Raw genomic sequence first — 115343 nt, forward strand, 5'->3', positions numbered from 1 at the left:
GGAATTTTTAACTATTTTAGGACCGAGTGGTTGCGGGAAAACGACGTTACTTCGTATGATCGCAGGGTTTGAAACTCCAACTAAAGGGAATCTTTTATTAGATGATGAAAAGATTAACGATTTGCCACCATATAAGCGTCATATGAACCTAGTGTTCCAACATTATGCGCTATTCCCACATATGAATGTGGAGAAAAATATTTGTTTCGGTATGAAAATGCAGAAAGTACCGGCAGCAGAGCAGAAAGAGCGTGCTGAAGAGGCAATGCGTTTAACGCAGTTACTTGAGTTCCGTAATCGTAAACCTGCAAAGCTTTCTGGTGGACAGCAGCAGCGTGTAGCAATTGCGAGAGCGATTGTAAATAACCCGCGTGTATTATTACTAGACGAGCCACTTGGAGCATTAGACTTTAAGTTAAGAAAAGACTTGCAACGTGAATTGAAAAACTTACAACGTAATTTAGGAATTACGTTCATATACGTAACGCACGACCAAGAAGAAGCGATGAGCATGAGTGATCGTATCGTTGTTATGAATAAAGGCCATATTGAACAAATCGGAACGCCGAAAGAAATTTATAATAAGCCGAAAACGTTGTTCGTTGCGACATTTATCGGTGAAAATAATATTGTGAAAAACGGGGAAGGCTATGTAGCAATTCGCCCTGAAAATGTAAAAGTGCGTTCGGTTGAAGAGCAGATTTTAAAAGAATACCACCTTGGACATATTGAAGACATTGAGTTTGTTGGAAATATGGAAAAGCTTTATGTACGTGATGAGAAAACATCAGAATTACTAATGGCATATCAAACTGCTGAAGAAGCAGCGCAGTGGAGCATTGGAGATAATGTATACGTAGGCTGGGAGCAAGAGGACGAGGTGACCTTAAATTGAAAAAAGGGAAATTACTCGCACTACCTACAGTCGCGTGGCTGTTAATCTTCTTCCTAATTCCCCTTCTGTTTGTATTGGCATTTGCCTTCATGCAGCGCGGAGCATATGGGACAGTGGAAATGCAATTTACATTAGAAAACATAGCACGTGTATTTGACCCATTATATATGGGGACGTTATGGGAAACAGTGAAAATTGCGGTTATTACGACAGTAATATGTTTACTAATTGGTTATCCATTTGCGTATACAATTACAATTGTTGATCGTAAATATCGTTCGATTCTTTTATTATTGGCAACGATCCCGTTTTGGATTAACTTCCTTGTTCGTTCATACGCATGGATTGTTATTTTACGTTCACAAGGTCTTGTAAACACATTGTTATTGAAGCTAGGCGTTATTAGTGAACCGTTAAATTTACTATACAATACACCTTCTGTAATACTTGGGATGGTATATTCTTTATTACCATTTATGATTTTACCGGTGTATGCAGCGATTGAGCAGCTTGATAAGCGTAAGCTAGAAGCAGCTTATGATTTAGGGGCAACACCAGTAAAGGCATTTTGGAATGTTACAGTACCAATGACGATGTCAGGGATTGCTACCGGTTCTATTTTAGTGTTTGTTTCTTCTATCGGAATGTTTGTTGTATCAGACGTTATGGGTGGATCGAAAGTAGCATTAATCGGAAACGTAATTCAAAATCAATTCTTAGGAGCGCGTGATTGGCCGTTTGGATCTGCGTTATCTATGATTGTTGTTCTATTCTCTGTTCTGTTAATTTACTTATATTATCGTGCAACGAAAGTATATAAATATGATGGGAACGGAGGGGAATAGGCAAAAATGAAGAAGTTTTTAGTTTCTTATTCTTGGTTAATTTTATTGTTCTTGTATTTTCCAATGATGGTTTTAATGGTATATTCCTTCAATGATTCTCGCATTAATGCGGAATGGGAAGGGTTCACATTCCATTGGTATACAGATTTATTTCAAAAACAAGATGTTATTGATGCATTTGTAAATAGTATGACGATTGCGATCGTAACGACGATTGTAACGACTGTTCTTGGTGTGATTTTCGCAATTGCATTACATCGTTATAAATATCGTTATGAAGGGGCCATTAACGGTCTTGTGTATTTACCAATTTTAATTCCTGATATTTTAATGGGATTATCTTTACTTATTTTATTTAGTCAATTAGGTATGGAGCTTGGTAAAACAACAATTATTATTGCACACATTACTTTTAGCATTTCATTTGTTGTCGTTATTTTAGCAGCACGTCTTTCTGGTATGGGACGTGATTTAGAAGAGGCTGCGAATGATTTAGGAGCAACGCCGTGGCAAACATTTCGTTTTGTAACGTTCCCAGCGATTGCACCTGGAGTTATTTCGGCTGCATTATTAACATTCACATTATCAATTGATGATTTTGTAATTAGTTTCTTCGTATCAGGACCAGGATCAACAACATTGCCATTATACATTTACAGTATGGTTAAGCGCGGAGTATCACCAGAAATTAATGCACTTTCTACAATTTTAATTGTGGCTATCGTAGGATTAATGGTTCTATCTGAAATCTTCCGTAACAAAGGTGCAGATGGTGAAGAAAACTCTGGAGGACACCTTCCTTTATAATACGAACGATATAGAAAGTACGAGGAGGTAATAAAACCGATGAAATTAATGAAAAGATTAGCCGGCGCAGCAATTAGCTTTAGCCTTGTTGCTGGTGCACTTGCTGGTTGTGGTGAAAAAAAAGAAGAGTTAAACATTTATAGCTGGGCTGACAATTTTGATGAGCAAGTGCTAAGAGATTTTGAAAAGAAATATAACGTGAAAATTAACTATGATAAGTATGCAAGTAATGAAGAAATGTTTGCGAAATTACAAGCAGGTGGCGCGAAGTATGATTTAATTCAGCCGTCGGATTATATGGTTAAAACGATGGCGAAAATGGATTTATTAGCGCCGTTAGATAAAAAGAATATCCCAAATATCGAAAACATGATTTCTAATTTTAAAACACCTGCGTTTGATCCAGAGAATAAATATTCTTTAGTATATACTTGGGGCGTAACAGGTATTGCATACAATAAAAAGTATGTGAAGGAAGCACCTACAAGCTGGGCTGACTTATGGAATGAGAAATATAAAGGGCATGTAACTTTATTAAATGATTCTCGTGAAGTGTTAGGAATGGGTCTTAAGAAGCATGGATTCTCAAACAGCACGAAAGACGATGCACAGTTAAAGACAGCAGCAACTGATTTACAGAAGCTACTTCCAAACTTATTAGCATTTGATACAGATAATATTAAACAAAAATTCATTACAGAAGATGCTTGGATCGGAACAGTTTGGTCTGGGGATGCAGCATTTATCGCAAAAGATAATAAAGATGTAGAGTACGTTGTACCAAAAGAAGGCGGCACAATTTGGGCTGATACGTTAGCAATTCCAAAAGGTGCGAAAAACAAAGAGCTTGCAGAGAAGTTTATGAACTACTTATTAGATGAAAAAGTAAGTGTGAAAAACTACGAGTCAATTGGATACAGTAATCCAAATGAAAAAGCTCATCCTCTTCATAGTAAAGAATATCGTGAAAACCACATGATCTTCTTAACGAAAGAAGAATTAGATCGTACAGAATGGCTTGTTGATGTAGACGATAAGCTAAAAGACTACGACCGTTACTGGACAGAGTTAAAAACAAAAGGTAAATAAGTGAGAAAATGCGGTTTCTAAAGTAGAAATCGCATTTTTTCATAGTAGGAGGAAATCGTTTGAAGAAGAAGTTGCATCAATATGAGGTAATGTGTATCGGTTTATTATTTGCTGTATTTGGCATTGTTGCTTGGAGAGTACATGCTGGTGGCGTTACAGTGATGGATACATATGTCCGAGGATTAGTAAAAGGAGTACAAACAGAAGAGTCGTTTGCATTTTTCTCACATTATACAAAATTAGGGTCTGCCATTGGAATCGTAACTACGCTCATTATAAGTTTACTTGTTTTTTGGAGAAAACGTTATTTTGCTGCGATGATTGTATATCCTATGGGCATTTTAGTAACACATCTTGTGAATAAAGGAATAAAAGAAATTGTGAAAAGAGATCGTCCTTCGTTAAACGAAGCGTTGGATGCACTTGGGTATAGCTTCCCTAGTGGTCATGCGATGTTATCTATTATGACATTCGGGTTTCTTGCTTATATCATTGCAGCAAATTTGAAGAGTGTGACCGGAAAATATGTGATAACGCTTTTCATGGGAATAGTAATCGTATCGATTGGATTAAGTAGAGTCATTTTAAATGTACATTATCCAACTGATATTTTAGCAGGCTACTGCGTAGGTGGTATTTTATTAATTATGGCGATTTATTACCATCGTTTACTTACTGAGAGGTTTGCTCTTAATAAAGAGAGATAGAAAAACGTCTAGAAAAACTATTATTATAGTTTTTCTAGACGTTTTTTGTTTGTATGAAGATGTGATACATTATAAGTAACAATTGAATGATGTAAAGTAGGTGAAAATGTGTGAAAACAAATGTACATAAAGTAGATAAGTGGGGGAAGTTAGGAGCTTTTTTATATCAGTTTCGTTATACAGTAATTGTAGCATTATTATTGCTTGCGATAGTACTCGGTATTTTCGCTCCAAAGTTACCGGGAGTATTAGGTGGTGACGGTTTCCAAACAGAAGGAGACTATCAAAAAACGAAAGAAATTTTAGATAAAGATTTTAAGAGGTCTCAAGATACGCTGTTACTCGTTTTTGAAAAAAATAAAGGTGTTTCACATGAGGAATTTCAAAAGCAAGTAGAGGGAATTGTAAAAAATGTACAAGAGAAAGAGACATATGAATCTTTCCATCACCCAGTGCAAAATAAAGAAATGTTACAAGATGATATCGGCTATGCGACAATTTTATTTTCCGGGAAAACAAATAAAGAACGAATGGAAAAGACATTACAATTTGCTGATAAAATTGAAAAGGAAAGTAATACAGCATTAAAAGTAACACCTACAGGGTTTCCGAAAATTAATAAAGAAATTAATGAAAGAACGCAAAATGATTTAAAAGTGGCAGAGATGATTGGGTTACCAATTGCATTTCTCGTATTACTATTTTCATTCGGTAGCCTTTTGGCATCTATTTTACCAATTGTAAATGGGGCACTTAGTGTTATTAGTACGATGGGCATATTATATTTTATAGGTAGCGATAAGGAACTATCTATCTTTGTGCTAAATGTTGCACCGATGATCGGACTTGCGTTATCTATTGATTTTGCGCTATTATTTGTAAATCGTTTTCGAGAGGAAGTTGCAAAGCGAACGGTAAAAGAAGCAATAGCAATTACATATCAGACAGCAGGGCGGGCAATCGTATTTTCAGGATTATGTGTATTCGTTGGCCTATCCGGTTTGTTTTTCTTTAAAATCGATTATATTCAGTCTGTCGCAATTAGTGGAATGATTGTTGTGATTATGAGTATTATATTCTCGCTCACACTCCTTCCAGCGCTATTATCCTTAATTGGTAAACGAATATTAAAAAAGAATCAAGTAGCACATACGCCGGCAAAGGCGTGGCGTACATTTGCACAATTTGTAATGAAACATCCAATTGCGATGATTATTGTTGTTACAACATTTATTGTGATTTGTTTATTACCATTACGTACAGCTAATTTACAGTTCCCTGACGTAGAAGCTTTACCTAAACAAAGTGATACAAGAATTGCATATGAGAAGTACGAAGAGGCATTTAATAAAACTGCAAAAACACATGCTGATGCTACGTTAGTGGTAGAGACGAAAAAAGATATGAGAGAAAAAGAGAGTTTACAAAAGGTAGAAGAAGTCATTCAAAAGTTAAAAGATGATAAGAAAGTATATGAAGTAAGAAGTTTATACGACAGTTTAAATGGAATGAAATCAGATCAAGTTGCTGGGATGTTACAGTCGCCAGAAGCTGCTAAAATAGCTCCGGTATTTGAAGCGTATACGAAAGGAAATAAGACAACAATCGAAGTCTTTTTACATACAAAACCACGTACAGAAATTGGGAAACAGTGGGTTCGTGATTTTAAACAAAACTATAAAGAAACGAACGTTACATATTATCTAGGCGGAATGACGACGTTCCAACAAGAGTTAGAAGATGAAATTAAAGATAAAGTTGCAATTGGTATGTCTGTTATATTTGGATCGACTTTTGTTATATTATTATTTGCATTTCGATCTATACTCATTCCAATTAAGGCGATTATTATGAATATACTTAGTTTAAGCGCAACAATTGGAATTGTTGTTTGGTTATTCGAAGGTGGTCATTTTGGTTTAGAAGCAAGTCCAGTTCTATTTGTTTTACCAATCTTCATTTTCGGCCTCGTCTTTGGGCTTAGCATGGATTATGAAGTCTTTCTTATTTCACGTATCCATGAATTATATGAAGAAACAGGAGATAACGATCAGGCGACGTTAGAAGGACTTGTTTCAACAAGTAGAATTATTACATCAGCTGCATTAATTATGATCGTTGTAACGGGCGCATTCGCCTTTACTGATATTTTACCAGTAAGACAAATGGGGCTTGGTGTTGCATTAGCAATATTCCTTGATGCAACAATTATTCGTCTTATGCTTGTACCAAGTTTAATGAAATTGTTTGGAGACTGGAATTGGTGGTTACCATTTCGAAAGAAAAGAGAAAAATCATTATAAAAAATACTCATCTATAAGATGAGTATTTTTTTATGAATAGCAGGACCTACATTTTGCAAATAGTATGTGATAAGAACATTACATATAAGTAGGTGAAGGCAATGTTTCGTTATTTTAAGTTTAAGCTAAATGATACAGTACAGTTTGCAGAAAATGATGGGCATTTGTATCGCATTGTCGGTTATCGGTTAGAAAAAGGGTTTTATCCAAAAGATGAATGGACTCATATCATTTATGAATTGCTTAGAGATTTTGATGGGTATACGATGGATGCGGAAGAAGAGGAACTTGTAAAGGTCATTCAAGTAGAGGATGAGTATTACAAAATACAAGAAGTATCGGGCTATCGTTATCCGGTAAAAATGAAGCAAAAACAACAAGTGATGAAAACAGAAAAGATGGATGACTTATTAGATACGTATAACGATTATAAGAGATTGGCGGATTTCTTTAAAGATTTATCGTATGAACAAAAAGCGGAAGAAGTGTTGCAGGAAATGAGAAGGCGTAGAGCGTGAAGGGCAGTCTATTATAAGACTGTCCTCTATTTTTGACGGTGCATCAAAGTGTATTTTCCGTTACAATGAGAGAATCAATAGAAATAAGGTGATACAGTATGGAAACGAAGAAGAAGGGCGAATGGTGCGAAATTACTGTGCCAGCGAAATGGAATGGTATAAGCATCGAGTCGCTATTAAAAATAGAATGGGAAATACCGAAAAAGTTGTTACATCAGCTTCGTATGGAAAAAGGTGTTACTGTTAACGGAGAACAGAGAAGATGGAATGAGCTTTTAAAAGAGGACGAAAAGTTACAAGTTCATATGTTTATGGAGGAAGAATACGGTGTAGAGCCTGAATATGGTGAATTACATGTAGTATATGAAGACGATCATGTACTCATTGTCAATAAGCCTGAGAAGATGGATACGCACCCTGCTGAAAAAGGTGGGATGGGAACTCTTGCAAATCTTGTTGCCTTTCATTTTCAAATGCAAGGTTTAGAGACGAAGGTTCGTCATATTCATCGGTTAGATAAAGATACGACAGGTGGTGTCGTGTTTGCCAAACATAGAATTGCTGGTGCAATTATGGATCGTTTATTAATGGAACGAAAAATTAAAAGAACATATGCAGCTCTTGTAGAAGGCAAAGTGAAAAAGAAGCAAGGAACGATTGACGCGGCTATCGGAAGAGATCGCCATCATGCGACGAGACGACGTGTTTCTCCAAAGGGAGATCAAGCAATTACATATTATAAAGTAGAGAAGTATTTTAGAAAACAAAATGTTACGCTTGTAACGTTACAATTAGAAACTGGTAGAACCCATCAAATTCGTGTTCATATGAGCTATAATGGTAATCCGTTAGTTGGGGATGTTTTATATGGTGGAGGAACGAAATATATGTCTAGGCAAGCGTTACATGCGATGAAGATAAACTTTTTACATCCAATTACGAAAGAAGAGATTGAAGTGGATGTACCATTTCCTACAAAATTAAATGACAAAATGAAAGAATTTCAAAGAGTAAATGCGTAAAGTGTAAGTTTAAATTTGAGAAAAGTAGATTTTTGCAGGAATTTCTCTAAAAGAAGCGAAGCCGTTAAGAGAAAAGAGAGGTGAGAATCACTTGATCAAATATAAATATATACTAGGAATATTTTTCGCTTGTCTTTTAGTTACTCTATGTCTCTATCCATATTTACCAGAGCATTTGGCGGTACATTGGAATGGAAATGGTCGGCCAAACGAGTTCATGAGTAAACAAGTTGTTATAGCACTTATTCCTTGTCTTATTATTTTCTTACATGGATTGATGTATATTATTTCACATAATATATATAAGTTTAATGAAGACGAGCATGTCATTATAAGTGGATTTCTAAAGACGATTACTTTATTTATGTTGTTTATCCATATGCTCATTCTTTTTATTAATTTTGGAAGCATGATATCCTTTCAAACAGGACTAACAATTGGGATTAGTATGTTTCTCTTTATGCTTAGTAAGGCGTTTAAAAAAGTTCAGAGTACGGAAAAAGACTCAATCAAATTAAAAAAAATCCGTTTAGTGAGTAGACGGATTTTTCAAGTGATGGCATGTAGTATATTGTTTTCATTGTTTTTGAACTTGAAATGGGGATTTTATGTGTTACTTAGCGTAATAAGTGGTGGTTCTATTTTGTTTATGTTCTACGCTTTATACTCATACATAATAGAAAGTTATGAAACGTAAAAAAGAGTCTTCTCATTATGAGAAGACTCTTTTAATCTATTTACTTCGTAATAAATTGTTGTGTCCAGTAGTTGCCGCTTTCTACATAGCCAACACCGATGTGAGTGAAGCCATTATTTAAGATGTTTGCACGGTGTCCAGCACTGTTCATCCAAGCTTGTACTACTTCTTCAGGTGTACGTTGGCCTTGGGCGATGTTTTCACCTGCAGATGTATAAGAAATACCAAATTTCTTCATCATGTCAAACGGAGACCCGTATGTAGGGCTGTTATGATCAAAGTAGTTATTTTTTTGCATATCTTCAGATTTAATGCGTGCTACTTTGCTTAATTCAGTGTCGATTTTTAAAGCTGGTAAACCTTGTTTTGCACGCTCAGCGTTTGTTAATTCAACAACACGTTGTTCGAACTCGCTTAAAGATTTTGCTTCTTCAGCAGGCTTTTGCTCAGCTGGTTTTTGTTCAGCCGGTTTTTGCGTATTATTGTTTTCAGCAGGCTTTTGAGCTTCTGGTTTTTGAACTTCTTCAGCAGGCTTTTGCTCGGCAGGTTTTTGCTCAGCAGGCTTTTGAGTTTCTGGCTTAGCTGTCGGTTGCTCAGTTACAACATTTTCAGTAGGTTGTTGACCAGGAATAATGCAATTTGGTTGGAAGTTTCCTTGTTGCCATTGTGCTAATGACTCAACGCCCATAGATTGTAAGAATGCTTGTAATTCTTGTTGGCTCATTTGTTTCATCATCACTTTTGAATGCTGAATATTTTGAACCTTTATGTTAGATGGTTGTACTGTTGCAGCTTGTGCATCTAGAGAAGATACTCCTAAAGTAAGAGCCGTTGCAGCAGCTACAGATAATAAAACACGCTTTTTCATGATGTGTGTCCCCCTATATAAAGTTTTAATTTGTTTTCACACGATTTGTTTTTGACAGCCTGTCTGACTGACAAATTCATCGTAGCATAGATTTCGTGAGAAAAAAGATGGAAAAAAATTCATAGACTTAAAATTTACCTAATTTATCCTAAGAGGGGAAAAGGGGAAAAATAAGAGAAACATAGAGTATAAAAGGAATTTTCAGCATTTTTATACTTGGTTATAAGACGCGGTTTTTGGATAAATGTACCTATATTGAAAATGAAGAATCCTATTGTATCAATGGTTTGAGCGTTTTTTTGAGGAATATACTGGATTGATTTTTACAAAACTGTAATGTTTCTGTTGTTCTTTTTTATAATAAAGTAACATATTTTTAATGTTGTAGCGGACAAAAAAGCGGCTATCTCTTTACATAGACGAAGGAGATAGCCGTTTTCCTATTATTACGTATGTTACGAGTTATTACGAGTTGGTTTCAATTGCTTCTAATAATAAATCAACGATGTGAATTCCTCTCATTTTATGAGAAAGACCTTCTCGTTCAATGCCTAATTTCATTTGTAATAAACAACCTGGATTTGCAGTAACAATGGTTGCTGCTTCTGTTTCATGCACACGGTCCATTTTGTAATCTAGAAATTCCATAGATAGTTCTGAATGAACAATGTTATAAATACCAGCAGAACCACAGCAGCGATCCGCATCTTTCATTTCACGGTATGTTGCGCCTTGAATTGCTTCTAGTAACATACGAGGTTCTGAAGATGTTCGCATAACATTGCGTAAGTGACAAGAGTCTTGATACGTAATAACTTGCGGCGTGACTCGTAAGTCATTACGTTTATGGAAATCTAGTTCTACTAGAATAGCAGTAATATCTTTAATTTTAGAAACGAACTGCTTTGCACGTTCAGCCCACTGTGGATCATCTTTTAACAAGTAATCGTAGTCTACGAGGTAAGCTCCGCAACCACCAGCATTCGTAATAATATAGTCGATGTTTAAATCTTCGAATGCTTTTATATTGCGTTTTGCTAATTCTTTTGCTCCATTTTTCTCACCAGCATGTCCATGTAATGCCCCGCAGCAACTTTGTGTTTTTGGAATAACGATATCACAACCAGCTAACTGAAGTAGTTTCATCGTTGCGTTATTTGTTTCTAAAAACATTGTATCCATTAAACAACCTGTGAAGAATGCAACTTGTTTCTTTTTTGTAATTTCAGCAGGTAAAAATTCAGGGCGATCTTTCATTGCTTTCATTTTTGGGACTTTTGGTAAAACGAGATCCATTGTTGCAAGTGTTTCAGGGAATAACTTCATAATTCCTGTTTTGTGTGTTAGCGTTTGTAAACCGGAACGTTGGTAAAATCCGATTAATCCTGTCAATGTTCTCATTCGATTTTGATGCGGGAAAAGTCCTTCAAAAACGACTTTACGAACAGCTCTCACTGGCATTGAAAACTTTTTGTTTTGATTTATAATATCACGAGCTTCTTCTAATAAATGTCCATAATTCACACCAGATGGACAAACAGGTTCACAAGCACGGCAGCCGAGGCAAACATTTAATGTGTTTTCAACATCTTCATCTGGCTCAATTAAGCCGTCAACGACCGCTTTCATTAATGCGATACGTCCACGCGGAGAATGTGATTCTTTATATCCAGATTGAATGTAAGTAGGACAAGTTGGTAAGCAGAAACCGCATCGCATACAGTTTAGTAGTTCGTCTTCACTTAATCGTTCTTTAAATTCCTTTTGAATGTTTTCTTTATTTAATGTTGTCATCGCTCAACCACCACTCTTTTGCGAGTGTCCTTCGCGAACATCTTTCCTGGATTCATAATGTTATTTGGATCGAAGGCTTGTTTAATTCCTTGCATAGCAGCAATACCTTCTTTACCTAACTTCATTTCTAAATACGGAGCCTTCATCGCACCAACACCATGTTCACCAGTAATCGTGCCACCAAGTTCAATTGCTTTCGCAAATATTTCAGCAAAAGCTTGTTCAGCTCGGTGCATTTCTTCTTCGTTGCGAGCATCTGTCATACAAGTTGGGTGTAGGTTGCCATCGCCAGCATGGCCAAACGTACAAATAGGAATATTATATTTTTTGGCAATGGCATTAATAGCTTCAACCATCGGAGCAATCTGTGAGCGTGGTACCGTTGCATCTTCTAATATTGTAGTAGGTTTTAATCTTGCCAGTGCTGACAGTGCACTACGGCGAGCTGTCCGAAGCGCATCTGCTTCCGCTTCATCTTTTGCGACGCGAACATCAACTGCATTCATGGAACGACAAACGTTAGCCATTTTTTCAATATCTCGATTAACAACTTCAGGCGGACCGTCTTGTTCAATTAATAAAATTGCTTTTACGTCAGTTGGTAAACCGATTTGAGCAAACTCTTCTACTACTTCAATTGTCGGCTGGTCTAAAAACTCAAGTGTCGCTGGAATGATTTTATTTGCAATAATAGAAGAAACAGCACGTGCAGCTTCATTAATATCTTCATAGAGTGCAAGCATCGTTTTCTTCGTTTCAGGCATAGGAACAAGTTTTAATATTGCTTCTGTTACGACGCCAAGTGTTCCTTCAGAACCGATAAATAAACGAGTTAAATCGTAACCAGCTACATCTTTTGCTAATTTACCACCAGTGCGAATCATATCACCATTTGGTAAGACAAGTTCAAGCCCCATCACATAATCACGTGTTACGCCATATTTTAATCCACGTAATCCACCCGAGTTTTCATTAATGTTACCGCCAATTGTAGAAATTTTCATTGAGCTTGGATCTGGTGGATAAAATAAACCTTTTTCTTCTACTGCTTTAATAATATCAAGCGTAATAACACCAGCTTGTACAGTAATTGTTAAATTTTCTTCATCAATTTCTAAAATGTTATTCATATGGCGGAAGATAAGGACGATACCGCCTTCAAGTGGACATGTCCCTGCGCAAAGATTTGTTCCAGACCCACGAACATATACAGGGATTTTGTGAGTGTTACATACTTTTAATACTTCAGCTACTTCATTTGTATTACGAGGAGCAATGACTGCATCAGGCATTGCTTGGAAGTTTGGAGTGGCATCATAACTATACGTTAAACGCCCCATATTGGATGTATCTACATTATCTTCGCCAACAATGGATACGAATGAATCAATAATTTGTTTTTCTAACATTGGAAATCCCCCTCAAACTGTTAACGTAATTAGTCATAATAAAAAACGTTGTCACAGTGCTTTCATTATAATGATAAAAAAGTCGGGGGATTCTTTCTATGTATAATCATCTAAAGATTAATCTATTTTATCATTCTTTTTTGTGTGATTATCTAATAAGAGGAGCGAGAAATATAAAATATTTAAGTCTTTGAATTGTTTCGGATCAAGTCCTGTATACTCCTCAATTTTTTTAAGTCTGTAATGCAATGTGTTAATGTGTATATGTAATTGCTCCGCTGTTTGTTTATAGGATTGGTTATAATCAATAAATAAACGTAAAGTGTGCATAAGTTCAGGCGATGATAGTAAGTTTTCGATGGTGCGCTTTAGAAATTGTTCCCGCGTTTCCGCAGAAATATCTTGTAAGCACATTTCTAAACGTAAATCTTCATTAAATACAATGTTTTTCGTTTCAAGTGATACGGAAAGAGCTTGTAATGCTTGTTCGTATGATAAGTTCATATTGCTTGGCGTAACGGATTGGCCAATCCCGATATATAAAGGAATAGAAAACAAAGTTTCACAGTCTTGTTTTAATCGTTTTAAAAATTGATATGTTTGCTCTTTGGAGTTCGTGGCTGTAAATAAAATGAATCGATCATTTCCCCAGCGAATAAATAAATGCTCCTTTGTTAATAGATTGCGTACATGTTGCCAAATCTTACGCTGAAGCATCGTGTCATTTCGATCGATAGAGAACAAAATAAGTTGTTTTTTCTTATATAAATCAATACCAAGTGTTTTGGCACGATCGAGAAAGCTTGGAGACCAGTCTGTATTTTGAAGCCAATCAAAGACAAATGCCTCATAAGAACGGTGTTCAAGTTCTAGTTGTTCTAAAAAGTAGTTTTCATGGATGAGTAGTTCGGTCATTTTACGTAATATTTCTCCGTATTGTGAAATATTTTCAGGTTCGCCTGTAATTCCAATGACACCAATTACTTCGTCATGGAATAGTAAAGGGAGATTCATACCTGCCTTTACGCCTTGCAAACGTCGTTCATCCTCTTTTGTAATAATGACAGTTTTCTTTTGTTTTGCGCAGTGGAGTGCGCCTTCATGAAATTGGCCGATTCTTTCTATATCTGTACTTGCGATAATAACGCCTTGTATATTAATGATAATAATATTTTCTTTAATTAGCCTGCGTACTTCTCGTACAATTTTATTCGCTAAATCAGGAAAAAGCATAATTGGCACACCTCAAATTCTATTTGTTGTACATTATATATGTAAATGAAGTAAGAAAGGGAAATTTCACACTTTCCACACATTTATTTGTTATTTTACAATTATAACGAAATCATCCGAAGATGGAGGGGATCTTTTGAGAAAGTATGTTTTTCTTCTCTGTTTTTTATTTCTATTAGTAGGGTGTCAAGGAAGTTCCTATACATCGATTGCTAAAGATAAAAGTGTTATTATAACAACGAATATAAAAGAAGGTAGCCTTAGTTTTATTGATAAACATACTAAAAAGTTAATTACGACATGGGAACTTAACGAACCAATGGCAGGGATTGCACTACTTCCAAATGGTGAGGACATACTTGTATATGGTAAGCAGTTAGAGTACATGTATGTATATTCACTAGCAGAAGGAAGGCAAGTGGAAAAATATAAAACAGGAAAAGGCATTGTAAATGTAGTCGTATCAGAAGATAAAAAGCAATTATTTGCTGCCGATCAAAATGCCCAAAAGATAAGGTTCTTTACGATAAAAGGTAAAGAGACAGGAAGTGTGTCAACTGGAAAAGGGCCAATAACGATGGTAGAGTACCATAACCAGTTATCTGTATTAAACTTTTATGATACGAAGCTAACGACAATTGATACAAAGAAAAAAGAAGTAATACAATCCTTTATGATTCCCCCAGCGTCAACGGGAGCGACAATTAGTCCGGATGGGAAAGAAATATGGATTGGTGGACATGGTGATGGAAATCAAGTCAATGAGAAAGTATTAGTGTATTCTTTGCAGAGCGGAGAAATGGTACGTTCTTTACACGCTCCTTTTATGCCTGTGAATATAACGAAGGATAATAAGTACGTATATGCATTAAGTCACGGTTCAAATACGCTTAGAAAGTTTGATGTTAGCACGTATAAAGAGGTAGATTCTGTAGAAGTAGGATCGAACCCATTTGCATTTTTGAAGAGCGGAGCAGAAGGGTACGTAGCAAGTTATGATAGTGATGAAGTTTGCGTCATGGATATGAAGAACTTGAAAATAAAACAAACAATTAAAGTCGGAAAAGGGCCGTTTCAACTCATAGAGAGGGAAGGGGAGGACAATGAATAAATATAGGGTATTAGTTGTAGATGATGAAAGTGATATGAGGCAACTTGTTGGAATGTACTTAGATAATTTCGGATACGAGTGGGGAGAAGCTGAAAATGGAAAAGAAGCTTTAAAAAAATTAGAGACAAATCATTATGATTTCGTTGTACTAGATATTATGATGCCAGAGATGGATGGACTTTCAGTTTGTAAAGAAATTAGAAAAACGTCAGATGTACCAATAATATTTTTAACAGCAAAAGGTGAAGAGTGGAATAGGGTGAACGGCTTACGTATGGGAGCAGATGATTATATTGTAAAGCCATTTAGTCCTGGTGAATTAATTGCTCGTATGGAAGCTGTATTAAGGCGCTATACAAAGCAAGAGCAACAAGAGGAATTTCAGTTTGGGCCGATCCTTATTAATGAAAAAAGTAGGAAAATTGAGGTGGATGGTGAGCCAATTTCTCTTACAGTAAAAGAGTTTGATTTACTCTATTTTCTTTGCCAACATACGGGACAAGTATTTAGCCGAGAACAATTGCTGGAAAAGGTATGGGGATATGATTATGCCGGAAGTACAAGAACCGTAGATACGCACGTGAAAACGATGCGTTTAAAGCTTGGAGAAAGTGGAAACTACATTCAAACTGTTTGGGGTGTAGGCTATAAATTTGAGGTGTAACGTATGTTTACGATGGTACAGAAGCTTTGGCTGACAGTAGTATGTGCAGTATTTGTAACAGTTTCCTTTCTTTATTTTGTATCTTTATACTCGTATGAAAAGCTATACGTTGATAATTTAAAAGATTCATTAGTAATGGAAGGAAAGCGTCTTTCTGCGCAATATGATAAGCGCGAAGGAATATCAATTTTTGAAGAGAAAGTAAGAGCATTTGATCAAATATCTAGTTCAGACGTTCTTTTCGTATCGAACCCACGTGATTTAAGTGCATGTTTACCATTTGATGTGCACCATCATTCTCTTATAAGTGAAGGGGACAGGCAAGCATTATTAGATGGAAAAACTGTGACAAAGATAGGATACGAGGAACATTTTGACCGTAATATTATGGGGGTTGTCATCCCTGTTTTAGAAAATAAAAAATTAGTTGGTATTGTATATTCTTATATTCCTTTAAAAAGTATAAAAGACTTAATATATGATATGGGTCTTATTTTAGCACCGTTAGCACTTGCTATAACTTTACTGACAATATGGATTGGTAGAAAAATTATTATTGCTATTACGAAACCACTTTCGCAAATGGAACGAGTTGTCAATCATTTGGCTACGGGGGATTTTTCGGAACGAATTACAATTTCTTCTGAAGATGAAATTGGGCGATTAGGAAAAGCATTTAATAAAATGGCAAATTCTTTGGAGACAGAAGACGTAAAGCGTAAGGAGTTTTTAGCCAACGTTTCGCATGAACTAAGAACACCGCTTAGTTATATAAAAGGATATAGCGAGGCTATTTTAGACGGTGTAGCGAAGGGACCACAACAGGAAAAAGTAACACAGCTTATTCATAAAGAAGCAGATCGTATGCAGCGTCTCGTTCATGATTTATTAGATTTAGCACAATTAGAAGGTGAACATTTTCCGTTAAAGAAACAACCTATCGTTTTTTCACAACTAATTGAAGATGTGTTAGATACGTATGAGATTAAGTTTATAGAAAAGAAAATTCGTATTTCAACAAATTTAAATCCAGAAATCATTGTAATGATTGATGAGGATCGTATGCAACAAGTGCTTCATAACGTGTTAGATAATGCGATACGGTATACAAATCAAAACGGGGATATTATGGTAACGCTCAGACAGATAGATGATTACTGTGAATTGAACATAAAAGATACGGGGATCGGTATTGATACAGAGCATTTGGAAAACCTTGGCGAGCGTTTTTACCGAGTTGATAAAGCGAGAAGTCGTCAACATGGTGGAACAGGTTTAGGCCTGGCAATTGTAAGACAAATTGTTCATATACATGACGGACAGTGGCGAATTGAAAGTGAAAAAGGGAACGGTACGACGGTTAGTATTAAATTGAAAGTACAGGATGAGGAGAGCATGTTCTAATTTTTAGGGCATGCTCTTTATATGGAAGACAATAATTATACGTAAGATATAAATTAATATGTAATAAATATCGGAATTTTGACGATTTTATGAACAAAACATTTGTACTTCTTACCAATTCGTTCTAAAATAGTTATGATGCAAAGTTCTTATAAATCGTTTCAATTGTTGTTTGGAAGATACTGAGGTGATTTAACTGGAGTACAAATCTATTAAACCGAAAAAGATTTACGAAGAAGTATCTGAAGCTATTTTAACAATGATTAAAAATGGTACGTTAAAACCTGGTGACAAACTACTTCCTGTACATCAATTAGCTGAGCAGTTTCAAGTTGGTAGATCTGCTGTTCGTGAAGCGCTAAGTGCGCTAAGAGCAATGGGCTTAATTGAGATGAAACAAGGAGAAGGTACATATGTGAAGAACTTCGATTCTTCTTCATTAACAAAATCATTAAACAATAGATTATTGATGAAGAAAGAAGATATTTTGAATTTATTAGAAGTACGAAAGGTGCTTGAAGTGGGGGCAGTTCGAGCAGCTGCGGCAAAACGTACGGAAGATAATTTACAAAATATGAAGCATTGGTTAGATGAAATGGCAAAGAGCGTTGGAGATGAAAAAGCTGGTGAAAAAGCAGATTTTCAGTTCCATATGGGAATTGCAGAGTCTTCGCATAACAACATTTTGCTTGAACTTATGAATCATGTTTCAGAGATGATTGCTGAAACGATTGGTGAATCAAGACGCATTATTTTATATGGTGAACAAACAACATCAGAACGACTTATAGAAGAGCATCAAGTTATATATGATGCAGTGTTAAAGCAAGATGTAGAATTAGCGCAGCAAGCAATGCTAGATCATTTAACAAATGTAGAACATATTGTCACAGGTAGCAACGATATAAATTCTTAATTTAATCTTTTAAAAATCTAATTTTCTGATAAAATAGAGAGAGATTAAGTAAGCGTTTTCTTTAGAAGAGGGAGAGGATAGGCCATGGTTGAGCCTATTTCTTCTCTCCTTAGTCATCTGATGACCATATGTTTGTTGGTGGAGTTGTAAAAAGGGGGAGTAATAATTATGAAAGTTACTTTATTTGTTACTTGTTTAGTCGATATGTTTGAAACAAATGTCGGCAAAGCAACAGTTGAGGTGTTGGAGCGTTTAGGTTGTGAAATTGAATTTCCAGAAGCACAAGTTTGTTGCGGTCAGCCTGCTTATAATAGCGGCCATGTAGAAGCTGCAAAAGAAGCGATGAAACATATGATTGAAACTTTTGAAGATGCAGAATATATCGTTACGCCATCTGGTTCTTGTGCGACAATGTTTCATGAGTATCCGCATGTTTTTAAAGATGATCCGAAGTGGGCTAAACGTGCACAAAAAGTTGCTGATAAAACATATGAATTTACACAATTTATTGTAGACGTTTTAAAGGTTACTGATGTTGGTGCAAGTTTACCAGGGATTGCTACTATTCATAAATCATGTCATATGACACGTATGCTTGGAGTAACAGAGGCACCAGGAATTTTATTATCAAATGTAAAAGGGTTAACTGTGAGAGAGTTACCAAATGTGCAAAATTGTTGCGGGTTTGGGGGAACGTTTTCAGTGAAGATGACTCCAATTTCTGAGCAAATGGTAGATGAAAAGGTAGATAGTGCAATGGAAACAGGCGCTGATTATTTAATCGGTGCAGATTGTGGGTGTTTGTTAAACATTGGCGGACGTATTGAGCGTTTAGGAAAAGAAATAAAAGTAATGCATATTGCTGAGGTACTGAATAGTCGCTCATGAAGGGGGAACATAAGCTATGTCTATGAAAATCAGTGAGAAAAAATTTAATGATCGCGTTGGCGATGGAATTCAAGATTCGTTTATGCGCGGAGCAGTATCTTCTGCACAAACACGCTTATATACGAATCGTTTAAAAGCAGCAGATGAATTAGGAAACTGGGAAGAATGGCGTGAACTCGGTGAAGAAATTCGTCAACATACGTTAGAAAATCTTGATTATTACTTAATGCAGTTAAGTGAAAATGTATCCAAAAGAGGCGGACATGTGTACTTTGCGAAAACGAAAGAGGAAGCAGCAAAGTATATTCAAGACGTTGCAAAAAAGAAGCAGGCAAAAAAGGTAGTAAAATCAAAGTCAATGGTAACAGAAGAAATTAGTATGAACCATGCGCTTGAAGAAATCGGTTGTGAAGTGTTAGAAAGTGATCTAGGAGAGTATATTCTGCAAGTAGATAACGATCCACCTTCACATATTATTGCGCCGGCTCTTCATAAAAATAGAACGCAAATTCGTGACGTATTTAAAGAAAAGCTTGGCTATGAAAATTCTGATGATCCATACGAAATGACAAAGTTTGTTCGTAAACAACTTCGTGAAAAATTTATGGATGCTGAAATTGGTGTGACAGGTTGTAACTTCGCTGTTGCAAATACTGGCTCTCTTTGTTTAGTAACAAATGAAGGTAATGCCGACCTTGTTATGTCGATTCCAAAAACACAAATTGCGGTTATGGGTATGGAACGTATGGTTCCGACAATGGAAGAATTAGATGTTTTAGTTGGTTTACTATGTCGTAGTGCAGTAGGTCAAAAGTTAACAAGTTATGTAACGGTAGCGGGACCAATTCAAGAAGAGGAAGTAGATGGCCCAGAAGAATTCCACTTAGTTGTGGTTGATAATGGTCGTTCTCAAATTCTTGGATCTGAATTCCGTCAAGTGTTGCAATGTATTCGTTGTGCTGCTTGTGTGAACGTATGCCCTGTATATCGACATGTTGGTGGACATTCATACGGCTCTATATACTCAGGACCAATTGGGGCGGTATTAACACCACTTTTAGGTGGATATGATGATTATAAAGAGCTTCCTTATGCTTCTAGTTTATGCGGAGCGTGTACAGAAGCTTGTCCAGTAAAAATTCCATTGCATGATTTATTATTAAAACATCGTCAAGTTATCGTTGAGCAAGAAGGTCGTGCTCCACTTGCAGAAAAATTAGCAATGAAAATGTTTAGTATGGGTGCATCTTCAGCAGCTTTATATAAAATGGGATCAAAGATGGCGCCAGCAGCAATGAGTCCATTTACATCTGGTAACCGTGTATCAAAAGGTGTTGGGCCACTTAAAAACTGGACAGATATTCGTGAATTCCCGGCTCCAAGTAAAGAACGATTCCGTGATTGGTATAAAGATCATAAGAAAGGCGGGGACAAATAATGACAGGATTAATTCAAAACCGTGAGTCCTTTCTAGAAAATATTGCAAAAGAACTTGGACGCGCGCGTAAAACGGATGGTGTAAAACGTCCAGTATGGAAAAACAATGTGAATAAAGAAACGTTAAAAAATTATTCACAAGAAGAATTGTTAGAAGTATTTAAAAATCAATGTACAAACATTCATACAACTGTTGTGGAAACGACAAATGACCGTTTACGTGAAGATATTCAAAAAGTAATCGTTGAAAACGGCGGGGGACCTATTATGTTATCGGCAGATGAACGTTTTGATTCTTATGGGTTGACTTCTTTATTTAAAGAAGAACTTCCAAAGCAAAATGTTGAAGTGAACGTATGGGATCCTGAGAAAAAAGAAGAGAATATGCGTATTGCGGAAAGAGCGAATATTGGAATTGCATTTAGTGATTATACTTTAGCCGAATCTGGTACGATCGTTGTACAAAGTCATAAAGGCCAAGGCCGTTCTTTACACTTTTTACCGACTGTATACCTTGCTATTATTCCACGTGAAACACTTGTACCTCGTATTACACAAGCAGTTGAGGATATGAACAAGCGTGTAGAAAATGGCGAGACAGTGGCATCTTGTATTAACTTTATTACAGGACCTAGTAACTCGGCAGATATAGAAATGAATCTTGTTGTCGGAGTACATGGACCATTAAAAGCAGTATATTTTATCGTATAAAATAGGGGAAAGCAGGCCAGAAAATGGCCTGCTTTTTTAATAGAATAGAGATAATATGAAGTAGAAGTTCTCTCCTTTTTTTGCTATGTTCTTCTGGAAAGGAGAGGAAGGGATGTTCACTTATGTATATGCATTGTTAGCGGGGATGGTGTTTGGTTCTTTTTTTATGGTAATTGCGATGAGAGTTCCGCTAGGGGAGTCTATCATAACCCCGCGTTCATATTGTCATTATTGTAAGTATGTGCTAAAGCCAAAAGAATTGATTCCAATCATTTCTTTTTGTATGCAAAGAGGGCGTTGTACGAATTGTAAGAGGAAAATTTCAATTTTGTACGTAGTATTTGAACTTGTAACTGGAATGATATGTCTTCTTACTGTATATATGATTGGGGTGGAACGAGAGCTTATTATCGTTTTATCACTTTTTTCGTTACTTCTTATTATTTCAGTTACAGATTACATATATATGTTAATTCCAAATCGTATTTTAGCTTGGTTTGCTTGTTTACTCATTTTAGAATGTGCTTTTATACCGTTAGTCACTTGGATAGATAGTATAGTTGGTAGCTGCGTTATATTCATTTTGTTATACTGCATGCAAAAGATATGTCCAGAAGGGCTTGGGGGAGGGGATATAAAATTACTTTCGTTACTTGGATTTATAGTGGGACTGAAAGGGATTTTTATCGTTTTATTTTTAGCATCTTGCTTTAGTCTTTGTTTCTTTGGAGCTGGTCTCGTATTAAAACGTATGAAAATGAGGACTCAAATACCGTTTGGTCCTTTTATTAGTCTTGGGGCAATATGTTACATGTTGGTCACGTATGCAAAATAGAGAGGGGATAGAAAATGAATGTATATATGAATGATCAAAGAAGTTGTCCGTACGGTTACGTGCTCGCAACTACAGTAGAATGTGCTTTGCAAATGGTACGAGATTATGAGGTGAATGTTCTTTCCCTTGATTTCAATATGGGATGGGGAGAAAAAAGTGGATTAGATTTTGTCGAAGCTTTTTGTAAAGAGGGTTTATATGTAAATGAAATACACTTTCATACGAATGATGTCATCGGTATGCATAAGATGAAACAGAGAATGAATAAGGGAAAGGAAGAAGGAGAGATTAATCCTAATCTTGTTGTTAAATATGTGGGGAGCTAAAAACTCCAAAGTAAAACTTTGGAGTTTTTAATGTTTCATATGCGCTTGCAACGGAATGATTTCTTCTTGTTGAGCTGCTCCTAATTCAGTTTCTTCTTGTTTCACGTCAGGTACTTTCTTTGTTAGGTAATGGTATACCATACCGACAAATACAGACCCACCAATAATGTTACCGATTGTAACTGGAATTAAGTTATGAATAGCACCTGCAAAAGAAATTGTCTCAGGATGCGGTGAAACTAAAGATAAAGCAAACAGTGATAAGTTTGCGATGCTATGCTCGTAACCAGATAAGAAGAATGTGAAAACGAGCATCATCATCATCATAATTTTTGCTGTATCACCTTTAACTTGAGAAGGTAAGAAACAAGCAAGACATACAAGCCAGTTACATAAAATTGCTTTAAAGAATAGTTGCATTGTAGGTGTATTCATTTTTCCTTCTACTACTTTATTCATGAAATGACCGTGATCAATTGCTTCAAAAATGCCAGTTGCGTAAAATAGTAAGGCAAAGAATAAAGCACCAGCTAAATTGCCTGCATAACAAGCAAACCAGTTACGAAGTGTATCAGCAATTGTTGTTTCTTTTCTTAAAGTTGCTACAGTGAAGTACATTGTGTTTCCAGTAAACAATTCAGCACCACCATATATAATAAGTATGAGGGCAATTCCGAAAAACATAGAAGCAGCTAAATAAGTTGCTGGTGAATCTGCAATGTGAAAAAAGTTACCTAATTTAAAACATAGTACAATAATAAAACCGATATAAATACCCGCAAGTGCGGCACGAATGAAATATTGCATCGGGTTTGTATCTAACATTTGTTTTTTGCTCTTAGCCAGTTTGACAACATAATCTAATCCTTGTTCTAGCATGAGTAATACGCTCCTTTAGTACATCATCTATAAATACTCCTTATATGAATAAAGTACATGGATTCTTTTATAGTTTCAATAAGTTTGTGCAATGTTTCACAAAAAGGACATACATATATAAGGAAAGCGTTTACAAAAGATAGTATAATAGAATTTTTTCTGGACATTGAGAGGGGGAAGGGCAAAAAGAAAAAGCACTGTAATTACAGCGCTTTTTCGTCTAAATTCTTTTCTACTTTTGTTTCTACTTCTTTTGAGAAGAACCAACCACCAGCTGCGATTCCAACTAATACAATCCAGAATGTAAGCTTCCATGGTGTAGATTCTGGGAATGAGTGCGGAATTACATTTAATGCAGGGTGTGCTAACGTATAAACTGCTAGTTTCACACCAACCCAACCTACAATTAAGAATGCCGCAGTTTCAAGTCCTGGTTTACGTTTTAAAATTTGTACGAAAGCAGTTGCCGCAAATCGCATAATGATTAATCCGATAAGTCCACCTACAAAGATAACAACGAATTGTCCAGTATCAAGACTACCAATTGTACCTAATCCTGTTTTTGGTAAAGTCATTGCTAATGCAACAGCAGCTAAAATAGAATCAACTGCGAAGGCGATATCTGCAACTTCAACTTTAAATACAGTCCACCAAAAGTTCTCTTGTTTTTTCTTTGCTTCTTTTTCTTCTGTTTCTTCATCTGTATTCTTTTTAACATACGTTTTAAATAAGTGATTACCAGCGATAAACATAAGGTAAATGGCACCGATTGCTTGCACTTGCCATACGTCGACTAGGAACGAAATCATAAATAACGATCCGAAACGGAAAACAAATGCCCCTGCTAATCCATAAAATAGTGCTTTCTTTCTTTTTTCTTCTGGTAAATGTTTTACCATAATTGCAAGAACAAGAGCGTTGTCAGCCGCTAAAATCCCCTCTAGTGCAATTAGGATGAGTAATACCCAACCATACTCCAATAATAATGATACATCCATGTACATTCTCCTCTCATTTCTATAAGTACTAAATAAGTGAAGAATTTCCCCACTATTTAGTTTCCCCATACTCCTGCCTATTAACTTTAGAAGAATTTGGTAATGAATGCAAAAAAGACCTCTGCCGTTAATAGGCAAAGGTCTTGCTAGACATATGTAATGAAAATGCCAACAAAGCCGGAAGAACTAAGTTCTACGTAATGACGACTTTGTTTCCAAGAAATATTCTTGGACGCTACTCCCCTTTGGAGATATGCTATTGTACTCTCATTATATGGATAATTTATACGGTTGTCAACCTGTTAAAATGTCTTCATTCGGATATTTTATTTTCCGGTTCTTTTTACGTGCAAATGAAAAAGCTAATGTTAAAGGCCCCATCTTCCCAAAAAACATCATAAAGATAATAATAGCTTTTCCAATCATCGTTAAGTGTGGTGTGAAATTCATACTGAGACCGACAGTCCCAAATGCTGAAAATACTTCGAAAGCACTCATCAATAGAGGAACTCGCTCAGTAATGCTTAAAATTAAAATAGCAAAAAAAATAAATGAAATAGAAATAATAGCGATGGTTAATGATTTGACAATGAGAGTATCTTTAATGGACTTTTTAAACACGACAATATCATCTTGTTCTTGTAAAAATTTAAATACCCCAAAAAACATGATTAAAAAGGTTGTTAATTTAATCCCACCGCCAGTTGAAGCACTACCGGCTCCGATAAACATTAGAAGCATCATTAATAAAAGGGAAGGCTTTGATAATGCGGAAATATCAACTGTATTAAATCCGGCAGTACGCGTTGAAATAGCTTGGAAATAAGCAGCCATGCCTTCTTCAAATGGGGTAAAGCCTCTCATAGAAAGAGAATTGTGAAACTCGAATATAAAAATAAAAACAGTCGCAATAATATTGATGATTAGAGTAGAAGAGAGCATAAGTTTTGAGTGTAATGTAAGGTTTTTAAAATTTTTCTTTCTTTTTATATCTACGATTACTGTAAAACCAATCCCACCTAAAATAATGAGGGAGGAAATGACGAGATTGACAAGAATGCTGTGAGAGTGGGACATTAAATTATCGCTCCAAACAGAAAAACCTGCATTGTTAAAAGCAGAGATGGAATGAAAAAAGCTATAATAGATCCCTTTAGCAATCCCATATTTCGGTACCCACTCAAAAGAAAGAATGAAAGCAGCGATACATTCGACTGTAAAAGAGAATAAAAATAATGCTTTGGCAAGACGAATGACACCGCCTATATTCGTTTGATTTAATGCTTGTTGCAGTAAAATTCGGTTTTGAAGGCCAATTTTTCTGCCAAGCATAATCGCAATTAAAACGGCAAAGCTCATAATGCCAAGTCCGCCCACTTGTATAAGTATTAAAATGACACATTGGCCAAATAAGGTAAATACTTTCCCAGTGTCCACAACACCAAGCCCTGTAACCGTACAAGCAGAAACGGTTGTAAATAAAGCATCGAGCCATGAAATAGACGTCGTTGTAGCAATTGGCAATTTTAATAAGCATGTACCGATAATTGATAACATAATAAAAGACAAAGTAAGAACACGGGGAGGACTCATGTGAATGTTAATCCGTTTCATGTTACATATCGTTCCTTTCTGTTTGCTTTTACTAGTATGTGAAAAAGCACCATTATGTATGTTAAAAATAGAAAGAGGCAGAGAATATCTGCCTCTAAGCCATATGTTATATTGTTATCCACGTAATTGTTGTTGAGCTAAAGAAACAAGACGTTTTGTTACTTCACCGCCAACTGATCCGTTAGAACGTGATGCAGTATTAGACCCTAAGCTTACGCCGAATTCTTGTGCAATTTCATATTTAAATTGATCAAGTGCTTGTTCAGCACCTGGAACTAGTAATTTGTTTGTTTTTGCCATGATGATACACATCCTTATGAGTAATCCAGTTCAGCTAAGTATGTATCTGAACTGGTACCGTTATTTTATGTGGAACCGGCGTGCTCATACGCGGAAGTAATCGGTGTGATTAGAAGTTATTGGATAGAAAAAAGAGTAGCAATTTTTGCTACTCTTTTTTTAGTATTGTCGCTGTACCTTCCACGACAATATCATCCGATTGATTATATATATTTGTTTGCAACGTAATGATTTTTTTATCGTCACGTTTTTTGATGACCTCTGCCACAACGCGAAGTGTATCGCCAATTTTGACAGGAGCGCGGAATGAAACGTTTTGAGATAAATAAATCGTATTTTTACCCGGGAGTTTCGTTCCAAGGATGGTAGAAATAAAACTTGAAACGAGCATACCATGAGCAATACGTTCTTTAAACATTGTCGTTTTTGCAAAAGAATCTAAAATATGAATAGGATTCACATCTCCAGTCAATTTTGCAAAATTGATAACGTCCTCATCCGTAATCGTTTTTGTAAGTGATGCTTGATCACCAACTTGAATCTCATCATAACGAAGCTCCGGGACGGTTTGTGCTTCTTGAAATGGATTCATTTTGTCCTCCTTCTTTTCCATATCGAAAAATGCTAGCCATCTTGATGTAGTAGGAGGAAGAAAGAGTTTTGTTTGTGCTGCAGTTAGCTCCCACATTTTTCTTACTTGATGGAAGTAAATAGATTTTTTGAGTTTTCCTCGAACTTTTTTGCGAGTTCCAACTGTTTTGTCTTGAAATCTTCCAAAAAACCTTCTAACTGTTTTTGAGCCTCTTCACGTTGTAATTGTTGTTGTTCAATAAATTGCTTCGTTGTTTCTTCAAATTGACCGCTTGTTTGAGTAAGGATAGACAAAGATGTTTTTGTAGGAGAAACAGTTAGCTGTTGCATATGAGCAGAAAGCTCTTTCCATTTGTCTTGCCACTCATTAATTTGATCATTTAAGGAGTTTCCAGTTAATTGCTTCACGTAATCTGTATACTGATTATTGAATTGAGTAGTAAATTGTTGCAGTTCTTTTTCTAGTTCATCTACTCCTGATGTTAATTTATGCAAAGCATCTTGTTGTTGTTTTAATGTTTCTAAAGTAAGTTGCTCTAATTGTTTCCCAGCTGAAGAGAAAAGGGAAAGTGATTGAGACCAGTTTTTCCAAAATGCATCGACTAATTCGTATGGTTTAGTTTCCATTGTTTGACCCCCAAATGTTTTTTTACATATTGTGAACGCAGATTACTCTGCTGTATCACCAGGTGAAGATGAAGAATCTTTTTCATCCTTTTCTGGAGAAGTAGAAAATGGAAAGAATGCATTGGTGTATAACGTGAAAAACGTCCGCAACATATTTTGATAATGCTCAAAAGAAGTCGCACATGTTGTTAAATATTGCTCTCCATATTCAGTTAAAGAATAAATTCTTTTTGCTGGCCCTCCGTCGCTTGTATCCCAAGTAGAAGAAATAAGGTTTTCTTTTTCTAATTTGCGTAGTGTTCTGTACACATTACCTTGGTCAACAGAAGAAAAGCCGATATCCATTAGCATTTGAATAAGTTTGTAACCATGAAGACTCCAGTCTTTAAGACAGAGAAGTAAGAAGGGAACTAAGAAGTTTTTTGGCATGGAGTTTGGTTGTTTTGCTTGGTTGTTCTCCAAACTTTCGCGTTGTTCTGGTTCATTATGTAGCATGATTGTGCATCACCTCATGAATCAGTTAGATGGAATTTTTTGCTTATAAGTGCAATTTACACCTATCTGTTTTTAAAGTCAATACATTTGTTAGAAAATAGAAAAAAATAAAATATAGACTTGAAGTTTTATTCAGAATATTAGAAAATAATGAATAGGTTGAATTGTTTCAAAAACAAAAAAGGGAGTGTAGGTAAAGTGATTGATCAAAAATTCGATCCACTACAAGCATGGAAAAATGCTTATGAACAAACCGAAACATTTTGGGGAAAAGCGCTCAATGAAACAATTAAAACAGAAGAATATTCTGCTTGGATGGGCAGCGTTCTAGATTTGAATTTGTTTTATCAAAAAGCATTAAATGATACGACAAAAAATTATTTAGAGCAGGTGAATGTGCCTACGAAAGAGGATATCGCTAGAGTGGCTACGCTTGTTATTAACTTAGAAAATAAAGTGGATAACATTGAGGAGTTTCTAGAAGATAAGGTAGAGTCAGTAGGACAAGCTCCTACATTAAAGCGCGATGTTACGAAAGTAAAACAAGATATTCGCACATTAGAAACGAAAGTTGATCAAATTTTACAATTGCTAGAAAAGCAAAATGCAGTACTAGCAAAACTACAAGAACCTGTAAAAGAAGAAGTAAAACCTACGAATAAGCCAGAAAATAAAAAGTGATAATAGCGCTTGTTTATAACATATGAAAGAGAAAGGGAGAATCTCTTTTCTATGTATAAACAGCGAAACATAATTATATAGGGACTCCATAGTATGAGTACCAAAATGATTCATAATAGTCGTTCACAAATTCATTTAAGGGGGAAAAGAAATGGTTCAATTAAATGGAAAAGTAGCAATCGTAACAGGTGGGGCAAAAGGGATTGGAAAAGCGATCACAGTAGCGTTAGCACAAGAGGGCGCAAAAGTTGTTATTAACTATAACAGCAGTAAAGAAGCAGCTGAAAACTTAGTAAATGAACTAGGAAAAGAAGGACATGACGTTTATGCAGTTCAAGCAGATGTTTCTAAAGTAGAAGACGCAAACCGACTTGTAGAAGAAGCAGTGAATCATTTTGGTAAAGTTGATATTCTTGTTAATAATGCTGGTATTACAAGAGATCGTACATTCAAAAAGTTAAATCGTGAAGATTGGGAACGCGTAATTGACGTGAACTTAAGCAGTGTGTTTAATACGACAAGCGCGGTACTTCCATACATAACGGAAGCAGAAGAAGGTAGAATTATTAGCATTTCTTCTATTATTGGTCAAGCCGGTGGATTTGGACAAACAAACTACTCAGCAGCAAAAGCAGGTATGCTAGGATTTACAAAATCATTAGCATTAGAGCTTGCAAAAACAAATGTAACTGTAAACGCTATTTGCCCAGGATTTATTGATACTGAAATGGTAGCAGAAGTACCAGAAGAAGTACGCCAAAAAATCGTTGCGAAAATCCCGAAAAAACGTTTTGGTCAAGCTGATGAAATTGCAAAAGGTGTAGTATATCTATGCCGTGACGGTGCTTATATCACAGGTCAGCAATTAAACATTAACGGCGGATTATATATGTAATGAAGTAAGAAAAAAGTGCATATCCATAGCAGGAATGCACTTCTTTTTTTAGAAGGAAATTGACCAAAAAGGAGATAGAAAAATGACTACATTCGCAACAGAATGGGAAAAGCAATTAGAGCTATACCCAGAAGAATACCGAAAAGCGTACCGCCGTGTGAAAAGGGCGAGTGAAATTTTATTACGTGAACCAGAGCCACAAGTAGGATTAACGCCGAAAGAGGTTATTTGGACGAAGAATAAGACGAAGCTTTATCGCTACATTCCAAAACAAGAAAAAACACAAAGAGTTCCAATTCTATTAATATATGCTCTTATTAATAAACCATATATTATGGATTTAACTCCTGGAAATAGTTTAGTGGAATATTTAGTGGACCGTGGTTTTGATGTGTATATGCTTGATTGGGGCACATTTGGTTTAGAAGATAGTCATTTGAAATTTGATGATTTTGTGTTTGATTATATTGCAAAAGCAGTGAAAAAAGTAATGCGAACTGCAAAATCGGACGAGATTTCTTTACTTGGTTATTGCATGGGGGGAACGCTAACTTCTATTTATGCGGCACTTCATCCGCACATGCCAATTCGTAACCTAATCTTTATGACAAGTCCTTTTGATTTCTCTGAAACAGGATTATATGGTCCTTTATTAGATGAGAAATACTTCAATTTAGATAAAGCGGTTGATACATTTGGAAATATTCCGCCAGAAATGATTGATTTCGGAAACAAAATGTTAAAACCAATTACGAACTTTGTTGGTCCATATGTTGCTTTAGTAGATCGTTCAGAGAATGAGCGCTTCGTTGAAAGCTGGAGGTTAGTTCAAAAGTGGGTTGGCGATGGTATTCCGTTCCCAGGTGAATCATACAGACAGTGGATTCGTGATTTTTATCAAAACAATAAATTGGTTAAGGGTGAACTCGTTATTCGCGGACAAAAGGTAGACCTTGCAAATATTAAGGCGAATGTCTTAAATATTTCAGGGAAACGTGATCATATCGCCCTACCGTGCCAAGTAGAAGCGTTGCTAGATCATATTTCTAGCACAGATAAACAATATGTATGTTTACCAACGGGACATATGTCGATTGTTTACGGTGGAACAGCGGTAAAACAAACGTATCCGACGATTGGAGACTGGCTTGACGAGCGCTCTAAGTAAAAATAAAAAATCCAACTAGCATATGTTAGTTGGATTTTTTTATGTAAAATAACAAAATATAGAAAGGAGAAATTTATATTTTAGGAGTATAATTATGAAGCTTATGATTGGTAAGTTGTTTTGGGATACAGGAGCTTCTATGCCTTGTTATCCATCGTTAGAAAATGATATGATATGTGATGTGCTTGTAGTTGGAAGTGGCGAAGCGGGTGCTCAAATAGCGTATTCGTTAGCGAAAATGGGAATGCGCGTTACACTTATTGAAAAAAATATGATTTCATGTGGCAGCACAGCTGCTAATACAGGGTTATTACAATTTCTTCATGATAAATCGTTAACCTCACTTATCCATACATTTGGGGAAGAAAAAGGGGTGCGAGCATATAAGCTTTGTTACGAAGCGTTACGAACAATGGAAAAAGTTGTACCGACTCTCGATATCGATCCCCAGTTTATTCCGCGAAACAGTTTATATTATGCAAGTAAAAGTGAAGATGTCTCATTTTTACAAGAGGAATACAAAACGTTACAGAATTATGGGTTTCCAGTTGAGTATTTTACAGCATCTGATATTAAGGAACGGTATCCTTTTACAAGACAAGCGGCATTATATACACACGGTGATGCTGAGGTAAATCCGTATTTATTAGCGCATAGCCTTTTGCATAAAGCAAATCAAATGGGTGCTACTATATATGAACATACAGAGGCCATACATATAAAAAAACGTCAAAATGATTTAATTTGTTATACGAAAACAGGAAATCAAATTGTAGCAAAGAATATTATTATGGCGACGGGTTATGAAGCACTTTTCGGAAAGAAAGAAAAAAATACAACAGTGGAAACATCATATGCAGTTGTGACAAATAAGGTGGATTCATTTGAAGACTGGCATGAGCAATCATTAATTTGGGAAACAGCAAGGCCTTACTTATATTTTAGGAAGTATGAAAATCGTATTATTGCAGGTGGATTGGATGAAGCAATGACAATTCAAACAATCGGTGATACGAAATTATTGCATAAGCGTGATGTCCTTATTAACATTATAAAAGAGATGTTCCCGCAGTATAAAGATATACAGGCGGAGTATTATTGGGCGGCAGCATTTGGCGGTAGTCATGATGGTCTCCCTATTTTAAAAGAAGATAATAAGATACATAATTTATTTTATGCATTGCCATATGGAGGTAATGGAACTGTGTATGGAATGGTATTTGCTAAAATATTTGAGCAGTTATTTACAAATAAAGAAAGTGAAGATTTTTCTTTATTTAATCGATAGAAAAAAGGTAGCGAAGTGATGGAATGAGAGATATAAAAAAGTTTTTACAAAAATTGCGTCCTGTACAACTCATTGTTTTGTTTTATTTATTAGCAGTAGTTGTATCGGTAATATTACTTAGTTTACCGTTTGTTACAAAGGCTGATGTGAAATGGACATTTATCGATGCCCTCTTTACATCTGTTAGTGCGGTAAGTGTTACGGGACTGTCTGTTGTTACGATTTCAGATACATTTACTACGGCAGGAATTATTATTTTAGCCCTTATTTTACAATTGGGCGGCTTAGGAATTATGGCGTTAGGTACATTCGTTTGGATTATAACAGGAAAAAAGATTGGTTTGCAGAGAAGAAGACTCATTATGGCAGACCATAATCAAGGGAATTTATCAGGTCTTGTAGAATTGATGCGTTCTATTTTAATTGTAATTATTTCAATAGAGCTTATTGGAGCAATATTATTAGGTACAAGATTCTTACTTTACTTTCCAACTTGGCAAGAAGCTTATTTTCACGGTTTTTTTGCAGCTGTTAGTGCAACTACGAACGGCGGATTTGATTTAACAGGACAATCGCTAATTCCGTATAAAAAAGATTACATTGTTCAAATGATTCATATGTTACTTATTATTTTAGGAGCAATCGGCTTCCCTGTATTAATGGAAGTGAAACAATTCCTTAGTAAAAGGAGACAGCAACTATTTCGTTTTTCGCTATTTACAAAATTGACGACAACAACATTTTTTGCACTCGTGGTCGTTGGAACGATTATGATTTTTTTACTAGAACGAAATCATTTTTTAGCAGGAAAGTCATGGCATGAAACAGTTTTCTATACACTATTCCAATCTGTGACGACGCGAAGCGGGGGACTTGCTACAATGGATATACTTGAATTGTCACAACCGACGCTTTTATTTATGAGTATATTAATGTTTATAGGAGCATCTCCAAGTTCGGTTGGGGGTGGGATACGTACAACAACATTTGCTGTTAGTATATTGTCACTATACACTTTTGCAAGAGGCGGGAGAACGGTTAGAGTCTTCAAACGTCAGCTACATGAAGAGGACGTGCTGAAAGCATCTGTCGTTATGACAATGGGGATTTTATTATGTGCCACAGCACTATTTATTTTATCTATTACGGAAAATGTACCGCTTATGAGTTTAATTGTTGAAGTCTGTTCTGCTTTCGGGACGACAGGACTATCGACAGGTATTACGCCAGATTTAACAACTGTTGGTAAACTTGTACTCATTGTACTTATGTTTATCGGGCGTGTCGGTATTTTAACATTTATACTAGCTAGTGGCGGAAGAGAACAGCCACCTCGCTATAAATATCCGAAAGAGAGAATTATTATTGGATAGTATGAAACCATTCTACCTATGTTAGGTAGAATGGTTTTTTAGTCATTAATGCCAAATTGCGGATGCATAAAAGTATCCTTCTTATTATCTCCTTCTTTTTTTAGTAACTCTTGATTTTCTTCTGAAATCCACCCAATATCATTTGTAGGATGGATCCATTCTTCTCCAGCCATAATGGCAGGATCTACATCATCACTCCAATTGTGAAGTGGACTGTTCTCGGAATCATATTTACTGTCTCCGATTACGACGTCATATTGATTTATGAAAGGTTGTTGCATCTTCTTTCCTGTTCCTTTAAAAGATGGGAAATTCATTTGATGCGGGAGCGTTTCATCTAAAATGGGTGACTGGATTTTATCTTTCTTCTTCAAAATAAGAGCTCCTTTTTATTATGATTTCTTCATATGTAGTATTTCCATCTAGCAGTTCTTATGTACTTGTTAACACTTGCCAGTAATAATTATTTTAGCTTGCTTCAAACTAGAGTAGAAAGTGAATTTTTGAGAGCAGGTGAATGTATTGGTAAAAAGAAAAGTGAAACAAAATGCGGCAATCAACAATAATAAAACTCCGAAAGAAAGCTTACCAGATGCAGAATTTGCATTAGAGTATGAAGGAGAAAATAGCGCGAAGTATGCAAATCGTAATTCAAAAAAAGGTAAACAAAAGTGAGGCGTTTTTTACAAACGCCTCATTTTTTTGTGGGATTATAAAGGTTTTTTTAATTATTTGTAAATTTAGTGTTCATTATTAGCAGAAAAATGCGAAAAAACATAGAAGTAGCAACGTATTACACAAAAACAAACAACAAACAAAAGATTAATGTTGGTTTAATACTGCTTTTACACTAGTTGTTTATATTTGAGTTGTACATAAGATTTGTAAAAGGAGAGAGAGACAGTGAAAAAAACAATCTTTAAAGCTGTAGCAACTGGAATGGTATTTTCGTTATTAATGGGGTGTGGTGCAAAGAAAGAAGAAAGTGCTGGGGCAAAAGTAAAAGATGATAAATTATCTGGATCATTAACTGTTTACACAGCAATTGAAGAAGAACTTGTACCAATTTATCTTGATTCTTTTAAAAAGAAATATCCAGATGTGAAGCTGAATATTGTTCGTGATTCAACTGGAGTTATTACAGCAAAATTGCTAGCTGAAGGGAAAAATACACAAGCAGATGTTGTATGGGGAACTGCAGCTTCAAGTTTATTAGCTTTAGATAAAAAAGATATGTTAAAAGGATACTCTCCAAAAGGAGCGGATCGCGTTTTACCGCAATTTAAAGATGATAAACAACCAGAAAAATGGGTAGGAAATACTGCATTTATGACGGGGATTGCTATAAATAAAGAAGAATTAAAGAAGAAAAATTTACCGATGCCAGAATCATACGAAGACTTAACGAAACCAGAGTATAAAGGAACGCTTGTTATGCCACATCCAGCATCTTCTGGAACAGGATTTTTAACAGTTTCTGCATGGTTACAAATTATGGGTGAAGATAAAGGCTGGGATTACATGAAGAAACTTCATGATAATATGGCAACTTATACTCATTCAGGTTCAAAACCAGCGAAATTAGCGGGTGCGGGTGAATATCCAGTTGGTGTATCGATGGTTTATAGTGCTTTGAAAGAGAAACAAAAAGGTGCACCAGTTGAAGTTGTATTGCCAAAAGAAGGATTAGGTTGGGAAGTAGAAGCGAACGCACTTATTAAAAAAGATAATGAAAAAAATGAAAAATTAGCGCAAGCATTTTTAGATTGGGCAATTACTGATGATGTAATGAAGTTATACTTCGAGAAAAATGGATTTGCGACAATTAAAAATGATTATAAACTTCCAGACGGATTCCCTAAAGATGTGACGGAAAAGTTATACAAAAAGAACGACTTTAAGTGGGCAGCAGAAAATCGAGACAAAATTTTAGAAAAATGGGAAAAAGAGTTTGGCCAAAAAGCAGAACCGAAAAAGTAAGTGAGTGGGAGAGAGAAAAAATGAGCGAATATTTATCAATTCAACACATTCAAAAACAGTTTGATGCATTTACAGCGTTAAAAGATATTTCTTTTACTGTGAAAAAAAATGAGTTTGTATGTTTATTAGGCCCAAGTGGTTGTGGGAAAACAACATTGCTTCGAATTTTAGCAGGGCTAGAAGAGGCGACAACAGGTAGTATAGCTGTGAATGGAAAAGATATTACAGCATTACCTCCTGGAAAGAGGAATTTCGGAATGGTGTTTCAATCCTATGCGTTATTTCCGAATTTAACAGCACTTGAAAACATTGAATACGGCTTAAAGACAAAAAAGTATGGAAAAGCAGAAGTAAAAGAGAAGGCGCTATCGGCGTTAGAACTAGTTGATTTACTGAATGTAAAAGATAAATATCCTGCTCAAATGTCTGGTGGACAACAGCAGCGAGTAGCACTTGCACGTGCACTCGCTCTGTCTCCGGATATTTTGTTACTCGATGAGCCGTTATCTGCTTTAGATGCAAAAGTACGTGAAAAGTTACGTAGAGAAATGCGTGATTTGCAAGAAAAAGTAGGAGTGACAACTATTATGGTCACGCATGATCAAGAAGAGGCATTAACGATGGCTGATAAAATTGTTGTAATGAATCATGCGGAAATTATGCAGATTGGCACACCAGAGGAGATTTACCAAAGACCAGCCAATCCGTTTGTGGCAGATTTTATTGGTTCTATTAATTTCTTTTCGAAAAATAACGAAGAACATGCAATTCGTCCGGAACATGTAACAGTCGTACAAAATAATGGTATGAAAACAATTGTAGAAAGCATGGAGTTTCGCGGATCTGTATACCGGACAGAAGTGCGCGTTATAGATGAGAAAACGCATCTATATAATGAGAAAATCGTTGTAGATATATTGGCATCAGAAGTAGAAAAAACAGCTATTAGGAAAGGAAAGCCGATTCAAATCTCTTTCTCAGAAAATCATATGTTGTCATATGGAAAGAAGGTTGTTGTATAGATGGAGATGTTAGAAAATTTAAAGGTAGAAAGTACGAAAAAAAAGATTAAGAGACGTATCGGTAAAGAAGAATGGATACAAAGACTATTAATTATTGGTATGATTCTTGCTTTTTTGATTATGCTTGTATTACCACTATTACAATTGTTTACACAAGCTTTTTATGATAAAGATGGAGCTTTCATTGGTGTTGCGAATTTCAGTAAATATTTCACAACCCCAACATTAGTTCAATCATTACAAAATACGATATGGATTTCGGGCGCGACAACAATTATTGCAGTGACACTTGCTTTCGCTTACGCCTATGCGATCGCTCGTACGAATGTATTTGGAAAGCGTGTATTTCAATATGTCGCGTTGTTACCATTATTCGCACCAACGATGATGCATGGTATCGCACTTACATATTTATTTGGTAATCAAGGATTAGTAACGAAAGGGATGTTTGGTTTATTTGAAGGTATACAAACCCCTTTATATGGACCAGTAGGAATTGTAATGGCTGAAGTCATGTATACATTTCCGCAAGCATTTCTTATATTATTAATTGCTTTCCAAGGTTCTGATTATCGTTTATACGAAGCTTCTAATATGTTGGGAGCGAGTAAAACAAAGCAATTTCTCACTGTTACTTTACCTAGTGTAAAGTATGGATTAATTAGTGCGATGTTTGTTGTGTTTACACTTAGTTTTACTGATTTTGGCGCACCAAAAATTGTTGGTGGGCAATATAATGTACTTGCTACTGATGTATACAAACAAGTAATTGGACAACAAAATATGCCGATGGGTGCAACTGTCGGAATGATTTTATTAATTCCAGCTATATTTGCATTTGCAGTTGATCGCATTACGCAAAGAAAGCAGGCGAATTTCTTATCTTCCAAAGCAGTGCCATATAGAATAACGGCTAATAAGAAAAGAGATGTAGTCTCATTCATATATTGTAGTGTGATTACATTTATGATTATTCTTTTATTTGTGGCGGTTGGTATTGCTGCAAGTGTGAAAGTATGGCCATATAATATGAGTTTTACATTTGAGCATTTTAATTTTTCGAGTTTAACAGGAGATGGACTTGAAGCATTTAAAAATAGTGTGATTGTCTCAGCAGTTACAGCAGTTATTGGGGCAATTTTAACATTTATGTTCGCATATGCGATTGAGAAAATAGATCAGCTAAAGTTTTTCCGAAAAACAGGCTACTTTTTCTCGATTGTCCCTTTAGCAATCCCAGGTTTAGTACTTGGATTGGGATACGTCTTTTTCTTTAGTCAACCAACGATTCAAATACTTGGACTTTCAGTAACGAATCCGTTTCATTCTTTATACGGAACAATTGCTGTGCTAGTACTAGTAAACATCATTCATTTTTATTCGGTAACATTCGTTACCGCAACGACTGCTTTAAAGAAATTAGACCGAGAGTTTGAGCTTGTTTCGCAGTCGATGGGCATTCCGTTTTATAAAACATTCTTTAGAGTAACAGTACCGATGTGTTTACCAGCAATTTTAGAAATGGTGATGTACTATTTCGTCAATTCGATGGTAACTGTGTCAGCGGTTGTATTCTTATACGCAGCTGATTTTAAACTAGCTGCCGTATCAATCGTAAATATGGATGATGCAGGAAATGTAGCGCCAGCAGCTGCAATGAGTGTACTTATTGTTGTTACAAATATTGTAGTGAGAGTTGTATATGAATGGGGAACGAAAGCACTTCGTAACCGAACTTCACAATGGCAAAAAAGATAAGTGAGAAGGGTGATGGATTGAATGAAAATAGAAGCAGTTATTTTTGATTGGGCAGGTACGACAGTTGATTACGGATGTTTTGCACCACTGGAAGTATTCATAAAAATTTTTCGTAAACGTGGTGTTAAAATTACAGATGAAGAAGCCCGTAAACCGATGGGATTATTAAAGATCGATCATGTAAGGGCACTAACAGAAATGCCTCGTATTGCGAATGAGTGGGAGCGTATTTTCGGACATTTACCAACAGAAGCAGACATTCACGAGATGTATGAAGAGTTTGAAGAAATACTCTTTACTATTTTGCCACACTATGCCACGCCAATTGATGGGGTGAAAGAAGTGGTTGCTTCATTACGTAAAAGAGGCCTTAAAATTGGCTCAACGACTGGTTATACGAGAGAAATGATGGACATCGTTGCAAAAGAAGCAGAAATACAAGGATATAAACCTGATGTTCTTGTGACGCCAGATGATGTTTCAGCAGGCCGTCCGTACCCTTGGATGTGTTATAAAAATGCGATGGAACTTGGTGTGTATCCGATGAATCATATGATAAAAGTCGGGGACACAGTGTCAGATATGAAAGAGGGCAGAAATGCTGGTATGTGGACTGTGGGTGTAATTCTCGGTAGTAGTGAGCTCGGCTTAAGCGAGTGGGCAGCTGAAACTATGGATCCGGTAGAACTTCGTGAAAAAATGGAAGTAGTTCGAAAGCGTTTCGTTGAAAACGGGGCTCATTTTACAATTGAAACGATGCAGGGACTCGAAAACGTAATTGAACAGATCGAGAAACAAGAATTTATTATTTCATAAAAGGGGAATAGGATCATGACTGAAAATCACTACTTATTATTAACGCCAGGACCATTAACGACAACAAAAACAGTAAAAGAAGTTATGCTATACGATTGGTGTACGTGGGATGTTGAATATAACACGATGGTGCAACAGGTAAGAGCTAAACTTGTATCGTTAGCAACGAAGGAAGAAGAGAGATATACAACAGTATTAATGCAAGGAAGCGGTACGTTTTCAGTTGAAGCAGTAATCGGTTCTGTCATTCCAAAAAACGGAAAGCTGCTTGTTTGTACAAATGGTGCGTATGGTAAGCGAATTGTACAAATGGCAGAGATGTTACATATAGATGTGGTGGTCAGTCAAACAGAAGAGTGGGAGCCTACTAATATTGTAGAAGTAGAAAAGATATTACAACAAGATAAAGAGATTACACATATTGCAGTTGTTCATTGTGAAACAACAACAGGTATTATCAATCCAATTGTAGATGTATGTAAATTAGGGAAGCAATACGGAAAAGTAACACTAGTTGATGCAATGAGTAGTTTTGGTGGTATTGAAATAGACATCGCTGAGTTGCAAATTGACTTTCTAATTAGTAGTGCGAATAAATGTATTCAAGGGGTTCCAGGGTTCGGATTTGTTATTGCAAAGCGCGATGAATTGTTGAAATGTAAAGGGCAGGCACGTTCATTATCTTTAGATTTATACGATCAATGGGAAACGATGGAAAATCAAAATGGAAAATGGCGTTTTACATCACCTACACATGTTGTACACGCTTTTTATCAAGCACTACTTGAATTAGAAAAAGAGGGCGGAGTAAAAGCACGTTACAATCGATATGATAACAATCAAAAACTATTAGTGAATCGAATGAGAGAAATCGGATTTAAGCCACTAGTAGATGAAAAATATCAATCACCTATTATTACATCTTTCATTTATCCAGAAGAATGGTTTGATTTTGAGCAATTATACAAGGAATTAAAGCGTGATGGATTTGTTATATATCCAGGTAAAATTTCAAAAGTAGATACATTCCGCATTGGAAATATCGGTGATGTACATGAGGCAGATATTCATCGCTTAGTTGATAGTATCGCTAAAGGAGTTGTTATAGGTTGAAAGTATTTTGCTTAGGTGGAGCAGGTAAAATTTGTCGTGAAGCAATTTTAGATTTAGTGCAATTTTCATCTTTTGAGACGATTACAGTAGCAGATTTTAACGAAGAAGAGGGGCTTAAAGTAGTAGAATGGCTCAACGATCCTCGCGTTGATTTTGTGAAAGTAGATGTAACGAATCATGAGGATACGGTTGCAAAAATGAAGGGCTATGACATTGTAATGGATGGTACAACAATTAAGTTAAATGGATTATCTACTCGATGTATTGCAGAAGCAGGTTGTCACGGTGTGAATTTAAATGGATTTGGTGAAGAAAATGATTCGCATTCTATATTTGTTCAAAACGGAAAAACATGTTTACCTGGGTTTGGTATGACGCCAGGTGTAACGCAAATGATGGCGATGCATGCAGCAAATCAGTTACATACTGTAGAGTCAGTTCGTGTAAGTCATGATTCGTATCGTCCCATTGCTTTTTCTGCATCCATTACAGAAACAACAACATATGAATATGATCCACATTTGCCATCGCGTACAGTGTATGAAGATGGTGAGTTTAAGCAAGTGCCTCCGTTTGCGCGTCCAAGAGAAATTGAATTACCGGCGCCTTATGGTAAGACAACGCAGTATATCATACCGCATTCTGAAACGATTACGTTAGCAAAAGCATTAGAAAATAAAGGCGTTAAACTAATAGAGACGAGAGGAACTTGGCCAAAGCAAAATATGCAGCTCGTACGTGCATTGTATGATTACGGTATATTGCGTAATGATCCAGTTGAAATAAATGGAAAAGAAATCGGCATAATGGATTGTATTGCGAAGTATTTATTGCAATCGAAAGAAGGACAAGAAACAGAGATTTACGGTTATGCACTTCATGTAGAAGTAATAGGTATGAAAAATAATGAGAAACAAAGACGTGTATTATATCATACACACCCGTTATCTGATGGATCTGTTGTAGGATGGGAAAAATTAAGAGCTTATACGAGAAACGTCGGTATTCCATTTGGGATTGCTACAGAGCTAATCGCAAATGGGAATGTAAATAAAGTTGGTGTTGTGACACCCGAGGAAGCTTTTGTCAAACCACAAATTATTTTTGATGAACTAAAAAAGCGTGGTATTCATATTCACGAGGAAGTTTTCGTTGAAAAGGAAAGTTATAACTTTGTATAAGTAAGGCAGTGTATGAGGTAGAAATCAATGGGGTGAGGTTATGTCTGTAGTAGGTGAAGAAAGAAAGCGAACCATTCTTGAGAAGGTAGAGTTTAAAGGGAAGGTAAAAGTTTCAGAATTAGCGAGAGAGTTTGCTGTATCAACAGAGACGATTCGTCGTTATTTAGAAGAATTGGATCGTGAAAAAAAGTTGAAGAAAGTGTATGGTGGAGCCGTCCAACTTCCGGGAGCTGGAATAGAGGCACCAATGTTAGAACGAGAGATGCTACATATAGAAGAGAAGAAGCGAATTGGGTATAAAGCAGCAACATTTGTAGAAGATGGAGATGTTATTGCGATTGATGACGGAAGTACACCACTTCAAATGGTACCATATCTTGTACATCGCAAAAATTTAACGATTGTAACAAGTTCATTTCCAGTAGCAACACAATTAATTTCTTCTATTAATAAAAAGATGTTTCACGGTGAAGTTTTATTTATTGGTGGAAAAGTATCTCCAAAACATTCACGCGTATCAGGATCTATTTCGCAGCAAGTTATCCAGCAATTTCATTTTCATAAAGCATTTGTTTCGATTGATGGATTATTACCTGGTTTTGGAGTTTCTAGTTTTGAATTAGAAAAGGCTAAACTGTCAGAAGCGATGATGAAATTAGCAGAGAAAACATATATTTTATGTGATCATACAAAGGTAGGCGTAAAAGGAAATTACCGAATAGCAGCGTTTTCGCGCATTCAACATGTAATTTGTGATAAGAAAATGCCCTATAGTTTTGAAGAGGAAGTTAAAAGGCATAATATTCAATGGACAATTTGTTAAATACGTAGAACTCCCACCTGATTGTGAGGTGGGAGTTTTACTGCCTGCAAATAGCGGGATAAAAGATTTGTATTTATGCAAAAAAAGTGGACACATTTTCCCATCTCTTTCATATAATTTACCAATACAAAAAAAGTTGGTCGAAGGAAAGAAGGGGAAGTATGTCAGAACGGATATATAATAAACTTGTATTGTATGCAAATATTTTGCAAAAAATTGGTGTCATCAATGAGAAGGAGAAAAATGAAATTCTTCATACGATAGGTAAAAAAGCTCTTTGAATAAAGGGCTTTTATATTTTTTGCCTTTAAAAATATAAATTTAATGTAATATTCTCGTTGACATCGATAATGACATTCATTATCATTTATTTATGAGTAATTGATAATGTTTATCAATTATAAAGATTATATATGATAGGGGATATTATTTTGAAAAAAAATTATATGAAGGCGCTAGTAGTAGCGACAACATTAGCAATTCCATTTGCTGCATACTCTACTCCAGCGTTAGCAGCAATAAAAATTGAAGCAAACCAATCGGTAGCGGCAGCTAGTGAACGTACATACGATACTGAGATTAAAATATATAAGGATCAAAAAGACGAGCCATCTATGGTTTCTCAATATATAAAAGATCCTAAAGTAACGATTGCGGATGGGAAAAAAATTGTAACTGTAACAATGCAAGATAGCGATTATTTTCAATACCTTAGAATAGAGGATAAAAACCAACCTGGCGTATTTCATGATGTAAAAGTTTTGTCAGAAGATAAGAGGAAGAATGGAACGAAAGTAGTTCAATTTGAAATTGGCGAGTTTGAGAAGAAGCACAATATGCAAATGCATATACTTATTCCGGCTATTGGATATGATCACAAATATCAAGTTCAATTTGAAATTAAAGATCCAACTGTAGGTGACAAAGAAACAGAGAAACCAGATGATAACTCTAATTCAGGCAATATGGAGACGGATCATCCAGTTGATAATCAAAATATGATAACAGATAATAAATTAAGAGAGCTTGTTAATAAAAAGGTATTTAATAGAAAAGATTTAAATACACCAATCACGAAAGAAGAGTTATTACAAGTAAAGGACTTGTTTTTAAATACGAATGAGATACTGGATTATAGTGCATTAAAATATATGCCAAATTTAAAATCTTTAACAGTTGCGAATGCGAAGATAAAAGATCCATCATTCTTTACGAGCTTAAAACAATTGAAACATTTAGCTTTACGTGGTAATGAATTTTCAGATGTAACACCACTTGTTAAGATGGATAATTTAGATTCTCTTGATTTAAGTAATAATAAAATTACGAACGTTGCACCACTAATTGAAATGAAAAATGTAAAAAGTTTATATTTATCAGGTAACCAAATAGAAGATGTAACATCATTAGCGAAAATGGAACAACTAGATTACTTGAATTTAGCAAATAATAAAATTACGAATGTTGCGCCATTAAGCGCGTTGAAAAATGTAACATATTTAACTTTAGCAGGTAATCAAATTGAAGATATTAAACCGTTATATTCATTACCTTTAAAAGACTTAGTATTAACACGTAATAAAGTAAAAGATTTATCCGGTATTGAGCAAATGAAGCAATTAGAAGAATTGTGGATCGGGAAAAATGAAATAAAAGATGTTACTCCTCTAAGTAAGATGACACAGTTAAAACAATTACACTTACCTAACAATGAGTTAAAGGATATTACTCCATTATCAAGTCTAGTAAACTTACAAAAGCTTGATTTAGAAGCGAATTATATTTCAGACTTAACACCAGCTAGCAATTTGAAAAAGTTAGTATTCTTAAGTTTTGTTGCAAATGAAATTCGTGATGTTCGACCAGTTATAGAACTAAGTAAAACAGCCTATATCAATGTTCAAAATCAAAAAGTATTTTTAGAGGAAACAGAAGTAAATAAAGAAGTAAAAGTACCTATATACGAGAAAGATGGTAAAATCTCTACAAAAATTCGTTTAAAGAGCGAAGGTGGTACGTATAGTAATGATGCAGTTAAGTGGAGTACACCGGGTGAGAAAGTATATGAATTTGGTGTAAAAGATCCATTTGCGGATACAGGAATCTTCTTCACAGGATCTGTGATTCAAAATGTGGTAGAAAGTAAAGAAGATAACACTTCTAAAGAAGATGAAAAAGTAGGAGTAGTAGAATTTAAAGATGTACCAAAAGGACATTGGTCAGAGGAAGCAATTCATTATTTAGCGAAAGAAAATATTTTTAAGGGATATGGAAATGGACAATTTGGATTTGGGGATCGTATTACTCGTGGACAAGTTGCGTCTTTAGTACAAAGGTATTTGAAATTAGAAAATAAAGTAGAGCAGAAAGAGAGATTTACAGATACGAAGGGACATATGTTTGAGCAAGATATTGCTACAGTTGCGCAAGCTGGAATTATGCAAGGAGATGGTACTGGGGAGTTTCGTCCAGATGGAATATTAACTCGATACGAAATGTCTGTAGTATTATATAAAGCATTTCAGTTAAAAGAAGATGGAAATAATAAAGAGAGCTTTAAAGATGTACCAACTGGCCATTGGGCAGAAGGATATGTGAAAGCGTTAGCGGATCATAATATATCAAAAGGTGATGGAAACGGAAAGTTTTTAGGTGATGATTTCGTAACACGTGAACAATATGCGCAGTTTTTATATAATGCAATAACTAAATGATTAGTGAAAAAATACGTTATTTTTCCATAAGGAGAATAACGTATTTTTTATTGCGAAATCAAGTAAAGAATAGATAGGAGTATTGACATATGAATAGCCTATTTTAAAGAGGAATGATGAAACCATATTGACAAAAAAGCGTTCTCATGTGATAATTCAATTAAATTTTTAGAATAATCAAAAAATATTCCTTTTACATAGAAAGGATTCGAACATTATATGAATATTACGCCGGGGGTGACGAAATGTTATTTTTTCTAAAGAAATGGAATGAATTAAAAGATGTGAAATCTGAACTAGCACTTCGTGATTGGTTTTATGGTACAAAAATTAGCTTATCACTTTGTACGTCAAAAGAGCCGTTAACTTTTTTAGTAAACGTTGAAGGAAGAGATAAAGGGTTATTTTCAGAAGAAGATTTTATTGTTGTGAACTGTATGTGTGAACCAGTATTTGAAAATGAAGAAAAACCAGCTGCGGAATCATTTATGCATGCAGATATTTATAAAAAAAGTAGTGCAGAATGTATTTTACAAGTACAGACTGTAGATAGTCATTTAATATCAGAGTTGTATGGAGAAAAAGGGGAAGTAACATTCGATAAACGTAGCGTGGAACGTGTTTTTGGAAAAGAAGGTATAACAGAAATGACAATTCCCATTGTAGAAGATGAGAAAAAATTCGCAGATTTATTAGAGAATAATGTGCCGAATTTTATTGAAGGTGGAGGAGTAGTTCTCGTTCATAATTATGGCATGATTGTGTGGGGAAGAACTCCAGAATACGCGAAAAAATGGTTGGAGGGTATAGAATATTTAATGAACTACCATGTAAAATTGTTAATGATAAAAGGTGCAAAGAGCTCTGTTATATGAAATGTTTGTGATGTCGTTACAAGTCAATAAGTAAATGAAAGCGTTTTAAAAATAATTTTACTCATAAAATATAGGTCTCCTTATTATATATAGATTACATGTTGACATGTAAGGAGGAACATATTTTGCGAGTTAAATATCATTTTCTGCCAAAACAGCAAGTAACATTTTGCAAAATGAACGATTCAGGTAAGAAGGCTCTGCAAATTATGAATGAAACGGGATTTCGAGCAATCCCTGTATTAGCAGAAGATGAAAAGAAATTCATGGGGATTATTTATAAAGTGGATCTTTTAGAAAAGAAGTGTAATGGTGGATTAGAGGAATTAAGTACGGAACATATGCTGGAAGATTCCACTGCATTTATTTTTGAAAAGGACTCTTTTTTCAGAGCATTTTATGTTATTCGTCGTTTGCCGTTTTTAGCTGTACTAAATGATTATAATGAATTTGTTGGCATCTTAACTCATTCCAATATATTTGATGTTATTGAGGATTCATTTGGTATGCGGACGGGTGGTTATATATTAACGATTGCAACACAAGATTGTAAGGGAACGATTAAAGAACTTGGGACATTGTTGAAAGCATTTCATATCGGTGGACTATTTACGCTAGATAACGGCGATCAATATATTCGCCGCGTTATTGTCAATATAACAGATGAGTTAAATGAAAAAAGATTAAAGCAATTAATCGAAAAAATAGAGAAAAAAGGATTCAGGGTGAGTCATGTAGATTATATTTAAGATGAAGAGGAAAGGGAGCAATTTGCTATATGCAGATTGCTCTCTTTTTTAGTTTGAGTCATGAATCTTATTTTGAAACAGGAGGCGGAGATAATGCTAAATCGGATAAAAAAATAAAATCTGCATGTTCACGAATTTTAGGAATAGAGGTTTCTATAACACGTGATGTAATTTCACCTGGAGGCCCAACATGTCCGATAGCTACCATAATCGGTTTTTCTTGAAGTTTTTTAATGAGTAATTGGGCTTGTTTTGAAATATGTGCCGCTGTGTACACGTCATCAAAAAATAATTGATTTTCAATAATTGGTACTCCTAATTCTTTCCCGATTTTTGGGACGACACTCTTAGGATTTGTTTTGCTATCTAAATAAAATAAACCGTGTTTTTTACAAGCTGCGAGTATAAGTCGTACAATTCTTTCGTCTGCAGTCACCTTTGATCCCATATGATTATTCATCCCAATTGCATGTGGTACTTCTTGAATCGCTTGTTCGAGTCGATTATTTATTTCTTCGTCGCTTAAATCAGTTGTAATTGCTTTTGGTCCAAGCCATTCTTTTTTACCTTTAATCGGTTCCATTGGCATATGTATAATAACTTCGTGTCCTTTCTTATGAGCCGCTATCGCATCTTCCTTTGTGGAAGGAAGAAAAGGCATAACAGCAACAGTTAGTGGAATAGGAAGTGATAACATTTTATCAGTTCCTTTCATATTATTGCCGAAGTCATCAATGACAATAGCTACTTTATTTGTATGGGCCTTGGCCTCAACAGGAAACAAGAAGGATGGTAAAAACATAGTCAAAATAAGCAATGCAATCGTATATTTGTGCATATAAATAGTTCCTTTCTATATTATCAATCACCATTATGGTTTGCGTTTTTATATAAATTAAACAAAAAATGTCGAAGAAAAGTATATGGAAAATAGGGAATCCGCTATTTAATTGGTGTTTGTAAAAAAAGGAGATAAAAAAATTGTCTATTATTGCGAATGTATTTACAAAGATAGAATAATTTGTAATAATTCTCAAAGTGAGGGTAAAGATTTGTAAATTACAGGGAGAAAATGTTAAATTTTCTGATTCTTCAAATTCAAATATGATAAGCAGTTAAAAGTTCAATGGAGAAGTAAAGTAGAGAGCATGGAAGTATAATAAGGGGGATATGAATGTTTACTGTAAAAAGGAAGTACACATTAGAAAAGCTTTCACGTGATATTCATATGAAACGTGAAGAGATGATTCAATTAGGTTTAACGAGTGGGTTAAATAGTACGGAGACGATTCAAGTTAGTCAAGAATTGGACAAGCTTATTTTACAGTACCAGTGTTATAAAGAAAAACAAACACCAAAATGGTTATCAATTATAAAGGTACCTATTTTTCAAATTGGGTATGAAGGGAAATCAAGTAATTTTTGGCGAATGCTTGTGGCTGGTTTTATGAAATAAGTATAATTACCCTTTAGGGATAAGGATAATTATACTATGTGTAACGGAATTTCGATATGAACTGTCGTTCCTTCGTTTTCTATACTATTAATAAAAATATGCCCGTTGTACATCTCTATAATTCGTTTACATATGACAAGTCCAAGACCTGTTCCAGTATCTTTATTAGTAAAGAACGGATGAAAGAGGTGTTTTTGAATATGTTTTGGAATCCCTTTTCCAGTATCTATAATTTGCAATTGTGCGTGTGTTTCATTGTTTGTTACGAAAATAGTTAGTGTATCGCCAGAAGTCATAGCTTCAATTGCATTTTTTGTAATGTTTAAAACCACTTGTTTCATATGGTCTTTTGAGCACCGGATATGAACAGGACGGTCTGGCAAATGTAAATGGAATACAATATTATGTAGATTCGCCTCAGATTGAATAATTAATGCTACCTCATTTAGAATGGTTCTCACATCATATGTTTGTTCAATGATTGCAGTTGGCTTTCCAAGAATAAGAAATTCACTTACAATTTCATTAATTCGTTCTATTTCTTGTTCGATGATGGAAAAATAGAACTGATCTTGTTCATCTTTATATTTCTCTTTTAATAGAGCGACGAGCCCTTTAATTCCGGTAAGTGGATTACGGATTTCGTGGGCGGTACTAGCTGCAAAAGTTCCAACTAATTCAATTTTTTGTAGTTCATTTTGTTGTCTTTCTAGTTTTGTTTGTCGTTTTAACAACATATATTGAGCGAGTAAAAATAAAATTGACATTAAAAATAAAGTAGCTATACATTCTACGGCAACCCACTGGTTTAAAGTTTTTTGATGAATAGGTAACGGAGAAACAGAGACCTTCCAATCTAATCTTTGGAGTGGGGTAGTAAGCATATTAGAATGTGCATCACTTGTTTCGTTATTATCATCGGTTAGAAAAACTACATTATACTTATCAGTTACTTCAAAATGGTATTGTGGCTTAATGGCATTTAAAGATGATGAAATGTAGTCAAAGCGTAAACTTGCTAACAATAAGCCTGAGAGCTCCTTCTGTTTATTAAAAATGGGGGAAGCAATCATAATAGCTTGATGGCCAAGAACACGATCTGTAATGACGGATGATACAGTTGTTTTCTTAGTTTGTAATGCGTTTTGAATATATTTACGATCTGAGACATCAACAGGTGGTCGGTCACCTTCCGATGCGATTGTAATGATACCTTCTGGTGTAGCGTAATATAGACCAGAAAAACGTGCATCGTTTCCATCTGTATCATGTACAATTTCTTTCATCCCATTAATATTTCCAGTCTCGGTTCCTACGACCTTTGCGAGCATTTCTAGGGCAGAAATTGCTTCGCCAAGGTGGTGATCTAAATAGTCTCTATATAAAAAGAGAACCGTATGGGCAACTTGTTTATTTTCTTGTTTCATTTTATACGAATGATATGAATAAAATGTAGCACCAATCCCTGTTGTTGGTAGGATAACAAGCAATATATATAAAACTATGCTGTGGAATTTGAACTTCAAATTTGGTACTCCTTCTTTTTTATTATCATTATATATAAACTATGTTAAAATTGTCATGTTTTTATTCAAGAATCATTCATAATATATTTGGGGAGAGATAATGAATGAGTGAATACTCATTCGGAATTTATATGAAGTACTATTTTGTTCTTTTTATTATTGAGAATTTAAGTGAAGGGTTGAAAGTTGTATGACATCAAATAATGGACGAGAAGAAATTTCTCAATCTTTAAAAGTATTTATTGCATTATCTCGTGTACATCGTTCTGTTATGGATACTACAAACAAATCTATACAAAGTAACGGGTTAAATCCAACTGAATTTGCTGTATTAGAACTGCTATATCATAAAGGCGGTCAACCACTTCAGCAAATTGGTGAGCGTATTTTAATAGCTAGTGGCAGCATTACATATGTTGTGGATAAGCTAGAAAAAAAGGGACTAGTAAAAAGAATTCCGTGCCCGAATGACAGACGTGTTATTTATGCACAATTAACTGAGGCTGGAGAGAACTTTATTGCTTCTATTTTTCCAGGGCATGAACAAGTTATACATCAGTCTTTTGAAATGTTAACGAAAGAGGAAAAGGACGAATTACTGGATCTATTAAAAAAGATTGGAAAGTATGAAAAGTAATAATATGTTCCAAAGGAGCTTTGGATAAAGAAATCCAAAGCTTTTTTGTTTACATGTAATGTTGGCAGTATATGCCGTATTTTGCTGAAGAATAAGAGGAGATTTGTAAGTAAGCATTGAATTATAGTAAGGATGCATATAATGGAGAGGAGGCTCATTCATGTCATTTAAAGACTATGAATATAAACGGCCAAATATTGAAGAATTAAAAGAGAAGTTTACTGTTGCTTTAGAGAAGTTTGATAACGCGAAAACTGCGGAAGAACAAAAACAAGTTATTCATTCAATTAACGAAATTCGCAACGATTTTGGTACAATGGGGAATCTTTGTTACATTCGTCATTCTGTCGATACGACAGATGCTTTTTATAAGGAAGAACAAGATTTCTTTGATGAATTCTCTCCAGTTGTACAAGGGTATGGTACAAAGTATTATAATGCGTTAATTCATTCTCCATTCCGTGAAGAATTAGAGGCGTATTATGGGAAGCAATTATTTGCTCTTGCGGAGTGTGATTTAAAAACATATTCTGATGAAGTCGTGAAAGATTTACAATTAGAGAATAAATTGTCTTCACAATATACACAGTTATTAGCATCTGCAAAGATTGACTTTGCAGGGGAAGAAAGAACGTTATCACAGCTTATTCCATTTATGCAAGGAAAAGAAAGAAGTGAACGTAAAGCAGCGAGTGAAGCATATTACGGATTTTTAGCTGAGAATGAAGAAGAATTAGATCGTATTTATGACGAGCTTGTTAAAGTGAGAACGAAAATCGCAAAATCTTTAGGTTTCAAAAACTTTGTTGAACTTGGATATGCACGAATGTACCGTACAGATTATAATGCGGAAATGGTGGCGAATTATCGTCAGCAAGTGCTAGATTATATCGTTCCTGTTACAACGGAATTAAGAAAACGACAACAAGCACGTATCGGTGTAGAGAAGTTAGCATATTACGACGAAAACTTTGAATTCCCTACAGGTAATCCAACTCCAAAAGGAGATGCGGATTGGATTGTTAATCATGGAAAAACGATGTATAAAGAGTTATCGGCTGAAACAGATGAATTTTTCAATTTCATGTTAGATAATGATTTATTAGATTTAGTTGCGAAAAAAGGAAAAGCTGGCGGTGGATATTGTACATATATTGAGAATTATAAAGCGCCGTTTATCTTCTCGAATTTTAACGGAACGTCTGGTGATATTGACGTATTAACACATGAAGCGGGCCATGCTTTCCAAGTATACGAAAGTCGTAAATTTGAAATTCCAGAATATAATTGGCCAACATATGAAGCGTGTGAAATTCACTCTATGAGTATGGAATTCTTCACATGGCCATGGATGAAGCTATTCTTTGAAGAAGATGCAGATAAATATTATTTCTCTCACTTAAGTTCAGCACTTCTGTTTTTACCGTATGGTGTATCTGTTGATGAGTATCAACATTATGTATATGAAAATCCTGAAGCAACACCAGAAGAGCGTAAGACTGCATGGCGTAATATAGAGAAAAAGTATTTACCGCATCGCGATTATGAAGATAATGATTATTTAGAGCGCGGTGGATTCTGGCAACGTCAAGGGCATATATATAGCTCACCGTTCTACTATATCGACTACACGTTAGCTCAAATCTGTGCACTGCAATTTTGGAAACGTGCAAGAGATAATAGACAAGAGGCGTGGGAAGATTATGTGAACCTGTGCCAACAAGGTGGAAGTAAATCATTCTTGGAATTAGTAGAAGTTGCAAATTTAACATCTCCATTTGCTGAAGGCTGTGTGAAAAGTGTTATTACAGAAATTGAAGCATGGCTACATGCAATTGACGACACAAAATTGTAAAAAACATGCGCTTTTTTTCACATGTTTAACATCGACATAAAGAGAAAATAATGAGATAATAAAAGAAAATTCAGAATACTAAAGAGGTGTTTCTAATAAGGAGCACCTCTTTTCACCAACAAAAAGGGGGGAAAGAAGTATGCTTCAATCTAATATGGATGTGAGTTTAGAAAGTTTGGTGAACTCATTACAGTCTACCCGAAGCACGCTATTATCAGAAATTGAAATGTTAAATGATACAGAAGTGAATGTAAAGCCACGCCGTGATAAATGGAGTATTATTCAAATTTTGCATCACTTGCATTTAGTTGAACAATCTGTCACGTCTGCCCTTGTATATGCTTTACAAAAAAACGAAAGAAACACGACTCCATTTAAAGACCTCCAACTTACACTTGATCGCACACATAAACGAGAAGCTCCTCAGCAGATGAAACCAACAGAAACGTTAATGAAAAAACAGCAAGGAATCCAATTACTAGAACATTCACGACAAGAACTATTACATGCGCTTCATAGCGTTATAGATGAAAAAGACCTATTTGAAAATGGGTTAAAGCATCCTGTTTTTAATGATTTGAATTTATATCAGTGGGTTCAATTTCTTGATTTGCATGAACAAAGACATCTTACGCAGTTAAAAGAAGCGAAACACGCAATTTTACAGCGATAATTAGGAAGAAGTGGGAGACCACTTCTTTTTCATATGTGCATAGTTTTTCTTCTTATTTTGGAATACTACAGAGAGAAAGAAAAGAAGGAGTTGAAAAGTATGTCCAAGAAAAAGAAAGAAGAAGAGCGCGCTTGGAAAGCACGTAAAGAAAATCAAAAACCACATGGAAAAGTGAAAGCTTTTGCTGAATTAGTTGAAGGAACAGAAAAAACGTGATGAGTATTTCATCACGTTTTTTGTATGAGTGGAAAAGTTAATAAGAAAGTTGTACCTGTACCTTTTTCACTTATAATATCAATTTTTCCGTTCATAGCTTGCACAACACTGAATACGACCATCATTCCAAGACCAGTACCTTTTTCTTTTGTTGAATAGAAAGGGGATCCAAGACGTTTTACTTGTTCTTGATCCATACCAACTCCTGTATCTTTTATATATAATTGAATATGCTTATGATCAGGAACTAATGTGAAATAAAGATCACCGCCTTTTGGCATGGCCTCAATGCAGTTTTTTAAAATATTTAACAAACATTGATTTAGTTTTTGTTTTTCTCCCGCGATAAAAAAAGAAGTACTTTGCTTTATATAATGTGTACGCACATTTGTTAAATTAGCAAGCGGTGTAATTAACGATAATGCATGCAGTAGTTCTTCTTCTAACTGTAATGTTTGTTCTTTTTCAATACTTGGTTTTGCAAAGGTTAAATAATCTGTAAGAACGTGATTTGCTTGTTCGATTCCGTTGATGGCTATGTCAATATATAATTTTCGCTCTTGTTCAGTGCATGTACCTGACTGCAAAAGTTGTAAAAATCCTTTCGTTGAAGTTAACGGATTGCGAATCTCATGAGAGATGGATGCTGCCATTTCGCCAATTAAATGAAATTTTTCAGCATTCATAAGTTCGTTTTGGAGACGAACTTGGGTTTGTAATATGTGTAGTAAATATAAAATAAGAATCGTACCAAGTATCGTACATAACTCATACACAATAATATGTGGTATATAATCAGTCTTATTTGTAACCTTTGAAAGGAAGAAAGGTATCCAACTCAATCCGTATGTGAGACTGTATATAATAGCGAGTATTATTTTTATACGATTAGAAGTTCGATTGAAAAATTTGTATGTAAATAGTAGAACAATAAATAGAAAGATAGAACCGATAAGCGATGGGAAAACACCTATTCCTCCTAATAAGAAGCGATATATATTTAATACAACTAATATTGATCCACCAGCAATAGGACCTCCGGTTAATGTACCGACAACTAATACGATATGACGCATATCAAATTGAAATCCATAATTTGTTTTTGCTGCGAAAGTGATACATAGTATAGTAACGAGGCAGCATAATACAATAAATATAGCTGAATTTAATTTAGGAGAGCGTTTCCCTTTTTGATTCCAAAATAAATGGTATACGAGCATTGTAACAAGGATGAATAATATATTTAGAAAGAGATAAATAATAAAGGATTTCAGTGGGATGCCTCCTCTCTTCTTATAGTAAATTAATCATACTATAAAATGAAAGAAATGAAATGAGAAATAGCGGAAAAATCAGAAATTTTTTCTGGTAGTATACAATATGTTACAATAAGCTTTGTCAATGAAAGAAGGAATTCCGTGCAATGCACGGGAGAGGTTCGCGAACTCCCTCTATAAAAAACTATGGAAACAACAATATCTTTAGGTATTGTTTTGTTTTTTTATTGTGACAGTTCAAGAACGTTCTTTCTTCTTATTCGTAGTAGAGAAGGAGAATGAGTGAAATGAAAAAAGAAAAGGCAGTTGTTGTTTTTAGTGGAGGACAAGATAGTACGACATGTTTATTTTGGGCAATAGAGCAGTTTGCAGAAGTAGAGGCTGTAACGTTTAATTACAATCAACGTCATAAGTTAGAAATTGATTGTGCAGCGGAAATTGCAAAAGAGCTAGGAATTAAACATACAGTACTAGATATGAGTCTATTAAATCAACTTGCTCCAAATGCGTTAACGAGAACGGATATGGAGATTACACATGAAGAAGGGGAATTACCATCGACGTTTGTAGATGGACGAAATTTACTATTCTTATCATTTGCTGCTGTATTAGCAAAACAAGTTGGAGCACGTCATATTGTAACGGGTGTATGTGAAACTGATTTTAGTGGTTATCCAGATTGCCGTGACGTGTTTGTGAAATCGTTAAACGTTACTTTAAATTTATCCATGGATTATCCGTTTGTGATTCATACACCACTTATGTGGATTGATAAAGCGGAAACATGGAAATTATCAGATGAACTTGGAGCATTCGAGTTTGTTCGAGAAAAAACATTAACATGTTATAACGGAATCATTGGTGATGGTTGCGGTGAATGTCCAGCATGTCAACTTCGTAAAGCAGGATTAGATACGTACCTACAAGAACGCGAAGGAGCGAGCAACTAATGGATAATTTCTTTGGATTTCGCATCGTAGAAAATTTGCAAAAAATGGACAAGGATATTCAGCGTAAACAGCTCAAATATCATAATAAAAGAGTAATGGTCAGCAAGGAATTTACATTTGATGCAGCACACCATTTACACTGTTATGAAGGGAAATGTAAAAACTTACATGGTCACACATATAAAGTTGTATTTGGGATTAGTGGATATGTAAATGAAATAGGTCTTGCAATTGACTTTGGAGATATAAAAGAAATTTGGAAGAATGAAATAGAAATTTATTTAGATCATCGTTATTTAAACGAAACGTTACCAGCGATGAATACAACTGCTGAAAATATGGTCGTTTGGATTTATGAAAAGATGGCAGAGGCGTTAACAAAAGATAATCGTGCGAACGAATACAAAGGAGCTCGTGTTGAATTTGTTCGTCTGTTTGAGACGCCAACTAGTTATGCGGAAGTAAGACGGGAGTGGATGCTCGATGAGTAAAATTCCGGTCTTAGAAATATTTGGTCCGACTATTCAAGGTGAAGGAATGGTTGTAGGACAAAAGACGATGTTTATCCGTACAGCTGGCTGTGATTATAGCTGTGCTTGGTGTGATTCTGCTTTTACGTGGGATGGATCGGCTAAAGATCAAATTAGACAGATGACAGCAGAAGACGTTTGGAATGAGCTTGTAGAAATTGGTGGCGAAAATTTTTCTCATGTTACGATTTCAGGTGGAAATCCGGCATTGCTGAAAAATATTGAGTTTCTTCTTTCTATATTAAAAGAGAATGGAATGCGAACGGCAATCGAAACGCAAGGGAGCAAATGGCAAGATTGGTTACTTGAAATTGATGAAATAACGATTTCTCCAAAACCACCGAGTTCGACGATGAATACTGATTTTCAGAAGTTAGATGATGTGATTCAGAAGCTAGCAGGAAAAGATATTAGCTTAAAGGTAGTAGTATTTGACGATTATGATTTTGAGTATGCAGTTAAGATGCACGAACGTTATCCAGATGTGCCATTTTTCTTACAAGTAGGGAATGATGATACAAAAACTGTGGATGATACGATGTTGATTAAAAAGCTATTAGATAAGTATGAGTGGCTTATTGAAAAAGCGGTTAACTGCAAAGAAATGAATAATGCAAAAGTATTGCCGCAGCTTCATGCGTTAGTATGGGGAAATAAACGCGGAGTATAATGAGAAGGGATGTTTAAAATGGCAGGAAGATTAGATGAAGATTTAAAAGATGTAACATTATTAGGAAATCAAAATACAAAATATTTATTTGAATATAGCCCAGAAATTTTAGAGGTTTTTGATAATAATCATCCAAACCGTGATTATTTTGTAAAATTCAATTGTCCTGAATTTACAAGCTTATGTCCGAAAACAGGCCAACCAGATTTTGCGACAATTTATATTAGCTACATTCCAGAACAAAGAATGGTAGAGAGTAAATCTTTAAAACTATATTTATTTAGTTTCCGCAATCATGGTGACTTCCACGAAGATTGTATGAACGTTATTATGAATGACTTAATTAAATTAATGGATCCACGTTACATCGAGGTATGGGGTAAATTCACACCACGTGGAGGGATTTCAATTGATCCTTACTGTAACTACGGTCGCCCAGGAACGAAGTATGAACAAATGGCAGACTACCGCATGATGAACCATGATCTATATCCAGAAACAATTGATAATCGTTAATATATAATAGAAAGAAAGGATCTGTATGTTATACAGATCCTTTCTTTCTATTATATTATGCATTTTGATTAATGACAGTATAGTTTTTATGACTAACAACTGTAAGAGGTTCCATATCTAGTTCTCTAAAATTCTCCATAATTGTTATATCCACAATAACAGAGTTTTGATTTACTTTTTGAACACGGCCTTGCATTCCACCTTTAAATTCAATGATATCTCCAGTTTCTGCGATCTGCATAAGCAACTCTCCTTGTTACAGTTTTTCCAAAAAAGAATAATTTGGGATTTTTTATTTTCCTTTATTTTGAACTATGTTTCCTGTTTTGTAAATGTTTTCAAAGTAAAAATTCGAAAAATATTCACTTTTTGTAAGAAAATATGCAAAAATGTCACGTTATTAGAAAAAAAGAAAGGTTTAAATGCAGACATCTTTATATAGGGGTATAATAAAAATATACAATAACCTACTAAAGTGGGAGAAATTAGAGGCGGTAAAATGATGTTTGAATTTGTGGGGAGTGTTATAGTATTAACTTTATTTGTATTTTCTTATATAAATTTAAAAAAGATTCGTCATCATGAAACGACTACATATTTTGATGGGATGGATGGGATACATGCTGGGGTCACACATGAGAGTGGGGGGGATATGTAAAGTTGTATAACTTTCTTTTTTTGCGTGGTATGATATGTAAAAATAGTACATAATAGAGTTCGTAAGTGATGAATGGAGAGTGGAAAGAATGAAGATTTCTTTTATTCGTCATGGTCGCTTAAATCGTACTATAGAACCAATGACGGTTACATCCTTTCATGAATGGATGAAAGGATATGACTTACATACTATAACAGAAAAAGCACCTATACCAATGGAAACAAGAGAAGCGGTTGAGGCAGCAAAATTGATTGTATCAAGTGATCAACGGTGTGCTGTACAGTCAGCAGCTGAATTAATGGATTCTTTATCGTTTATACAAAATCCTCTCTTTAGAGAAGCTGCAGTTCCCACGAGCTTTTATGCTCCGAAATGGATAAAATGCAAGCCTAACGTATGGATGTTTATCGGACGAACATTATGGATACTTGGTTACCATAAAGATGTTGAGTCCTACAAGGAAGTAAGAGAGAGGGCAAGACAAGCGGCCTACTTATTACATCGTTACGCTCTCGTACATGGAAGTATTGCTCTTGTAGGTCATAATTATGTGAATGGAATGATTGGTGCCGAACTGAGAGCGATGGGATGGTCTGGTTCTCCTATCTTGCACAGAGAGCCATGGGGATGTACAACATATACGTTTCATGAGGCGATGAATGGAAATGTATTAAATACGAATTTAACATAAAAGCACACGATTTATATAAATCGTGTGCTTTTTTTAAGATATAGAAATTTTGATGTTTAATGGTTTTACGAGATGTGCATAAGGTTCGCCTACAAGCATAACGATTTGATCTTTTTTATAACCTAGTTTTTCGTATAGTGAATAGGCACGTTTGTTTTCTAAATTAACAAGTAATGCGATTTTTTCATACTCCTTTTCAGTTGCATGTATTTCAGCAGCTTCAATTAATTTAGAACCAATTCCTTTTCCGCCATATACACTTGAAACGGATAAAGTATCAATGTAATATTCATCAAGCTCGGCTTCTTTTTCTAACGTAATCGATTCATCTTTATGTAATTCTCTTAAGTGATGTACGATTGGTGCATCAAGCATTGTTGCTTCACTACCGTGATAAGCGACAATAACTCCAACTGCATCCCCGTCTTGTTCATATACAAAACAGTTTTCATAGCTCAGTCGATTTTTCTCTTTTGAGAACCATGTTTCAAGTCCTAGTAATACTTCTGTCTCAACTGTGCTACCTGTGATTTTTTCAGCAATTTCGTGCAGAGCGTTATACAATAAAGGTGCTACCAGTTTCGCATCTGTCTTTTTTGCTTTCCGAATCATAGTATCCCTCCTAGTTCTATTCATATATTGTAGCATAGCGGTGTGAAACTTTGCATAATTGAATGTCGAAATGTTTGATATAGAGAAGTAGCTATGTTAGTATATGATATTTAGTGGACATATACTAAAGAGATATCTTTTGAAAAATAATGAAAATGAAATGAAGGTATAGCATCTGGATAATTTTACAGTTGTTGACCTATAGAATATAAGATAAAATAAAATATTGCATAGAGGTGAAATACATGGATAAAGAATTAGCAAATACAATTTTGGATCAGCTGAAAAATGGTGAAATAAAGGAGTATGTTGTTACAAAAGATGTATTTTATACGTTCAGAGAAGTTTTAGTAAATCGAGAAGACTTTAAACATTTCATTGGTAACGCACAGCGCGGCGGACAGGTCATTTATACATATTCAGAAACGCCACGTTCGTAACTAAAAGAATATAGGGAGGAGACTTATGGGCGATTTTAAACAAGGCATATTACCGCATTGGGATTATATGTGGAAAGATAGAGCCGGAAATCGATTTATGGGGATGGTCATGTATCCAGAGAAACGAAAGTGTTCGACAAAAATGCTTCAGAAAATAAAAAGAGCATATGAAGAGGCTGTAGAAATTAAAGTAACTGTACAAGTTCAACATACATATGAGTACGTTGAAGGAATGATTGTGTACTTTGATGAAGAAGCTCCTGTATGTACAATGATTGATAAAGATGAAAATCCACATCATATATTTGTAAAAGATATTTTGCGTATTGAGCACTCTGAATAATCTTTTCATAAATAAGTTGAATTTCCATAATAATAATCTTTTTCTATAATAGTTATCTTTTAGTATGTAACGCGAATCGAAAGTATATGTATAATATTTAATAAAGTAAAGTTGATAAATGTAATCGTTTTTTAGAACAGATTATCGTTTCATGTCTGTTCTTTTTTGCGTGATGCTGGAGAAATATATTCCTCCAGCATTTGCCGTTTTATGACAAAATATATTGTTAACTTTTTTAAAAATAAGGTTAAATTCGTTGACAACTTTTTTGAAAAGCACTTTATTGACATGAGTTTTAGAATGTTGTTTCATAGTCATTGTATTGAAAAAAATCGACGGTCTTGTCGAAAAGTAAAAGTTAAAAAAAGAAAGAATTTATACATATATCTTGTGTCTTATTTTGAAACGTAATACAATATATAGAGAAATCAAGAAACAACATACAGAGAGTATAGATTGAAAAGGGAGGGTCGGAAATGTTAGTTGCATATGATTCTATGACAGGAAACGTGAAGCGTTTCATCCACAAATTAAATATGCCGGCCGTTCAAATTGGTGAAGATCTAGTAATAGATGAAGACTTTATTTTAATTACGTATACAACAGGTTTTGGCAATGTACCAGAACGTGTTTTAGAATTTTTAGAGCGCAATAATGAAAAATTAAAAGGCGTATCTGCAAGCGGCAATCGTAACTGGGGAGACATGTTCGGTGCAAGTGCTGACAAAATTTCTGCTAAATATGAAGTGCCTATTGTATCAAAATTTGAGTTATCAGGAACAAATAACGATGTAGAATATTTTAAGGAAAGGGTGCGGGAGATTGCGACACATTGAACTGAATAATGAAATCACGCAAATGCAGGACGGTTTTTATCAGCTTCATAAAGATAAAGAGGCATTAGAAGTCTTTATGGAAGAAGCTAGAGAGAATACCGTTCATTTTAATAGCGTGGCAGAGCGAATGGAGTATATGAAAGAACATGATTACTATTACAACGTTCTGGACGAGTATAACTTGGAGGAAGTAGAAGAGGTATATAACATCGCTTATGGTGAAAACTTCGAGTTCCAATCTTATATGGCAGCATCTAAGTTCTACAAAGATTATGCGTTAAAAACAAATGATCAAAAACAATACTTAGAAAGCTATGAAGATCGTGTAGCAATTGTGTCATTATACTTAGGACGCGGTGATGTTGCGAAGGCAAAACAATTCGCAAGCATGATTGTCAAACAAAACTACCAACCAGCGACACCAACCTTTTTAAATGCGGGAAGAAGCAGAAGAGGAGAAATGGTGTCTTGTTTCTTGTTAGAGATGGATGATAGCTTAAATTCAATCGGCTTTAACATTAATACTGCAATGCAATTATCAAAAATCGGCGGAGGAGTAGCTTTAAACTTATCTAAGCTACGCGCACGCGGTGAGCAAATTAAAGGTATCGACAACGCTGCAAGTGGTGTAGTACCTGTTATGAAATTACTTGAAGATTCGTTTTCATATGCGAATCAGCTTGGCCAACGAAAAGGTGCCGGCGCAGTATATTTAAACATTTTCCATTGGGATATTATTGAATTCCTTGATACGAAAAAAATAAATGCCGATGAGAAGAGCCGTATTCAGTCTCTATCAATCGGAATTATCGTTCCAAGTAAGTTCTTTGAGCTTGCTGAGAAAAACGAACCTTTCCATGTTTTCGCGCCTTATACGGTGTATAAAGAATACGGAAAGCATTTAGATGACATTGATATCGATGAAATGTACGATGAATTAATGAGCAATCCAAAAGTGAAGAAGAAGCCGCTAGATATTAGTGCGCGTGATATGCTGATTAAAATTGCTATGATTCAGCTTGAGTCTGGTTATCCGTACTTAATGTTTAAATCAAATGCAAATAACCAACATCCATTGAAGGATATTGGAACTGTGAAGATGTCGAACTTGTGTTAAATATGTAGCACCTTCTAGTAGAAATGCTAGTCGAAAACTCCGTTAAACGGGGAAAGCCTCAAATTTGAGGTAACCTACCGTGCTAAATCTTATCTTAGAATGAAAATATAAAAGTTCAGAATGTATCTTATTATTTTGTATAGCAGAGTTATGGGACAACATAAAGTAATAAGAGACTTTCTGAAAGATTAAGATAAGTAAAAGCCTAACGACTATCCCTTATGGGAGTAGAGCGCAAGCGATTGGCGTTCGAAAAGCGGAGCACCTAATCAGGTAATGCTGTAGGTGATGATATAGTCTGTCCTGTATGGTGACATACAGCAGTTGCATGAGCAACGGACTGAGGAATAGCGAACTCGGTTGAACATTCGAGACAGAAATCTTCCAGCTTCAAGAAACTTCTGAAATTAACGATTACGGTACAGATGACATTATCCGTCGTGATATTAACTGTAACTTAGGATCGTTAAATATCGTAAATGTAATGGAAAATAAAGAAATTCGTGAAGCAGTTCATGCGGGAATGGAAGCTTTAACAGCTGTTTCTGATATGACAATCATTCCGAATGCACCAACTGTGAAAAAAGCAAATGATGAGCTTCATTCAGTAGGGCTTGGCGCAATGAACTTACACGGATATTTAGCAAAAAATAAAATCGCTTATGAAAGTGCAGAAGCGAAAGAGTTCGCTCGTACATTCTTTATGATGTTAAATTACTACTCTATTGAGAAAAGTATGGAAATCGCTAAAGAAAAAGGCGAAACATTTAAAGACTTCGATAAATCTGATTATGCGAATGGCACATACTTTGAAAAGTATGAAACGACAGATTACAGCCCAGTAACTGAAAAAGTTCAGCAATTATTTGAAGGAATGCATATTCCAACAAAAGAAGATTGGACAAGTTTAAAAGAGCAAGTGCAGAAGAATGGTTTATATAACTCATATCGTCTTGCTATCGCTCCGACACAATCAATCAGTTACGTTCAAAATGCAACTTCAAGCGTAATGCCAATTGTAAGTCAAATCGAATCAAGAACGTATGCGAATGCGACAACATATTATCCAATGCCGTATTTATCAAAAGATACGTTCTGGTACTATAAATCTTCTTACGATATGAATCAGTTTAAATTAATTGATTTAATCGCAGAAATTCAAGAACATATTGACCAAGGAATTAGTACAATTCTTTACGTTAATAGTGATATTTCAACACGTGAATTAGCACGTTACTACATCTATGCACATAAAAAAGGCTTAAAGAGTCTGTATTATACGAGAACACGTAAATTAAGCGTGGAAGAGTGTGTGGCTTGTACTGTTTAATATAAAAAGCGAGATATGATGAGCAGGGTTTTCTGAACCCTGCTCATGCTTAGTTATCATATTTAGAGAAGGGGCGATTGAATGCGTGCGGTAAACTGGAACAAAAAAGAAGATGATTTTAGTTTAATGTTTTGGAAGCAAAACATCGCTCAGTTTTGGACAGAAGAAGAAATCGCGGTGTCTTCTGACAAAAATACTTGGGTGCAATTATCAAAAGAAGAGCAAATTGCTTATAAGCGTGTATTAGGTGGTTTAACACTTTTAGATACGAAACAAGGCGGCGAAGGGATGCCACTTGTACTTGTTCATCTTGAAAATTTACAAGCAAAAAGTGTATTAGCTTTCATGGGTGCAATGGAAGAAGTACATGCGAAGAGTTACAGTCATATCTTTACAACATTAGCTACTGAAGAAGAAATCGATGAGATTTTTGACTGGGTAGATACTCATCCGTTACTTGAGAAAAAGGCTGGTATTATTACGAGTTACTATCGTCGTTTATTAAAACCTGAAGTGACGAAAAAAGAGTTATACATGGCAATGGTAGCAAGTGTGTTCTTAGAAAGTTACTTATTCTATAGTGGATTCTTCTATCCGCTTTACTTAGCTGGTCAAGGTAAACTGACGGCAAGTGGTGAGATTATTAACTTAATAATTCGTGATGAGTCAATTCACGGCGTATTCGTCGGTATTTTGGCACAACAAATCTTCGCGGAACTTTCTGCAGAAGATCAACAAGAAGTGCAAAAAGAAACGCAAGAGTTATTAATGGAACTATATGAAATTGAAATGGCATACACAGAAGAAATTTACACTTCTATTGGTCTTGTAGAGGATGTAAATCGTTTCGTTCGTTACAATGCGAATAAAGGACTTATGAACTTAGGACTTGAGCCGAAGTTTGAAGAAGAAGAAATTAACCCAATCGTTTTAAATGGTTTACGTACAGATACGAAAAACCATGATTTCTTCTCTGTAAAAGGAAATGGTTACGTAAAAGCAACGAACGTTGAAAAGTTATCTGATGATGACTTCGTGTTTAATTTTTAATATATGATTATAAAGAAAAGCTGTCTTATCAATGAATAAGACAGCTTTTCTTTATAATTTCGTTTACATAACACTATTATTTTTTGTATAACGATTTTTTTGTAAGTAAATGGGTATTTACAATCCCTTTGTATCGGTGTATTATTTAACTAGTACACCGATACAAAAGGAGGGAAGAAATGAAAATAGAGTTTTCTCCAAATACACCAATTTACATTCAGGTAATGGAATACATAAAAAAAGAAATCGTAACAGGACATTTATTGCCTGGTGATAAAATTCCCTCTGTACGTGAATTAGCGAGTGAATTACAAGTAAATCCAAATACGATCCAGCGTACATTTCAAGAGCTAGAACGAGATGGAGTTGTTGTAACGCGTAGAGGAATGGGACGATATGTAACGAATGAAGGGGAGAAAATTATGGAGCTGCGAAAAGAGATGGCGAAAGAATTACTTCACTCTTTTATAGATGGAATGGACAATTTAGGTTTTTCAGAAGAAGAAATTGTTACAATTCTTCGTTCTTCATTACATGAGAAAAGGGAGGAGAGCGAATGACAGAGTTATTAAAAATAGAAAACTTATGGAAGAGGTACGGATTGAAAGCTGTGATCCGTGAATTAAACATAGAGATTACTGAAGGGAAAATTATAGGGCTTGTTGGAGATAACGGGAGCGGGAAAACGACGTTATTGAAAATGATTGCTGGTCTGCAGCATCCTTCTGAAGGTAGCATTACAATCGCTGGTCAAAAGGTAGGATTAGAAACGAAAGAAATTGTTTCGTTTATGTCTGATAAGCCAGTATTTGATGATTGGATGACAGTAAAAGATTCTATATTTTTCTACCGTGATTTTTATAAAGACTTTGACATTCAAAAAGCGGTAGATACGGTTGCGGAGTTTAAAATACCGTTAGAAGAAAAAATTACAGCTTTATCAAAAGGGATGGTTGAAAAGCTACAAATCATTTTAACATTTTCGAGGAAAGCGAAGTTATACGTACTAGATGAACCGTTGGGCGGGATTGATCTCATTTCTAGGGAACACGTACTGGAACTTATTCTACAATTTTATAGAGAAGATTGTACAATCCTAATCTCGACTCATTTAATAAATGAAGTTGAAAATATTTTTGATGAAGTAATCTTTTTAAAAGATGGTGAAAGTGTACTTCATGAAAATGTAGAGGAGTTACGCTTCCAGCGAGGAAAAGCTGTTACGGATTTGTTTAAGGAGGTGTTTAGTAGATGAAGGCCAGTTTAATATATATGTACAATGCGAATAAAAAACAAATTTTTATTTCGTTATTGTCATTCATATTTATTGTAGCTGTCGCTTTTGTAAGTATGGGGAATTATATTAAACAAGAATCAGGAGAAGTAAGGCAAATGATTATTATTGCTTTAGTATTCTTAGTTTATATGATTTTTGCAGTATTAGTATTTCTGCAGGCGATATCTGCGTTTGGGAAAATGACCGAAAGTACATTATTTCGATTAACACCGATATCCGGTAAAAAAATTGTTTTAGCAATATTGTCATATGCGGCAATTAGCTTCATGTGTTTTGAAGTAATAGGTGCTATATTTGTCTATAGTATTTCGATGAAAGTAATAAAAGGTACAGAACTCTATGGAATGTTATTTACGGAAAGTACAATTGAGATAGATATAGTAAAACAATTATTTAGTAGTGTGTTATATGTATTTAATTTATCAAGTATATTGTTAGTTTTACTTTTTACAGTAGCTGGTGTGAAAGTATTTTCTATGAAAAAGAAAAAAATGGAGTATGTAATTATTTTCTTCTTATTTTTACTAGTAACGAAAATAATCAATCTGATATATGAAATGCTGGGCCGACTTGCGCCTACACCTACTTTTATTAAAAAATCAGTTTATATAGATGAATCGGTGGATATAAATCTCATACTCTATCCGGAAAGTCTTATGAATTTATATAGCCTTAGTTTTTCTATAGGAATATTTATTCTACTTGTTTATATAACAGGTCGCATAATCGATAAAAAACTAGAAGTCTAAAGGAGGAATCGGCATTGGGAAACGTAGTAGTAAAATTAGAGAATGTTCGAAAAAAAATTGGTGGAACGGAAATTATTCGTGGTTTATCATTTGAAGTTCGTGAAGGGGAAGTATACGGGTTCCTTGGACCAAACGGTAGCGGTAAGACAACGACGATCCGTATGATGACAGGTCTTATTTCAATGACAGAGGGCGATATTACAATTTGCGGTCATAGTATTCGCACGGAGCGTGAAAAGGCGCTAGAGCAAATTGGAGCGATTGTAGAAAATCCTGAACTATATGATTATATGACAGGAATGCAAAACTTAAAGCATTTTGCGAACATGGCAATTACACAAATTAGTAAAGAGCGCATTGCTGAAATTGTAAAACTGGTTGAATTAGAGCATGCGATTCATAAAAAGGTGAAAACATATTCACTTGGTATGAAACAGCGTTTAGGAATTGCACAGGCATTACTTCATCAGCCGAAAATTTTAATTTTAGATGAACCGACAAATGGATTAGATCCAGCTGGTATTCGTCAAATTCGTGATTATTTACAACGTTTAGCGAAAGAAGAGAATATTGCTGTAATCGTATCAAGTCACTTATTAAGTGAAATTGAACTCATGTGTGATCGCGTCGTTATTATTAAGCAAGGTGAGTTTGTACAAGAGTACAACTTACATGAACAAGCAAAACATGATGAGACAGTAGTTGTAGCGTTTGAAGTAGATCAAGTACAGAAAGCAAATGAAATCGTTCAAGGTAAGGCGCAAGGAAATGTCATTGTAGTATCTGTAACGAAAGAAGAAATTCCACAACTTGTAAAGAAACTTGTGAATGACGATGTGCTTGTATACGGAGTTACTGTTCAAAATAAAACGTTAGAGGATGAGTTCTTAGCGATTACAGGGGGAGTGAAAGCGTAATGTTGAAATTAATTCAAAATGAATTTTTAAAGCTGCATGCGAAAAAAGGAATGTATATTTTAATTGGTGTTATTGCAGTATTGGAGATTTTGGGAGTTTTAGTGATGTTGAAATGGGGAGAAGGAACTGAATTTAAAGGATCATATTTAGATTTTGCAAGTTCAGATATTGGTTTAATTACTTTGTTTACAACGATATTTGGAATTACAATTGCTTCTCGTATGATTACGGATGAGTTTCAAAAAGGTACAATTAAGCAGTTATTAATCCGTCCAAGAAAACGAATGACAGTTTTATTCTCTAAATATATTACAGTGTTACTTACTATAGTATTTATCATATTTGCTAACATGATCATTTCAATGATTATCGGCGGAATCGTAATGGATGGTAGTAAAACAGAATTAACGTTAGGAATCGTAATGAAATCTACTGTATATCAAGTACTTTCACCGCTCTTCTTTGCGACACTTGCATTTTTCTTAGCGAACGTATTTAGAAAGTCTGTCTTACCATTAATTATTACGATGTTCCTCTTCTTCTTACAAGGAGCAATTAATATGATGTTTGCAAAAGGTGTAGCGAAGTTTGTAGTGTTTTTCCATTTAAATTTAAGTGTGTACGATAGCAATAAATTAGTAAGCGGCGGAGCGGAACCTACATTTACAGAGTTTACATTTACAACTTCCTTATTACTTGTAGCTGTATACTTTGTTGTATTACTTGTAGCATCAAGTGCATTATTCCAAAAACGTGACGTATTATAATAAAAGAAATCCCCGCTTGTAAAAACGGGGATTTTTATTACATAACTTTTTCATAGATTTCAAAGGAAAGAAAAAAATTACTATATATGTCGTTCGAAATAATTTGAGAAAAATAGGAAGAATTTCAACTATATTTATATTAAAATTTAGTTATCACACCATTTATTTTTACTATCTTTGGAGGTGTTCTATGTGCACTATGCATTTTCACGTATAAGACTACGCAGCTTTTTTGGATGGATGATTATAGGATTGTTCCTTACGATGATCCCATTAAGTCTAGCCAATGTTTCTGAGAATACGATGGAGGTTATTTCACAAATAACTTTATTTTTTGTATTTCCGTTATTTTGGTTATACGTAAAAACAAATAAAAATAATGTTGTATTCAATAGTTTTTTTGATAAACCAGGACGTTTACCGTGGGGATTAATTGTATTAGCAACGATAATGGGAATGATTTTTTCCGTTGGTATATCTCATATTCAATTTTACATATTAGCACATACGTTACCGAATTTCTTAGTTACTATGTTAGAAGACGGAACTGTTATTAATACGAGTAACATATATATGACGATATTTACTTTCATTTCAGCATGTGTATTAGCACCTATTATGGAAGAGGTTATTTTTAGAGGTTTCTTTTTACAGCGAATGGCTTATAAATGGGGGATTAAAAAAGCTGTCATTATATCTTCCATTATTTTTGGCTTAGGACATTTTGATGTTATTGGTGCGTTCATGTTTGGTGTTGTTATGTGTCTTTTATACATAAAGACACAAAATATATGGACGAATATCGCTGTACACGCTTTAAATAATTTCATTGCAACAAGTATGCAATTTGTTGGCGGAGAAGAGAGTAGCGCAATTTCAATTCCTGAATTACAAGCGCAAAGTAATGTATGGATCGGTATCGGTCTTACAGTTGTTGGATTACTTTGGTTAATTCCTTACGTTTGGAAACAATGGCGTACGGTAAAAGAAGTGGGTGTGCCACCAGTGCGCTTCATAAATGAGGAAAAAGTAGTGAGTGCATCACAAGAAAATGAAGTGTATAGTCAAGTGATTGTAACAGATAGATTGATGGCTGTAGAGCTACCAGATGAGGCTGTAAATAAGCTCGGGTTAGAAGAAAATGATTATGTAACAGTATCTGTAGAAGACGATAAAATCGTTATAAAGAAAGCGCATGATAGATAAGTAAAAAGTAGCTCCTTGTGAGCTACTTTTTACTTTGTGATAATTTCCACACGAAAATTATTGCCGTTCTTTACATATTTAATATCTGTAACAGTGCGGACTGCTTTTAAAATCTCAACTTTTTCACCAATTCGAGGGATAGTCGGAACATTGTCCCAAATGCCAAGCAAGTCATCTAATTGTGCCGTTTTTTCATAAAACCAGATTTTCAATGTAAAGCCCCTTTCTCGAACTATATGTATTTTAATACATAATATATTATTTTTATTCTTATTGTAAGGGGTTTTTATATATTTTATGAATAAAAATTAATTAATCTTCTGGAAAGATATGTTCAATATCAGGAGTAAGAGATATTTCTGATAATACGATATGAGAAACAGTCGTTGCATATGAAGAAACATCATTAATAAATTCTTCAAGTTCAACGAGTGAAGGAACAGAAATTTTTACAATGTAGCATAAGCTTCCTGTTACGCGGTAACAAAAACTTGCAGATGGATAGTACTGAATAAACTGTTGCATACGTGTTGTATCACCGTTTTTTAAAGTGATTTCTAAAATACAGTCTAAAACAAGTCCTGCTTTTTTATAATCGATATCGATTGTGTATTTTTGGATCACGCCTTCACTTTCGAGTTTACGAACACGTTCTGCAGTAGACGGAGCAGATAAGTTTACTCGTTTCGCCAATTCACGCATGGAAAGGCGACTATCATTATATAATTCATTTAAAATTTTTCGATCAACACGGTCTAGTTGCATTTGTAAATATACCTCCAGTAAAATGATAATTTTTGTAAAGGAAAAATATAAATTAAGATTCATATGAAATGTAAAGAGAACTTTATTTATTTTACAATAAAATAGAAGGAAATAGGAGGGGAAATGATGGAGAGAATTTCATTATCAAATGTGGGAAATACAAAGTTTCAAAAGTTATTAGGGCATAATCCAGAGTTATTACATTCATGGAGTATGGTAGAGAATACATTGTATAGTAAAGGAACTCTCTCGGCAGAGTTGAAGGAGCAAGTAAGAAGAACATTAGCTTACGGGAATGAATGTCCGTACTGTATGGCAAAGGGAAGGCCTGATGATATGCAAAAAGTAGAGGAAATAAGTGTAGCCGTTACTTTTGCACATACGTTTGTTCATGATAAACAAGCGATAGATGACAATATGTTTCGTGTGTTGAAACAATACTGGACGGAAAAAGAAATTGTAGAGCTTTGCGCTTATATTTGTTTTATTACTGCGTCACAACAATTGGGTTTTCTGTTTCAATTGCAGCCGAAAGAAGGAGAAAATGATGAATAATCAAATAGCACTTATTATAATTGATGTACAAAAGGCATTTCAATTAGCATTAAAATTATTTTAAGAAAATAATTGCGAATTATGTAGAAAAAAATAAGAATATTTCGTATAATTTAAGTACAATTATTTTGAAAATAGGGGTGGCATCATATGGAGCAAATTCCGGTAAAGAGAATAGAAGAAGTACTTGTTGTAGCAGGGGATGACAAACAAAAGCAAAAGGAATTTTATGAATTGCTCTTATCTACTGAGTTTTATGTTGCTGGCTCACTAGAAGCAGAGGAAGGGGCAACAGAAGGGATACTTCGTTTGCGTCATTTCCAAGGAGAGGGTAGATGGATCGTTCCGTTCTTTACACAAATGGAATTTGTAAAAGACGTGTTGCCAGAAGGAACACCCCTTATTACGATACGTGGGAAAGAATTATTTAGTAGTATTGAGAAAGATGCTACAGCCGTATTAAATGTCGGTACTGATATAAGTAAAACATTTATTCCAGAAGAAATTGCAGATATCGCATCTGGACGAATTTTTAATTATTATAAATAAAAGGAAAAGCGTAATCGCTTTTCCTTTTTAATTTGAACACGGAGTGGCTATGCCAGAAGAAATAGAGAGTGTTTTATTATTTGTATTTATTGTCGCTGTAGCTCCAAGAGGGATTCCGATGTTTGGGCTTATATGTCCAATCGGTAAACCGAATAGGACAGGTATAGCATATGAAGTGAAATATTCATATAGTATTGTTTGCAATGATTGAGATGGTTTAGAAGGAGTGCAGTCATGACAACTTGTAAAAATAACACCACTACATTCATTAAACTTTCCAGATAAAAGTAGCTGATTTAACATACGATCAACGCGATACGGTTCTTCCCCAATGTCTTCAAGCAATAAAAGTTTATTGGCTGTATTTATCTCGTAGGAGGAGCCAATGATACTCGTTAACACCGCTAAATTGCCGCCAACTAACTGACCTGTAACTGTACGGGAAGAGCTAGGTACGATACATTCTGAAGCAGATAAGATAGTTGAATATGGGTGAAATAGTTGGTTGAAAGAAGATAAAGAAAGAGAATCTACACCTTTACCTAATTCTTCTACCATTGGGCCATGAAAAGTAACAAGCTTTGCATAACGTGAAAAGGCAGTGTGTAAAGCTGTAATATCGCTATATCCCCAAAAGATTTTAGGGTTTTGCTGAATGATTTCATATTGAATGTGAGGGAGGAGACGAGCACTTCCGTAACCACCTCGTGCACAGAAAACGGCCTTTACTTCATCATTTGAAAATGCTTCATGTATATCATCGAGCCGAACTTGATCCCTTCCAGCTAAATATCCGTACTTCTCATAAACACTCTTCCCGATTACTACAGATAAACCCATTTCTTGTAGTACGTTTACCCCTTTTAATACATTTTCAATTGTTGGTGGGCCGGACGGTGCAATAATCATTACTGTATCACCTTGTTGTAATGCATTTGGATATATCATTGTTTTCAGCCTCCTTCACTTTCAATATATTCGCTTCATAGGAAGTTCAATCCTTGTAAAAGAAGGGGAAAGTTTGTCAAATAAAGAAGATATAAAGGGAATAGGAGGAGAAATGATGTTTACAAGTCGAGTTATAGATACATTACAAATTAAGTATCCCATCATTCAAGCGGGTATGGCAGGTGCAATTACGACGCCTGAGCTTGTTGCAGCTGTAAGTAATAGCGGAGGATTAGGAACGCTTGGAGCAGGCTATATGAGCCCTGAACAAATTCGTGATGCAATTTATAAAATAAGGGAACGAACGGATAAGCCTTTCGGTGTGAATTTACTGCTAACGAAAGAGATACAAATAGAAGAAGAGAAGATAAATTTGGCCAAGGGATTACTTAGCGGAGTGAATAGAGAATTCGGTATAGAGGAAGAAGAGCAGTTAAAGCTTCCAAAAAGTTATAAAGAACAATTACAAGTGTTAGTAGAAGAAAACGTGCCAGTCGTTAGCTTTGCATTTCAAACGTTAGAAAAAGAAGAAATAGATGAATTGAAAAGAAGAGGAATTAAAGTCATCGGAACAGCTACTCATGTGGCAGAGGCGAAAGTACTTGCTGAATTAGGAGTAGACATTATTGTCGGTCAAGGTAGCGAGGCGGGGGGGCATAGAGGAACGTTTATCGGGAAAGAACAGGACGCTATGATTGGGACGTTCGCATTAATTCCGCAGTTAGTAGCAGCTGTCCCTCATATCCCGATTGTTGCAGCAGGTGGTGTAATGAACGGACAAGGGCTTGTTGCGGCATTTACACTGGGGGCAGAAGCTGTTCAAATGGGATCAGCCTTTTTAACGAGTGAAGAAAGTATTACGCATGATGTATATAAACAAGCGGTTTTACGTAGTACAGATACGAGTACAACTGTGACTCGTGCGTTTTCCGGGAAATATGCACGGGGTATTCGTAATGAATTTATAGAGAAGCATGAAGGGAAAGAAGAAGGGCTTCCGATGTATCCAGTGCAAAATGTATTAACCTCTAAAATACGCCAAGAAGCAGCAAAACGTAATAAAGGAGAATATATGTCGCTTTGGGCAGGACAAGCGTCATCATTAGCACGAATGGAATCAGCTCAGCATGTAGTGGAGCGAGTGATGAAAGAAGCAGATAACGTAATCGAACAATTGCAAAATGTATATAGAAAAAGACCACTTGAATAATTCAAGCGGTCTTTTCTTTAGTTTGCTTTATAAAATTGTTGGATGGCTTCATCGATATAAACCCAGCCTTTCCAACCTAAGTGCATGTGATCTTTTAAGAAGTACTTATCATACTCATGATTTGAGAAGTCGGCAATTGGATAGCCAGCTTTCTCAATTTGCTCATGAACTTTCTTATAGTACAATTCTCGGCGTTCTTTCGGGAAGCCAGCGTAATCGTACCAAGGACCTTTTACAGGAACAGAAATGAAGAGTGGTTTTGCACGAGATTGTTTTAATAAATCAAGTGCAATTTGTAAATCTTCATATTCTGGCGATTGATCATAAGCATCATTTTTTAAGTAGCCTTCACGTTGTTTTAATTTCTTCTTGATTTTGCTGTTGAAGTAACCATCTTCGATACCATATTCGTTAGATCCAGATTCCGCTGCACCTGTTTGATCTGCATGTTTACGAGCTTCATCCCAGTTCATTTGTTTTAATGAAGGGTCAAGTTTTTCTTTATGCGGTTTAATATCAAACATTGCTGTAAATAAATCTTTGCGATCTAAAATGTTTCGATAAATATAAGCGAAAGGTTTAGCAGCAAGTGCTTTTACTTTATGCTTTGTATCATCGTAAACGATACCTTCAAGCGAAATTTTAAGTAAAGTTTCTTTCTTAACAATCTCAAAGTTTAATAAACGTTTTGCAATTTGCTTTTTCATTTCAGGTTTTACATCATCGTTGAAAATGAAGTGGTAACCTTGTTGTTTTGAAAAGTTAGGTGCAAAGTGTGTTTCATCAATACCTTGTGGCACAAACCATTGCGGAGAAAGAACGAATACCATTTTCTTATCCTTCAATTGATCCATTGTAGATGCAAAGTTTAATACATGTACAAGATCTTGTGTTCCACCGCGTCCAAGTAGGAATGGTGTGAAGCCTTCAGGCTTTACTTTGAAATAGTTTGATGGATGGTAAGCATCCATACGTGCGAATTCTGATGATCCATACATCGGAAGGTATTTCGAGTCTGCTAACATCTTTTGCTGTAAAATCATACTTTGAATCTTTTCTTCTTTTAAAGAAGTTGCAGCTTGTTCTACTTTTTCATCACTTAAAAGTGGAAGTAGGAAGCGCGTTGGAATAAGTAAGAATACAGCAAAAAGGGCCAATGCTAAAAGCATCGGACCAAATTTTGCTTTGTTCATCGGATTTCTTCCAACTTCTTAATAACCATGTTTGGAGTAGCCCACTCGTCACGGTCAAAATCAGAAATAGAAACTTCAATATCTAAACGCTCTTGGAATTCAACTAATAAAGATACTACAGCGAAAGAATCAAGAATACCTTCTTCAAATAATTGAACATCTAAGTTTTCTTTCACAATATCGTTTTCACATACTTCTTCTAAAATATCTAATACTTGCTCTTTGAATTCTGCCATTTTTAAAATCTCCTTTATATCCGAAATATATTATATGTGCAACTTCTTATTAGTTATAAGAAGAGTGCATTAAAAGTATCTGTTAAGGTGTCCAGAGAAAATAAGGAAACCGAAACATACAACGTGGAACGTAATTACGATCGCAAGGACGTGTGTAAATTTATTGTTTGGCCAAAACTTATGCTTCTTGTTTTTTCGTTCGAAAATATCGAATAAAATGAACAGTGCGGCATGATAGAGACCATAAATAATGTATTGATACACATGCTCACCAGTAATATGCCAAATTCCCATGATGAAAAAGTTTAAAAATGCACCGATATACGAAATTGTGTAACGGTTCTTAATTAACTTTTTCTTCGTTGCAAAAAAGACGAAACGCATGTAAATAAAATCACGGAACCAGAATGATAAACTCATGTGCCAGCGGTTCCAGAAGTCTTTAATATTACGGCTAATGAATGGCTTATTAAAGTTTTCTGGCGTCTTAATTCCCATCATATAACTTACACCAATTACAAATGAGCTATAACCAGCAAAGTCGAAGAATAAATATAAGCTATAGCTATACATGTAAATCATATTAGATAGAATTGTATCTTGCTGTGCAAATGCGGGATCCATAAAATATTGTTTTATTAAGTAAGCGATAATAAATTTATACAAGAAACCTTGGAAAATACGGTTTAATCCTGTATATAATAAGTTTTGATACTCCTCAGCGCTAGGTGGCTTTTGAATATCTTTTTGGAATCTACGGTAACGATCGATAGGTCCCGTTGAAATAGCTGGGAAGAATAAAACGAATTCCCAAAAATTAAAGAAGGATAGTTCTTTAATTAAGCCATCACGAACCTCAAATACCATTTGTACTGCTCTAAATGTTACATAGGACATTCCTAGAAATACAATAAACTTTAGATCAGGTGCAAACGGTGCGATTTTTGCCAAAATAAGTGGCAAAATCGATAAAATAACAGCTACACAAAAAGTGAGTGTACTATTCTTTTGTTTTCTTAATAATAAATAGCCTTTAATTAAGGCATATTGCCAAATAATAAATGCGGCTAACATAATTGCTTGCTTCGGTTTATCCGAGAAGATAATAGCAAGCATGACTAGTGTTAAAACGGCATTATATTTACGCAACATTTTACCTTTTAATCCAGCTATGATAGTAGGTATTAATAAAATGCCCACTATAGCGAAAAAATAAAATGATCCATATGCGGTCATGCTGTAACCTCACTCAATAATTTTTTGCGATCTACCTTTCCATTTGGTGTCATTGGAATAGAAGATTGATACATGAATTTACGTGGAATCATGTAGTTTGGTAATCGCTCATTGAGTTCTTTTTTGATTGCAGATGTTAATTTGAATTCTTTTTCAAATGAATGTTCTCCAGGAACAACAACCGCTAATAAATAATCGTATTTCTCACCTTTTTTAATTGGAACGATAACTGCTCCTTCTACGTAAGAACAAGCACGAAGGTGATGCTCAATTTCTTCTAATTCCATTCGATAACCATGCAGCTTAATTTGGAAATCAAGACGACCATTATAGAATAGAAGACCATTTTCAACATAGCCAGCATCGCCTGTTTTATAGGCGCGCTCACCGTCAATCATAGTAAATGCTTTTTCTGTTAATTCAGGGCTTCCTAAATATCCAACGCTTACGCTTGGACCAACAATTACGATTTCACCTTTTTCACCATCAGGCGCAATCGTACCATCTTCTTTCATAATAAGAAGGCGGCAGTCTGATTTACAGTAGCCAACTGGAAGTGATTTGTATTGATCAAGCACTTCTTCTGTAACGTGAATACCTGTTACAGCGACAGTAGCTTCAGTTGGACCGTACGTATTCATAATTGTTGCTTTTGGGAAACGCTCAATTAATTTTCTAGCTACTTCATTTGGTAACACTTCACCGCAGAATAAGAATGTTTTCATGTTTGGTAGCATACTCTCAGAGAAAGATGCTTCCATTAAACACATCTCTGCGAAAGATGGTGTGGAAGTCCATACTTGTATATCCGATTGCTCTAAAGAAGCAAACAAGTCTTTTGGACGTGCAATCATATCTTTATCGATTGCCCAAAGTGTCCCACCTGTTACTAATGATGGGTAAATATCCATGACAGATAAATCGAATGAGAAAGGTGCTTGGTTTAAGAATACTTGCCCCGTTTGTAAGTTGAAATCTTCTACAGCCCATTTTGTAAAGCTAACAAGGCAGTTATAAGTAATCTGAACCCCTTTCGGATTACCTGTGCTTCCTGATGTGTAAATAATGTAGAAGTTCTCATCACCTTTTACCGCATGTTCAGGATTTGGAGTGTTCCCTTTATGAGTAAAGAAAATATCTTTTAAGTTGTCTTCACTTACGATGCGAACTGGTAAATCAGTTACAGTTACTGCTGTTGCCGATAAAAGTAATTTCGCACCAGAATTTTCAGCAATACGTTGTACACGATCAGCTGGGATAGATAAATCTACAGGGATGTAAGCATGTCCAGCTTTTACACATCCTAAAAAGTTAATAATCATTTCAGGTTGCATATGGCCATACACCATAATTGGTGAACGATCGTCTGGATACTCAGAAGAAATCCAATGTGCTAACGCATCAGAATCTTCCTTTAATTGTTTGTACGTAATTTTCGCATCTCGCCAAACAAAAGCGGTTTGATCAGGCGTTTCTGCAGCCCACTTTTCAATTTGTTCTAATAACTTCATAACGTTCCCACCCTAGAATTCATTGTAAATAAATGTACTTGTGTTTGTATCATGGAATCCATACAACCAAAGTAATGCAAATAAAATTGCAAGGTAATAAACCGTCTTTGCAACCCATTGTGTGAGTGGTCGAGACCATATCTCTTTTAATCTTTCCATGTCTTTCCCTCTCTTAATGAAATAATAGCTCTTTGTAGGTATCATGTCCTACATTATTGTGAAAAAAACAAAATCCCACATTTTAGGTAAAAATAAGTCAAAAGGCTCTTTTTTGATATTAGCACTAAATACTAAAAAAGAAAATCCCTAACTTAGCAATTATATTACATTCAGCATGAATTTGTAATGGGTTTGACATGTAAATAGAAAGGAGATTGTGTGAATACATAAAAGTGGACTATAAGAATACGTAAAAATACAGTATTTGTTTTTATTAATCATTCAAGATGGAGTAAACTTTTAAATTTCTAGTTATTTTGAAAAGGAGGAAATTATCATGAATAGAGTGTGGAAGAATCTAATTTCGGAAGAAAATATCGTGAAATGGAGAAGGCACTTCCATAAGTATCCGGAATTATCATTTCATGAAAAAGAAACTTCGCAATTTATATATGATACATTATGCTCATTTTCTTCTTTTGAAGTAACGAGACCGACGAAGTATAGTGTACTAGCAATTAAAAGAGGTGTGAAGCAAGGGAAAGTAATTGCGATTCGAGCTGATATAGATGCTTTGCCAATTCAAGAGGAGACAAGTAAACCTTATACGTCTGTGAATAAAGGTGTAATGCATGCATGTGGGCATGATGCTCACGCGGCTATTTTGTTGGGTACAGCAGAAGTGCTAGCAAATATAAAGGGAAATTTTTCAGGTGAGATTCGTTTATTCTTTCAGCATGCAGAAGAGGTGTATCCTGGCGGGGGACAAGAAATGGTTGAAGCAGGCGTAATGGATGGTGTTGATTATGTAATAGGTTTACATGTTATGTCAGGACTTGAGAGCGGGAAGATAGGCATTGCGTATGGGCCGATGATGGCTGCACCAGACGTATTTACAGTTGAGATTCAAGGCAAAGGAGGACACGCGGCGCGACCAGAAGAAACGATAGATCCTATTGCTATCGGAGCACAGATTATTACAAATCTACAACATATCGTATCAAGAAATACAAGTGCTTTTATGCAAAGGGTTGTTTCAGTTACACAATTTCATGGGGGAACGGCTGACAATATTATTCCTAGTACAGCAACTTTAATGGGAACTGTTCGTTCATTTAATCAAGCATTGAGGGTGGAAGCAGAAGGGAAAATCGAGAAAATTGTGAAAGGAATTACAGAAGCACATGGAGGATCGTATACATATACGTATCGATATGGATATGATCCCGTTATTAATGATGAATATATTACGAAAATAGTAGAAGAAAGTGCACTACATTTGTTTGGGAATGAGCGTGTTGTGAAGCTTGAACCTTCTATGGGTGGAGAAGATTTTTCAGCATATTTAAGAAAAGCACCTGGTTGTTTCATTAAATTAGGAACAGGTAATGAAAATATATATACTTGTTATCCACATCATCATCCGAAATTTGACTTGGATGAATCAGCATTAATTTGTGGAGTGGAGCTATTTTTAGAGACGACTATAAGATTACTAAAATCATAGAAAAACAAAAAAAGGCAACTGCACTCTATTGCAGTTGCTTTTATTTCTTTCCGTCAGAGAGGGCTGAGAAAGAACTATGCTCATTTATAGTATATGAATAGCTAACGGACAAGCTTGTACATTTTAATCATTTTAAAAAAAAAAGTTGTTGACAGTGATAATCAATATCAATTAATCTAAAAATAGTTGAAATTGATAATTATTATCAATAGGATGGATGCGACATGTTAATGAGAAAAAATTTTCACCTTCTGCGGAGGGGATTAAAAGATAAAAATAAAGATGTTGATCAGCATATGGAATGGCAAAGAAATGTAATTCGGTCTGAATATGTAGATGAGAAGAAGAGCATTCAAACAGAAAAAGAGATACAAAGTAAAGGGAGAGGTTCAGTTGAGTAAGTTAGTAATGATTTTTGCAAGTATGAGTGGAAATACAGAGGAAATGGCTGACCATATTGCCGGCGTAATTCGTGAAACAGAAAATGAAATTGAAGTTATTGATATTATGGATTCACCAGAAGCTTCTATATTAGAACAGTATGATGGAATTATTTTAGGTGCATACACTTGGGGAGATGGTGATCTTCCTGATGATTTCTTAGATTTTTATGATGCAATGGATTCTATTGATTTAACTGGGAAAAAAGCAGCAGTATTCGGATCGTGTGATTCGGCTTATCCGAAATACGGAGTGGCAGTTGACATTTTAATAGAAAAGCTACAAGAGCGCGGGGCAGCAGTTGTGTTAGAAGGACTAAAAGTAGAATTAACGCCAGAAGATGAAGATGTAGAAAAATGTTTACAGTTTGGAGCTGAATTTGTAAAACACCTTTCTTAATGGCAGAAGGGAGAGGAAGAGCAAGTGCATGAGAAAATCGCAATCAAAACGATGACAGATTATCATTTGTATGATTTTATGCGTTGTCCGCATAAATTTTATTTCCGTCATATAAAAAGAAGAGAACCTTCTTCGTTTGAATGGCAACAAATCGCACAAATGATTGTGAATCGAATTATTAACGAATATTACACACTACCTGCGGGCCAACAAACGAAAATCGTACTTTTAATATTAATAGAAAAGTATTGGAAAAAAGTAAGGATTAATATGTTTGCTTCAAAGACGGAGTATTATATTGTGTTAGCGAAGCTAACGGATCATTTATTACAGTTTGTTGAAAGAGATGATAGTCAAACACCGCCGTTATTTTTATATGAAAAATTTCAAACATATATGGAAGAGTTAGGTGTCCACATGTCATTGACATTAGAAGTTGGTGAGTGGAGTACTGAGTCGTTTGTAATTAAAAAGTATGTTGTCGATGCAGATGAGGAAATGCTTGCTCTTTGTCAAAAGTTAATGATAGTGTTTAGTTATAAAGCTTTCGGCATTCTTCCCGGAAAAATTGAAGTTATTAATTTAATAGAAGGAACTAAGTATGAGTACATTCCGAAACAGGAAGATATTATAACTGGAATGGCTCATTTATCTAGAATGAAAGAAATGTTACAGCAACCTGAGCATTATACAGAGCGTCATTTTCGTTCTGAGTGTATAAGTTGTGCATTTCGTAGTGAATGCCAAGGGGAAGAAGTAAAGAAAGAAGCGGAGCAGAAGAAAAATATCATACATTAAAGGATGCAAATTTGCATCCTTTTTTGTTGTTGACATGAAAAGCTTTTCATCATTTACCGTATATTTGTAGCAGATTTTAATAAAGGGAGGAATAATCAATGAAAGATGAAACGAAAGTATTTCAATGGTTAAAAGAACAGAATGCTCCTTTTGGAATTCAACTGCAAATTTTACAAGCATTTCAACTGTATCAAGTCATTGTGGAAATGGATAAAAAGTTAATGATGTATGAGGAGAGGGAATATAGGGAGAGAATGTAATCTCATCCCTGCAGTATTACTTTCAGTTGTTCTATACCAGCTAAAAACTCAAGTTCATTCTTTGTTTCAAAGTTATAAATTATATTATGTAGTAAAGGACTGTATTGATAAAAATTTGTGATACGGTGAATGAGTAATGGATCATGGTGTGAAGTAAGTGTACAGTATTGTTCATATACTGATGTAGTAAATTCATGTCCGAAATCATCATATAGCCCAGCAAAGTCAAAGGCAGGATCTCCAATTTGAGCATCACCAAAATCAATGATTCCTGAAATGGTTTTATTTTGGTTATCAAATAAAATGTGATGATGTGTAAAGTCAGCGTGAATGATTGCATTTGGAAATACCGATGTAGCTATACAGGCAAAAAAATTCTCGAATAAACGGTTTAAGGTTGATTTCTGGAACGAAGTTAGACTGTTAGTAACATACTCATTTAATTTAGTTTGTAGCTCTTTCCAGTAGATAAGTGTTTTTTCGGTAGGGAACCCTAACGCTGTAACACTTTTTAGAGGAATGCTATGTAGAGCCGCAAGGAAAGTAGCTAATTGTGTAATAATTATTTTTCGTTCTTTTTCATCTAAGTTCGCAACTATTTCTGTTTTTAATGGTTCACCATGAATGAGAGTATAGTAACTACAAAGAGGAACCTCATCAGATTCATTTTTATAAATTAGGTGATATTGTGGAACTTCGATTTCTTGTAGTGAGTGAGTGAGAATTGTGCACAGTTCTTTTTCTAACGGAATTCGCAGTGCATATTCCTGTTTTCGCGGGAAACGAAACAGTAGTTCATCATTTACTATAACCGCTACATTATCCCATCCTTCTTCATTTTGTTTATATGAGTGTATAGAAAGATTAGGCAAAGCTTCTTTTATATATTGTTTGTAAGAGTCCATACTTGTTCCTCGTTTCTAATTTAAGTTATTCTACTTTATGATATCAGAATTTTCTTTCTATATGTTAAAATATAACTATCATTATGAAGAAGGGCGGGAGAATTACGAAGAAAAGAATAGTAATCATTTCTCTATGTATCGTTTTTGGACTGTTTTGGTCATATAAAGAAGAAGTTTTTGCTAGCTATAAACCAATTGATCAGTACGGATTAAATAAGGAATTAAAGAACAAAAGTATAGAAACTTTAACTCATAATGAAATGAAAAAGGTAGGAGAACATTTTGTGACCGAGCAACTATCAGTGTTTGGATTTCATAATAAAGAAGATGTAAAACGAAAAGGTGAAGAACTATTTTTATATAGTGGGTATGAACAATTAATGAAAAACTATTATCCAAATCGTTTTCAGGATTTAGAGTATAAATTTATAAACGGAGAGATACGTGAAGTAACGGCTAAAAGTTTTCTCTATCAAACTGTAGCGTACGTGGCGGGTACTGAAAATGGTAAGAGAAGCGAAATGAAATTGAATTATGAAATGAAATTGAATTATGAAATGAAAATTGTAAAGGTTAATCATGCATTAAAGGTGTTAGAACAAAAACAGTACGTACAATAAAGTGAAACATAAATCAGTGCCATAAATAGCGGGATAAAAAAATCCCCCAGTTCTTTGAGGGATTTTAAAGGTTTTCATTTTGTTGACCAATTTCTTTTTGAGCAATATATAAATTTCCTTGCTCAACTTGTTTTTGAGTAAGAACAGAATCACCTGCATACCCTTTTTCTGTTTTTACAGTTCTTTTTGAACGATTGGAATCTTGTTTCTTCATATAATAAATCACCTTCCATCAAAAATAAACGAAAATGATAAGCACAAGCAATACAGCAGCAAAAATGGTAATACCCATTAAAAACGAAGTGTTTTTATATTTAGGTTGTTTATGTACATCTTGCCGATATCCAGGTGAAATTTCAGGGGCGAATTCTTCGTCGAATGATTGCTTTTTTTCTTTTTCGTCCATATGTATCCACCTTTCTTTTTCATTATGTTATACGTTACAAGAAAAAATATGCATAAAGAAAACAACCGCTATATTATGAGCGGCTGTTTTGCGTTGTATATTTTCTCTGAACTTGAAAGAGACGGATAAGGAGGAAGGTTGCTCCAAATGCTAGACCGATAATAAGACCGATCCAATATCCTTTTGCTGCCCAATCAGTATAGGTTGCTAATATGTAACCGAGAGGGAGACCAATTACCCAATAGGCGATCAATGTCATAATTAAGGCGACATTTACATCTTTATAACCACGTAGTGCCCCTTGTACAGGAGTTGCAATTGCATCTGAAATTTGAAATAAAATCGCAAATATAAGGAATTCTTTTGCTAAATGATGAACTTGTATATCTGTCGTATAAATCGAAGCAATTTCATCATCAAAGAAGTAAAGAAGAATGGAATATAATAGGGCGAATGCAAGTGCTAAGCCAATCCCGATAAATCCATATTGTTTTGCGTTATTATATCGTTTCGCTCCAACTTCAAATCCAACAGAGATGGTCATGGCCATTGCTAAACTTAAAGGAGTCATATATAGCAAGGAAGCGAAGTTCATAGCCGCTTGATGAGCTGCGATTGTTGTCGTACTAAAATTACTCATCATAAGTGTTACCGCAGCGAAAATACTCGTTTCAAAAAAGATAGCAAATCCGATAGGGACGCCAAGTTTTAAGAATTCTTTCCAACTCGAAAGAGAAGGGCGATATAATTGTTTAAAGATATGGAAAGATGCAAAAGGCTCTTTCGTACGAATAATCATAACGGTAATAATTAAAATGCACCAATAGGTTGCTGCAGAAGCAATTGCTGCTCCGACACCACCGAGTTTTGGAAAACCGAAGTTACCGAAAATTAATACATAATTTAATACTACATTAATTGGTAATGATAGTAATGTAATGATCATCGTTGTACGAGTTTTTCCTAATGCATCAATAAATCCGCGTAAAACTGTGTAAGTAAATAAAGGGATAATTCCAATTGCGATAATACTTAAAAATTGTGCTGCAATACGTTCTACAGGTCCTTCTAATTGCATGCCATTTAAAATAGGTGTAACAGTAAAGAAACCGATAAGGATAACAACGAGGCTAGCGAAAATGGCTAAATATACTGCTTGTATGACAACGTGAGGAACATCCTCTTTTTTCTTAGATCCAACGAGTTGTGCAACAATTGGAGTCGTAGCCATCAAAATTCCTGTTAATCCCGTACTAACTGGAATCCATATACTTGTTCCGATAGCAACACCTGCTAAATCAATAGGGCTTGCATGTCCTGACATTGTCGTATCGAAAAAACTCATTGCAAATAATGACATTTGCGTAACGAAAATCGGGAAAAATAGTAATACAAATTGCTTTAATTTTTGTGATAATGAATTAGTTTCTTTCATAAAATCCCCTTTCCGCTAAAAAACAAACTCTAACTATCATACAATTTAATCAAAAAATAGAAAAGAAATACGCGTATGCAATATGTACAATCAATAAAAAAAGGATGCACTTTAAAAGGGGATAAGGTATTATGATAAGGTGTGAAAAATTACATATTTGTTATTAAGGAGGCACTACTCGTGGCTGATTGGTTAATTGGAATAATCATGGGTGCTGTTGAAGGTTTAACAGAGTTTTTACCAGTTTCATCAACAGGGCATATGATTTTAACAGGTCATTTACTTGGATTTGACGATGAGAGAGCGAAAGTTTTCGAAGTTGTTATTCAATTGGGATCGATTTTAGCAGTTGTAGTTATATTTTGGAAGCGTCTATGGTCTTTAGTAGGTATAGGAAAAGTAACAGATGGACCGTCGTTAAATTTATTACATATTATTATCGGGATGATTCCTGCCGGCGTACTTGGCGTATTATTCCATAGTGCGATTAAAGAAGTTTTATTTGGGCCAGGCCCAGTTGTCATTAGCTTAGTGGCTGGTGGTATTTTAATGATTGTTGCTGAGAAGTTTTCGAAACCAAGTACAGCAAGAACATTAGATGAAATCACATATAAGCAAGCATTTACAATTGGAATGTTCCAATGTTTAGCACTTTGGCCAGGATTTTCTCGTTCTGGTTCTACAATAAGTGGTGGTTTATTAGCTCGCGTATCACATACAGCGGCAGCTGAATATACATTCATTTTAGCAGTACCAATGATGGTAGCTGCAAGTGGTTTAGATTTAATTAAAAGCTGGGATATATTAAGTGCGGCTGATCTACCGTTATTTGCAACAGGATTTATTACAGCATTCGTTGTTGCGATGCTTGCAATTGTTTCATTCTTAAAATTACTATCTCGTGTAAAACTAACACCGTTTGCTTACTACCGTTTCATTTTAGCTGCGGTATTCTATTTCTTCATTATGTAATAAAAAAAACTGCCGAGTTCGGCAGTTTTTTTTATTTTACTACTTTTTCCATCATGCTTTCCATTACATGTTCCCAAAGAGAAGTGTCATCAGCTAATGTAGCACGGAAATTAGCGTACATTTCTTTTTGTTTCTCTTCGAATGTTGGATCTTCTTTTTCAGGCAATGTAGCGCGCATTGAAGTTACTAACTCTTGTACTTTTGGAGCACGTGGTCCCCAAACGGCTTGTTCGTTTCCATCTTTATCAATGAAAATAAAGATTGGAATCGCACGTGCTGTTCCGTTTGTTAAATATTGATCCATTAATTCTAAGTTTTCATCGCGAATTAATAATGACATATCAATATTTGCAACTTCAGAAATTCGTTTCATAACAGGTACGCATAAAAGAGCATCGCCACACCAATCAGCTGTTAATACGATAACACGCCAGCCGTCATTTTGACGTTCTTCTAATACAGGAAGTAATTCATTTGGAATTAAAAAATTATTGTAAATGTGAAGTAACTCGTATTGATTTACTTTCATTTCATTTACATATGTATCAAAGGACATACCTTTATCAGCCCATTGTTGTAAGTTCATAAGTAACACCTCTTTCGTATGATTTGCTTTCATTGTACCAATTTTTATATAGAAAAGCTTGTATTCTTACTCTTTCTTGTCACTTAATAATTTATTTAATAGGAAAAGGAATAGTACGACACATAATTCAGCTATGTTGGACAGTTGTACGCTCTCTATCCAATCGTCAGCGGTATGAATGACGAACCAATCTAGTGTAATTTCAATGATTGCGAAAAGAGTAATAGAAAGCCAATTTGGCATGTTTTGTGTCATTGGATATAGCAGTGCCTTGAAGAAACTGAAGATGAAAAATATAATACCGTCTAAGAAAGTAATTAATAAAAAAAATAGAAGTAAGGCAGTGCGCGACCTATACTCTACACCAGTAATATGAAAGATTCCTACATATACAAAAAATATAAATGCAAAAATTACAATGAGGAACAGAATAACAAAACCAATGATCAAAGTTTTATCTTTTAGATTGAAATTCGAAAATTTGTCTTCTTCACCCACTATCCCAACTCCTTTTTTTGGAAATTTAACTTCATTTTATCATGAAATATCTATTAAAAAACTACGAATTATGGGAAAATAAGGTGACAAAAAGTAAGATTTCATGTAAAATTATTAATAAGGTTTTTATTTAATCAAATGAAATAAAAGGGGCTGTCAAAGTTGTCTCAAAATCGAGAGCAATTAATGGAAGAACTATCGACAAATGTTTTTGCTATGTTCCGCACGTTGCGTAATGATATTGGAAAAATATTTGGTGGTTACATACCGTGGAATGAGTTCATCGTCCTTAGAATATTGAATCGTACGAATAAAGAAATGGTATCACGTGTGGCGAATGAGTTAAATGTGTCGAATAGTCATATTACAGCTGTTACAGAAAAATTAATTAATAAAGGTTTTGTAACTCGTTCACGTTCTACGTCAGATCGCCGAGTTGTATATTTGGAGATTACTGAACAAGGAAAAGATTTAGTTGCAAAAATGGAAGGTGCAAAAAAACAATATTTGCAAGAAAGATTTTCTACGCTCTCAGAAGAAGAAATGAATATAATGATATCTATTTCTAAAAAACTTATTTAAGTCATTATAAGTGAGAAAACGCTTACACTCCGAAAAAGAAGACTTTCCTTATATGAGGAAGGTCTTTTTTCGCATGTAAAAGATTATAAAAAAGAAAATATGTAACATACTACTAATAAAGGAAGGGGGCAGAAATATGACAAATCGAAATGGTAGTAAAGGGAGCGGAAATCAAGGCTCACCGAAATCAGGGCAATTTCAACAAGAGTTTAGTGCAGAATTTGAAACTGGTAACGATAATAAAGGAAAAGAATATCGTTCGAAAAAGGGAAGTAAATCAAAAAAGGAGTGAATCATTTCACTCCTTTTTTGATTTAAGATGCGGCAGATTGATCTGTATTATATTTTTCTTCTGATTTTGCGACAATCATTGCGCAAATTGCATCACCAGAAATATTTACAGCTGTTCTTGACATATCTAGAATGCGGTCAATACCGATAATTAAGGCAATACCTTCTACCGGTAGATTTACTTGATTTAAAACCATCGTCAGCATTACAAGCCCAACACCTGGTACACCAGCAGTGCCGATACTAGCTAGTACAGCAGTTAATACGACTACAGCTAGTTGGGAAATAGTAAGTTCAACGCCGTATACTTGAGCGATAAATACAGTTGCTACACCTTGCATAATGGCAGTACCATCCATATTAATTGTTGCACCTAGTGGTTGTACAAAAGAGCTGATTGCTTTTGGAACACCAAGCTTCTCTTGTGCGGTTTTCATTGCAAATGGAAGAGATGCATTAGAGCTAGATGTACTAAATCCAATCGCCATTACTGGTCCGAAATGTTTAAAGAAACGGACAATGCTTTCTTTTGCTAATACTTTTAATAAGCCACCATATACGAAGACACCATGAATAATAAGTACTAGCATAACGACAATCATATACTTGAACATCGCAGCGACGCCTGCAAGACCCATTTTACCGACGGATGAAGCAAGCAACCCAAATGTTCCGATTGGAGCTAATTTCATAACGAGATTAACGAGATACATCATTAATTCGTTGCCCTGTTCAAGTAATGAATGAATACCTTGGACACGTTTTCCTAAAATAGCTATACCAAGTCCAATTAATACGGCAAAGGCAATAATTTGTAACATGTTTCCATCAGCCATCGCTTTTGCTGGGTTATCTGGTACGATATTTAGCAATGTATCAACGAAAGATGTTTCGGTTTTTGCACCTTCATATTTAAGCCCTTCGGTTTTAAAATTACCGCCAGATCCTGGTTGTATAATCAGTGCAAATGTAACTGCAATAGAGATGGCAACGGCTGTAGTTACAAGAAAAAATGAAATTGATTTTAAACCAATTCTTCCAAGTTGCTTCGGGTCCCCAAGACCAGCAGCTCCAAGTACGATAGAAATGAATACAACAGGGACAACTAGCATTTTAATGAGGCGAATAAACAATTGACCAAGTGGATTGAACACATATTGATTTAATGGTTCAAAAATGGATGGTGCAGCTAAATTTAAAGTGAGTCCGACAACTAAACCGAGAAATAATGCAATTAAGATTGCTTTTGTTTGTTTCAATAAAACCCCCTCCTTATTTTTGTGAAATTACTTTCTACATTAATTGTACCGAAAAACTACCTATTTTGACAATATTTTCTGAATATTTAGTACAAAAGTATCTATTTAAATATAGATTGCTTTTACGAAAGTAAGCAGAAAAAGCTAAATAAACTATTTAGAAAACAAAATAGACCATCACATATGATGGCCTAGGGAAGGGGACAATTTATGTCAATTTAATTAGGGATGGAAGTTGTTCAAGACACTGGGGAATGTCTTATAAATTAGGGAGGAACAACTTCGATACATATACTATAAAATGTGGATGTGACGCCCATGTGAACATAGAGTGAAAGAGAGAGGGAGTTTTAAATAGAAGATAGAAAGACAAAAAATAAGACCATCACGCAGGATGGCCAAAGGAAGGGGACAATTTATGTCAATTTAATTAGGGATGGAAGTTGTTCAAGACACTGGGGAATGTCTTATAAATTAGGGAGGAACAACTTCGATACATATACTATAAAATGTGGATGTGACGCCCATGTGAACATAGAGTGAAAGAGAGAGGGAGTTTTAAATAGAAGATAGAAAGACAAAAATAAGACCATCACACAGGATGGCCAAAGGAAGGGACAATTTATGTCAATTTAATTAGGGATGGAAGTTGTTCAAGACACTGGGGAATGTCTTATAGATTAGGGAGGAACAACTTCGATACATATACTATAAAATGTGGATGTGACGCCCATGTGAACATAGAGTGAAAGAGAGAGGGAGTTTTAAATAGAAGATAGAAAGACAAAAAAATAAGACCATCACACAGGATGGCCAAAGGAAGGGGACAATTTATGTCAATTTAATTAGGGATGGAAAGCTGTTCAAGACACTGGGGAATGTCTTATAAATTAGGGAGGAACAGCTCCGATACATATACTATAAAAGATAGATGTGACCCCTATGTGAACATAGAGTGAAAGATATGAGGATTTAAGCAATGATACATATAAAATGATTGTTGTGAGAGTTATAGAGTAAGGATACTTATAATAGAAAGAGTCTTTTCATAAATGAAGTGAAGTTCGAGTATAAATAAAAGTTGAAAACTATGAAAAAAAGGATTATGCTCAACTATATTATAAGAATATAAGGTTTATCCTGCTATTTAAGGTTTTTTATAAGCCTTTAGTTATGAGGGGAAAAAGGGAGCTAGTGAATATGGAAGTAACAAAAAGACAAAGGCTGTATAATCGTTTTATACGATTAAATCCACCACAAATATTAGCATTAGGTTTTTTCTGCTTAATTGTGGTTGGCGGTTTGTTATTAAAGTTACCATTCGCAACGAAAGTACATATTAGTTGGGTAGATGCTTTCTTTACGGCAACGTCAGCAGCAACTGTAACGGGGTTGGGAGTAGTAGATACTGCAAGTACGTTTACGATGTTTGGCGAAATTGTAATTATGTTTTTAATTCAAACGGGCGGTTTAGGTCTTATGACAATTGCCATTTTAATTGTTTGGGTATTAGGTAAAAAAATCGGATTACGTCATCGCTTATTAATTGGAGAGGCATTTAATCAGACGAATATAGGTGGTCTTGTAAAATTAGTAAAACGTGTCTTTATATTTTCAATTTGTATTGAGTTGATTGGGGTTATCTTTTTATCGTTTCGCTTTATTCCAGAGTTTGGCTTTGGAAAAGGTATACACTATAGTATTTTTCACGTGATCGCATCTTATAATAATGCCGGATTTGCTCTATGGCCGGATAATTTAACGAGGTATGTAGGCGATCCGATTATTAATATTGGGATTTGCTCTTTAATCGTAATAGGTGGTCTCGGATTTACCGTACTAATTGATATATGGTATAGCCGGAGTTTTCGAAAGCTATCGCTTCATTCCAAAATCATGATTATTGGAACGGTAGCGCTAAATGTGATAGCGATGATTGTGATTTTTGTATTGGAATATAATAATGTGAAGACTTTAGGGAATTTACCGTTAAATGAAAAGTTATGGGCTTCTTTTTTCCAAGGGATTACTCCTCGTACGGCTGGATTTAATACAGTTGACTACGGTGGAATGGAAGAATCATCTATATTATTTACGATGGTTTTAATGTTTATTGGTGCAGGAAGTGTATCAACAGGTGGAGGGATTAAATTAACAACGTTTGTTATTTTAGTTACATCTGTTCTTTCTTTCTTTAGAAAGAAAGAGGAAATCGTATTATTTCAGCGCACAATTAAAATGTCGACAGTAACGAGAGCATTAGCAATTGCTGTGGCCAGTCAAATTCTCATTTTTGCAGCAGTATTTATATTAATGCTTACAGAAGACTTCAGTTTTATTCAGTTACTATTTGAAACAATTTCAGCGTTTGGAACGGTAGGATTAACGATGGGAATTACTGCAAAGTTATCAGCGTTTGGAAAATGTATGATTATGTTTGTTATGTTTTGTGGATTAATCGGACCGTTAACACTTGTATTTTCTTTAGCGCGACCAGCAAAACAAAAAATTAAATATCCGTCAGAAGATGTATTTACAGGATAAGGTATCCCGCATAAGCGAGATACCTTTTTCTTTTTAAAAGAGGGAGAACAATAAGCCGATAAGCGCTACTCGGAATAAAATTGCAATGAGTGCTGCAATTCCGCCGACAATCGCAGCGATACCACCAGTTACAGTAGCTCCGCGGTTATAAGCGTAAATACCTAGTAGTACAGAAACAAGACCGAATAATGTTGGGAAGGTGAAAAGTGATAAGATAGATAAGGCAAGAGCGATAAAGCCAGCCGTTGACCCAGCAGCGGACGATCTTACATCATCTTTATGTTCCTTCTCATCGTAATCATAATCAATGCGCTGTGGTGCAACCTCAGCTGCATATTCTTCTTTATAGTCACTATAATCACTATCTATTCTATCTCTTTTTTTATACTCATCAAATTTCTCAGTCAAAGTCATGACTCCTTTCATAACAGGGTTCAATAGTAGTATGTATCTCTTTTCCCTTTTTATCCGAGTATGTACAGGGAGTAATATCCATTTAAAAGGTGAAGATTGTTTTTTTGAAATAGGAAAAGTTAGTATGACTTCCTCTATTTTGGAAAGTATAAAAAAGAATAATGAGGAAAGGGTGCAATACATAATGGAACATCCAATTGAAAATTTAATGAAAACAGCAATGACAAATTTAAAAGAGATGGTAGATGTAAATACAATTGTTGGCAGCCCGGTTTCAACAGCTGACGGAAATGTAGTATTAACAGTATCTCAAGTGGCCTTTGGTTTTGGAGCTGGCGGAAGTGATTTTAAAGGTGATTTTATTTCCGAAAAACATAAGAACGGACAAGGGCAACATAAAGAGCACAAACAAAGTCATCCATTTGGAGGCGGGAGCGGGGCTGGGGTTTCTATTAGCCCAGTTGCTTTTTTAGTAGTTGGTTCTAACGGTGTGCAAGTATTGCACCTCAATAGTAGTACACATTTAATTGAGAAGGCTTTAAATACTGTACCAAGCACTGTAGATAAATTTGTAAATAATCGTCAAAAGTGAACTTGCATTTTTTAGGAATTATGATATATTAGAACAAGTGTGCTTTATGATGATCGGAATAAATGAACTGTAAATATATATGATGTGTGGAATAAGGGAGAGGAATTTATGATTAATATCAAAAACTTAGTAGTTGGGTTATGTATGTTAGTAAGCGGCTTTGTTGTATATGTAATAAAAGAAAAAGCTCCATTCTAAAACAGACAAACCGTTACTGTCTGTTTTAAATTTGTAAAAAATGTTGACAAGTTATCGTATTGATGTTAAAATTTTAATTCGTGTCTCGGTTACAGCTAGTGTAAAGTAAATAAATCTTATAAATATAATACGAAAAGTTTGCGAAAGATCGGGTAATCTTACCAACAACTTTTGTGAACAAACCCTATAAATTATAATTATAGGCTTTATAGGTATACTAGTGAATCAAGGAGCGGTCAGTGGAACCGTAATGATGAGAGAGAGGTAGGGCTTTCATCCAGTATATGTTACTTTCCCGTTAGGTGAATATAAAAAAGAGGACTCCTTTTCAAAAGGGGTCCTCTTTCATTTTTTAAGTGCGACTTTCAACTTGTTGACAAATTTCATCCGTTGTTAAACCATGAGCTGTAATTACTGAACCCTTAATTGATGCATCTGCGATACCCATCATATTAGAATCTTGCCCAGTTACAACGCAACAGTCGCATCCTTGTGCATCCTGTTCGGAGTTAAGGGGAACGACTTCATGTCCTTGTTGCTTAAGAGCTTGCTGAACATCTGTTAGCGAGTTTTCAACACCGATTCTAGCCATAATTCTCACCTCCTACCATCTAGTTGCTAGTATGCTCAAGTACATCGCATATATTTATGAAAGATGGTAGGATACATTTATCCGACTTTAATGGGCAGTAAGACCCCCACCTCAAAATGCAGCGAAAGCAAAGAAGTTAGGTGGGGGATGAAGAAAACCCCCACTGATTAAAATTTCACTTTATTTGTTTAGTCGTTATATACACCAGTAAGCATTTGGCTTACGAATTGATCGTTTAAAGTATCTTGGGCGGAAGAAGTATTTGAATGGATGTCGATGGAAGCAATAAAATTGTTATGTTTTTTATTATTTGGTTCTACCTCTACATAATTATCGAATTTACAAAAACCTTTCGTATCCATTAGATCAAATAGTTGAAGCATTTCTACTACCTCTTGTCTCGTTCCTTTAATTTGTACACACGCCATATTGATTTCCTCCTTCATTTTGACAAATTGTTTTTTAAAAATAGGATTATGATTCCGAAATGGAAAATATGAATGTTATTTTTAGACAGCGTTATTTTTACTATTTCCCCCCTTTTTCAGCAAAAGTCGTTGTATATTCCCGAATTTATAAAAACGGACGTCCGTTTATTGAATACAATAGATTCGTATCAATTGACGAAAATCCTTCTTTTAAGCAAATATTTTTTTAATGGAAATTGACGAAAAAAATTTTTTGACTTTTTGTAAACGTTAACAATGTTGTTAAATCAATATAATTAAAGATGTACGTACGAATAAAAATTATAAATTTTCTAAAAATTCACTTGATTTATTTAGAAAGGAGAGTAAACTAGGAAACAATAAAAAATTCATAGAACATAGGAGGCGCTTTCCAGTGAACGAGCAATGGATTTTCTTAAATGGAGAATTTGTTCCAAAAGACGAGGCAAAAGTATCAGTATATGATCATGGTTATTTATATGGAGATGGAGTATTTGAAGGAATTAGAGTCTATAGCGGTAATGTTTTCCGTTTGAGAGAGCATCTTGTCCGGTTATATGAATCAGCAAAATCCATCATGTTAGAAATTCCATATTCTTTAGATGAAGTAACGAATATTGTTGTTGAGACGATTCGACAAAATAAATTATCTAATGGATACATTCGCCTAGTTGTATCGAGAGGAGCAGGAAATCTTGGGTTAGATCCTGATTCTTGTAAAAAACCGAATGTAGTAGTAATTGCAGAGCAACTATCTTTATTCCCGCAAGAATATTATGAAAAAGGGATTCCAGTTGTAACAGTTGCAACGCGTCGAAACCGTCCAGATGTATTGTCGCCTCAAGTAAAATCTTTAAATTATTTAAACAATATTTTAGTTCGCATCGAAGCGAAATTGGCTGGAGTACAAGAAGCGCTTATGTTAAATGATCAAGGATACGTAGCTGAAGGCTCAGGGGATAACGTATTTATTGTAAAAGGAAATAAATTAATTACACCACCAAGTTCTGCTGGAGCGTTAGAAGGCATTACACGAAACGCTATTTTAGAAATTGGTGAAAAACTTGGATATGACGTTAGAGAAGAGTTATTTACAAGACATGATGTATATGTAGCTGATGAAGTATTTTTAACAGGAACGGCTGCGGAAGTAATTGCTGTTACGACAGTAGATGGTAGAACGATTGGTTTAGGGCAAACGGGTCCACATACGAATCGTTTACTAGAAGAATTCCGAAAGTTAGTTATAGAAGATGGAGAGAAAATTTACGAAGAAAATAAAGTTGGATAACAACTTTTTATAACATAAGAAAGCGTTGATAGGGAGGAGTAGTTGATTGTGAAGCCTCACAGAGAGTCGGTGGTTGCTGGAAACCGATGGTTCACGTCGACGAACATCGCCCTTGAGTGCTAAGCTGAAGCATTTGTCTAGGCTTAGACGGTAGCTCCGTTATTAGCTAGACTCATTTTATGAGTCACTGAGGCAAGAGTATTCTTGCAAAGAAGGGTGGTACCGCGAAATCTTTCGTCCCTTCAGCACATAGCTGGAGTGTGGACGTAGGATTTTTTTTATTGATAAAAGTTTTTTAAAGGGGGCTTATAAGAACAATGTCTTCAAAAACGGAAGAGAAACTGGCAACTGGTGCACAGCTATTGTTAGAAGCGCTAGAAAAGGAAGGAGTAGAAGTGATTTTTGGTTATCCTGGTGGTGCTGTTTTACCTCTTTATGATGCACTCTATGACTGTGAAATTCCGCATATTTTAACGAGACATGAACAAGGTGCTATTCATGCTGCTGAAGGATATGCCAGAATTACTGGCAATCCAGGGGTTGTCATTGCAACGAGTGGACCGGGTGCTACAAATGTGATTACTGGTCTAGCAGATGCGATGATTGATTCGTTACCACTTGTTGTATTCACAGGGCAAGTAGCGACAACGTTAATTGGAAGTGATGCTTTCCAAGAAGCCGATATTATGGGGCTTACGATGCCGGTGACAAAACATAATTATCAAGTGCGAAAGGCTTCAGATTTACCTCGAATTATTAAAGAAGCATTTCATATTGCTAGAACAGGAAGACCAGGGCCAGTCGTTATTGACCTTCCGAAAGATATGGTAGTAGAGCAAGGCGAACGATGTAGTGATGCGCAAATGGATTTACCAGGATACAACCCGAATTATGAACCGAATCTACTTCAAATAAACAAATTATTACAAGCAATTATGGTTGCAAACAAGCCATTAATTTTAGCTGGAGCAGGTGTATTGCATGCGAAAGCTTCGAAAGAATTAACAAGTTTTGCTCGTAAATACGAAATTCCTGTTGTGCATACATTACTTGGTCTTGGTGGCTTTCCGCCAGATGAAGAGCTTTTTCTAGGGATGGGAGGAATGCATGGTTCTTACACAGCTAATATGGCGTTATATGAATGCGACTTACTCATTAATATAGGTGCGAGATTCGATGATCGTCTTACTGGAAATTTAGCTTATTTTGCTAAGGAGGCGACTGTCGCGCATATTGATATTGATCCAGCAGAAATCGGAAAAAATGTGCCGACTGAAATTCCTATTGTTGCAAGTGCTAAGCAAGCGCTCCAAGTATTACTTCAACCAGAAGGAAGGAAAGAAAATCATCATGAGTGGATCTCTTTATTAAAGCATAGAAAAGAAAAGTATCCATTCTCTTATAAACGAAATTCTGAAAGTATTAAGCCTCAATATGCAATTGATATGTTATATGAAATTACGAAGGGAGAAGCGATTGTAACGACAGATGTGGGGCAACATCAAATGTGGGCAGCCCAATATTATCCGCTGAAAAATCCAGATAAATGGGTAACTTCAGGAGGATTAGGAACGATGGGCTTCGGATTTCCAGCAGCAATTGGTGCCCAAATTGCAAAGCCTGATGAATTAGTTATTGCAATTGTTGGTGACGCTGGATTTCAAATGACTCTGCAAGAATTAAGTGTGTTAAAAGAACACTCTTTACCTGTTAAAGTATTTATTTTAAATAATGAAGCTTTAGGGATGGTAAGACAATGGCAAGATGAATTTTATAACAAAAGATATTCGCACTCTTTACTATCGTGTCAACCAGATTTCGTTGCTCTTGCGAATGCGTATGGCATAAAAGGGGTTCGCATAGATAATCCACTTCTTGCAAAGAAACAATTGCAGCATGCAATTCAATTACAAGAGCCAGTTGTAATTGATTGCCGTGTACTTCAATCAGAAAAGGTAATGCCGATGGTTGCGCCCGGGAAAGGTGTTCACCAAATGGAGGGAGTGGAAAAAAGGTGAAGAGAATTGTTACAGCAACAGTTCGAAATCAAAGTGGTGTGTTAAACCGAATTACAGGTGTTATGACACGAAGACATTTTAATATTGAAAGTATTTCAGTAGGTCATACGGAATCATCGGACATATCGCGGATGACGATTGTTGTACACGTTGAAAATGAACAGCAAGTAGAGCAGTTAATTAAACAACTTCATAAGCAAATTGATGTTTTGAAAGTATCAGATATTACAGAAGAAGCGATGATTGCAAGAGAACTCGCACTTATTAAAGTAGCAACATCAGTAGCAAGAGCAGAATTATACAGTTTAATTGAACCGTTTCGAGCCGCTGTAATAGATGTTGGGAAGGATTCCATAGTTGTGCAAGTAACAGGTACGCAGGAGAAAGTAGAAGCGTTAATTGAATTACTTCGTCCATACGGTTTGAAAGAAATTGCAAGAACAGGTGTAACAGCCTTTACGCGTAGTATGAAAAAGCAAGATAAGCAAGTAATGTTAATTCAATAATCATTTAAATATAGGGGGAAATGAAAATGGCAAAAGTTTATTATGAAAAAGATGTAACGGTAAATGTATTAAAGGAAAAAAAAGTAGCAATCATTGGATATGGCTCGCAAGGTCATGCGCATGCGCAAAATTTACGTGATAACGGATTTGATGTAGTAGTAGGTTTAAGAAAAGGGAAGTCTTGGGATAAAGCGAAAGAAGATGGATTTTCTGTATATACAGTAGCAGAAGCAGCAAAGCAGGCTGATGTAGTAATGATTTTACTACCGGATGAACTGCAGCCAGAAGTATATGAAGCGGAAATTGCGCCAAATTTACAGGCAGGAAATTCTCTCGTTTTTGCACACGGATTTAACGTTCACTTTGATCAAGTGAAACCGCCAGCGAATGTAGATGTATTTCTAGTAGCACCAAAAGGTCCAGGACATCTTGTGCGTCGTACATTTGCTGAAGGAGGAGCTGTTCCTGCATTATTTGCAGTATACCAAGATGCAACAGGAGTTGCGACTGAAAAGGCACTTTCTTATGCCGATGGAATTGGAGCGACGAGAGCTGGTGTATTAGAAACGACATTTAAAGAAGAAACGGAAACAGATTTATTTGGAGAGCAAGCTGTACTTTGCGGAGGAGTAACTGCGCTAGTAAAAGCTGGATTCGAAACGTTAGTTGATGCTGGATATCAGCCGGAACTTGCATATTTTGAATGTTTACATGAACTAAAACTAATCGTTGACCTTATGTATGAAGGTGGACTTGAAAATATGAGATATTCAGTTTCAGATACAGCGCAGTGGGGCGACTTCGTATCAGGGCCACGCGTTGTAACGGAAGATACGAAGAAAGCGATGGGTACAGTGCTAGCAGAAATTCAAGATGGTACATTTGCAAGAGGTTGGATTGCAGAGCATAAAGCAGGAAGACCGAATTTCCATGCGACAAATGAGAAAGAGAATGAACACGAAATCGAAGTAGTTGGACGTAAATTACGTGAAATGATGCCTTTCGTACAGCCGCGAGTAAAGGTAGGGATGAAATAATATGAAGCAGATTTTGTTCATGGATACGACGCTACGTGATGGCGAACAATCACCAGGAGTGAATTTAAATGAACAAGAGAAATTGCAAATTGCAAGGCAATTAGAAAGACTAGGGATTCATGTTATGGAAGCTGGCTTTGCAGCAGCTTCCGAAGGGGATTTTCAATCGGTAAAACGTATCGCAAATACAATTCAAAATGCTACAGTTATGAGTTTAGCTAGAGCGAAAGAAAGCGATATTCGAAGAGCATATGAAGCTGTGAAAGGTGCGGTATCTCCCCGTTTACACGTATTTTTAGCTACGAGTGATATTCATATGAAATATAAACTTTGTATGTCAAAAGAGGATGTGTTAGATAGTATTCATCGTTCTGTTACACTTGGAAAATCATTATTTCCAACAGTACAATTTTCTGCAGAAGATGCTACAAGAACAGCAAGAGATTTTTTAGCTGAGGCAGTAGAAGTTGCGATTCGTGCAGGAGCCAATGTAATTAACATTCCAGATACAGTTGGATATACGAATCCAGAAGAATATTATTCTCTTTTTAAGTACTTACAAGAATCCGTTCCTTCATATGAAAAAGCAATTTTCTCTTGTCATTGTCACGATGACCTTGGAATGGCTGTAGCAAATTCGTTAGCTGCAGTTGAAGGGGGAGCATTGCAAGTAGAGGGAACAATTAATGGAATTGGTGAAAGAGCAGGGAATGCGGCGTTAGAAGAGGTTGCAGTTGCTCTTCATATTAGAAAAGATTTCTATCAAGCAGAGCCTTCTATGACGCTAAAAGAAATTAAAGCGACAAGTACATTAGTAAGCAGATTAACAGGTATGGTTGTACCGAAAAATAAAGCGATCGTTGGAGCGAATGCATTTGCTCATGAATCAGGAATTCATCAAGATGGTGTATTAAAAGAAGTGACAACATATGAAATTATTGAACCAGCGCTAGTAGGTGAATCTCAAAACCTATTTGTACTTGGGAAACATTCTGGACGTCATGCGTTTACAGAAAAAATGAAAGAGCTTGGTTATGAATTTACAACGGAAGAACGAGATGCGGTGTTTGAAGCGTTTAAAAAATTAGCTGATCGTAAGAAGGAAATTACTGAGGAAGATTTACGAGCACTTATGCTTGGTGAAGCGGCATTTGCGGCTCAGCAATATAACATTACGCAATTGCAAGTACATTTCGTATCAAATAGTACACAATGCGCGACAGTTGTACTAAAAGATGAGGAAGGAAATGTATTCGAAGATGCAGCTACTGGCTCTGGTAGTATTGAAGCGATTTACAATGCAATCCAAAGAATTTTAGGGTTAGAATGTGAATTAGCGGATTATCGCATACAATCTATTACACAAGGTCAAGATGCACTGGCTCATGTTCATGTTGAATTAAAAGAAGGAACACATCAAGTATCAGGTTTTGGTGTTGCACAAGACGTATTGGAAGCGTCGGCAAGAGCATATGTCCACGCAGCGGGGAAATTGAAATCTTTTATCCAGCTTGTGAAATAAGTGTTTGATAGGTGAGAGGAGTTATTCTCACCTATCAAATCAAAGTTCTGAAAATTCAGCTAAAAGGAGTGTTGAAATTGGAAAAACGTATCGTTTGTTTAGCTGGTGATGGGGTTGGACCGGAAGTTATGGAAAGTGCGAAGGAAGTATTGCATATGGTAGAAAGGTTATATGGTCATCATTTTCATTTGCAAGATGAGTACTTCGGCGGGAGTGCTATCGATTTAAATGGGCAACCATTACCACAACGAACGCTTGCCGCTTGTTTAGCAAGTGATGCGGTTTTACTAGGAGCAGTTGGTGGACCAAGGTGGGATAGTGCGAAAGAAAGACCAGAGAAAGGATTATTAGCTTTAAGAAAAGGGCTCGGTGTATTTGCGAACGTTCGCCCTGTAACGGTAGAAAGTGCAACGGCACATTTATCGCCATTAAAAAAGGCTGATGAAATTGATTTCGTTGTCGTTCGTGAATTAACAGGTGGGATTTATTTTTCTTATCCGAAAGAACGAACCGACGAAGTAGCAACGGATACACTTACGTATCATCGCCATGAAATTGAACGTATCGTTTCTTATGCTTTTCAATTAGCAAGTAAACGGAAGAAAAAAGTAACATCTATTGATAAGGCGAATGTTTTAGAATCTAGTAAACTATGGAGAACTGTAACAGAAGAAGTAGCACTTCGTTATCCAGATGTTGAACTAGAACATATTTTAGTAGATGCAGCTGCTATGGAGTTAATTCGGAATCCAGGACGGTTTGATGTAATTGTAACAGAAAATTTATTTGGGGATATTTTAAGTGACGAAGCTTCCGTATTAGCTGGATCATTAGGAATGCTTCCGTCAGCAAGTCACGCGGAAAAGGGCCCTTCGCTATACGAGCCTATTCACGGATCAGCACCGGATATTGCCGGGAAAAATAAGGCAAATCCAATTGCGATGATGCGCTCTGTTGCGATGATGCTTGGGCAATCGTTCGGATTAACGAGAGAAGGGTGTGCAATTGAAGAAGCGATTTCAGCAGTCCTTAAATTAGGAAAATGTACAGCAGATATCGGGGGGACTGAAACGACAACTTCATTTACGAAGGCAGTAATGCAAGAAATGGAAGAGCAAGCACTAGTAGGGAGAGGAAGATAATGGGGAAAAGGTTGCTAGATAAACTTTGGGAAAGACACGTAGTTGCGACAAATGAAAATGGATTAGATTTATTATATATCGATCTGCACCTTGTTCATGAAGTAACGTCACCGCAAGCCTTTGAAGGCTTGCGGCTTACAAATCGAACGGTACGCAGACCAGATTTAACATTCGCAACGATGGATCATAATATTCCAACGAAAGATGTTTGGAATATTACCGATCGCATTGCGAAGCAGCAACTAGATACACTTCGGGAAAATTGTAAACAATTTCAGGTGCCGTTAGCAGATATCGGAGATGAAGAGCAAGGGATCGTTCATGTTATAGGGCCAGAACTTGGGCTCACGCAGCCAGGAAAAACAATTGTTTGTGGTGATAGTCATACAGCGACGCACGGTGCGTTTGGTGCGCTAGCGTTTGGTATTGGTACGAGTGAAGTGGAACATGTATTGGCAACGCAAACGCTGTGGCAAAGAAAACCGAAAGCGATGGGAATTGAACTAAAAGGAAAATTACAGAAAGGTGTTTACGCAAAAGATATTATTTTGCATCTCCTTTCAAAGTACGGTGTAGCAGTTGGAACTGGATACGTAATGGAATTTTACGGAGAGACGATTCAGGCTATGGAGATGGAAGAGAGAATGACGCTTTGTAATATGGCGATTGAAGGAGGAGCAAAAGCAGGTATTATCGCGCCAGATGAAAAAACAGTTGCTTATGTAAAAGGACGTAAATATGCACCGAGAGACTATGAAACTTTCGAGAAGAAATGGTCTGAACTTTATACAGATGCAGATGCAATTTATGATTTACATATTTCGATAGATGTTACAGATTTAGCGCCATACGTTACGTGGGGAACAAATCCGAGTATGGGAGTTCGTATTGATGAGAAATTGCCAGAAAAACATGATGTAAATGACGAAAGAGCATTTTCTTATATGGGATTAAGCCCTGGACAAAGTACGTATGACATTCCAGTTCAGCATGTCTTCATTGGATCTTGTACAAATTCCAGGCTCTCTGATTTAGAAATTGCTGCAGCTGTTGTGAAAGGGAGAAAGGTAAAAGAAGGTGTGCGAGCACTCGTTGTGCCTGGATCGAAAAGAGTAAGGAACGCGGCGATGCAAAAAGGACTACATCACATATTTGAAGAAGCGGGATTTGAATGGAGAGAACCTGGATGTTCCATGTGTCTTGGAATGAATCCAGATCAAGTACCTGAAGGAGAGCATTGCGCTTCCACTTCAAATCGAAATTTTGAAGGAAGACAAGGAAAAGGGGCACGAACACATTTAGTTAGCCCAGCAATGGCGGCAGCAGCTGCGTTATATGGGCATTTTGTTGATACTAGAAAGGAGAGTTATGATGGAGCCATTTCGTATTCATAAAGGTACTGCCGCAGTACTTATGAATGATAACATTGATACAGATCAAATTATTCCGAAGCAATATTTAAAGAGAATTGAAAGGACGGGATTTGGAAAATATTTATTTGATGAGTGGCGATATGATAATGAACGACAAGAAAACCCTAATTTCCCGCTTAATGCACACGAAAGAAAAGGGGCAAGTATATTAATTACAGGTGATAATTTTGGATGTGGTTCTTCAAGAGAACATGCACCTTGGGCACTTGCTGATTATGGTTTTCGCGTAATTATTGCGGGAGGGTTTGCAGATATTTTTTATATGAATTGTATGAAGAATGGTATGTTACCAATTGTAATGGATAAAGAAATGCGAGAAAAGCTTGCCAAAACGGATGCAAGAGAACAAATAGAAGTAGATTTAGAGAATGAAGTCATTACAACGAGTACGCACAGGTTTCATTTTACAATCGAAAAAATGTGGAAAGAGAAATTATTAAATGGTTTAGATGAAATTAGTATTACAATGCAATATGAACAAGAAATAAAAGAGTATGAAAGAAGGGTAGCTGTATATTAAAAGATAACGGAATATTTAAAATGTATTTACATTCAGAATTAAGTATTATATACTATGTAAAAATTAGAGGAGAAAGGGAGTAAGTATTATGAAAACAATGCAATCTATTAAAATGCTTACACAACTACATCATCATACATAAAGCCCTTGAACCTAGCGTGAAAACGTGTAGGTGCAAGGGTTATTCCCGTTGTACCTACACGCTACTAAAGAGCCTTGTAGGTATATTTTATCTACAAGGCTCTTTTTATTTTCGGTTTAGGTGCATGAAATAAGCATACATTAGAAAGGGAAAGGTGTGAGAATTTCGATGACAAAATGGAAACGGGCAAATCCAAATGGAACGAGAGATTATTTATTCGAAGAATGTACGTTGATTGAAGAAGTGGAGCAAAAATTAAGGCGTACTTTTTTAGAGAGAGGTTATGAAGAAATAAGGACACCAACAATTGAATTTTATGATGTGTTCGCCTTTCAAAGCAGGCCGATAGATGAAGAAAAGATGTATAAATTTTTTGATGAAAAGGGAAGGATTATCGTATTGCGTCCAGATATGACAATTCCTTTAGCGAGAGTGATCGGAACGCAGAGGTGTGATACGCCACTTAAAGTGACGTATAGCGGAAATGTATTTCGAGCGAATGAGTCCCTTACTGGAAAATATAATGAGATCGTGCAAAGTGGTATTGAAATTATCGGTATTGATAATGTAAGAGCTGAAATTGAATGTGTTATAAGTGTTATTCAATCACTTCAAAAGTTGAAAGTGCAATCTTTTACAATAGAGATTGGGCAAGTGCAGTTATATAAATGTATTGTTAAAAAGCTCTCCATTCATGAGGAAGAAGAGAAAGCTCTTAGAACATATATTGAAAGTAAAAATTATGCTGCTCTATCAAATTTTATTAGAGAAAAGAAATTAGATCGATGTGATGAAACAGTAAGTTTACTAGAGAAATTACCAAGGTTATTTGGGAATTTAGAAGTGATTGAGGAAGCAGAAAAACTCGCCTCCAGTAATGAAATGAAAATGGCCATTGCCAGAGTGAAAGAAATATATGAAGCAATTGATAAGCTAGGCTATGGATCGTACATATCCATTGATTTAGGTATGATTCAACATTTGGACTATTATACAGGTGTTATTTTCAAAGGGTATATATATGAAATTGGGGAAGAAATTGTTAGTGGCGGAAGATATGATGAGTTAATTGGAAATTTTGGAGAAATGTTGCCGGCTGTTGGACTCGCGGTGCAAGTTAATCAAATTGTGAAGGCGCTGCAGGAGCAGCAAGAACCATATGAACGAAAGAGAACAGATATTATGATTCATTACGAGTTAAATAGATTAGCAGAGGCGGAACGGTTACGAAATTTACTTCAAAAGGACGGGAAAAAAGTTGAGCTATCTTTATTTTCTAATTTAAATGACACCTTTCAATTTGCAAGAAAAAATCAAATAATAACGGTCGTTGAGGCAAAGAACGAATCGTTAGTGGAATATGTATGGAACGAGAAATGGGTAGTCCAGAAAGAAGGAGAAACTTCATGCGTAACATTCAAATTGCGTTAACGAAAGGGAGATTAGAAAAACATGTGATTCCACTCTTTGAGCAGATTGGAATCGATTGTTCAGAGCTTAAAAATAAAGGACGAAAGCTTGTCTTTCAAAGTAAAAATACAGATATCTCATTTATTTTAGTGAAAGCAGTAGATGTTGCTACTTATGTAGAACATGGAGTAGCGGATATCGGAGTCGTTGGAAAAGATATTTTAATGGAAAACGAGAAAGATATTTATGAAATGTTAGATTTAGGAGTAGGTGTGTGTAAGTTTTGTGTTGCTTCTATTCCTACTTATAATCCGAAGAGCTACCGGAAGAAACGTATTGCGACGAAATATCCACATATTACTTCTAACTATTTTCATAATAAAGGAGAGGATGTAGAAATTATTAAAATAGAAGGTTCTGTAGAAATTGCTCCTATTCTTGGATTGGCAGATGCGATTGTTGATATTGTTGAAACAGGAAAAACATTACAAGAAAATGGACTCATTGTATTTGAGGAAATGTATTCTATATCTGCTCGAATGATTGTAAATAAGGCTGCCTTAAAAACTAAAAAAGACGAAATATTCAGTATTATAAATGTGATGGAGCAAGAAATTTTGTCAGGAAAATAGGGGGACTTGTAATGGAGATAGTTTGTGAGGATTTTCAAAAGGCGTTAACGAAAATAAAACTGTTACGAGAAAACGCTAATATAATAGAAGAAACTGTTCAAAGAAGTGTCAGGGAAATCGTTCATAACGTAAGAGAGAGTAGAGATGAGGCGTTATCTTTCTATACAAAAAAGTTTGATGGTGTAGAGATTAAAGATGTTCGTGTAAGTGAAGAAGAAATAAAACAAGCGAGTATGTTTGTAGAGAGTTCATTTTTAGAAGCGTTACAAGAGGCGAAGAAAAACATTATTTCGTACCATGAAAAGCAAAAAAGACAATCGATGTTTGATTGCACGAGTAAAGGCATCATAAGGGGACAAATCATTCGGCCGTTAGAAAATATAGGGGTATATGTGCCAGGCGGAACTGCTTCGTATCCTTCGTCAGTATTAATGAATGTATTGCCAGCAAAGCTCGCTGGTGTGAAAAAGATTGTAATGGTAACACCGCCAAGAGCAGTAGGAATTGATCCGCATATTTTAGTTGCTGCAAGCCTTGCAGGAGTAGATGAAATTTATACGATAGGTGGTGCGCAAGCAATTGCTGCTTTAGCATACGGGACGGAATCGATTCCGAAAGTGGATAAAATAGTTGGACCAGGAAATTTGTACGTCGCTTTAGCGAAACGAGAAGTATATGGAATAGTAAATATCGATATGATTGCTGGACCGTCAGAAATTGTAGTTATTGCAGATGAAACTGGCAATGCAAAATATATTGCTGCTGATTTATTATCACAAGCAGAACATGACGAGAGAGCGACAGCAATTTGTATTACAACAAATATAGATTTAGCAAAAGAAGTAGAAAAAGAGATAGAAAGGCAGTTAGAAACATTACCAAGAAGCGAAATTGCACGTGAATCAATAAAGAGAAATGGAGCCATTTTTATCGTTCCTTCTTTAGATGAGGCGCTAAAGTTATCGAATGAAATTGCCCCGGAACATTTAGAGTTACATATAAAAGAACCGATGAATGCTCTAGCTTATGTGAAACATGCAGGATCTATCTTTCTTGGACCATATGCACCAGAACCGCTCGGGGATTATTTAGCAGGACCGAATCACGTGTTACCGACAAGTGGAACGGCAAGGTTTTTCTCGCCGTTATCAGTCGATGATTTTGTGAAAAAATCAAGTTTTCTATCTTATACGGAGGAAGCATTAAGAGATGTAAAACATCATATTGTAGAACTTGCCAATAAAGAAGGGCTACATGCGCATGCGAGAGCAATTCAAATAAGATTTGGGGAGGAAGAATAATGCGGGAGTCTAGTCAAATACGTGAGACGACAGAGACAAAAATAAAATTAAGTTTACAGCTTGATGATGGGAAGAACGTTTCTGTACAAACGGGAGTTGGTTTTTTTGATCATATGCTAACTTTATTTGCAAGGCATGGAAGATTCGGTTTGCAAGTGGAGGTAGAAGGGGATGTATTCGTTGATGCACATCATACAGTTGAGGATGTTGGGATTGTACTCGGAAATTGTTTGAAAGAAGCATTGCACAGTAAAGAGGGGATTAACAGGTACGGCTCAGCATATGTACCGATGGATGAGTCTTTAGGCTTTGTTGCAATTGATATAAGTGGACGCTCATATATTGTATTTCAAGGAGAATTAACGAATCCGAAGCTTGGGGATTTTGATACAGAACTAACGGAAGAATTTTTTAGAGCAGTTGCTCATGCTGCCAATATTACATTACATGCTCGTATTTTATACGGAAGCAATACACATCACAAAATTGAAGCGTTATTTAAAGCGTTTGGTAGAGCGCTTAGAGAAGCAGTTGAAAGAAATGCCAATATTACTGGTGTAAATTCAACGAAAGGGATGTTGTAATTGATTGCCATTATAGATTATGGAATGGGAAACATTCGTAGTGTAGAACAAGCATTAAAGTATATTGGAGCAGCGTATATCGTAACGAGTGATAAAGAAGAGATTTTTAGAAGTGATGGAGTGATTTTACCAGGAGTAGGTGCATTTCCAAAAGCGATGGATGTATTGGAAGAAAAAGATTTAGTACGTGTGTTACAAGAAATTGGGCGTTCCAGAAAACCACTTCTAGGTATTTGTCTAGGAATGCAGCTTTTATTTGAAAAAAGTGAGGAACTACAAGACTGTAACGGGTTAAGTTTATTGCCAGGCGTTATTCGAAAGTTAAAGGTTCCTTATAAAATTCCTCATATGGGATGGAATGAGTTAAAGAAAGAAGGAGAAATAGCGCTTTGGAATGGAGTAGAGGACGGTTCTTTCGTATATTATGTCCACTCTTATTACGCAGATTGTCCAAATGAAATTGTATATGGAATAAGTGAATATGGAGTGAAAGTACCTGGTTTTGTAGCAAAAGGAAATATATATGGTGCACAGTTTCATCCTGAAAAAAGTGGTGACATAGGAATGCAAATGTTGAAAAATTTTAAAGGAGTGGTAGAATCATGGAAATCTTCCCAGCTATCGATTTAAAAAAGGGACGATGCGTTAGACTGTATCAAGGAGAATTTAGTAAAGAAACAGTAATGAATGAAGATCCGGTTGCGCAAGCGATTATATTTGAAAATTTTGGAGCGAAACGGTTGCACATTGTTGATTTAGATGGTGCAGTTGCTGGTGAGTCGTTAAACTTGTCCGTCATTGAAAGAATTTGCAAGGCAGTACGTATTCCAGTGCAAGTTGGCGGAGGAATTCGATCACTTGTAGCCGTAGAGAAATTATTTTCAGTAGGGGTAGATAAAGTGATTTTAGGAACAGCTGCTCTTTATGATAAGCCATTTTTAGAAGAAGCAGTTTTTCTATATAAAGAAAAAATCATCGTCGGAATTGATGCGAAAAATGGTTTCGTAGCAACGAGAGGCTGGCTTGATATGTCTGAAATTTCTTACATTGATTTAGCAAAACAAATGGAGAATGTAGGTGTTCAAACGATTGTATTTACAGACATTTCGAAAGACGGGACACTTGCAGGACCGAATATAGAACAATTGGAGTTACTACAAAAAAGCGTTTCTACTCGACTTATTGCTTCTGGAGGAATTGCATCTATACAAGATGTGAAAAAGTTAAATGATATGAATATATACGGCGTCATAATTGGTAAGGCTCTTTACGAGAAAACGATTGATTTAGAAGAAGTGCTAGAGGTAACAAAGTTATGTTAGCGAAACGCATTATTCCATGTCTAGATGTGAAAGAAGGGCGAGTCGTAAAGGGGGTAAATTTTATAGGGTTACAAGATGTCGGTGATCCTGTTGAAATAGCAGCTTTATATAATGATGCGGGAGCAGATGAAATAGTATTTTTAGATATTACGGCAACGCATGAAGGACGAAAAACGATTATAGATGTTGTAGAAAAAACGGCTTCAAAAGTATTTATTCCTCTTACAGTTGGAGGAGGAATTTCAAGTGTGAAAGATATGTACAATTTACTAAGAGCTGGAGCAGATAAAGTTTCAATTAACTCAGCAACAGTGCGAAATCCAAAATTAATCGAAGAAGGGGCAGAGCATTTTGGCTCACAATGTATTGTTGTAGCAATTGATGCTAGAAAAGTAGCGGAGGATAAGTGGAATGTATATGTGAACGGCGGAAGAGTTGATACAGGAATGGATGCAATCAGGTGGGCAAAGCGTGTTACAGAGCTAGGCGCAGGCGAAATTTTATTAACGAGTATGGATGCAGACGGAACGAAAAACGGATATGACCTTCGTTTAACAGAAGAAATTTCAAAAAGTGTTTCCGTACCTGTCATCGCGTCAGGTGGATGCGGTCATGCTGATCACATTATAGAAGTGTTTCAAAAGACAACAGTTGATGCAGCATTAGCGGCATCAATCTTTCATTACGGTGAGGCGACAATAGGGGACGTAAAGAGAAAGTTAAGAAATGCAAATGTTGAGGTGCGGCTATGAAACCTAACTTTTCAAAAGGACTATTACCAGCAGTTGTAATTGAAGAAGATACAAAAGAAGTTTTAATGCTAGCTTATATGAATGAAGAGGCATATGAAAAAACAATAGAAACGAAAAGAACATGGTTTTATTCTCGTTCAAGAAGGTCGTTATGGAATAAAGGAGAAACATCAGGTAATGTCCAAAATGTGCAATCTCTTTATTTAGATTGTGATCAAGATTCAATCGTTGTTGTCGTAAAGCAAGTAGGACCTGCATGTCATACGGGAGAAAAAACATGTTTTCATTACAAAATTATATAGGGGGATACATATGAAAAATGCCTTTACATTACTATTTGAAACAATTAAAGAACGAAAGAGAAATCCACTTTCTGAATCATATACAAATTACTTGTTTTCAAAAGGAGAAGATAAAATTTTAAAGAAAATTGGTGAGGAATGTACAGAAGTAATTATTGCATCCAAAAATAATGATAACGAAGAGCTAGTGAAAGAAATGGTTGATGTAATGTATCACTGCTTCGTTTTATTAGCCGAAAAAAATATATCATTAGAAGATATTATGGAGGAAGTGACAGAAAGAAATGGGAAGCTTTCGAGAGTAGGGGACAGAAGAGAAATAGATACATTATAGGGGGAATATGTATGAAGGTGGATTATCACATTCATTTAGAAGAAGGGCCATATTCAATAGGATGGCTAGCTAAAATAAATGAATCATTACAACATTATGAACCGCTAAAAGAAGAAAAACATTCTATGGAATGGCTTGTGAAAACACAAGAACGCCTGCAAAGACGTGTGAATGAAGGGCCATTTACAATGAAATGGATTGATTTATATTTAGAAGAAGCTTTGCGAAAAGGGATAAAAGAAGTTGGTATTGTCGATCATTTATATCGTTTTTATGAAGCGAAAGAATACTATGAAAAATATGTTGATATTAGTGATTCGGGTCTTGGACGTTTACAAAAGGAATGGTTAGACCAAGTAAGGGTAGCTTCACTACATGATTTTACAAAGGCAATTGAAGAGGCGAAAGAACGGTGGAGTAAAAGAGGTGTTACGCTTAAACTTGGAATTGAAGCAGATTATTTTATTGGTGGTGAACAACAATTACAATCTTTACTCGCATTAGGAGATTTTGATTATGTAATTGGTTCTGTTCATTTTTTAAATGGCTGGGGATTTGATAATCCAGATACGAAAGAATATTTTAAGGAACATGACTTATATGTTTTATATGATACGTTTTTCAAAACGGTTGAGTGCGCAGTTCGTTCTGAGTTATTTGATATTATTGCTCATCTTGACAACATAAAAGTATTTAATTATCGATTAGATGAGAATGAACAACTTTCTTATTATAAGAAAATTGCGCGTGCATTAGTAGAAACAAATACAGCAACGGAAATAAATGCGGGATTGTACTATCGCTATCCTGTGCGCGAAATGTGTCCGAGTCCGCTATATTTACAAGTATTAGCTAAACACGAAGTTCCGATTACACTCTCTTCAGATGCTCATTATCCGAATGATTTAGGAAAATATGTGGAAGAGAATATAAAGACGTTACGTAATCATGATATTGCTCACTTAGCTACATTTACGAAACGAGTTAGAACGATGAGATTACTAGAAGAAGTAACAATTTCAAAATGATCACGATTTTTTCATGAAAACCCATCTTTTTGTTCAAAATAAGAAAGAATAAAAAGGAGGGTAAGAAATGTCGAAACAGCAAAATAAGCAAAATGTACAAGGTGCACAGCAACAAGCGTATACTTCTGAAACGAATGCTACATCTCAATCCGTTATTGAGGAACAAATTAGTGATACAGTTGCAGAAGGAACGATCGATGTGAAGCTTGGAAAACAATCGCAAGAAAAAGCATAAGAAGAGGGGGAGACTTGCATCTCCTCTTTTTTTGTGGAAAAGTGTCGATTTTCAAAACTATAATCAAATTCCTTGGTTTTTATATGTGGATTTCTTACAATGAAAGATAAGAGAGATCTTATTTTCTATAGAAGAGGTGTTAGTAGTGGCAAAAATATTAGTAGCAGGGAAAATTCCAGCAATCGGATTAGAACTATTAAAGGATCATGATGTAGAAATGTACGATAAAGAGGAGTTAATTTCTTTAGATGAATTAACAGAGCGTGTAAAAGACAAAGATGCATTGTTAAGCCTACTTTCTACAAAGGTGACAAAAGAAGTGATTGATGCGGCACCTAATTTGAAGATTGTTGCAAACTACGGTGCTGGTTACGATAATATTGATTACTCATATGCCGAAAAAAAAGGGATTGCGGTAACGAATACACCGAAAGTATCAACGGAAGCTACCGCAGAACTAACATTTGCACTTCTTTTAGCAGCGGCACGTAGAATTCCTGAAGGTGATACGCTATGTCGTACAACTGGATTTAACGGATGGGCACCGTTATTTTTCTTAGGCCGCGAAGTACATGGTAAGACAATTGGAATTATCGGCCTTGGAGAAATCGGAAAGGCAGTTGCAAAGCGTGCGAAAGCGTTTGGAATGAATGTTTTATATACAGGACCAAATCGAAAGCCTGAAGCTGAAAGTGAACTGGAAGCAACATATGTAACATTGGAAGAATTATTACAAACAGCAGACTTTATTACAATTAACTGTGCGTATAATCCGAAATTGCACCATATGATTGATGAAGAACAGTTCAAAATGATGAAGAAAACAGCGTATATTATAAATGCTTCACGTGGACCAATTATGCATGAAGCGGCACTTGCTCATGCTTTAAAAACAAATGAAATTGAAGGGGCAGCTCTTGACGTGTTTGAATTTGAGCCGAAAATTACGGAAGAGCTAAAAGGATTAAAGAATGTGGTACTTGCTCCTCACGTAGGAAATGCAACATTCGAAACGCGTGATGCGATGGCCGAAACGGCGGTAAGAAATATTTTAGCTGTATTAAATGGCGAAGAAGCTGTAACGCCTGTTAATCAAAAAGTATTCGTTACAAAATAAAAAGAAACCTTCCGATTCCGGAAGGTTTCTTTTTATTTTTCTTTATTTGCTCTTTTTGATGGTCTTTGTCTAAGGAATTGAGATAGCATGTACAAAATATATAGTGGAATAGCAATGAATAAGAAAACAGAAAAATTACCGAACCCTGTTTGGTACATTGTGATAATGATGCCCACTAAAAATAGTGTAATAATGATGCTATATCGTGGAATTGGTACATCTTTTAAACTTGGGATACGAATGCGGCTCACCATTAAAAATGCGAACGTTACAAATACTGTAATAAGAACGATTTTTGGAATGGTATGTGAAAATAATGTTAAGAAAGCAACAAGCCCTCCCGCTGCTGTAATCGGTACCCCAGTGAAATATTTCATTGAAGTAGAAGATGGTGTTACATTAAATCGTGCTAAACGATATGCTCCGAAAAGAGGGAATAGCCCCGCTATGTATAGTCCGATGATTCCATAATTAGAGAAAGATGTGTAATACATGAGAACAGCAGGTGCTGCACCAAATGTTACGACATCCGCAAGCGAGTCAAGCTCTTTTCCCATTTGTGAATCAACACGTAATAAACGAGCAACACGCCCATCAAGACTATCTAACATCATCCCGATAAGTACTAAAATAGCAGCTGATTTATAATATCCTAAAGATGCATAGCCGATTGACAAGAATCCACTATATAAATTTCCGAGCGTAAATAAGTTTGGAATAGCTGCTCTATACAAAATCTGATCCCTTGCTTTCTGTAATAAATTCTTAATTAGTGTATGAAAGTTTACTTATTTTATCATACCATAAATTTCTTCTTCACACGAAAGAAATTCCCAATTTGTGAAAGATTTCATATCAGAATGATTTGAAAAATAAGTGAAAAAAGAAGGGGCTGTCTCATAAGTCTCTTTCGAAGTAAGATCACATGAAATTGAAAAGGCAGAAACGTTATAAAATTAACATTTCTGCCCTTCACTTTTTATTCGATTTTGGCTAAAAAGCACTTTTTGGGACAGCCTCTTCTTGTATTATTCAAAGTTCGTTATCATAGTTCCAGTTTTATACCGATTGTTAGGATCGAAACGTAACAAATCTCCATAAATGAGTTTGTCGGAAAGTTTCAATTCTGTTTTTGCTTTTTCAATATTCGGTTGACATAATGAGATGTCTGCTTCTTCACCTGTGTTTCGTTTATAGCACATGTTTTTTGTATACACATAATCTTCCGAAACGAAGCTACCATCACGCATTACCATAAGTGGATCTTCTTCTTTAATAAATAAGTCAGTTCCAAATTCAACTGATTTATTTGTTTTAATACCAAGTAAATGAAGTAGCGTTGGTTTAATATCAATTTGACCAGACACTTTAGAAATGACTTTTCCTTCTTGACCAGGTACATGAATAATGAGAGGGACGCGTTGTAATTGCATAGAATCAAATGGTGTAATAGCGTCTTTCCCAAGGAACTGAGCCATAGCTGCGTTATGGTTTTCAGAAATACCGTAATGATCTCCGTAAATGACAATAACAGAGTTGTCATACAGTCCTTCTGCTTTTAATTGTTTAATAAATTGTTTAAGAGCTTCATCCGTATAACGAACGGTTGGGAAGTAACGGTTTACAACGCCACTTTCCGAATTAAACTCATCAACATATTGATCTTCTGGATTTAGAAGAAATGGAAAATGGTTTGTTAAAGTAATGAATTTTGTATAGAACGGCTGTGGTAAAGATTTTAACTTTGGAATAGATTGTTCAAAGAACTCTTTATCTTTTAACCCCCAACCGACAGACATTTGTTCCGTGCCTACGTAATCACTTAAATTAAAGTAACGATCATATCCAAGTGCAGGGTACATTACATCACGATTCCAAAACGTTTTATCGTTTGAATGGAAGACAGCAGAAGAATATCCGTATTTCTTTAATTGTTCTGGTGTAGCTGTATATTCATTTGTTGCATGAGTAAAGAATACAGAACCGCGGTCTAACGGATAAAGTGAATTTTCAACGATAAATTCAGCATCAGAAGTTTTACCTTGCCCTGTTTGATGATAGAAGTTATCGAAATAAAAACTATCTTTAATAAATTCATTTAAAAATGGAGTAATTTCTTTTCCATTTATTTTTTTATTAATAACAAAACTTTGTGTAGATTCCATTGAAATCAAAATTACATTTTTACCTTTTGCAGCTCCAAATAAGTTCTTATCAACTTGCTTATCTTTTGAGTCTGTATAGTTTTTAATTTCAGAGAACCCGTCCCCACTTGCAAATACACGTTCAGCTGAAGATTTTGATTGCAGTGTAATATCAAATAGATGATATGTGTATAAACCTAAATTTTTCACGACAGTTTGACGGTCAAACGAGCGTGAGAACATTTGTGGTTTATAAATAATGGAAACAACAATTTGTAGTGCTAATAGAGCTGTTACACCGCTAAAGAAAGTTCTCTTCTCAGAGCGAGAAAGCGGCGTTTTGTCGCAAAATGATGGGAATTTACGCGAAAGAAACATTAAGATGATCGCATCTGCAAATAACAGTAATGTTTTATACGTAAAGAGTTCTTTTATACTCGTCCCTAAATCAGCCATATTATTTGTTTGAAATAATACTGGGAACGTAACGAAATCGTTATAAAACCCATAAAACATTGCATTTCCAAATAAAATGAATGACAGTATAAAACTAATTCCAACTATAATGCGATTTCGGTGTTTAGATGCAAATAATGCAAAACCGAAAAATAAAAGTAACGCAGCTAGTGGATTCATAAAAAGCATAAATTCTTCAAAGAAATTATCAATTTTAATATCAAACGCTAGCTTGTACACAATATATGTTTTTATCCATAATAAAACGACTGCAACGAGTGCGAATCGCAGTTTTGGAAACAGACGTTGTAGCATAATATACTCCTCTCCTAAAAAGCATGACGGTTCTTGTGGGCCTATTTGATTAGCGCCTCATTTTATATATACGAACAGTCCTTTATTATTATGTTTATTATACTATGAGTATCATTATACGAAAATAAAAGAGAGTTGTGGACTTTTTTATAACAATTGAGTAGAAAAAGGGCAGTAGGAGACAATAAAATGGAGTTTCTATGTATGATTATTATCGTGCGCGGAAAGAATCGTGTAACAATACGGAGGTTATAATGCGAAAATTATTATATTTTATAGTATGCAGTAGTGTTATACTTTTTGCTTCACCAAGTGTGTCGGTAGCAGAGTATGATGCACCTCTTATGGAAGATGCCCTTTATTCTGTGTTATTTCCGAAAATAAATAAAGCAATCGAAAAACAATATGGGAGCTTGAAGCCTTATCAATGCCCGAAAATTATTAGTTTAAAAAAAGTGTATAGCGGCACATATTTATTTCAAGCGAGTATTGAAGTGACAAAGTATGAACGTGTTGCAGGGAAAATTGCGCCACCATTTGAGAAGGTAACGATTACATTTAATAACGAAGAAGGTGAATGGGAAGTGACAAAGGTTTCAGTAAAGCGCTTACCAAACGATACGAAACTAAACTGTCAAAAAGCAATATAAAAAATTGTTTGACAAATAAAATGGTCCTTTGGTATTGTTAATAGCAACAATTAGATGTTTGAAAATTAAATAGACTTACCTCATCTACTCTCAAAGGTAGAGGCCGCGATAGGAAAGAGTAAGCTATGGGAGATTTAATGGAATCTGTGATCATAGGTTGAAAGGGACTATTGCCGAAATATAAGAATAACCATCTTATTCATATATTGGGACTGCATTGAATAAATGTAGTACTGTCATAAGATTTATTTTATGGAGAGCTATTTGGAGATGTTGATGCGGTTTCTTATTTTGAGGAGATA

Annotated in this window: 129 protein-coding genes, 1 pseudogene, 3 riboswitches and 1 other annotated feature (1 of these 134 only partly in view); of the genes and pseudogenes, 93 read left to right on the forward strand and 37 right to left on the reverse strand. The window is 35.4% G+C overall.

The features are described from left to right. The 9 genes from potA to BGI23_RS06580 form a co-directional block, all read left to right on the forward strand. Positions 1-895, forward strand: partial view of a spermidine/putrescine ABC transporter ATP-binding protein PotA gene (gene potA / locus BGI23_RS06540; RefSeq protein ID WP_000720320.1) — the 3' portion only. 89 nt of this gene lie to the left of the window's left edge; only the last 895 of its 984 coding nucleotides appear in the window; its start codon lies beyond the left edge, outside the window; it ends in the stop codon at positions 893-895. Then, positions 892-1740, forward strand: coding sequence for a spermidine/putrescine ABC transporter permease PotB (potB, locus tag BGI23_RS06545; RefSeq protein WP_070805543.1), 849 nt, complete (start codon positions 892-894; stop codon positions 1738-1740). Before potA ends, potB begins: the two co-directional genes overlap by 4 nt. Before the next feature lie 6 nt (positions 1741-1746). Then, positions 1747-2547: a spermidine/putrescine ABC transporter permease PotC gene (gene potC / locus BGI23_RS06550; protein WP_000714198.1), complete on the forward strand. Its 801-nt coding sequence runs from the start codon at positions 1747-1749 to the stop codon at positions 2545-2547. A 39-nt stretch (positions 2548-2586) separates the two neighbouring features. Continuing rightward, entirely contained in the window at positions 2587-3636 is a 1050-nt protein-coding gene (gene potD, locus BGI23_RS06555) for a spermidine/putrescine ABC transporter substrate-binding protein PotD (protein WP_070805544.1), read from the forward strand. 59 nt (positions 3637-3695) lie between these two features. After that, complete coding sequence (locus BGI23_RS06560) at positions 3696-4343, forward strand: phosphatase PAP2 family protein (RefSeq protein WP_000727789.1); 648 nt, start codon at positions 3696-3698, stop codon at positions 4341-4343. Between the two features lie 110 nt (positions 4344-4453). Then, positions 4454-6646, forward strand: coding sequence for an MMPL family transporter (locus BGI23_RS06565; RefSeq protein WP_070805545.1), 2193 nt, complete (start codon positions 4454-4456; stop codon positions 6644-6646). Between the two features lie 101 nt (positions 6647-6747). Then, the gene (locus BGI23_RS06570; RefSeq protein WP_000490288.1) at positions 6748-7164 is read left to right on the forward strand and encodes a hypothetical protein; all 417 of its coding nucleotides are present in this window, start codon (positions 6748-6750) and stop codon (positions 7162-7164) included. Positions 7165-7262: 98 nt separating this feature from the next. Next, positions 7263-8186: an RluA family pseudouridine synthase gene (locus BGI23_RS06575; protein ID WP_070805546.1), complete on the forward strand. Its 924-nt coding sequence runs from the start codon at positions 7263-7265 to the stop codon at positions 8184-8186. A 91-nt stretch (positions 8187-8277) separates the two neighbouring features. Continuing rightward, positions 8278-8883, forward strand: a complete 606-nt coding sequence (locus tag BGI23_RS06580) for a DUF1648 domain-containing protein (RefSeq protein WP_070805547.1) — start codon at positions 8278-8280, stop codon at positions 8881-8883. 40 nt (positions 8884-8923) lie between these two features. Here BGI23_RS06580 and BGI23_RS06585 read toward each other — a convergent pair whose 3' ends face one another. From BGI23_RS06585 to BGI23_RS06600, 4 genes are all read right to left on the reverse strand, one after another. After that, entirely contained in the window at positions 8924-9751 is an 828-nt protein-coding gene (locus BGI23_RS06585; RefSeq protein WP_000747582.1) for a CAP domain-containing protein, read from the reverse strand. 465 nt (positions 9752-10216) lie between these two features. Then, positions 10217-11545 (reverse strand): (Fe-S)-binding protein, encoded by a 1329-nt coding sequence (locus tag BGI23_RS06590; protein WP_000209637.1) that lies wholly within the window; start codon positions 11543-11545, stop codon positions 10217-10219. Then, positions 11542-12954, reverse strand: a complete 1413-nt coding sequence (glcD, locus tag BGI23_RS06595; protein ID WP_000890742.1) for a glycolate oxidase subunit GlcD — start codon at positions 12952-12954, stop codon at positions 11542-11544. Before glcD ends, BGI23_RS06590 begins: the two co-directional genes overlap by 4 nt. Before the next feature lie 117 nt (positions 12955-13071). Beyond that, a complete protein-coding gene (locus BGI23_RS06600) occupies positions 13072-14187 on the reverse strand; it encodes a CdaR family transcriptional regulator (RefSeq protein ID WP_070805548.1) in 1116 nt (371 codons plus the stop codon). A 136-nt stretch (positions 14188-14323) separates the two neighbouring features. On the opposite strand from BGI23_RS06600, the gene BGI23_RS06605 reads away from it, so the two are divergent. From BGI23_RS06605 to BGI23_RS06645, 9 genes are all read left to right on the forward strand, one after another. Beyond that, positions 14324-15298: a YncE family protein gene (locus BGI23_RS06605; protein ID WP_070805549.1), complete on the forward strand. Its 975-nt coding sequence runs from the start codon at positions 14324-14326 to the stop codon at positions 15296-15298. Then, a complete protein-coding gene (locus tag BGI23_RS06610) occupies positions 15291-15962 on the forward strand; it encodes a response regulator transcription factor (RefSeq protein WP_001046403.1) in 672 nt (223 codons plus the stop codon). The genes BGI23_RS06605 and BGI23_RS06610 overlap by 8 nt, the downstream gene beginning before the upstream one ends. A 3-nt stretch (positions 15963-15965) precedes the next feature. Further along, positions 15966-17366, forward strand: a complete 1401-nt coding sequence (locus BGI23_RS06615; protein WP_070805550.1) for a sensor histidine kinase — start codon at positions 15966-15968, stop codon at positions 17364-17366. Between the two features lie 226 nt (positions 17367-17592). Next, positions 17593-18282, forward strand: a complete 690-nt coding sequence (locus BGI23_RS06620; protein ID WP_255254326.1) for a FadR/GntR family transcriptional regulator — start codon at positions 17593-17595, stop codon at positions 18280-18282. A 168-nt stretch (positions 18283-18450) separates the two neighbouring features. Continuing rightward, on the forward strand, positions 18451-19170 hold the full coding sequence (locus tag BGI23_RS06625; protein ID WP_000869149.1) for a (Fe-S)-binding protein: 720 nt from the start codon (positions 18451-18453) through the stop codon (positions 19168-19170). 16 nt (positions 19171-19186) lie between these two features. Next, a complete protein-coding gene (locus tag BGI23_RS06630; protein ID WP_000061914.1) occupies positions 19187-20608 on the forward strand; it encodes a LutB/LldF family L-lactate oxidation iron-sulfur protein in 1422 nt (473 codons plus the stop codon). Then, positions 20608-21318: a LutC/YkgG family protein gene (locus BGI23_RS06635; RefSeq protein WP_000147208.1), complete on the forward strand. Its 711-nt coding sequence runs from the start codon at positions 20608-20610 to the stop codon at positions 21316-21318. The genes BGI23_RS06630 and BGI23_RS06635 overlap by 1 nt, the downstream gene beginning before the upstream one ends. Before the next feature lie 112 nt (positions 21319-21430). Continuing rightward, entirely contained in the window at positions 21431-22153 is a 723-nt protein-coding gene (locus BGI23_RS06640) for a prepilin peptidase (protein WP_070805551.1), read from the forward strand. A gap of 14 nt (positions 22154-22167) precedes the next feature. Continuing rightward, entirely contained in the window at positions 22168-22479 is a 312-nt protein-coding gene (locus BGI23_RS06645; protein WP_070805552.1) for a cyclic-phosphate processing receiver domain-containing protein, read from the forward strand. A gap of 27 nt (positions 22480-22506) precedes the next feature. Here the strand turns inward: BGI23_RS06645 and BGI23_RS06650 are convergent, their stop codons facing one another. From BGI23_RS06650 to phaQ, 7 genes are all read right to left on the reverse strand, one after another. After that, positions 22507-23358: a formate/nitrite transporter family protein gene (locus tag BGI23_RS06650; RefSeq protein WP_070805553.1), complete on the reverse strand. Its 852-nt coding sequence runs from the start codon at positions 23356-23358 to the stop codon at positions 22507-22509. Between the two features lie 203 nt (positions 23359-23561). After that, on the reverse strand, positions 23562-24356 hold the full coding sequence (locus tag BGI23_RS06655; RefSeq protein WP_000383322.1) for a TerC family protein: 795 nt from the start codon (positions 24354-24356) through the stop codon (positions 23562-23564). 90 nt (positions 24357-24446) lie between these two features. Further along, positions 24447-24612: riboswitch (yybP-ykoY riboswitch) on the reverse strand. 38 nt (positions 24613-24650) lie between these two features. Beyond that, a complete protein-coding gene (locus tag BGI23_RS06660) occupies positions 24651-25970 on the reverse strand; it encodes a TrkH family potassium uptake protein (protein ID WP_000822319.1) in 1320 nt (439 codons plus the stop codon). 114 nt (positions 25971-26084) lie between these two features. Next, a complete protein-coding gene (locus BGI23_RS06665) occupies positions 26085-26270 on the reverse strand; it encodes an alpha/beta-type small acid-soluble spore protein (protein ID WP_001140707.1) in 186 nt (61 codons plus the stop codon). Positions 26271-26418: 148 nt separating this feature from the next. Beyond that, positions 26419-26862 (reverse strand): MaoC family dehydratase, encoded by a 444-nt coding sequence (locus BGI23_RS06670; RefSeq protein WP_001067916.1) that lies wholly within the window; start codon positions 26860-26862, stop codon positions 26419-26421. Between the two features lie 101 nt (positions 26863-26963). Then, positions 26964-27488, reverse strand: coding sequence for a polyhydroxyalkanoic acid inclusion protein PhaP (gene phaP, locus BGI23_RS06675; protein ID WP_000448589.1), 525 nt, complete (start codon positions 27486-27488; stop codon positions 26964-26966). A 42-nt stretch (positions 27489-27530) separates the two neighbouring features. Continuing rightward, positions 27531-27983: a poly-beta-hydroxybutyrate-responsive repressor gene (gene phaQ / locus BGI23_RS06680; protein ID WP_000903020.1), complete on the reverse strand. Its 453-nt coding sequence runs from the start codon at positions 27981-27983 to the stop codon at positions 27531-27533. 198 nt (positions 27984-28181) lie between these two features. Between phaQ and phaR the strand changes: the two genes are divergently transcribed. The 5 genes from phaR (at position 28182) to BGI23_RS06705 (ending at position 33388) form a co-directional block, all read left to right on the forward strand. Continuing rightward, a complete protein-coding gene (phaR, locus tag BGI23_RS06685; RefSeq protein ID WP_070805554.1) occupies positions 28182-28664 on the forward strand; it encodes a polyhydroxyalkanoic acid synthase subunit PhaR in 483 nt (160 codons plus the stop codon). Positions 28665-28815: 151 nt separating this feature from the next. Continuing rightward, positions 28816-29559 carry an acetoacetyl-CoA reductase gene (locus tag BGI23_RS06690; protein ID WP_000250412.1) on the forward strand — a complete coding sequence of 248 codons (744 nt, stop codon included), beginning with the start codon at positions 28816-28818 and terminating at the stop codon, positions 29557-29559. 82 nt (positions 29560-29641) lie between these two features. Beyond that, positions 29642-30727 carry a class III poly(R)-hydroxyalkanoic acid synthase subunit PhaC gene (phaC, locus tag BGI23_RS06695; RefSeq protein WP_000206335.1) on the forward strand — a complete coding sequence of 362 codons (1086 nt, stop codon included), beginning with the start codon at positions 29642-29644 and terminating at the stop codon, positions 30725-30727. 94 nt (positions 30728-30821) lie between these two features. Then, entirely contained in the window at positions 30822-32015 is a 1194-nt protein-coding gene (locus BGI23_RS06700) for an NAD(P)/FAD-dependent oxidoreductase (RefSeq protein ID WP_070805555.1), read from the forward strand. Positions 32016-32038: 23 nt separating this feature from the next. Next, positions 32039-33388: a TrkH family potassium uptake protein gene (locus tag BGI23_RS06705; RefSeq protein ID WP_001204696.1), complete on the forward strand. Its 1350-nt coding sequence runs from the start codon at positions 32039-32041 to the stop codon at positions 33386-33388. Positions 33389-33426: 38 nt separating this feature from the next. On the opposite strand, the gene BGI23_RS06710 is transcribed toward BGI23_RS06705, so the two are convergent. Beyond that, on the reverse strand, positions 33427-33762 hold the full coding sequence (locus BGI23_RS06710; RefSeq protein ID WP_000725962.1) for a DUF3905 domain-containing protein: 336 nt from the start codon (positions 33760-33762) through the stop codon (positions 33427-33429). Between the two features lie 148 nt (positions 33763-33910). Here BGI23_RS06710 and BGI23_RS28325 point away from each other — a divergent pair, with 148 nt between their 5' ends. The 11 genes from BGI23_RS28325 (at position 33911) to cbpA (ending at position 46419) form a co-directional block, all read left to right on the forward strand. Continuing rightward, positions 33911-34063 carry a hypothetical protein gene (locus BGI23_RS28325; RefSeq protein ID WP_000240799.1) on the forward strand — a complete coding sequence of 51 codons (153 nt, stop codon included), beginning with the start codon at positions 33911-33913 and terminating at the stop codon, positions 34061-34063. Positions 34064-34291: 228 nt separating this feature from the next. Continuing rightward, the gene (locus BGI23_RS06720) at positions 34292-35368 is read left to right on the forward strand and encodes a putative 2-aminoethylphosphonate ABC transporter substrate-binding protein (protein WP_000750888.1); all 1077 of its coding nucleotides are present in this window, start codon (positions 34292-34294) and stop codon (positions 35366-35368) included. A 20-nt stretch (positions 35369-35388) separates the two neighbouring features. Beyond that, complete coding sequence (locus BGI23_RS06725) at positions 35389-36390, forward strand: putative 2-aminoethylphosphonate ABC transporter ATP-binding protein (protein WP_000006186.1); 1002 nt, start codon at positions 35389-35391, stop codon at positions 36388-36390. Then, entirely contained in the window at positions 36391-38148 is a 1758-nt protein-coding gene (locus tag BGI23_RS06730; RefSeq protein WP_070805556.1) for a putative 2-aminoethylphosphonate ABC transporter permease subunit, read from the forward strand. A gap of 21 nt (positions 38149-38169) precedes the next feature. Then, on the forward strand, positions 38170-38964 hold the full coding sequence (gene phnX / locus BGI23_RS06735; protein ID WP_070805557.1) for a phosphonoacetaldehyde hydrolase: 795 nt from the start codon (positions 38170-38172) through the stop codon (positions 38962-38964). Positions 38965-38979: 15 nt separating this feature from the next. Continuing rightward, entirely contained in the window at positions 38980-40077 is a 1098-nt protein-coding gene (gene phnW / locus BGI23_RS06740) for a 2-aminoethylphosphonate--pyruvate transaminase (RefSeq protein WP_070805558.1), read from the forward strand. After that, entirely contained in the window at positions 40074-41258 is a 1185-nt protein-coding gene (locus BGI23_RS06745) for a saccharopine dehydrogenase family protein (protein ID WP_070805559.1), read from the forward strand. The genes phnW and BGI23_RS06745 overlap by 4 nt, the downstream gene beginning before the upstream one ends. A 40-nt stretch (positions 41259-41298) precedes the next feature. Continuing rightward, on the forward strand, positions 41299-42081 hold the full coding sequence (locus BGI23_RS06750; RefSeq protein ID WP_000117662.1) for a DeoR/GlpR family DNA-binding transcription regulator: 783 nt from the start codon (positions 41299-41301) through the stop codon (positions 42079-42081). Between the two features lie 413 nt (positions 42082-42494). Continuing rightward, positions 42495-44795: an NEAT domain-containing leucine-rich repeat protein gene (locus tag BGI23_RS06760; protein ID WP_083322675.1), complete on the forward strand. Its 2301-nt coding sequence runs from the start codon at positions 42495-42497 to the stop codon at positions 44793-44795. A gap of 245 nt (positions 44796-45040) precedes the next feature. After that, positions 45041-45670 (forward strand): class II aldolase/adducin family protein, encoded by a 630-nt coding sequence (locus BGI23_RS06765; protein WP_000895996.1) that lies wholly within the window; start codon positions 45041-45043, stop codon positions 45668-45670. Positions 45671-45795: 125 nt separating this feature from the next. After that, positions 45796-46419: a cyclic di-AMP binding protein CbpA gene (gene cbpA, locus BGI23_RS06770; protein WP_001264219.1), complete on the forward strand. Its 624-nt coding sequence runs from the start codon at positions 45796-45798 to the stop codon at positions 46417-46419. Positions 46420-46486: 67 nt separating this feature from the next. Here the strand turns inward: cbpA and BGI23_RS06775 are convergent, their stop codons facing one another. Then, the gene (locus tag BGI23_RS06775) at positions 46487-47257 is read right to left on the reverse strand and encodes a divergent polysaccharide deacetylase family protein (RefSeq protein ID WP_000549803.1); all 771 of its coding nucleotides are present in this window, start codon (positions 47255-47257) and stop codon (positions 46487-46489) included. Between the two features lie 336 nt (positions 47258-47593). Here BGI23_RS06775 and BGI23_RS06780 point away from each other — a divergent pair, with 336 nt between their 5' ends. Next, a complete protein-coding gene (locus tag BGI23_RS06780) occupies positions 47594-47875 on the forward strand; it encodes an aspartyl-phosphate phosphatase Spo0E family protein (RefSeq protein WP_000495540.1) in 282 nt (93 codons plus the stop codon). Positions 47876-47904: 29 nt separating this feature from the next. Here BGI23_RS06780 and BGI23_RS06785 read toward each other — a convergent pair whose 3' ends face one another. Next, complete coding sequence (locus tag BGI23_RS06785; protein WP_070805561.1) at positions 47905-49401, reverse strand: DUF3149 domain-containing protein; 1497 nt, start codon at positions 49399-49401, stop codon at positions 47905-47907. Between the two features lie 190 nt (positions 49402-49591). Between BGI23_RS06785 and BGI23_RS06790 the strand changes: the two genes are divergently transcribed. The 4 genes from BGI23_RS06790 (at position 49592) to BGI23_RS28630 (ending at position 52782) form a co-directional block, all read left to right on the forward strand. After that, a complete protein-coding gene (locus BGI23_RS06790) occupies positions 49592-50038 on the forward strand; it encodes a MarR family winged helix-turn-helix transcriptional regulator (protein ID WP_048526808.1) in 447 nt (148 codons plus the stop codon). Positions 50039-50198: 160 nt separating this feature from the next. Beyond that, positions 50199-51893: a M3 family oligoendopeptidase gene (locus BGI23_RS06795; protein WP_070805562.1), complete on the forward strand. Its 1695-nt coding sequence runs from the start codon at positions 50199-50201 to the stop codon at positions 51891-51893. A 139-nt stretch (positions 51894-52032) separates the two neighbouring features. Continuing rightward, on the forward strand, positions 52033-52566 hold the full coding sequence (locus BGI23_RS06800; protein WP_000941973.1) for a DinB family protein: 534 nt from the start codon (positions 52033-52035) through the stop codon (positions 52564-52566). Between the two features lie 99 nt (positions 52567-52665). Continuing rightward, the gene (locus tag BGI23_RS28630) at positions 52666-52782 is read left to right on the forward strand and encodes a DUF6254 family protein (RefSeq protein ID WP_000038254.1); all 117 of its coding nucleotides are present in this window, start codon (positions 52666-52668) and stop codon (positions 52780-52782) included. 11 nt (positions 52783-52793) lie between these two features. Here BGI23_RS28630 and kinB read toward each other — a convergent pair whose 3' ends face one another. Next, positions 52794-54002, reverse strand: coding sequence for a sporulation sensor histidine kinase KinB (kinB, locus tag BGI23_RS06810; protein ID WP_070805563.1), 1209 nt, complete (start codon positions 54000-54002; stop codon positions 52794-52796). 207 nt (positions 54003-54209) lie between these two features. Further along, positions 54210-54253, forward strand: a riboswitch (PreQ1 riboswitch). A 93-nt stretch (positions 54254-54346) separates the two neighbouring features. Between kinB and queC the strand changes: the two genes are divergently transcribed. From queC to queF, 4 genes are read left to right on the forward strand one after another with little or no spacing between them, the layout of a single operon-like run. Further along, complete coding sequence (queC, locus tag BGI23_RS06815) at positions 54347-55009, forward strand: 7-cyano-7-deazaguanine synthase QueC (RefSeq protein WP_000711596.1); 663 nt, start codon at positions 54347-54349, stop codon at positions 55007-55009. Then, complete coding sequence (gene queD, locus BGI23_RS06820; RefSeq protein ID WP_000368412.1) at positions 55009-55500, forward strand: 6-carboxytetrahydropterin synthase QueD; 492 nt, start codon at positions 55009-55011, stop codon at positions 55498-55500. Before queC ends, queD begins: the two co-directional genes overlap by 1 nt. Then, on the forward strand, positions 55493-56209 hold the full coding sequence (gene queE / locus BGI23_RS06825) for a 7-carboxy-7-deazaguanine synthase QueE (protein ID WP_070805564.1): 717 nt from the start codon (positions 55493-55495) through the stop codon (positions 56207-56209). The genes queD and queE overlap by 8 nt, the downstream gene beginning before the upstream one ends. Before the next feature lie 18 nt (positions 56210-56227). Then, positions 56228-56725 carry a preQ(1) synthase gene (queF, locus tag BGI23_RS06830; RefSeq protein WP_000918895.1) on the forward strand — a complete coding sequence of 166 codons (498 nt, stop codon included), beginning with the start codon at positions 56228-56230 and terminating at the stop codon, positions 56723-56725. A 55-nt stretch (positions 56726-56780) separates the two neighbouring features. Here the strand turns inward: queF and BGI23_RS06835 are convergent, their stop codons facing one another. Beyond that, a complete protein-coding gene (locus BGI23_RS06835) occupies positions 56781-56966 on the reverse strand; it encodes a YkvS family protein (protein WP_001165081.1) in 186 nt (61 codons plus the stop codon). 261 nt (positions 56967-57227) lie between these two features. Between BGI23_RS06835 and BGI23_RS28330 the strand changes: the two genes are divergently transcribed. Together BGI23_RS28330 and BGI23_RS06845 are read left to right on the forward strand one after the other, a co-directional pair. Next, positions 57228-57383: a hypothetical protein gene (locus BGI23_RS28330; RefSeq protein ID WP_070807279.1), complete on the forward strand. Its 156-nt coding sequence runs from the start codon at positions 57228-57230 to the stop codon at positions 57381-57383. A gap of 88 nt (positions 57384-57471) precedes the next feature. Beyond that, positions 57472-58074 carry a histidine phosphatase family protein gene (locus BGI23_RS06845; protein ID WP_070805565.1) on the forward strand — a complete coding sequence of 201 codons (603 nt, stop codon included), beginning with the start codon at positions 57472-57474 and terminating at the stop codon, positions 58072-58074. Positions 58075-58107: 33 nt separating this feature from the next. Here BGI23_RS06845 and BGI23_RS06850 read toward each other — a convergent pair whose 3' ends face one another. Continuing rightward, positions 58108-58686, reverse strand: a complete 579-nt coding sequence (locus BGI23_RS06850; RefSeq protein WP_000619530.1) for a GNAT family N-acetyltransferase — start codon at positions 58684-58686, stop codon at positions 58108-58110. A gap of 245 nt (positions 58687-58931) precedes the next feature. On the opposite strand from BGI23_RS06850, the gene BGI23_RS06855 reads away from it, so the two are divergent. The 12 genes and pseudogenes from BGI23_RS06855 (at position 58932) to BGI23_RS06915 (ending at position 68738) form a co-directional block, all read left to right on the forward strand. Next, on the forward strand, positions 58932-59126 hold the full coding sequence (locus tag BGI23_RS06855) for a hypothetical protein (RefSeq protein ID WP_000356683.1): 195 nt from the start codon (positions 58932-58934) through the stop codon (positions 59124-59126). A 25-nt stretch (positions 59127-59151) separates the two neighbouring features. Next, positions 59152-59469 (forward strand): hypothetical protein, encoded by a 318-nt coding sequence (locus BGI23_RS06860; protein ID WP_070805566.1) that lies wholly within the window; start codon positions 59152-59154, stop codon positions 59467-59469. A 476-nt stretch (positions 59470-59945) separates the two neighbouring features. Further along, a complete protein-coding gene (gene nrdI, locus BGI23_RS06870; RefSeq protein WP_000959450.1) occupies positions 59946-60305 on the forward strand; it encodes a class Ib ribonucleoside-diphosphate reductase assembly flavoprotein NrdI in 360 nt (119 codons plus the stop codon). Next, positions 60292-61419 (forward strand): annotated as a pseudogene (locus BGI23_RS06875) (ribonucleotide reductase N-terminal alpha domain-containing protein); the annotation flags it as partial. The gene nrdI and the pseudogene BGI23_RS06875, both read left to right, overlap by 14 nt. Before the next feature lie 382 nt (positions 61420-61801). After that, entirely contained in the window at positions 61802-62752 is a 951-nt protein-coding gene (locus tag BGI23_RS06880; protein WP_369805082.1) for a ribonucleotide reductase large subunit, read from the forward strand. An 81-nt stretch (positions 62753-62833) separates the two neighbouring features. Next, positions 62834-63802 (forward strand): class 1b ribonucleoside-diphosphate reductase subunit beta, encoded by a 969-nt coding sequence (nrdF, locus tag BGI23_RS06885; protein ID WP_001203038.1) that lies wholly within the window; start codon positions 62834-62836, stop codon positions 63800-63802. Between the two features lie 179 nt (positions 63803-63981). Further along, a complete protein-coding gene (locus tag BGI23_RS06890) occupies positions 63982-64362 on the forward strand; it encodes a GntR family transcriptional regulator (protein WP_070805567.1) in 381 nt (126 codons plus the stop codon). After that, positions 64359-65057, forward strand: a complete 699-nt coding sequence (locus tag BGI23_RS06895) for an ABC transporter ATP-binding protein (RefSeq protein ID WP_070805568.1) — start codon at positions 64359-64361, stop codon at positions 65055-65057. The genes BGI23_RS06890 and BGI23_RS06895 overlap by 4 nt, the downstream gene beginning before the upstream one ends. Further along, positions 65054-65848 (forward strand): hypothetical protein, encoded by a 795-nt coding sequence (locus BGI23_RS06900; RefSeq protein WP_000647934.1) that lies wholly within the window; start codon positions 65054-65056, stop codon positions 65846-65848. Before BGI23_RS06895 ends, BGI23_RS06900 begins: the two co-directional genes overlap by 4 nt. A gap of 14 nt (positions 65849-65862) precedes the next feature. Beyond that, positions 65863-66765 carry an ABC transporter ATP-binding protein gene (locus BGI23_RS06905; RefSeq protein WP_070805569.1) on the forward strand — a complete coding sequence of 301 codons (903 nt, stop codon included), beginning with the start codon at positions 65863-65865 and terminating at the stop codon, positions 66763-66765. After that, complete coding sequence (locus BGI23_RS06910; protein WP_070805570.1) at positions 66765-67532, forward strand: ABC transporter permease; 768 nt, start codon at positions 66765-66767, stop codon at positions 67530-67532. The genes BGI23_RS06905 and BGI23_RS06910 overlap by 1 nt, the downstream gene beginning before the upstream one ends. 192 nt (positions 67533-67724) lie before the next feature. Further along, positions 67725-68738: a CPBP family intramembrane glutamic endopeptidase gene (locus tag BGI23_RS06915; protein WP_000558799.1), complete on the forward strand. Its 1014-nt coding sequence runs from the start codon at positions 67725-67727 to the stop codon at positions 68736-68738. A 29-nt stretch (positions 68739-68767) separates the two neighbouring features. Here BGI23_RS06915 and BGI23_RS06920 read toward each other — a convergent pair whose 3' ends face one another. Together BGI23_RS06920 and BGI23_RS06925 are read right to left on the reverse strand one after the other, a co-directional pair. Next, positions 68768-68950 (reverse strand): DUF3913 family protein, encoded by a 183-nt coding sequence (locus BGI23_RS06920; protein WP_000707103.1) that lies wholly within the window; start codon positions 68948-68950, stop codon positions 68768-68770. A 100-nt stretch (positions 68951-69050) separates the two neighbouring features. Next, complete coding sequence (locus BGI23_RS06925; RefSeq protein ID WP_070805571.1) at positions 69051-69503, reverse strand: Lrp/AsnC family transcriptional regulator; 453 nt, start codon at positions 69501-69503, stop codon at positions 69051-69053. Between the two features lie 126 nt (positions 69504-69629). Between BGI23_RS06925 and BGI23_RS06930 the strand changes: the two genes are divergently transcribed. Next, entirely contained in the window at positions 69630-70058 is a 429-nt protein-coding gene (locus BGI23_RS06930) for a carboxymuconolactone decarboxylase family protein (protein WP_000439766.1), read from the forward strand. A gap of 150 nt (positions 70059-70208) precedes the next feature. Next, positions 70209-70607, forward strand: coding sequence for an SseB family protein (locus BGI23_RS06935; protein ID WP_000435209.1), 399 nt, complete (start codon positions 70209-70211; stop codon positions 70605-70607). Positions 70608-70634: 27 nt separating this feature from the next. Here the strand turns inward: BGI23_RS06935 and BGI23_RS06940 are convergent, their stop codons facing one another. Next, the gene (locus BGI23_RS06940; RefSeq protein ID WP_000640094.1) at positions 70635-71555 is read right to left on the reverse strand and encodes a S66 peptidase family protein; all 921 of its coding nucleotides are present in this window, start codon (positions 71553-71555) and stop codon (positions 70635-70637) included. Positions 71556-71670: 115 nt separating this feature from the next. Between BGI23_RS06940 and BGI23_RS06945 the strand changes: the two genes are divergently transcribed. After that, complete coding sequence (locus BGI23_RS06945) at positions 71671-72765, forward strand: NAD(P)H-dependent flavin oxidoreductase (protein ID WP_000495253.1); 1095 nt, start codon at positions 71671-71673, stop codon at positions 72763-72765. 17 nt (positions 72766-72782) lie between these two features. Here the strand turns inward: BGI23_RS06945 and dltD are convergent, their stop codons facing one another. From dltD to BGI23_RS06970, 5 genes are all read right to left on the reverse strand, one after another. Continuing rightward, positions 72783-73958, reverse strand: coding sequence for a D-alanyl-lipoteichoic acid biosynthesis protein DltD (gene dltD / locus BGI23_RS06950; RefSeq protein ID WP_070805572.1), 1176 nt, complete (start codon positions 73956-73958; stop codon positions 72783-72785). Further along, positions 73955-74194, reverse strand: coding sequence for a D-alanine--poly(phosphoribitol) ligase subunit DltC (gene dltC / locus BGI23_RS06955; protein ID WP_000807310.1), 240 nt, complete (start codon positions 74192-74194; stop codon positions 73955-73957). Before dltC ends, dltD begins: the two co-directional genes overlap by 4 nt. Before the next feature lie 69 nt (positions 74195-74263). Further along, positions 74264-75430: a D-alanyl-lipoteichoic acid biosynthesis protein DltB gene (dltB, locus tag BGI23_RS06960; protein WP_000127945.1), complete on the reverse strand. Its 1167-nt coding sequence runs from the start codon at positions 75428-75430 to the stop codon at positions 74264-74266. Continuing rightward, a complete protein-coding gene (gene dltA, locus BGI23_RS06965) occupies positions 75427-76941 on the reverse strand; it encodes a D-alanine--poly(phosphoribitol) ligase subunit DltA (protein ID WP_000770505.1) in 1515 nt (504 codons plus the stop codon). The genes dltB and dltA overlap by 4 nt, the downstream gene beginning before the upstream one ends. A 12-nt stretch (positions 76942-76953) precedes the next feature. After that, the gene (locus tag BGI23_RS06970; RefSeq protein WP_000440293.1) at positions 76954-77100 is read right to left on the reverse strand and encodes a teichoic acid D-Ala incorporation-associated protein DltX; all 147 of its coding nucleotides are present in this window, start codon (positions 77098-77100) and stop codon (positions 76954-76956) included. Positions 77101-77437: 337 nt separating this feature from the next. On the opposite strand from BGI23_RS06970, the gene BGI23_RS06975 reads away from it, so the two are divergent. The 5 genes from BGI23_RS06975 (at position 77438) to BGI23_RS28340 (ending at position 80505) form a co-directional block, all read left to right on the forward strand. Then, positions 77438-78607, forward strand: a complete 1170-nt coding sequence (locus tag BGI23_RS06975) for an amidohydrolase (protein ID WP_001082778.1) — start codon at positions 77438-77440, stop codon at positions 78605-78607. A 224-nt stretch (positions 78608-78831) separates the two neighbouring features. Next, the gene (locus BGI23_RS28335) at positions 78832-79008 is read left to right on the forward strand and encodes a hypothetical protein (protein ID WP_000929023.1); all 177 of its coding nucleotides are present in this window, start codon (positions 78832-78834) and stop codon (positions 79006-79008) included. Continuing rightward, a complete protein-coding gene (locus BGI23_RS06985) occupies positions 79001-79447 on the forward strand; it encodes a flavodoxin (protein ID WP_000041153.1) in 447 nt (148 codons plus the stop codon). Before BGI23_RS28335 ends, BGI23_RS06985 begins: the two co-directional genes overlap by 8 nt. A 24-nt stretch (positions 79448-79471) precedes the next feature. Further along, entirely contained in the window at positions 79472-80245 is a 774-nt protein-coding gene (locus BGI23_RS06990) for a hypothetical protein (RefSeq protein WP_070805573.1), read from the forward strand. Between the two features lie 98 nt (positions 80246-80343). After that, complete coding sequence (locus BGI23_RS28340; protein ID WP_016088745.1) at positions 80344-80505, forward strand: hypothetical protein; 162 nt, start codon at positions 80344-80346, stop codon at positions 80503-80505. A gap of 2 nt (positions 80506-80507) precedes the next feature. On the opposite strand, the gene BGI23_RS07000 is transcribed toward BGI23_RS28340, so the two are convergent. Next, a complete protein-coding gene (locus BGI23_RS07000) occupies positions 80508-81410 on the reverse strand; it encodes an aminoglycoside phosphotransferase family protein (RefSeq protein ID WP_070805574.1) in 903 nt (300 codons plus the stop codon). An 83-nt stretch (positions 81411-81493) separates the two neighbouring features. Between BGI23_RS07000 and BGI23_RS07005 the strand changes: the two genes are divergently transcribed. After that, positions 81494-82030, forward strand: a complete 537-nt coding sequence (locus tag BGI23_RS07005; RefSeq protein ID WP_070805575.1) for a biotin transporter BioY — start codon at positions 81494-81496, stop codon at positions 82028-82030. A gap of 64 nt (positions 82031-82094) precedes the next feature. On the opposite strand, the gene BGI23_RS28345 is transcribed toward BGI23_RS07005, so the two are convergent. The 3 genes from BGI23_RS28345 to BGI23_RS07020 all read right to left on the reverse strand — a co-directional run bounded on the left by BGI23_RS28345 (position 82095) and on the right by BGI23_RS07020 (position 83871). Further along, positions 82095-82244, reverse strand: coding sequence for a hypothetical protein (locus tag BGI23_RS28345; protein ID WP_000743738.1), 150 nt, complete (start codon positions 82242-82244; stop codon positions 82095-82097). 18 nt (positions 82245-82262) lie between these two features. Further along, the gene (locus tag BGI23_RS07015) at positions 82263-82436 is read right to left on the reverse strand and encodes a hypothetical protein (RefSeq protein ID WP_000343560.1); all 174 of its coding nucleotides are present in this window, start codon (positions 82434-82436) and stop codon (positions 82263-82265) included. Between the two features lie 73 nt (positions 82437-82509). Continuing rightward, positions 82510-83871 (reverse strand): MATE family efflux transporter, encoded by a 1362-nt coding sequence (locus BGI23_RS07020; protein WP_000665401.1) that lies wholly within the window; start codon positions 83869-83871, stop codon positions 82510-82512. 180 nt (positions 83872-84051) lie between these two features. Here BGI23_RS07020 and uppP point away from each other — a divergent pair, with 180 nt between their 5' ends. Continuing rightward, the gene (gene uppP / locus BGI23_RS07025) at positions 84052-84843 is read left to right on the forward strand and encodes a bacitracin resistance undecaprenyl-diphosphatase (protein ID WP_000796249.1); all 792 of its coding nucleotides are present in this window, start codon (positions 84052-84054) and stop codon (positions 84841-84843) included. Between the two features lie 31 nt (positions 84844-84874). On the opposite strand, the gene BGI23_RS07030 is transcribed toward uppP, so the two are convergent. Together BGI23_RS07030 and BGI23_RS07035 are read right to left on the reverse strand one after the other, a co-directional pair. After that, the gene (locus tag BGI23_RS07030; protein WP_003266558.1) at positions 84875-85462 is read right to left on the reverse strand and encodes a thioredoxin family protein; all 588 of its coding nucleotides are present in this window, start codon (positions 85460-85462) and stop codon (positions 84875-84877) included. 33 nt (positions 85463-85495) lie between these two features. Continuing rightward, the gene (locus BGI23_RS07035) at positions 85496-85927 is read right to left on the reverse strand and encodes a YrvL family regulatory protein (RefSeq protein ID WP_000503435.1); all 432 of its coding nucleotides are present in this window, start codon (positions 85925-85927) and stop codon (positions 85496-85498) included. Between the two features lie 162 nt (positions 85928-86089). On the opposite strand from BGI23_RS07035, the gene BGI23_RS07040 reads away from it, so the two are divergent. Next, positions 86090-86509: a MarR family winged helix-turn-helix transcriptional regulator gene (locus BGI23_RS07040; RefSeq protein ID WP_000081439.1), complete on the forward strand. Its 420-nt coding sequence runs from the start codon at positions 86090-86092 to the stop codon at positions 86507-86509. Positions 86510-86645: 136 nt separating this feature from the next. Beyond that, positions 86646-86801 (forward strand): hypothetical protein, encoded by a 156-nt coding sequence (locus BGI23_RS07045; RefSeq protein ID WP_000184931.1) that lies wholly within the window; start codon positions 86646-86648, stop codon positions 86799-86801. Positions 86802-86823: 22 nt separating this feature from the next. Here BGI23_RS07045 and BGI23_RS07050 read toward each other — a convergent pair whose 3' ends face one another. Beyond that, on the reverse strand, positions 86824-88059 hold the full coding sequence (locus BGI23_RS07050; protein WP_000814817.1) for a dicarboxylate/amino acid:cation symporter: 1236 nt from the start codon (positions 88057-88059) through the stop codon (positions 86824-86826). 1200 nt (positions 88060-89259) lie between these two features. Here BGI23_RS07050 and BGI23_RS07055 point away from each other — a divergent pair. Beyond that, entirely contained in the window at positions 89260-90603 is a 1344-nt protein-coding gene (locus tag BGI23_RS07055; protein ID WP_000454132.1) for a TrkH family potassium uptake protein, read from the forward strand. 33 nt (positions 90604-90636) lie between these two features. Here BGI23_RS07055 and BGI23_RS07060 read toward each other — a convergent pair whose 3' ends face one another. After that, a complete protein-coding gene (locus BGI23_RS07060; RefSeq protein WP_001997037.1) occupies positions 90637-91029 on the reverse strand; it encodes an imidazole glycerol phosphate synthase in 393 nt (130 codons plus the stop codon). Between the two features lie 112 nt (positions 91030-91141). Between BGI23_RS07060 and ytfJ the strand changes: the two genes are divergently transcribed. Continuing rightward, positions 91142-91609, forward strand: a complete 468-nt coding sequence (ytfJ, locus tag BGI23_RS07065) for a GerW family sporulation protein (protein ID WP_002071000.1) — start codon at positions 91142-91144, stop codon at positions 91607-91609. A gap of 108 nt (positions 91610-91717) precedes the next feature. After that, positions 91718-91807, forward strand: coding sequence for a hypothetical protein (locus BGI23_RS07070; protein ID WP_000608225.1), 90 nt, complete (start codon positions 91718-91720; stop codon positions 91805-91807). A gap of 352 nt (positions 91808-92159) precedes the next feature. On the opposite strand, the gene BGI23_RS07080 is transcribed toward BGI23_RS07070, so the two are convergent. Beyond that, complete coding sequence (locus tag BGI23_RS07080; RefSeq protein ID WP_000101003.1) at positions 92160-92399, reverse strand: YkuS family protein; 240 nt, start codon at positions 92397-92399, stop codon at positions 92160-92162. Positions 92400-92587: 188 nt separating this feature from the next. Continuing rightward, positions 92588-92827 (reverse strand): DUF3911 family protein, encoded by a 240-nt coding sequence (locus BGI23_RS07085; protein ID WP_000752509.1) that lies wholly within the window; start codon positions 92825-92827, stop codon positions 92588-92590. Between the two features lie 415 nt (positions 92828-93242). Here BGI23_RS07085 and ilvE point away from each other — a divergent pair, with 415 nt between their 5' ends. The 20 genes from ilvE (at position 93243) to BGI23_RS07190 (ending at position 111476) form a co-directional block, all read left to right on the forward strand. After that, positions 93243-94139, forward strand: coding sequence for a branched-chain-amino-acid transaminase (gene ilvE / locus BGI23_RS07095; protein WP_001005497.1), 897 nt, complete (start codon positions 93243-93245; stop codon positions 94137-94139). Between the two features lie 16 nt (positions 94140-94155). Next, positions 94156-94384, forward strand: a binding site (T-box leader). Between the two features lie 72 nt (positions 94385-94456). Then, positions 94457-96157 carry an acetolactate synthase large subunit gene (ilvB, locus tag BGI23_RS07100; RefSeq protein WP_070805576.1) on the forward strand — a complete coding sequence of 567 codons (1701 nt, stop codon included), beginning with the start codon at positions 94457-94459 and terminating at the stop codon, positions 96155-96157. Continuing rightward, positions 96154-96663, forward strand: a complete 510-nt coding sequence (gene ilvN, locus BGI23_RS07105; protein WP_000822948.1) for an acetolactate synthase small subunit — start codon at positions 96154-96156, stop codon at positions 96661-96663. The genes ilvB and ilvN overlap by 4 nt, the downstream gene beginning before the upstream one ends. Before the next feature lie 26 nt (positions 96664-96689). Further along, positions 96690-97700 carry a ketol-acid reductoisomerase gene (ilvC, locus tag BGI23_RS07110; RefSeq protein ID WP_001151733.1) on the forward strand — a complete coding sequence of 337 codons (1011 nt, stop codon included), beginning with the start codon at positions 96690-96692 and terminating at the stop codon, positions 97698-97700. A 1-nt stretch (position 97701) separates the two neighbouring features. Then, positions 97702-99222, forward strand: coding sequence for a 2-isopropylmalate synthase (gene leuA, locus BGI23_RS07115; protein ID WP_070805577.1), 1521 nt, complete (start codon positions 97702-97704; stop codon positions 99220-99222). A gap of 77 nt (positions 99223-99299) precedes the next feature. Continuing rightward, positions 99300-100364, forward strand: a complete 1065-nt coding sequence (leuB, locus tag BGI23_RS07120) for a 3-isopropylmalate dehydrogenase (RefSeq protein WP_000415369.1) — start codon at positions 99300-99302, stop codon at positions 100362-100364. Beyond that, entirely contained in the window at positions 100364-101758 is a 1395-nt protein-coding gene (gene leuC, locus BGI23_RS07125; protein ID WP_070805578.1) for a 3-isopropylmalate dehydratase large subunit, read from the forward strand. The genes leuB and leuC overlap by 1 nt, the downstream gene beginning before the upstream one ends. Then, complete coding sequence (gene leuD, locus BGI23_RS07130) at positions 101736-102317, forward strand: 3-isopropylmalate dehydratase small subunit (RefSeq protein ID WP_070805579.1); 582 nt, start codon at positions 101736-101738, stop codon at positions 102315-102317. The genes leuC and leuD overlap by 23 nt, the downstream gene beginning before the upstream one ends. Before the next feature lie 310 nt (positions 102318-102627). Further along, positions 102628-103890, forward strand: a complete 1263-nt coding sequence (gene hisZ, locus BGI23_RS07135) for an ATP phosphoribosyltransferase regulatory subunit (RefSeq protein WP_070805580.1) — start codon at positions 102628-102630, stop codon at positions 103888-103890. Continuing rightward, entirely contained in the window at positions 103866-104501 is a 636-nt protein-coding gene (hisG, locus tag BGI23_RS07140) for an ATP phosphoribosyltransferase (RefSeq protein WP_001244480.1), read from the forward strand. The genes hisZ and hisG overlap by 25 nt, the downstream gene beginning before the upstream one ends. 11 nt (positions 104502-104512) lie before the next feature. After that, positions 104513-105802, forward strand: a complete 1290-nt coding sequence (hisD, locus tag BGI23_RS07145) for a histidinol dehydrogenase (protein WP_070805581.1) — start codon at positions 104513-104515, stop codon at positions 105800-105802. After that, positions 105802-106386 carry an imidazoleglycerol-phosphate dehydratase HisB gene (gene hisB, locus BGI23_RS07150; protein WP_070805582.1) on the forward strand — a complete coding sequence of 195 codons (585 nt, stop codon included), beginning with the start codon at positions 105802-105804 and terminating at the stop codon, positions 106384-106386. The genes hisD and hisB overlap by 1 nt, the downstream gene beginning before the upstream one ends. Continuing rightward, entirely contained in the window at positions 106387-107016 is a 630-nt protein-coding gene (hisH, locus tag BGI23_RS07155) for an imidazole glycerol phosphate synthase subunit HisH (protein ID WP_070805583.1), read from the forward strand. Then, complete coding sequence (hisA, locus tag BGI23_RS07160) at positions 106989-107708, forward strand: 1-(5-phosphoribosyl)-5-[(5-phosphoribosylamino)methylideneamino]imidazole-4-carboxamide isomerase (protein ID WP_000402314.1); 720 nt, start codon at positions 106989-106991, stop codon at positions 107706-107708. The genes hisH and hisA overlap by 28 nt, the downstream gene beginning before the upstream one ends. Further along, the gene (gene hisF / locus BGI23_RS07165) at positions 107702-108460 is read left to right on the forward strand and encodes an imidazoleglycerol phosphate synthase cyclase subunit (protein ID WP_000880093.1); all 759 of its coding nucleotides are present in this window, start codon (positions 107702-107704) and stop codon (positions 108458-108460) included. The genes hisA and hisF overlap by 7 nt, the downstream gene beginning before the upstream one ends. Next, positions 108457-108762, forward strand: a complete 306-nt coding sequence (hisI, locus tag BGI23_RS07170) for a phosphoribosyl-AMP cyclohydrolase (RefSeq protein ID WP_044793714.1) — start codon at positions 108457-108459, stop codon at positions 108760-108762. The genes hisF and hisI overlap by 4 nt, the downstream gene beginning before the upstream one ends. Before the next feature lie 10 nt (positions 108763-108772). Continuing rightward, positions 108773-109096: a phosphoribosyl-ATP diphosphatase gene (gene hisE / locus BGI23_RS07175; RefSeq protein ID WP_000786132.1), complete on the forward strand. Its 324-nt coding sequence runs from the start codon at positions 108773-108775 to the stop codon at positions 109094-109096. 11 nt (positions 109097-109107) lie between these two features. After that, the gene (locus tag BGI23_RS07180; protein WP_044793713.1) at positions 109108-110124 is read left to right on the forward strand and encodes a histidinol phosphate phosphatase domain-containing protein; all 1017 of its coding nucleotides are present in this window, start codon (positions 109108-109110) and stop codon (positions 110122-110124) included. A gap of 67 nt (positions 110125-110191) precedes the next feature. Next, positions 110192-110359, forward strand: a complete 168-nt coding sequence (locus BGI23_RS07185; protein WP_000043572.1) for a YozQ family protein — start codon at positions 110192-110194, stop codon at positions 110357-110359. 145 nt (positions 110360-110504) lie between these two features. Next, entirely contained in the window at positions 110505-111476 is a 972-nt protein-coding gene (locus BGI23_RS07190) for an NAD(P)-dependent oxidoreductase (RefSeq protein WP_001062823.1), read from the forward strand. Positions 111477-111508: 32 nt separating this feature from the next. On the opposite strand, the gene pssA is transcribed toward BGI23_RS07190, so the two are convergent. Next, the gene (gene pssA, locus BGI23_RS07195) at positions 111509-112210 is read right to left on the reverse strand and encodes a CDP-diacylglycerol--serine O-phosphatidyltransferase (protein ID WP_000285422.1); all 702 of its coding nucleotides are present in this window, start codon (positions 112208-112210) and stop codon (positions 111509-111511) included. Positions 112211-112504: 294 nt separating this feature from the next. Next, positions 112505-114391: an LTA synthase family protein gene (locus BGI23_RS07200; protein WP_000941731.1), complete on the reverse strand. Its 1887-nt coding sequence runs from the start codon at positions 114389-114391 to the stop codon at positions 112505-112507. 200 nt (positions 114392-114591) lie between these two features. Here BGI23_RS07200 and BGI23_RS07205 point away from each other — a divergent pair, with 200 nt between their 5' ends. After that, positions 114592-115041: a DUF3888 domain-containing protein gene (locus BGI23_RS07205; protein ID WP_002091837.1), complete on the forward strand. Its 450-nt coding sequence runs from the start codon at positions 114592-114594 to the stop codon at positions 115039-115041. Between the two features lie 89 nt (positions 115042-115130). After that, positions 115131-115312: riboswitch (Lysine riboswitch) on the forward strand. Positions 115313-115343: the final 31 nt, after the last annotated feature.

Origin of the sequence: Bacillus sp. ABP14, assembly GCF_001831375.1 — a bacterium.
Classification (GTDB): Bacteria; Bacillota; Bacilli; order Bacillales; family Bacillaceae_G; genus Bacillus_A; species Bacillus_A paranthracis.

Coding starts and splice junctions, on each gene's coding strand:
- potC (WP_000714198.1), top strand. CDS start 1,747: ATGAAGAAGTTTTTAGTTTCTTATTCTTGGTTAATTTTATTGTTCTTG.
- potD (WP_070805544.1), top strand. CDS start 2,587: ATGAAATTAATGAAAAGATTAGCCGGCGCAGCAATTAGCTTTAGCCTT.
- BGI23_RS06570 (WP_000490288.1), top strand. CDS start 6,748: ATGTTTCGTTATTTTAAGTTTAAGCTAAATGATACAGTACAGTTTGCA.
- BGI23_RS06575 (WP_070805546.1), top strand. CDS start 7,263: ATGGAAACGAAGAAGAAGGGCGAATGGTGCGAAATTACTGTGCCAGCG.
- BGI23_RS06585 (WP_000747582.1), bottom strand. CDS start 9,751: ATGAAAAAGCGTGTTTTATTATCTGTAGCTGCTGCAACGGCTCTTACT.
- BGI23_RS06590 (WP_000209637.1), bottom strand. CDS start 11,545: ATGACAACATTAAATAAAGAAAACATTCAAAAGGAATTTAAAGAACGA.
- glcD (WP_000890742.1), bottom strand. CDS start 12,954: ATGTTAGAAAAACAAATTATTGATTCATTCGTATCCATTGTTGGCGAA.
- BGI23_RS06600 (WP_070805548.1), bottom strand. CDS start 14,187: ATGCTTTTTCCTGATTTAGCGAATAAAATTGTACGAGAAGTACGCAGG.
- BGI23_RS06610 (WP_001046403.1), top strand. CDS start 15,291: ATGAATAAATATAGGGTATTAGTTGTAGATGATGAAAGTGATATGAGG.
- BGI23_RS06615 (WP_070805550.1), top strand. CDS start 15,966: ATGTTTACGATGGTACAGAAGCTTTGGCTGACAGTAGTATGTGCAGTA.
- BGI23_RS06625 (WP_000869149.1), top strand. CDS start 18,451: ATGAAAGTTACTTTATTTGTTACTTGTTTAGTCGATATGTTTGAAACA.
- BGI23_RS06630 (WP_000061914.1), top strand. CDS start 19,187: ATGTCTATGAAAATCAGTGAGAAAAAATTTAATGATCGCGTTGGCGAT.
- BGI23_RS06635 (WP_000147208.1), top strand. CDS start 20,608: ATGACAGGATTAATTCAAAACCGTGAGTCCTTTCTAGAAAATATTGCA.
- BGI23_RS06640 (WP_070805551.1), top strand. CDS start 21,431: ATGTTCACTTATGTATATGCATTGTTAGCGGGGATGGTGTTTGGTTCT.
- BGI23_RS06645 (WP_070805552.1), top strand. CDS start 22,168: ATGAATGTATATATGAATGATCAAAGAAGTTGTCCGTACGGTTACGTG.
- BGI23_RS06650 (WP_070805553.1), bottom strand. CDS start 23,358: ATGCTAGAACAAGGATTAGATTATGTTGTCAAACTGGCTAAGAGCAAA.
- BGI23_RS06655 (WP_000383322.1), bottom strand. CDS start 24,356: ATGGATGTATCATTATTATTGGAGTATGGTTGGGTATTACTCATCCTA.
- BGI23_RS06660 (WP_000822319.1), bottom strand. CDS start 25,970: ATGAAACGGATTAACATTCACATGAGTCCTCCCCGTGTTCTTACTTTG.
- BGI23_RS06665 (WP_001140707.1), bottom strand. CDS start 26,270: ATGGCAAAAACAAACAAATTACTAGTTCCAGGTGCTGAACAAGCACTT.
- BGI23_RS06670 (WP_001067916.1), bottom strand. CDS start 26,862: ATGAATCCATTTCAAGAAGCACAAACCGTCCCGGAGCTTCGTTATGAT.
- phaP (WP_000448589.1), bottom strand. CDS start 27,488: ATGGAAACTAAACCATACGAATTAGTCGATGCATTTTGGAAAAACTGG.
- phaQ (WP_000903020.1), bottom strand. CDS start 27,983: ATGCTACATAATGAACCAGAACAACGCGAAAGTTTGGAGAACAACCAA.
- BGI23_RS06690 (WP_000250412.1), top strand. CDS start 28,816: ATGGTTCAATTAAATGGAAAAGTAGCAATCGTAACAGGTGGGGCAAAA.
- phaC (WP_000206335.1), top strand. CDS start 29,642: ATGACTACATTCGCAACAGAATGGGAAAAGCAATTAGAGCTATACCCA.
- BGI23_RS06700 (WP_070805555.1), top strand. CDS start 30,822: ATGAAGCTTATGATTGGTAAGTTGTTTTGGGATACAGGAGCTTCTATG.
- BGI23_RS06705 (WP_001204696.1), top strand. CDS start 32,039: ATGAGAGATATAAAAAAGTTTTTACAAAAATTGCGTCCTGTACAACTC.
- BGI23_RS06725 (WP_000006186.1), top strand. CDS start 35,389: ATGAGCGAATATTTATCAATTCAACACATTCAAAAACAGTTTGATGCA.
- BGI23_RS06730 (WP_070805556.1), top strand. CDS start 36,391: ATGGAGATGTTAGAAAATTTAAAGGTAGAAAGTACGAAAAAAAAGATT.
- phnX (WP_070805557.1), top strand. CDS start 38,170: ATGAAAATAGAAGCAGTTATTTTTGATTGGGCAGGTACGACAGTTGAT.
- phnW (WP_070805558.1), top strand. CDS start 38,980: ATGACTGAAAATCACTACTTATTATTAACGCCAGGACCATTAACGACA.
- BGI23_RS06750 (WP_000117662.1), top strand. CDS start 41,299: ATGTCTGTAGTAGGTGAAGAAAGAAAGCGAACCATTCTTGAGAAGGTA.
- BGI23_RS06760 (WP_083322675.1), top strand. CDS start 42,495: ATGATAGGGGATATTATTTTGAAAAAAAATTATATGAAGGCGCTAGTA.
- BGI23_RS06765 (WP_000895996.1), top strand. CDS start 45,041: ATGTTATTTTTTCTAAAGAAATGGAATGAATTAAAAGATGTGAAATCT.
- BGI23_RS06775 (WP_000549803.1), bottom strand. CDS start 47,257: ATGCACAAATATACGATTGCATTGCTTATTTTGACTATGTTTTTACCA.
- BGI23_RS06780 (WP_000495540.1), top strand. CDS start 47,594: ATGTTTACTGTAAAAAGGAAGTACACATTAGAAAAGCTTTCACGTGAT.
- BGI23_RS06790 (WP_048526808.1), top strand. CDS start 49,592: ATGACATCAAATAATGGACGAGAAGAAATTTCTCAATCTTTAAAAGTA.
- BGI23_RS06795 (WP_070805562.1), top strand. CDS start 50,199: ATGTCATTTAAAGACTATGAATATAAACGGCCAAATATTGAAGAATTA.
- BGI23_RS06800 (WP_000941973.1), top strand. CDS start 52,033: ATGCTTCAATCTAATATGGATGTGAGTTTAGAAAGTTTGGTGAACTCA.
- BGI23_RS28630 (WP_000038254.1), top strand. CDS start 52,666: ATGTCCAAGAAAAAGAAAGAAGAAGAGCGCGCTTGGAAAGCACGTAAA.
- kinB (WP_070805563.1), bottom strand. CDS start 54,002: ATGCTCGTATACCATTTATTTTGGAATCAAAAAGGGAAACGCTCTCCT.
- queC (WP_000711596.1), top strand. CDS start 54,347: ATGAAAAAAGAAAAGGCAGTTGTTGTTTTTAGTGGAGGACAAGATAGT.
- queD (WP_000368412.1), top strand. CDS start 55,009: ATGGATAATTTCTTTGGATTTCGCATCGTAGAAAATTTGCAAAAAATG.
- queE (WP_070805564.1), top strand. CDS start 55,493: ATGAGTAAAATTCCGGTCTTAGAAATATTTGGTCCGACTATTCAAGGT.
- queF (WP_000918895.1), top strand. CDS start 56,228: ATGGCAGGAAGATTAGATGAAGATTTAAAAGATGTAACATTATTAGGA.
- BGI23_RS06835 (WP_001165081.1), bottom strand. CDS start 56,966: ATGCAGATCGCAGAAACTGGAGATATCATTGAATTTAAAGGTGGAATG.
- BGI23_RS28330 (WP_070807279.1), top strand. CDS start 57,228: ATGTTTGAATTTGTGGGGAGTGTTATAGTATTAACTTTATTTGTATTT.
- BGI23_RS06845 (WP_070805565.1), top strand. CDS start 57,472: ATGAAGATTTCTTTTATTCGTCATGGTCGCTTAAATCGTACTATAGAA.
- BGI23_RS06850 (WP_000619530.1), bottom strand. CDS start 58,686: ATGATTCGGAAAGCAAAAAAGACAGATGCGAAACTGGTAGCACCTTTA.
- BGI23_RS06855 (WP_000356683.1), top strand. CDS start 58,932: ATGGATAAAGAATTAGCAAATACAATTTTGGATCAGCTGAAAAATGGT.
- BGI23_RS06860 (WP_070805566.1), top strand. CDS start 59,152: ATGGGCGATTTTAAACAAGGCATATTACCGCATTGGGATTATATGTGG.
- nrdI (WP_000959450.1), top strand. CDS start 59,946: ATGTTAGTTGCATATGATTCTATGACAGGAAACGTGAAGCGTTTCATC.
- nrdF (WP_001203038.1), top strand. CDS start 62,834: ATGCGTGCGGTAAACTGGAACAAAAAAGAAGATGATTTTAGTTTAATG.
- BGI23_RS06890 (WP_070805567.1), top strand. CDS start 63,982: ATGAAAATAGAGTTTTCTCCAAATACACCAATTTACATTCAGGTAATG.
- BGI23_RS06895 (WP_070805568.1), top strand. CDS start 64,359: ATGACAGAGTTATTAAAAATAGAAAACTTATGGAAGAGGTACGGATTG.
- BGI23_RS06900 (WP_000647934.1), top strand. CDS start 65,054: ATGAAGGCCAGTTTAATATATATGTACAATGCGAATAAAAAACAAATT.
- BGI23_RS06910 (WP_070805570.1), top strand. CDS start 66,765: ATGTTGAAATTAATTCAAAATGAATTTTTAAAGCTGCATGCGAAAAAA.
- BGI23_RS06925 (WP_070805571.1), bottom strand. CDS start 69,503: ATGCAACTAGACCGTGTTGATCGAAAAATTTTAAATGAATTATATAAT.
- BGI23_RS06930 (WP_000439766.1), top strand. CDS start 69,630: ATGGAGAGAATTTCATTATCAAATGTGGGAAATACAAAGTTTCAAAAG.
- BGI23_RS06935 (WP_000435209.1), top strand. CDS start 70,209: ATGGAGCAAATTCCGGTAAAGAGAATAGAAGAAGTACTTGTTGTAGCA.
- BGI23_RS06940 (WP_000640094.1), bottom strand. CDS start 71,555: ATGATATATCCAAATGCATTACAACAAGGTGATACAGTAATGATTATT.
- BGI23_RS06945 (WP_000495253.1), top strand. CDS start 71,671: ATGTTTACAAGTCGAGTTATAGATACATTACAAATTAAGTATCCCATC.
- dltD (WP_070805572.1), bottom strand. CDS start 73,958: ATGAACAAAGCAAAATTTGGTCCGATGCTTTTAGCATTGGCCCTTTTT.
- dltC (WP_000807310.1), bottom strand. CDS start 74,194: ATGGCAGAATTCAAAGAGCAAGTATTAGATATTTTAGAAGAAGTATGT.
- dltB (WP_000127945.1), bottom strand. CDS start 75,430: ATGACCGCATATGGATCATTTTATTTTTTCGCTATAGTGGGCATTTTA.
- dltA (WP_000770505.1), bottom strand. CDS start 76,941: ATGAAGTTATTAGAACAAATTGAAAAGTGGGCTGCAGAAACGCCTGAT.
- BGI23_RS06970 (WP_000440293.1), bottom strand. CDS start 77,100: ATGGAAAGATTAAAAGAGATATGGTCTCGACCACTCACACAATGGGTT.
- BGI23_RS06975 (WP_001082778.1), top strand. CDS start 77,438: ATGAATAGAGTGTGGAAGAATCTAATTTCGGAAGAAAATATCGTGAAA.
- BGI23_RS28335 (WP_000929023.1), top strand. CDS start 78,832: ATGTTAATGAGAAAAAATTTTCACCTTCTGCGGAGGGGATTAAAAGAT.
- BGI23_RS28340 (WP_016088745.1), top strand. CDS start 80,344: ATGAAAGATGAAACGAAAGTATTTCAATGGTTAAAAGAACAGAATGCT.
- BGI23_RS07000 (WP_070805574.1), bottom strand. CDS start 81,410: ATGGACTCTTACAAACAATATATAAAAGAAGCTTTGCCTAATCTTTCT.
- BGI23_RS07005 (WP_070805575.1), top strand. CDS start 81,494: ATGAAGAAGGGCGGGAGAATTACGAAGAAAAGAATAGTAATCATTTCT.
- BGI23_RS28345 (WP_000743738.1), bottom strand. CDS start 82,244: ATGAAGAAACAAGATTCCAATCGTTCAAAAAGAACTGTAAAAACAGAA.
- BGI23_RS07015 (WP_000343560.1), bottom strand. CDS start 82,436: ATGGACGAAAAAGAAAAAAAGCAATCATTCGACGAAGAATTCGCCCCT.
- BGI23_RS07020 (WP_000665401.1), bottom strand. CDS start 83,871: ATGAAAGAAACTAATTCATTATCACAAAAATTAAAGCAATTTGTATTA.
- BGI23_RS07030 (WP_003266558.1), bottom strand. CDS start 85,462: ATGAAAGCAAATCATACGAAAGAGGTGTTACTTATGAACTTACAACAA.
- BGI23_RS07045 (WP_000184931.1), top strand. CDS start 86,646: ATGACAAATCGAAATGGTAGTAAAGGGAGCGGAAATCAAGGCTCACCG.
- BGI23_RS07055 (WP_000454132.1), top strand. CDS start 89,260: ATGGAAGTAACAAAAAGACAAAGGCTGTATAATCGTTTTATACGATTA.
- BGI23_RS07060 (WP_001997037.1), bottom strand. CDS start 91,029: ATGAAAGGAGTCATGACTTTGACTGAGAAATTTGATGAGTATAAAAAA.
- ytfJ (WP_002071000.1), top strand. CDS start 91,142: ATGACTTCCTCTATTTTGGAAAGTATAAAAAAGAATAATGAGGAAAGG.
- BGI23_RS07070 (WP_000608225.1), top strand. CDS start 91,718: ATGATTAATATCAAAAACTTAGTAGTTGGGTTATGTATGTTAGTAAGC.
- BGI23_RS07080 (WP_000101003.1), bottom strand. CDS start 92,399: ATGGCTAGAATCGGTGTTGAAAACTCGCTAACAGATGTTCAGCAAGCT.
- BGI23_RS07085 (WP_000752509.1), bottom strand. CDS start 92,827: ATGGCGTGTGTACAAATTAAAGGAACGAGACAAGAGGTAGTAGAAATG.
- ilvB (WP_070805576.1), top strand. CDS start 94,457: ATGTCTTCAAAAACGGAAGAGAAACTGGCAACTGGTGCACAGCTATTG.
- ilvC (WP_001151733.1), top strand. CDS start 96,690: ATGGCAAAAGTTTATTATGAAAAAGATGTAACGGTAAATGTATTAAAG.
- leuA (WP_070805577.1), top strand. CDS start 97,702: ATGAAGCAGATTTTGTTCATGGATACGACGCTACGTGATGGCGAACAA.
- leuC (WP_070805578.1), top strand. CDS start 100,364: ATGGGGAAAAGGTTGCTAGATAAACTTTGGGAAAGACACGTAGTTGCG.
- leuD (WP_070805579.1), top strand. CDS start 101,736: ATGGAGCCATTTCGTATTCATAAAGGTACTGCCGCAGTACTTATGAAT.
- hisZ (WP_070805580.1), top strand. CDS start 102,628: ATGACAAAATGGAAACGGGCAAATCCAAATGGAACGAGAGATTATTTA.
- hisG (WP_001244480.1), top strand. CDS start 103,866: ATGCGTAACATTCAAATTGCGTTAACGAAAGGGAGATTAGAAAAACAT.
- hisD (WP_070805581.1), top strand. CDS start 104,513: ATGGAGATAGTTTGTGAGGATTTTCAAAAGGCGTTAACGAAAATAAAA.
- hisB (WP_070805582.1), top strand. CDS start 105,802: ATGCGGGAGTCTAGTCAAATACGTGAGACGACAGAGACAAAAATAAAA.
- hisA (WP_000402314.1), top strand. CDS start 106,989: ATGGAAATCTTCCCAGCTATCGATTTAAAAAAGGGACGATGCGTTAGA.
- hisF (WP_000880093.1), top strand. CDS start 107,702: ATGTTAGCGAAACGCATTATTCCATGTCTAGATGTGAAAGAAGGGCGA.
- hisI (WP_044793714.1), top strand. CDS start 108,457: ATGAAACCTAACTTTTCAAAAGGACTATTACCAGCAGTTGTAATTGAA.
- hisE (WP_000786132.1), top strand. CDS start 108,773: ATGAAAAATGCCTTTACATTACTATTTGAAACAATTAAAGAACGAAAG.
- BGI23_RS07180 (WP_044793713.1), top strand. CDS start 109,108: ATGAAGGTGGATTATCACATTCATTTAGAAGAAGGGCCATATTCAATA.
- BGI23_RS07185 (WP_000043572.1), top strand. CDS start 110,192: ATGTCGAAACAGCAAAATAAGCAAAATGTACAAGGTGCACAGCAACAA.
- BGI23_RS07200 (WP_000941731.1), bottom strand. CDS start 114,391: ATGCTACAACGTCTGTTTCCAAAACTGCGATTCGCACTCGTTGCAGTC.
- BGI23_RS07205 (WP_002091837.1), top strand. CDS start 114,592: ATGTATGATTATTATCGTGCGCGGAAAGAATCGTGTAACAATACGGAG.